Source organism: Legionella sp. PATHC039 (genome assembly GCF_026191275.1).
In the GTDB taxonomy this organism is placed as follows: domain Bacteria; phylum Pseudomonadota; class Gammaproteobacteria; order Legionellales; family Legionellaceae; genus Legionella; species Legionella pneumophila.
On record NZ_JAPHOP010000001.1, the window covers coordinates 114,040 to 229,382 of the forward strand.

Consider the following 115,343-nt stretch of genomic DNA (forward strand, 5'->3'; position numbering starts at 1 on the left):
TGATTTTTATAACGCAAAAATCAATGGAACTTCTGCTGCGCAAGTCATTAATGATGAAACCTGGTTAAAAGAGACTTTTGTATCAACCGTCCAGCAACGAGGAGCCGCAGTGATCAAAGCGCGAGGCTCGTCTTCTGCTGCTTCTGCCGCCAATGCGATAATTACAGGGGTTAATCATTTGGTTACTGATACTCCTGCTGGAGAATCGTTTTCAATGTGCCGTCGCTCAAACGGAGAGTATGGAGTTGATGAAGGTTTGATCTTCTCTTTCCCATGCCGCAGAGAACATGGCGAATTAAAAGTGGTTGAGAACTTGGAGTTCAACGATTTTGGACGCGAGAGATTCAATACCACTTTAAACGAATTACGAAGTGAGCGTGACACGGTCAAGTCTTTAGGTTTATTGGATTAACCAAACCAGGTCAATTCTTGATAGATTTGATTCTGTTGTTTTTGCTGATTCCCTGCTTTGTGAATTTTTCAGGGCAGGGTGCTGTCGCACCTTGTTTTATAAACCAGGTTTCAAAGACTCTTTTGTTTGTAAACCAGGGTCTTTATTCGGATGTTGATGTCTGTTTTTATATTCCTCACTCAAATACATTTGAAATAATGGCGAATTCTCCAGGATGGTTTTGGCGTCTGTGTTTCGTAAAAGAGTTGATACAGAACGACCATTGGATAATATTTCGTTGAGAGTATGAATCAATTGCTCTATTTGCTCGAAGGGTTCTTTTCTTTTATGCATCAAAACGGGAACATGCTTAATTATAGCTCTGGCAAGTTGTTCGTCTGTCAAGTAAAGAATTAAGCGGGTTTGAGAAATTTTGATGAAATTTCTTTCTGATCTGAGAATGATATTGTATAAGAAATCAGGATCTTTTTTTAAGTGATTGCTCAATTTTTGGCTAAATCCAAGCCTGTCCCGGTTGTCAACCAGTGTTTGGGTTAATTCAGTATGATCCAATTGACTAAAGGGTTTTCCTACCTTTTTTTCAAGCCAGGTCATTAAATCATGCTCATGATGAGAGTGGTCCAGTGCGCTGAATTGAAATCGTGGCGATACTTTTGGATGAGATAAGACCTGATTCCAGTCAATAGTTGGCATGTGGTGCAATTTAGCCAGAGCATCCATGGATTTTCTGATTACATTAAAATTAATCCGCCATTTTTCAATATAAGGCAAAGCTTCTCTAATTGCTCTAAGCAGCTCAATAAAAGTATTTCTGGCTTTTGGATTGTAGTTCTCGGTGGCTTCTTTAAGATGTTGAACTGCTGGAAAAGTGTACTTGCCATTTCTCATTGCTTCTAAATGAAATACTGATTGTAATGATTTTAGCAATACAGAAAAAGGGTCTTCCATACCAATATTCCTCCACAGGCCCTTATTTAAAAGTAGTTTATAAAAACATAAAAGCCAAATATTTTGCAAAATGGATTAATAATTTTTATTTTGATTGATTATGTTTATCGTTTTAATAAAAACAATTGATTTTATTTATTAAATGATTTCACCTAAATTTAACAATGAAAATAGTGTTAATTTAACGAGGAGAAAACTTATGATTACGGTAGGCAACAAATTTCCAGAGTTTCAACTTAAAGCAACGGTGGCTCATGATATAAACAATGCATTTCAAATGATCTCTAATGAAACGTATCGGGGTAAATGGTTAGTCGTATTTTTTTGGCCTAAAGATTTTACCTTTGTCTGTCCTACTGAAATTGCGGAGTTTGGAAGGCTAAATTCCGAGTTTGCCGATCGAGATGCTCAAATTCTAGGTGGAAGTACAGACAGTGAATTTGTACATTTGGCCTGGAGAAATCAGCATCCGGACTTAAACAATTTGCCATTTCCCATGCTGGCTGATGTTAAACGAGAATTGACAGCAAATTTGGGCATATTGGATGACGAGGAGGGGGTTGCTCAACGAGCGACATTTATTGTAGATCCCCAGGGAATTACTCGCTTTGTGATGGTTACGGATTTAAATGTAGGGCGCAATCCAGCTGAAGTATTACGTGTTCTGGATGCTTTACAGACCGATGAACTTTGTCCTTGTAATTGGAAAAAAGGTGAAGAAACAATTCATATCAAATAAATTGAAAAAAGAGGCATCAATCATGTTAGAGAATGTTAAAGAAAGTATACCGGAAGTGGCTAAAGACATACGCTTGAATTTGACTAAGGTACTTGATTTGGAACAAAGTGATGGATTGAGTGAGCATCAGATTTTAGGTTCTGCGTTGGCTGTGAGTTATTCTTTAGGCAATGAGGTTCTAATTAAAGGACTTAAAGAATTGGTGCATAACGAACAGATTGTGCGTGCAGCACAACTTGCAGCAAGCCTTATGGCGATGACAAATATTTACTATCGCTTTGTTCATTTAACTGAAATTAAGGAAATTGAGCATATTCCTGCAGGATTGCGAATGCAAGGAATGATGACTCCAGGGGTAGGCAGGGTAACCTTTGAAATATTGTCCCTTGCTGTTTCTGCTCTCAATGGTTGTGGGGCTTGTGTCAGCTCTCACGCACGTCAATTGAAAGAGCACGGTTTATCCGATATAAGCCTTGCACGAGTTGGACGTATTACTGCTGTGATTCATGCGGTTCATGTGAGTGGTCGAATCAAATAAATCATCGCATTTGAAGCAGATTATCTGCTTCAAATGCAAAAAACTATTTAATGACGCCGCAAGCTATACGGTCCCCCCCGCCACCTTGTGGAGGATTGTCACTGTAAGTGTCTCCATTGGCATGGATCATGACAGCTAAATTGTGCATATCACTTAATTTCAAACGAGGAGCTAAAGTAGGTATCATTGCTTTCCCATTACTTGTGACATATAAAACAGGTAAATCCCCCAAATGCCCGTTACCATAAGGGCCTTGGTGGCTATTAGAATCTTGAGGATCATAATGTCCTTCTGCATGCATTCCGTTGCTACCACAATCGGCATTTTTATGTAAATGGAAACCATGCGGGCCTTCAGGAAGGTTAGTTAAATCTGGTGTAATCAAAACACCATAAGGGGTTTGTGTGAAGGTTACCTTGCCTATTGCAACTGGTTTGGGACCAGTTGTGTAAATTGGTGCTGTAAGATCATCGGCAATAGCCATGCTTGAGAATAAAATAGTACCAATTAATATTATTCCTGATTTATTCATGTCATTTCCTGGTATTTTTCAAAGCCCGTTAATATTTTTAGTATTGTCCAAGAAAAGCTTTTATTCCACAGGATTTAAAAAAAATCGATTTTTTGGGGTTAAAAATATTTTTAATTCAGACATTTAGTATATCAGGATTTGCACGTTCAAACCTTCATTGAGTAGACCATAAGATTTTCGTAAACTCTATTTTAAATTTTAGAGAGAGGATTACAAATTAATTGAATCGGTAAAAAATGATTGCTGTATAATAAGCAAGGTTTATACTTTATGTTTTAAGCTTTAATTAAACAGAGAGTCCTCATGGAATTGAGAATTGATAATACCCCTTTTAAAGCCATTTTTCAGCCTTTGGATCTGGGCTTTACCCAAATTAAGAATCGTTTATTGATGGGTTCAATGCACACTGGACTTGAGGAAGATAAAGAAAATTTAAATCGCCTGGCAAGCTTTTATAGAGAAAGGGCTCAGGGTGGAGTTGGATTAATCGTAACGGGTGGTTTTGCTCCTAACCGGGCTGGTCGTCTTGCTCCCTTCGCTGCCAAGCTGACTAATAGTAAAGAGCAACATCGGCATGAGGTCATTACTCAAGCGGTCCATGAATCAGGTGGAAAAATTGCCTTGCAAATATTGCATGCAGGGCGTTATGGTTATCACCCTTTTATTGTAGCACCAAGCAGCATTAAATCCCCCATTAGTCCGTTTAAACCGTGGGAAATGAGTAAAAGACGAATTATCAAAACCATCAAACATTTTGCCCGATGTGCCAGACTGGCTCAATTGGCTGGCTATGATGGGGTTGAGATCATGGGAAGCGAAGGATATTTGATAAACCAGTTTATAGTCACTCATACCAATCATCGAAGGGATGAATGGGGAGGAAGTTTCTCCAATCGCATTCGATTTCCTATTGAAATAGTTCGCAATGTTCGTGAGGCGGTAGGCGAGCACTTTATTATCATTTATCGCTTGTCCATGCTTGATTTAGTGGCTGAAGGGAGTAATTGGCAGGAAGTGGTTACCCTCGCTAAAGCCATTGAGCAAGCTGGTGCCAGTTTAATCAATACGGGTATAGGTTGGCATGAAGCAAGAATTCCAACGATAGGAACGATGGTTCCATCTGCTGCCTTCGCTCAAGTGACCCAGCATTTAAAGCCGGAAATTAAAATACCTGTAATTACATCTAACCGAATTAATACACCAGAATTGGCTAATCAATTATTAGAAGATGGGGTCGCAGATATGATCTCTATGGCCAGACCATTTCTAGCGGATCCCTGCTTTGCAGAAAAAGCAAAATTAGGCGAAAGCAAAGCGATTAATGTATGCATCGCTTGTAATCAAGCATGTCTAGATCAAGTTTTTGTGAACAAAACAGCATCTTGCCTGGTTAATCCCCGCGCATGCAACGAGACAACCTTGGTTTATGAAACAACAAATCAACCGAAAGCTATTGCTGTAGTTGGTTCTGGGCCAGCTGGCCTTGCTTTTGCTGTAACAGCAGCTGAGCGAGGGCATAAAATTACTCTATTTGAAAAAGCAAATCAGATTGGCGGGCAGTTTAATTTAGCGAAAAAAATTCCTGGAAAAGAAGAGTTTCAGCATACCTTGAATTATTTTGCTTACCAGCTCCAAAAGTATAAAGTGGATGTACGTTTGAATACTGAAGCTACTGTGGAATTACTTAAAGACTATGATGAAGTGGTCTTGGCCACTGGAATTATACCCAGAGTTCCCGAAATTAAAGGCATAGATCATAAAAAGGTGGTGAGTTATATTGATGTGATTACTCAAAACAAACCCGTTGGCTCACGAGTTGCCGTCATTGGGGCAGGAGGAATTGGTTTTGATGTCGCAGAGTTTTTAACTCATGATCATCAATTGACTTCTGAGCAATTTTATAATGAATGGGGAATTGATATTAGCGGGCAGCATAGAGGTGGATTAAAACCACCTGAAATTGCACCGAGCCCTCGTGAAGTGTATTTATTACAACGCAAAAAAGAAAAAATGGGTAAACGGTTGGGAAAAACTACCGGATGGATTCATCGCTCCAGTTTAAAACATAAACAAGTCAAAATGCTTTCGGGTGTAAATTACGAGCGTATTGATGATCAGGGATTGCACTTGACTATTGATGACAAGCCTCAAGTTTTGGAAGTTGATTCTATAGTGATTTGTGCAGGCCAAATAGAATTAAAGAATTTGTATGAGCCTCTGAAAATGGCAGGCAAGTTGGTTCATTTAATAGGAGGCGCTTATAAAGCTTTGGAGCTTGATGCACGTCATGCTATTGATCAGGCTTGTCGGTTGGCTGCATTAGTATGAGTAAAATTGCTGTAGTGATAAATCCTATAGCAGGCGGCGGTCGAGGAAAAAAAATTTGGAAAGTCCTAAAACCCGGGTTACATGCCCTATTCGAACAAACTGTTTACAGAATATCTAACAGGGTTAATGATCTTGAAGCAATCACAGACGGACTTCTTGCTGAAAACCCTGACAGCCTATTAATAATCGGTGGAGATGGCACTTTAAATCATGTTTTGAATGGCTTAATTGAGAACGATAAATTAAAAAATCCGCAAACAAAAATTGCCTTTTTTAACGCAGGTTGTGGCGGTGATTTTACAAGACAATTTCCCCAACAGAAAATGACCGAATTCCTGGATAGAATAAGTCATAACCAATTTATCAAGTGTGATATTGGGAAAATTACTCTTGCCAATCAAGTGTCGAGGTATTTTATTAATATTGCCAGCTGTGGTCTGTCAGGACATGTGGTTTTGCGCGTATCTAAAAGCAAGTGGTTAAAAAAACTGGGCGGCACTCTGAATTACTTGTTGCATGCTTTAATAGGGTTGATGACTTATCGTAAAACCAAAGTAAGGGTTCAGATAGACGATGCTCTACCATCTGATAGCCCCATCCTGCTCATGGCCGTCTGCAGTGGCCAGTATTTCGGCGGAGGTATGCATGTAGCACCAATGGCAAAAGTGAACGATGGTTTGTTTGATGTGGTTTCTTTTAATGAATTTTCAAAACTAAATGCACTTTTGAAGTTATATAAAATTTATTCAGGTGAGCATTTGTTGGATAATAATGTTCATTATGTTCAGGCTAAAAAAATTAAAATAGAGCCGTTGGAAGAAAGTAAAATAGAAATTGAAGCAGATGGTGAAATTATTGGTTGTTTACCGGCACAGTTTGAGTTAATTAAAGAAACTCTTCCTCTTATTGTTTAAAAATAAAGGTCAAAATAGGATTTATTCTATAAAATTATTTTTTATCAAGACAGGTTGTTGCCTCAAGATGAGATCACATCATTTAATGCAATAAACAACACAAACAATTGTTCATATTTTGTCATTCTGTGCAGGCGGGAAGCCATTTTTATTGTAAGCTGTGGAGCAAAATTTGAAATAGATTTTCACTTGCGTGTGAATAACACATATGATGTATTAATTAGTCAAAATATGATTTTACCATGGTTGTTCTCTTGATAAAATTAATAAATATAGTGCATCATCTTGTTAATTTTGTTATTATAATGCACATTTTTTATATTAGTTAGCCTTTTCAGAAAGACGCTTTATTATATTCAGGAACAGTATGAATCAAGAAATATCAAACTTCTCTACTTTTAATTTTTCTAGTGCTTTAAATAAAGCGTTAGAAGATATGAAGTTTATTACGCCATCGCCTATCCAGGCTCAAACCATTCCTTTGATATTGGAAGGTCGTGATGCCATTGCGCTTGCGCAAACTGGTACAGGTAAAACAGCAGCTTTTGCATTACCAATTTTGCAAAATCTGTCTCCTGAGATATCTACCACTCAGGCTTTGATTTTAGCCCCTACTCGTGAATTGGCAATCCAGGTTGCAGAGCAGTTTGAATTATTAAGCAAGTACCAACGCAATGTGACGATTGCTGTTCTTTGCGGTGGGCAAGAATATGGTCGTCAATTAAAACAATTGCGTAGTGGTGCGCAAGTGGTTGTTGGAACGCCAGGACGTATTCTGGACCATATCGATAAAGGCACCTTGCTCTTAAATAATCTGAAGACATTTATTCTTGATGAAGCAGATGAAATGTTACGTATGGGTTTCATCGAAGATGTAGAAACCATTTTAGAAAAACTGCCTGAAAAAAAGCAAATGGCATTGTTTTCAGCAACCATGCCCTATCGAATTCGTCAAATAGCCAATACTTATTTGAATGACCCTGCCTCAATTGAAATCCGTATGGAAACTGCAACGGTCAAGTCTATTGAGCAACGGTTTTTATTTGCTTCCGTACATCAAAAACCGGATGCGTTAATCCGGGTCTTGGAAGTGGAGGATTATCAAGGGGTTATCGTTTTTGTACGCACTAAAAGCAGTACTGAGGAAGTAGCAGAACTATTGCAACAACATGGATTAAGAGCAATGGCAATTCATGGTGATATTACTCAATCTTTGCGTGAGCGGATTATTGCCCAATTTAAACAAGGAGCGATTGATATTCTGGTGGCGACGGATGTCGCTGCAAGAGGTCTGGATGTCGAGCGAGTTACTCATGTGATTAATTATGATATGCCACATGACAATGAAACTTATGTTCACAGAATTGGCAGAACAGGGAGGGCTGGCCGTTCTGGGGTTACGATTTTATTTGTAACTCCCAAGGAGTCGCGCTTAATTTCCAGCATTGAACGCCATACCAGGCAACGAATTGAGAAAGTTCAAGTTCCTAATGACCATATGATACAGATGGCTCGTCAACAAAGATTCATGTCTAACATTACTACTCGACTGAATCATGAGCATGTGTATTCCTACAAAAGGATTGTGGAAGAATACATTAAAGAGCATGACGTATCAGCAGTAGATGTTGCGGCTGCTCTTGCTTTATTGCTGCATAAAGATATGCCTTGGAGAAAAGAATTAAATATGCCTAAAGCAGCTTCAGCATTCAAAGAAGAGAGAGCTCGGTCAGGAGAAAAAGGATTGGATTTACGTGGTCGATTTAAGGAAGATAGAAAAAGTTCTTTTGCTGATCGGAAAGGTGCGCGAGGAAGCAAGAAAGATTTTGCCAAAGATTTTTCTAATGAAAGGAAAAAATTTAATGATGGCAGGAAGGCCATTAATCAAGAATCAGTAGCCCAGGATTTATTTCGTATCGATGTAGGCAAAATTCATGGAGTCAAACCTGGCAACATAGTAGGGGCTATTGCTAATGAGGCTGGCTTGCAAAGCCGATATATTACTGGGCTTAAAATTCATGAAGATCACTCCACTGTTCGTTTACCAAAAGGTATGCCTAAAGAAGTGATGAAGGACTTAACCAAGGCTTGGGTTTGCGGCCGCCAACTCAATTTAACATTAATTGGTAGTGCCTGAATAGCTCAGCAGTAAAGCGCTGTTAGGACTATCAATTAGTCTTTAATTATTTTGCAAAACGATTTCGCCTGTCCAGGGCGAGATCATAATATTAAGTACAATAAATAGCGCAAACAATGGTTCACATTTTATTATCCCCGCACAGGCAGGAAGCTATCTCTTCTCTATAGCAAACGGAGAAGCAAGATTTGAAATAGATTCTCACTGGTGTGGGAATGATCCGCATGATGTATTATTTAATCAAAGTATGATTTTACCCTGAAGACCTACCTTTTTCCTGGCTTGTTTTTCTAATTTAATACCTCTAATATGGATTAGTGTTCTGAGATTTAACACTGAGGGGCTAAATTATGAAAAAGAAACATGAACCCGGTTTTTTCGGTAGAGAAACCAAGAATATCAAAGACATTGAAAGCAATAGATACGATCCTGATTGCCCAATTCGGAGAGCTGATAAGTCTCGTGGATTCAGCCAAAAAGCAATTGGCCAGTTTCAGCAACGAATAAAAGAAGAAGTAAAAGAAGCGTTAGACAACATTCGTAATGAATCTGCCTATAAATTTAATTAAACATTATTTTATCTCTGAGTGTCAGAGACCAGCTCCTGCTTCAAACGACCGTATTTGGTCCATATTGAACGGAAATAACCCTTGGAGTATTGATCTTTATATTTCTGAGTTTAATGAAGCCTGACAAGAGGCTTCATTATTAATAAAACACTACCTTTATGGTTTGTTGCCAAGCAACACTGACGCAGCAGTAGCTGCTACGGCTACAGTGGCAGCAACGAATGGGAAAAGAACATAGGGGTTTTCAAACTGACTTTTATAAGGTACTTCGTCTTTGAGTTTGGCAATTAATTCTTTTCTTATCTGACTACTATTTTCTCTCACAGATTTTAATCTATTCTCAGGGTCGGTGTTCGCTGTAAGTAATGGAACATAGTCATCCAATAATATATTTCGGGCATTTTGTATTTGCTCTGTAGTCTCACTGGTTGGATTTTCATACTTCTCCGAAACAAGAGCTATGGCTTCTGCAATTGCAGAAGTGAATTTTAGCTTATCCTCTTTGGACCAGTCATCAGCATTTGTTATACGTGAATTAATTTGATAGCGGGGGTTTTCATATTGGCCTTGAGTAAAATGGTGAACTGCATCATCCAGCTTCTTGTCCACAGAGAGTATGGTTTCAAGAAACATCAAGCTATTAATCAGGAAATTTCTTTCAAATCTAGTCATTATTATGGTTCTCATAAAGAAATAAGGGCTGACGACATTTCTGCTGAATCGATTGCAAGATATTGATTTTCTGTACCCTGCTACAAAAGAAAGCATTATGAATCGAGTCAGGGAAGTGTTTACAGGATTTACTATAATTAGGTTTCTGTTTTAGATCAACAAAAAATTTATATACAGTAATGTGTTAAATGCCGTGGAAAAATTGATAAATCATTATATAATTGAATGAACCTAGAGATATAAAATCAATCTATTATTTAAGGGGTTTCATGAAACTACTAGCATCTTTGTGTGCTTTTTTATTGTCGGGAGTTGTTAGCGCGACACCACTTAATAACATAGTTGTATTTGGTGATAGTTTGTCGGATAACGGTAACTTATATGAATACATGAAACACCAACTTCCTCAATCCCCCCCTTATTTTGAAGGTCGCTTTTCAAATGGCCCAGTATGGATAGAACGTCTGGCAGATTCATATTTCCCAAATGATCCCAATACTCATTTGCTGGATTACGCTTTTGGTGGGGCAGGAGTCTCTGTCGATGAAGAAGATGATGAAGTATTTTTTACCTTAAGAAGAGAAGTGAATTCTTATTTATTAGCACATCAGGATAAAGCAAGTCCTGACAGTCTTTTTGTTATTTGGATAGGGGCAAATAATTACCTCGGCATGCCTGTTGAAGTAGAAGAAACGCTTAAAAATGTTAACCGAGGGATTACAGATAGCATACAACGTTTGGTAGACAAGGGAGCGAAGCATATTTTAGTTCTCAATTTACCTGATTTGGGAAGAACTCCTGCTGCCCTGGAGTTTGGCTCTGTTGAAGAGATGACCTATTTCTCAACACAGCATAATAATGCATTATCCAATACAGTCGATTATTTTAAAAAAACTTATCCTGAAGTTGAGTGGTTGTTTTTTGACACGGGTAGTCATTTTGACCATGTGATAGAACATGCTGCAGAGTATGGATTTACAAATATAACAGGTACCTGCTCCTTTTCGATAGTAGATGAGATTACTAAAAACTCCGTTTTGAAGATGGTTGCGTCTGTGAAGCCAGAATTGACTGAAAGCGCATGTGATGGTTATTTATTTTTTGATTTGGTTCATCCGACAGCGTTGGCACATAAAATAATGGCAGAAAAGGCGCGTTTGATGTTGGATGAAGCTGGTGTGGAGTTCGCCGAAAATTAAGAGTTTTTTATGGCGATAGCAAATGCAACTTGCATCCTCATTCAAATGAATCCGCAATGATAAGAACGGGGATTTTAGACTGAGCAGAACCCAATGAGAGAATGGTGTATTTGAACTTCACAAATATTCTCTCATTCTAATTGGCACTAGCTAGTGCGTCTTGTCCATCATAGGCAATTTTATAGGGAAATATGAATCAAATTAAATGGATAGTGCTACTATTTTGTTTTGTTGTTTCCAATGTTTTCGCAGATAAGCTTGATATAACCGTCGATCAAAAAAAAATTATATTGCCCTATTGGTTATCAAGATCTGTTTCCTATGGGGGGGTTATCATTGTTAGTGGCGGAGAGACAGCGCAATGGTCCTTATTATTGGAACAGTTTGCCAAGGGATTGTCTCGAAATGGTTGGTCAGTCGCACTATTGAATTGTACTAAAAATAACTCGATACCCTGGATTAACCAATTACCAGAAGTCATCAGTACTTTAAGGCAGAATAATAATAAAAGAATCGTTTTAGTCCATTATGGCGATCAACTTAATCTGGTATTAGAGTATTTTAGCAAGCCCCAATCCAAGATGATCAATGGGCTAGTGATGTTGTCTGCCTATGATTTAAATAGAAATTTGCAAAAAGTACCTCGGTTGCGTTTTCCACTGTTTGATATTGTGGGGCAGTTTGATTATGACATGGTAAGGCAGCAGCGAAAGAGCAGGGAAGAAAAATTTAAAGAGAATAGCTATTTAGCCATTGATATACCTGGTGCTACTCATGACTACCAATATAGTCAACAATTATTATTGGCGTTTGTTCATGGTTGGATGGCAAAGCTTCCAGAATTTGAGCCTCAGCCACCGCCGATATTGGTTTCTTATCTGGAACCGGTTTATTCTACAGCAAGTTCAATCGTATCGACCAACAAATTGGACTACCAGCCCTTGGTTTCGCAGATCAATTCATAGGCTTTCATAATTTGATGAGTTTTATCGTTAGCCAATTTAATCATTTCTTCGGGTAAACCTTGAGCAATTAATTTATCTGGATGGTTACGGCTCAGTAGACGTCTGTACGCTCTTCTAACCTCCTGTTTGCTTGCATTCGGACTTACCTCAAGCAATGCAAAAGCGTGCGCTAAAGTATTAGGGGGTGATTGAGGTTTGTAACCCTGTTGATCTTGAGAGGAGGAGGTATGCTTGTACCCCTGTTGATTATGATAGTGTTGTTTGGATTGTTCTTGCTGGAAATAAGAGCCAAAATCCTCATAAAAACGATACTGCTTGTGTAAGGGAGCAAATCCCAGATGCGTAAAAATGTTATCTAGCGCATGAATTTTTTGGCTACTTAATCCATCTACTTGAGCTGCCCTATACTGAATGTCTACAAAAAGCTTTAACAAATCACGGTTATCCTTGCAGATTCTTTGTAATTGGATAAGAGCAAGACTGACATTAAAATCAGGTTGTTTCCCTTCATTAAATAATCGTTTTGCCAAATCTTTTTGCCCCTTGCTCAATTTCATTTCATTCATGATGGATTTAGCCATGCTAATCTCTTGTTCAGAAACACGGCCATCCGATTTCGCAACATGCCCCATTATGGAGAAAGTGGCTTCAAAGAAAGCTTTTTGAACGATTCTTTGTTTTTCTGCATGGTACAGCCAATGGGGATTAGAGTAATAACTGACAAGGCCCCGATCAAAAAAGTTTCCAACGAGAATGCCAAACAAAGCGCCTACTGGTCCAGCAGTTAAGTAGCCAAAGAAGGCACCAAGTATTTTTCCCCACCAGGTTGTTATTACAAAGAAATCGCGTAAGTTCATTATCAGAAATTACCTATAAAGATATGTGTTAAATTTAACTTCAAGTTCTAATAATATAGATTGAGGACAACATAGTCTCTATTTGAATTGTAACATATCGCATAAGGAACTGTTTTAGGTATATACTTTACCTTTTTGTGTTTGGTGCCTGTTTATGCGCTTTGTGTATTCCTTTTTAATGTACTTACTGACTCCTTACTTGCTTTTTCGCCTGTGGCGGAAAGGTAGAAAGTTGCCAGCTTACAGGCAAAGGATAGGAGAGCGTTTTTGTCTGGGAATACAAGAAAATGCACCAGTCGATGTATGGCTTCATGCGGTTTCTCTGGGAGAAGTGATCGCGGCAACACCTTTAATTGATGAAATGCTCAACAAACGTTGGTCAGTGTTAGTCACAACAATGACCCCTACAGGTTCTGAAAGAGTAAAATCTCGATTTGGTCATAAGGTAGCGCATCAATATTTACCCTATGATTTACCTTGGGTTCTCAAACGATTTTTTAAAAGAACGAGACCTCGCGTAGGTATCATTATGGAAACTGAATTGTGGCCTAATTTAATTAACCAGGCTCAAGCTTCAGGAGTGGCATTATTTCTGGCGAATGGACGCTTATCTGATCGCTCCTTGCAAGGATATCTAAAGCTCAAATTTTTATTTAAACCGGTTTTGAATCAATTTTCAGGTATTTTGACTCAAAGCAACGAAGATGCTGAGAGATTCATTGCCTTGGGTGCAAATGCCGATTTAGTCCATGTATTAGGGAATATGAAGTTTGATTTACAGATTAACTCTGTTGATCGTAGTCAATACAGGGAATTAAAAAGTTATTGGGGAGAGGATAGACTTACCGTCATTGCAGCAAGTACTCATGACGACGAGGAGTCTCAGATTTTATCTCAGCTACCTCGTTTGCAGGAAGCTATTCCGGGAGTGGTGTTATTAATTGCTCCGCGTCATCCAGAACGGTTTCAAACGGTCTATCAGTTGAGTGTTCAAGCAGGATTTAATACTGGGTGTCGTAGTAATTTGAATACTGTTTCCAGAGAAAATGAAGTCGTTATACTGGACAGCTTGGGCGAGCTTTTGGGATTTTATCAAATTAGTGATTTTGCTTTTGTTGGCGGCAGCCTTGTCCCGGTTGGTGGCCATAATGTATTGGAGCCAATCGCGATGAATGTGCCTGTTTTAAGCGGGAATCAAGTGCATAACTTTAAATCAATTTGCAGAGAGCTTAAAGAGGCTCAGGCAATTTTGCTAGTGAATCATGCCAATGAGTTGGTTGATGCAATTATCAAGTTATATCAGGATAAGGAATCTCAAAACACTATGGTTGCAAACGCCAGTTCAGTCCTTGAAAGTAATAAGGGTTCTGTAGTGAGGTATTTACAGAAAATTGAGTCAGTTTTGGGATATTAGCTTGTTATAAAGTTCTCTCTATGTTGATTTCTTGTATCATACCAAAAAATTCATCAAAGCATTTTTGAACTTGTTCAAGGTGCAGTATCCATGGACAATGGCCTGCTTTATAAATGACTTTATTAATCACATTTTGACATTGAAAATTCTTATCCTGAATAAATATTGCAGGTGGACAAATGTAATCAAGTTCACTGGCAATGGTCATGGTTGGAATGGTTTGAGGATGCCACTTATAGTGAAAATCATTATAAAAATGCTCGATGGCATAATGATAGGATTCATTGTTGTAGGCAAATAATTCCATCATTTGCTCACCGATTGGTAGCTCTTCCTGAGTGAAACAATAATGTTTATAAGTATCCCAAAATTTTTTATAGGTTTCGTTGGATGGATATAAATGATATTGGCTCGCAGCAGGGACTAAATCAGGCAAATTATGTTTTTGACGCATTTCGTTAACGTGCTGAAAGAAACTGTTGGTTGTTGTTGTATTCATTAAAACAAGCCCGCTTAAATGATTCTCAATTTCCGGAAAATTCAGTGTGAACATTCCTGAAAAACTATGGGTAACAAGGATTGGCTTGTTCAAAGATTTCAGCAATGAAATGAGGCCTTCCTGCCAAGATACAAAATCAAGTTGGCCTTCACTATTATTTCCATCTTTTGGAAAATCAACAAGGCTTACAGTGCCCTGCAAAGTTAGCTTGTCGCAAAAACTGGCTAAATATTCAGAACCAAGTCCCGGCCCACCTGGCAGAAACAGCCAGTGTTGATCCGAGCCTTTTTTGATTTGATTTAATCTGTAGCCATAATTGGTAAAATACATAAAAAACATCGATTGCTTGTAATAATAAACTCCCGCCTGGCGGGAATTTATTGTTTAATGTTCAGAGGCAAGGAAGAATCAAGCTCCCTGATTTTGTCGTTCCTTGATTTCAGATAGGGTTTTGCAATCTATGCACAAGGTCGCAGTAGGTCTTGCTTCAAGACGTTTCAGGCCAATTTCGATTCCGCAGGCTTCACAATATCCAAAATCTTCATTTCTTAATCGCTCAAGAGCGTCTTCGATTTTTTTAATGAGTTTTCGTTCCCTGTCGCGGGTTCTCAGCTCAATGCTAAATTCTTCTTCCTGGCTTGCTCTGTCGGAAGGATCTGGGAAGTTGGCTGCTTCATCTTTCATGTGCGAGACAGTACGATCTACTTCTTCCATTAAAGATTGGCGCCAGGCGAGCAATATTTTTTCTATATGTGCCAGCTGTTTTTCATTCATATATTCCTCGCCCTCAGTCTCTTGGTAGGGCGCTATTCCCATATTTCCTATTGCATCGTTTTTCACGTTGTATAATCTCTCTTTGGTTTTATCAATTAATTGTCCTGTCATGCCAGACCCTATATTTCATTCTGTATCTGAAACTGAGTTTTATACAAAATCGCTACGTATACCAAAAAACGTCAGTATCATCAACAAAAAAATAATCCCTACAAAGGTTTGTTATTCCGATTGCTTGGACGTTGTCCTCCACTTACCCTATCATGTCCTTGAAGATCTTGCCAACAGTGTATGTTTTTATATCCTAATTGATTAAGTATAGCGCTTATCTCATTTTTTTGTTCAAAACCATGTTCAACCAAGAGCAGTCCATCAGGCAAAAGATATTCATAACTGTGCTCAATAATATATTGTAGATCAGCTAATCCATCTTGACTACTGACTAATGCACTTGTTGGTTCAAAGCGGACATCGCCTTGTTTTAAATGAGGATCATTTTCAGCAATGTAGGGCGGATTAGATACAATAGCATGGTATTGTTTTAGGGGGAGATTATTAAACCAGTAGGAATGACAGAAATTAATATTGTTTAAGCCGAGCATTTTAGCGTTATAACGGGCTAACTCCAATGCCTCTTTGCTGAAATCACAAGCGTCAATATGCCAAAGAGGTCTTTCTTTTGCAAGCGCCAGGGCAATAGCACCACTTCCTGTTCCTAGATCAAGGACAGAAATATTCTCCTTGTCAGGTATTAACTCCAGTGCAAGTTCCACCAGGCGCTCGGTTTCATGTCTTGGAATGAGAACATTCGGTGTTACTTTTAACGAAAGAGACCAAAATTCGCGCTGTCCAGTAATGTAGGCGATTGGTAGACCTTCAGCACGTTGCTTAATCATCTGCAAATAGGTTTCTATCTGTTCAGGAGAAACCAAAGCATCCGGATGGGCAAAAAGATAGGCTCGGTTTTTGCTTAACACATGGCAGAGTAAAAGTTCTGCCTCTAACTTTGTTTCCTGGTTTTTGACTTTGAGTTGTTGTAGAGCTTGTTCCAGTAATGAACGAATATCAATCATGTCGACCTAAATCGGCTAGCAGTTCAGCATGGTATTCGCGCTTTAACGGGTCAATGACCAAGGATAAATTTCCTTCCATGATGTCACTAAGTTGGTAGATAGTCAGATTAATGCGGTGATCAGTGAGTCGACCTTGAGGAAAGTTATAAGTTCTAATGCGCTCGGAGCGGTCACCTGTACCAACCAGTGACTTACGTGTTTGAGCTTGTTCTTGTTTTTGTTTGCTTACTTCGGCATCTAATAATCTTGTTTTTAACAAGGACATTGCTTTGGCACGGTTTTTGTGCTGTGAGCGTTCATCCTGGCACTCTACAACCACTCCTGTAGGGATGTGTGTGATACGAATGGCAGAATCTGTTTTGTTAACATGCTGTCCACCGGCTCCAGAAGATCTGTAAGTATCGATGCGTAAGTCATCTGGATTTATCTGAATGTCATTAATTTCATCCACCTCAGGCATGATAGCAACCGTACATGCAGAAGTATGGACACGGCCTTGCGATTCAGTTTCAGGTACTCTCTGTACTCTGTGAGCTCCTGATTCAAATTTGAGTTGTGAATAAACCGCTTGCCCACTGATTTTGGCAATTATTTCCTTGTAGCCCCCATGTTCACCATGGCTGGCGCTAATTAATTCAATTTGCCAACCCTGGCTTTCTGCATAACGGCTGTACATTCGAAAGAGATCCCCGGCAAATATAGCTGCTTCGTCTCCACCTGTGCCGGCTCTGACTTCAAGATAAATATTGCGTTCATCATCAGGATCTTTAGGAATGAGATGCCATTGTAATTGTTCATCCAACTCCTCAATTTGTTTCTTGACGGTGTCTATCTCTTCTTCAGCCATAGTCGCTAAATCTTTATCATCACTTTCCAATAATTCGTTTAAAGAATCCAAATTATTTTTTGCATCTAAATACGACTCATAACATTGGGAAATTGGTTCAAGTTGGGCATATTCTTTTGATAAAGACTTAAATTGATTTTGATCGGCAATAATGGATGCTTCAGACAGTAAACGGCCTACTTCCTCATATCGCTCCAACATTTGCTGTAATTTTAACTCAAGAGATTTCTTCATATAATGATTGATTGGCTGTTGTATCAAAGAGATATCGTGCGAGGTCAAGTAAGTCTTCTCTGTTATCCCATGCCATTTGTCTTAAACCTATGGTGGGATTATGAGTTAGCTTGTTGACCAAGCGCATACTGAATTCATTTAAAACGTCTTGCTGATTTTGACCAGCGGATATTTTTTTCAAAGCACGTTGTAATTCCTGTTGAGCCAAAGTGTGCATTTGATTGCGGTAATCACAAATGACGTCTTTAGCTCTAAGCGAGCGATGCCATCTAATGTAGTTATCCAGTTCGCTTTCGATCAATTGTTCTGCTTGTAATGCCGCATTTCGCCTTTCATCCATCCCTTTTTCTATCATGGATTGTAAATCATCTACATTATAGAGATGAACTTGCTCCAATTCATTGACATTTCCTTCAATATCACGAGGAACGGCCAAATCCAATAAAAACATAGGGGCATAGTTTCTTTGTTCTAAGGCATGCTCAACCAGGCTTTTATTGATGAATGGGAGTGGGCATGCTGTGGCAGAAATAACAACATCGGCCAGAGGTAAATATTGCGGGATATCACCAATGGTCAGTGTTTTTCCACCGAAAGTTTCAGCTAATTTTTGAGCATTTTCCAGAGTGCGGCTCGCTATCAAAAAACGATGGACACCATGCTGATGCAGGTATTTAGCAACCAGAGAGGCCGTTTCTCCAGAACCAATTAAAAAGACACTTAAGGAATGATAGTTTTTAAATAACTGCCCTATCAGTTGTACAGCAGCATAGGCAATCGATACGGGATTGGCCCCAATTCCGCTACGAGTTCTGATGCGTTTGGACGCTCTGAAAATATATTCAAACACAGGCCGTAATTGTGTTTTTACTGTGCCAAGACGACAAGCATGTTGATAGGCCTGTTTCATTTGGCCAAGGATTTGTGGTTCGCCTATCATCATGGAATCCAAACCGCTGGCAACACGCAAGGTATGTTTGATTCCTTCTTTTCCCTGATGGATATACAAAAATTGAGATAATAATTCCTCTGATAATTGGTGTTCATGAGCTAACCAGTTTCCAAGAACCTCAGGGGTATTGGTATCACAGTAGATTTCAGTCCGGTTGCATGTAGATAAAATAGCCGCTTCATTGACTTCAGGTAAATCAAGCAGACTGTTCAGTAGAGAATCTTGCATGGCTGGCTGCAGTGCGACTTTTTCACGCACATGAATTGGAGCAGTTTTATGATTAAGCCCGCAAGCTACAAATACCATAGAATCTTGATTTATTTGTTTAAGGGAATTAACGAATTGTAAACGATTCATTGTAAAATTTGTAGAGAAAAAGGCAAGGTTCCTTGTATTTCTGCAGGGCAAAATCATACTTTGCCCTGAATTTGCCCAATCAAGAGTTCACTTCTAAATTTATCAGACCACATAGCCTTTTTTAATTTTCCCTTCATGCTATTTTTCTGAGGATGAAGTCGAGCCAGATTGAGTGCAAACCTACGAAGCAAGGCTAGATTTTCTGCTGCATTGTCTCTGCGTATTCTTGAGTCATCTTCTTTGTAGGTCACATCCAACACCCAGTGAGCTTTGTTTTCGACTGCCCAATGCTCTCTGATAGCATCTGCAATTTGTTTAGGCTCTAAGGGCAAGGAACTGATATAGTATTGTACTTCAGTGCCGGTTTTTTCTTTTATTTCACGTGTTCGCGTTACTTCAATTACGGTTTGTAATCCTTGCCAGTCGGCGTAACCTTCAATCCATGGACTAATTACGATTTGCCGGCATGTTCTTGTTTCTATGCGTCCATGGCCTGCGTCCACTTCTTCGAAGTAATTTTGTGACCAGATTTCTCGATGGTCTCTTTCCATGATATGAAAATAATCCTTAATTTCATTCAATAGTTTTTTATGGTTGTTTTTAACACAAAGCACATAGTCTCCGCCTTTATCATGTATTTTTTTAGCTATCTTCTTTTCTGTATTCATAGCATCGGCAGTAACAATTGCTCCCTTAAGCTCCAAGAGGTCTAGCATTTCTAACACACTGGCTTTTTCGTTTGCTTTTCCATTAGAGCGCATTTGAGCTAATATCAACCCATTTCGTTTACTCCATGCAGTAATGCTATGTAAGGCTGTGGTGCGGTCACCTGTATATGAGCGGCGTAGAGTTTTTCCATCTATTGCTATTTGTTCTCGACCATCTTTCGAACGAAGTTCATTCACCCAATTTACAAAACACAACGTGAACTGCTCTGAATCAAGAGCACTAATTACACGAGCTATGGTATCATCGGCTGGTATCCCATGCTTAAAATCCCGATATTGTCTTAGCCAATCAAGCTTTTCTTCTCCAAAATCCTTTATGTCTTTCCATCCCTCAGCTCCAGACATCACCGCAGTACCTGCTAAAAATAAGATATCTAGCAGATTATGGCGCTGATTTATTTCGCTACGAGGATCTTTAAGTATGGAAAAATTTTCTACAAAACTCATTTCTTGTCATCCAAAAAATGAGTATTTGATCACAAATCACTGAAAAATCATACTAAATGATAATTACTGGTCAAAAAGGTATGATCTTGCCCTGTGTATTTCTGTTTCTTGCAATCATTTTACAGTATATTTTTTACCCGTCTTCTTCCTCAAGATTGTCCCGCTTGGGAAAATTTGCTGGCAAGGGATTCAATATACTTTCTCTATCTTCAAACGGGCTCATATCAAAATAATGAGAACAGTGACTTTCTAAAGTCCTGTTGAGTTTTGCCGCCAACATGTATAGCCACATATTGCACAACATGTGTCATTTCAATAGGAGCTTTAAATGGACATTATCCTGCAAGGTCAACATAATGCTATTGAAACTGTTGAGAGCCTGGAGAGGGTTTTGAAATTATTTAAAGAGCGTTACCAGGTTGATGGATATCGCGAGATTCATTTGACTGTCACTTTAGTTGATGAACAGGGCGATGAGGTGGAGTTGGTTGATAGTGAGACGAATCAACCTTATCGAATTTTTGAGGTTTATCGTAAAGGATATGAATTGGCTGGAAGAAAAGGGATTCCAATGTTGCAGTTGGTAGTTGATAATACGCACAAATAGATTATTCTTTCTGGTACTTTTTTTAATAAGCCTCGTATGCTGGATAAGGAGTCCATTATGATTATGGCATTGGTAGCCATAATACTTACGTTAATCCTGGTGATAGGTATACATGAACTGGGGCATGCACTGACAGCCCGCCTGTTTCAGGTCAAAATTAGTAAAATTTCCATAGGATTTGGAAAACCATTAATTCAATGGCAAACCCAAAGTGGTTGTAACTGGATCTGGGCAATGTGGCCATTGGGAGGGTATGTTCAATTACTGAATTCACGGATTAGTCCAGTAAAGCCACAAGAAAATGCTTATTGTTTTGATAAGAAGCCAATTTGGATTCGTGTGCTGATTTTATTGTCAGGAGCGATTGCCAACCTTATTACCGCATGGATAGCCTTGGTGTTGGTTTTTTATATTGGCATTAGCTATAAATTACCTCAAATTCAATCGGTAAAACTGGATAGCCTTGCTGCTAAGGCGGGTATTCAAGCAGGCGACCAATGGGTTGCTGTAGAGAATTACCCAACTGACTCCTGGCAAGGGGTAGGCATGCAATTGGTAATTCATTGGGGGCAAAAGGATGTTCACATTGTTTTAAGGCAAGCGAATCAACAATTAAAACAATTGAATCTTGATTTAAGTCAGATTGAATTTACTTCAAAAGATGGCTCTCTGCTCGAGAGTCTAGGGATCAAACCCGACTTGTCAGCAGTTTCCAGTTTGACGCGCTATCCATCTCTACTGACTTCAATGCAAAAAGCGTTTGCTGAGATAATCCATACCATGTACTTTTTTATAATGATATTGAAGCAATTGTTTCTTGGGGTTATTCCTTTTTCAATTTTACTTGGACCGCTGGCTATTTTTTCTGTTTCTATAGCTTCTTTAACTCAAGGCGTTATCGTTTTTTTACTATTCATTGCTACTTTGAGTCTTGCAGTAGCTTTGGTCAATTTATTTCCTATACCTGGCCTTGATGGAGGCAGCATTTTATATTCGGTTATAGAGAAAATTCGTGGGAAACCTGTCTCAGTGGCTGTGGAAGTCTTGCTTCATCGCTTGATGATTATTCTATTTTGTGTTTTGTTAGTGCATTTATTAATGAATGATTTGAATCGATATTTACACCATTGACAGTGGACCAATAGGAACGGGCTGCCTTTTAATTCTTAGTTACAGCCCGCGCACAACAACATATATCTACTCTCTTAACCCCGGCATTTTTTAATGTATGTGCCATTTCATTGGCTGTGCTGCCCGTGGTTAATAAATCATCAACAATCATGACGTGTTCATAAGTTACAGGCGATACATAAAAAGCATGACGTAAATTTTTTCTTCGTTGCTCTCCATCAAGGTTAGCTTGCGAAGCGGTATTGATTATTTTTTGGCAATAATATAAATCATAAGGGATTTTTAATTGACGAGCTAATAATCTGGTTAATACAGCAGCCTGGTTAAATCCCCTTCGTTTTAATCGTTTGGGATGCATGGGAACGGGAATTAGACAATCTGGTTTCAATGCGCTTTTGGGTAAGGCATTAAGAAGTAATTGCTTTAGAAACGAGGCCAGATAAAGGCCATTATGGTATTTAAACTGATGTATTAAACTACGCAGAGGCTCTTCAAAACGATACGCTATATAAGCACTATCAAAGGAGGGCCTTTTTCTAACGCATTGACCACAAACCAGATACGTATCATCAGAAAGGGGGTAGGCACAGTACTGACAGCAAGATCCAAGTTGTTTCATAAACTCCATGCAATTAGAGCAAACTGCAAGCTGGCTTTTGTGGAACTGGTTGCAAAGAGTGCATATTGAAGGTAAACGTAAGTTCTGTGTTATACTTAAGAATTTTTGGAGCACGGTAGTTGGATTTCCAGCATTTAATTTTTCCCTGGTCTTTATAATGACGGTCAACAATGAAATTAGCAAGGCATTTAGCAAACATGCCGATGACTATGAGCGTGTTGCCAAAGTTCAAAAAGAAATCGGCAGTCGTTTGTTTGAGCGATTACAATATTTGAAAATTGCTCCTCGACGAATTCTTGATTTGGGGTGTGGGCCTGGATTTTTTTCAAAAGAATTGGCTTTGTTATATCCGAAAGCGCAGATTGTTGGAATGGATTTGTCGTTTGCCATGTTAAAGCAAGCCAGGAAAAAACAGGGTTGGCGTCGTAAATGGCCTTTACTCAGTGCCGATATGCAGAAAATGCCTTTTGCAACAGGCGCTTTTGATTTGGTTTTTGCTAACCAGGTTATTCACTGGAGTAGCTCATTAGGCACAGTGTTTCGGGAACTTAATCGTGTAATGAATGTCAACGGATGCTTGATGTTTACTACCTTGGGTCCTGATACCTTCAAGGAATTACAAACGGCCTGGTCTGCCGCTAATCAATATGCTCATGTTAATGAATTTGTTGATATGCATGATATTGGAGATTGTCTGATTGCCGAGCATTTCATGGACCCGGTCATTGACATGGAATTACTGTCTATACATTACGAGACCCTTCCCCAATTGCTATTAGCTCTAAAAACTCAAGGGGTAAGAAATATTAACCCTAAACGAAATCACGGGCTCACAGGTAAAAGCGCATGGAAACAATTTGAAGCACAATATGCTATTATGCGGACTACTACCGGCAAATATCCCTTAACTTATGAAGTGGTTTATGGGCAAGCCTGGAAGGGTGCGCAGCGTAAAATGGATCAAGGTATAGAAACCTGGATTCCTGTTTCACGTGTTGTTAAAAAGTCCTAATTTAAAACCGATATCAATTGGATTGTCCGGTGCATCAATGGTGTCAAGACAAATTGCTACGATTTTGTAATTGTTTGGTTAATTCAATTAATGCAGCCGCTTTACTACCAAATAACCGTAGAGAATCCATTGCAATCTGGTAATGAACAGCGATTTCTTCTTCCAATTGTTGCTTGTTAAATAAGGTTGCAAAGGTGGTTTTTTGGTTTGCCTGATCCGAGGAGCGACCTTTTCCCAATATTTGAGTTGCAGCGTAAAGATCCAGGTAATCATCTTGCATTTGAAATACAAGCCCTATATGTTTCCCATAAGTTCTTAGTGCGGATTTGATTTGCTCTGATACCTCATGTTGTGCTGCTAAAACCATTTCAAAACACGCCAGGATCAGTTTTCCAGTTTTCAAAAGATGAATTTCTCTTAATTGCTCTTCTGTTACTGATGATTTGGCCAGTTCTGATAAATCAAGGCTTTGGCCACTAACCATTCCACTTATTCCACTGGCATTTACCAATACTTGAGTGATGGCTACGACTTGTGCTGCCGGGAGAAGGGGCGATAATCTCGTCAATACGACTTCAATCGCTAAAGCTTGCATGCCATCGCCGACTAAAATAGCAGTTGCCTCATCAAATGCTTTATGACAACTCGGCTTACCGCGGCGCAGATCGTCATTGTCCATCGCCGGAAGATCATCATGAATCAGGGAGTAGCAATGTGTTAACTCAAGCGCTGCTGCAATAATATCTAGAACTCCCTGGTCAACATCAATTAAATCGCCAGCTAAATAAACCAAAATGGGTCTTATTCTTTTGCCGCCTGAAAATAAAGCGTAATGAAGTGCAGAGTGAATTTTTGGAGCTGGTATTATTGTTTCATTGAGCAATTGCTCGAGATATAGCTCATGTCTTTGGGTATACTTATCAATCACTTGTTTGTTCATCTGAGTCGAGTTCAATGTTAGAATCAGTACCAGTTAACGTTTCAATTTTTTGCTCTGCCTGATTCAAAGCATTTTGGCAACGTCTCGCAAGGCTAATTCCCTTTTCAAATTGTTTCAGCGATTCTTCAAGGGTAAGCTCTCCCTTTTCCAGTTGCCGGACAATTTCTTCGAGTTCAGTGATTGATTGTTCGAAATGTATGCCTTTGCTCATAACTGTTTTCCAAGGCGATAAAAGGTGTGATTATACTGGGTTAACGCGAGGATTCAACTTCTGAATGGAAGTAAGTGGAAAATCAATCATAGAAGCTTATTGGCAGCTTTGGGTTTTATAAAGGAACCCCAGAACTGGATGTTGGACTTTGCTAGTTTAATATCAAAGACCAACATTAGGTGGTTAGCAGTTTTTAAAGACCAAATGCTTTATCAAAATCCAGAGCAAATTCTTCGGTCTTTGTTTTGCTATTCCTCGTAGTGAAGAACGCGGGGCTGTGTTTCATGGATGCATCTTGTTGTTGAATCTGATCACGGCATTTATCTTTTAACCCAAGCATTTCTTCATATAAAGAACGTATTTCAACTTTCAAGCGGTCAACTACTTCACTGCCCCCTTTATAAATTGTGGTTAGAGAACCCATTTTGAGAAAGTGTTCCGTGTGGGCGTTTTCCAGGAATTTTAGTTGAGCTGTTAAAGAGGAGGACTCTTTTGCTTGCGCTATTTGGTCTTCCATATACTCTTTTAATCTGGTAAGTTCTGTTACCGGATTTTGTCCTTTTTTGAAAGCAGGCATAATTTTGACCTCACATTTTAAAATAATCCCTTAGGTAAGTTAAAGCAAAAACAGGCAATTGAAAAGCAAATATTTTCATATTCTTTTTTATTAGATAAGTATTAACGCATAGTGCCTGGTATAGGGTTAATCAATTTAAAATGAATTCAAATTATTTGTCAGGTAAGTCTATGGAAATCAGGTGCGATTTGTATAAAAAAAACCTGACATTCGCATTTAAACATTGTGAAGCCAAGCGAATGTCAGGCTTTTGTCTTAGGTTTAATTATTTGGGTGATGAAGCCGCTTGACGAAGCCCCAAATCTTCTTCAGCTTTTTCTACCGCTTTGGCTGAATCTGGACGTGCATAAGCGAAGAAACCTTGTTGACAACCAAACGTAAAGACGGTAATCACCGCATTGCTCAAGCACTTTAAAAGATTTGTCAGGTAGTCACCCCAGCCTAAGTCTTTTTCTAAAACCGGTTTAGCTATTTTTACGGCATCTTGACAAGCTAATTTAAACTTTCTTCCAGCAAGTTCCGGAGAAAATTCATTGGCTCTTAAGTCTCGCTCATACTCATCACGAGCAGCTATAAGATTTTGGAGAAGTGTATTTGCTGTGTCATGTGTTTTTTTATACTGGTGTTGATCAACTCTGTCTATTTTGAGTGTGAGCTCTTGAATAATTGCATCAACTTTCTGGAGAGCTTGAGTTATAGTTTCTTCCTGTTGATTTTCAAGCTTAGTTTTTTCTTCTTCAACCTGTTTTTCCAGCTTCAATTGTTCTTCACGCTTAAGCTTTTCTACTTCAGCTTGTTTGCGTTGTTCTTCTAATTTTTTTTGAACTTCACTAACTAGTGTTAAGGGATGCTTATGACTGAATTGATCACGTAAAGGCTCATAAAGTTTTCTTACGTCAATTTTTAGCTGTTCAACTTCTTCATTTCCACCTTTGTAAACTTTTGACAGGGAACCCATTTTATCATCGTATTCATTCAAAGTGTCTATGAGCAGTTGATCGATGTCCTGGTCTGTGGTTGCTTTTTTAATTTTTGAAATTTGTTCTTCCATGTATGCCTTAAGTTCAGTTAAACCTTTAACTGGATCCTGACCTACGGTGAATTTTGCCATAATTTTATCCTCGGTTTTTATAAAAAAATCACTTCGGCAAATAATAAAGCTAGACAGTGTTTTTGAAAAGTAAAGTTTTAATAAATATTTCGTAAATGGAGTGAAAAAAAAGAAAAAAAGGGGTGTTCAAGATAAGGTAAGTTCTGGTTCATTTAAAAATTATTTAAGACAAATATGTTCAGCGCGAGTTATCATAAATGTACTAAATAAAATGCTTGAATCAAGGCAAAAATTATGAAAGTGAAAACCCAGTTTGTTTGTAATCAATGTGCGGCCATTTTTAAACAGTGGGCAGGACAATGCACTCAATGTGGCGCCTGGAATTCCATTGTTGAAGAAGGGATTGTGCCTGAAAACAAGACTTCACGAAGTGGGCAATGGGCTAATCAGCGCTCTGTCATCACTGCTGTTGAAGACGTCGTCATGGACAAAATAGTACGTATGGATTGTGGTATATCCGAGCTCAACCGGGTCTTGGGAGGGGGGCTGGTTTATGGCTCGGTTGTTTTGATTGGAGGGGATCCGGGGATCGGTAAATCCACCTTATTGTTGCAAACGCTGGCTAATTTATCTATGCAAGAAACAGTATTGTATGTGACGGGGGAAGAGTCATTACAACAAGTTGCTATGCGTGCCCAAAGATTGGGACTACCTTTGGCCGGATTGCGGTTATTGGCAGAAACTCAGGTTGAATCCATCATTGCTCAAGCTCAAAAGGAAAAACCGCGAATTATTGTCGTCGATTCAGTACAAACGATATTCACTGAAGCCATAAGTTCTGCTCCGGGAGGAGTTAGTCAAGTCAGGGAATCGGCAGCACAATTGGTGCGTTATGCCAAGATGACCAATACAGCCATCTTCCTGGTAGGGCATGTCACCAAGGAAGGAACATTAGCCGGACCTCGGGTTTTGGAGCATATGGTTGATAGTGTTCTCTATTTTGAGGGGCAAAATGATAGTCGCTTCAGAGTCATTCGCGCCATTAAAAATCGTTTTGGCGCTGTCAATGAATTAGGTGTATTTGCGATGACTGACAAAGGCCTGAAGGAGGTAGCCAACCCCTCAGCTATTTTTTTATCTCGCCAGCCCGAACCTACGCCTGGCAGTGCAGTGATGGTGAGTTGGGAAGGATCAAGACCCATGTTGGTAGAAGTACAAGCATTGGTTGATGAGGCCCATGGTCAGCAAGCGAAACGCGTTACTGCGGGTCTTGAGCATAATCGCCTGGCTATTTTGTTAGCTGTTTTACACCGTCATGGAGGTATCGCTACTTACGATCAGGATGTTTTTATCAATGTAGTCGGGGGAGTGAAAGTGACTGAAACAGCGAGTGATTTGGCTTTGTTGGCTGCAGTGATTTCAAGTTTACGTAATCGTATATTTGATAGTGAAACCATCATATTCGGTGAAGTGGGATTAGCTGGGGAAATCAGACCAGTGCAAAGTGGTCAAGAACGCATTAAGGAGGCTATAAAACATGGATTCAAGCGTGCTATAGTCCCTTTTGCCAACGCCCCCAAAAAGCAACTCGATTCCATGACGGTAGAGCCAGTTAAACATTTGCGAGATGTATTGGAGAAAATGTGAGTTATCAAAAACCAATAACACCGGAATATAAAATGAATGAAGATACCATCCGTGATTTTAATCGAGATGGTGCGGTATGTCTTCGCCAATTTTTAAATGCCGAAGAAATTGCTATTCTAAAAGAAGGAATAGAATTTAATTTATCCTCCTTAAGTCCCCGTGCAAAAATAGCAAGCAGACACGATGATCCTGGTTATTTTGTTGAGGATTTTTGTACTTGGCAAAACAATCCTTTTTATCAGCGAATTATCTTTGGTACGAATTTGGGAGTAGCTGCTGCTCAAATAATGCAAAGCCAATCAGTCCGGTTGTATCATGATCATTTGTTGGTAAAGGAACCAGGCACACGACAGGTTACACCCTGGCATCAGGATCAGCCTTATTATAATATTGAGGGGAAGCAGAACTGCAGTTTCTGGATTCCGATTGATCCTGTCAGTCGTTCTTCAACTCTGGAATTTATCGCTGGTTCTCATTTGGGTCCCTGGTTAATGCCAAGAACATTTTTAGATAATCAGGCAAAATGGTTTCCTGAAGGAAGTTTGCAGGAGCTACCTCCTATAGAAGAGGCACGCGCAAGGTATCCAATTATTGGATGGGAAATTGAGCCAGGCGATGTTGTATGTTTCCATATGCTGACTTTACATATGGCAAGAGGAGTTGAGGGGGGGGGGCATAGAAGAAGAGTATTTTCTGTGCGTTTTTTAGGAGATGATATTACGCATGCCCCCAGGGCATGGCCTACTTCACCTGATTTTCCTGGTTTGACGGCCGAAATACCGGCAGGTGCAAGCATGGATCATCCATTATTTCCATGTGTGCCACTCAAAATATAGTAAAACGATATATTTTATTTCCCTTCAAAAAAGAGTTCATTTTTTCAAGGATGAGATTTTTAAGATTCCTATTCACAACGGATGTTATTCCAATAAGCGTACAATCAAAAGGGTATATTTTTTATCATTGACTACCAAAATTCGTTATTGTTTTTCATTAAGTATTGTATTGTATTTTTGAAGTGTCTTTATGTATACCTGATCGAGAGGCACTATTCATGGTACATCAGTTTGCTCTATTAAACTTATGTTTAACCGTTTGAGGACTAATATTACAAGGAGTAATTATGGCGTTACCTACGGAGTTAAAAAGCAAGTTCATTCAAATTCTGAATCAAAACAAAATTTCTCATTCTGTTGGTTGGTCTAACTACATGGAGAGTGTTAATAATCCAGCCGCGATTGTTGTGGAAGTTAAAAATGAAAAAGAGGTTCAGACAGTGATGAAGGCGATTAAGGAATTGAATTCTGACAGGGAACCCAAAGATAAAGTGACTGTTAGAGCTACTGCGGGATGGACTGATAAACCGGGTAAAAGTTGTTGCTTTTTTCCATGGAGCGAAGCTCAGGAGAGTCAGTACAATGAAGGGTTTTCTTTTTCCCAAGTCGTAGGTGGTAAAGAGTCTCCTGATACCGCAGGTACCGATGTCATTATTCGGTTTGCAAAAAAATTTCACCATGCAAAAGTGATTGGTTCATTAAAAAATCCACCTGTCTTTAATCCGGACAATCCCATTCATAGGCTCCCCGTGACTTTGGTGGAAGTGAGCGCTGGGATGCAGGTGGCTGATTTTGCCGATTTTTTGCGAGAACATCAGTTATCCTTGTCAACTGTTAGCATGATTTCCTGGGTGACCCCTGTTGGCTTGGCTGGAACAGCGGGACATGGTACCGGGCGTGATGAACCGGCTTTCAGTGGCCTAATTGAATCGGTTACAGTTTGTGATATAGATGGCAACCTGCGTAAAATTAATTCTGATCATCCTGATTTCAAAGATTTGACAGGTGGTCATAGCGGGTTGTTGGGTATTGTTGTTAGCATGAAATTACGAGCGGTTAAGGCATTTAATTTATGTGAAACAATAGAGTTATTTCCCAATACCAGGGAAATGACAGGCAGGTTAAGTGATATATTAAAGAATAATCAATACATCAGTATTATGGGAATGCCAAGTTACGGCTGTCCTGAATCGGATAAACTGGTTTCCAAATGGCAAATTCGTCAATGGAATTATACTACCGACAAACTAGGGAAAAAGGAAAAGGCACCTTATGATCCGGACGTTCGCTCTTTTGCTCAAGAGTTACAGGTTCGCATTGGTGCCTCAGTGATGGATTTCTTACTGGACTCAGGATTAAAGCATTTATTACCTTCTTTTATGTTACTGTCAGCAGCAGTAGTCACAGGTACTCGTGGTACGTCACCAAAAGTAGATTATGAAAATCATATCACACACCCTCAGGTGGCTTTTCCAAAGGAGATGAGGGATGTGAGTTATTTGATTCCAGTCAAAGATGGCGAAGCAGGGCAAAAACTGGAACTTATTTTACAAAAAATGGAAGCCATGTTGAACGAAGCGGGTAGTAAGGGGGAATTTCCTGTTACTTATGCGATTTATGTTCGTTACCTTAAGGGGACTAACGGCGGATTATCAACCAGTTTTACTTCATCAGATGATGAGCGTATTTTGGCGATAGACGTAGTTACTCATCCTGAAGCGCCTGGGATTACAAATTTTGAGAAGGGATTCATGTCTTTTTTAAAAGAGATGAATATTATTCCCAGAAATCATTTGGGAAAAAATTTCCCCGCGGGCGTAGTGCATTATGATCAGTTTTTGGGTGCGGAGAGGGTATCAAAGTATAAGCAGGCACTGGAGAGATTCTATTGCAGTCCAGGAAAGAACGATGGTGCTGAGCGCCTGAGCATGTCTTCTTTTTATACCCCTTATTTGCAAGGCATGTTATCTGCAAGTGCACCTACCAATCAATTAGTTGATGAAAATAAATACGAGCAATGCATAGAGAGGTTGCATGAGGAGCATTCTGATCTCGAATGTGCTGAGTTTTTGAGTAAATTATATGCCGAGGTGTCCAGGATGAGTACGTCTTCAGAAGAGGCTCTTACTGCAAAAAAAGGGTTTTTAGAAGCATGTAAGGCGGAATTGGAGCATAGGAACAGTCGATTAGAAGCCCCTGTACCTCTATTGAGTTAGGCAATCAGGAAAATAAGTACAAGACGGAGCCTAGCAAATTCAGGAGTCTCTACTAAACTTAAAAGTATAATAATATTTTGAGTTAACCTATGGATATTACTCCTTTTTTTAAGCTCATGGTCGATAAAGGTGCCTCAGATTTGTTTTTCAGTGTCGGGGCACCACCAAATATTAAAATTGAAGGCATCACATCACCTATTGGCCAGGTTCCTATCAAATCGAATCAAATGGCAGAAATTGTTTTATCTATTATGAATGACGCACAGCAAAAAGAATTTGAGTCTAAAATGGAACTCAATATGGCTTTTTCATTAGCTGGAGTAGGGCGTTTCCGAATCAATTTATTCAGGCAACGTGGCGAAGTGGCTATGGTGGTGCGTTACATCAAGGGCGAAATACCTTCTATAGAAGATTTAAATCTCCCCCAAATTTTAAAGTCTCTGGTCTTGGAGTTACGAGGTTTAGTATTAGTTGTTGGGTCCACGGGATCGGGTAAATCAACGACTCTGGCCGCGATGATCAACCACCGTAATGAAAATCACAGAGGGCATATTTTAACAATAGAGGATCCTATTGAATATATACATCAACATAAAAAATCAATAGTTGATCAACGAGAGATAGGCATTGATACTCTAAGCTATGACAATGCATTGAAAAACGCAATGAGAGAAGCGCCTGATGTGATATTAATTGGTGAAATTCGTGATCTTAACTCAATGAAACATGCGATAGCTTATGCTGAAACAGGACATTTGTGCATTTCTACTTTGCATGCCAATAACGCCAATCAGGCTCTGGATAGAGTGATTAATTTTTTCCCTGATGAGGCAAGACAACAAATATTGTTAGATTTATCTCTTAATTTAAAAGCAATTATTTCATTACGTTTGATACCAGGAATAGATAATCAGCGTGTCGCAGCGGTGGAGATCTTGATTAACTCTCCTTACATTTCCGATTTGATTGAAAAAGGGAAGATAGACGATATTAAAGAAGTCATGGCAAGAAGCACGGATCAAGGAATGCAGACTTTCGATCAGGCTTTGTTTAATTTATATAAAGAAGGAAAAATTACCAAAGAGAATGCGATTAAGTATGCTGATTCAAAAAATAATGTGGGCTTACAAATTCGCTTGGGTGAAGAAAAAAACTTTAATGTTCAAGATGAGAACCTTCAAATACAACCTGACGACATAGATAAAATATGATCCATTATGTATCGTTTTTACACATTGTTTTGATTGGAGCATTGTGATAAAATTATAGTCTAATTTGTTAGTTTTTCTTCCAATCCATGCCTAGAGTTTATAATCTTAAAGATATTTATCTGGGTGCCCCTTCTTTTTCAGGGCATGAAGTTTATCTTGATGCAGTTTATTATCCTTCTGATCCGTCTGAAAAACATTTTAGAGTTATTTATAAGAAAAATAAGTTTGGTAATGCTAACTTATCTCGCATGGAAGTGGCATTTAGTCAGTTAGCTCGATTATTTTTAGATAATGGATTAACTTCCTTTCAAAAAATGGTAGTGAATGATGCTAATAAAGTACAGGGATTGATAGTAGAGCATTTAAATTATGTTATTGAAAATAAAGAAGGATTGAAGCAGCCGTTTTATACTTTGGATGCTCCAAGGAATGGATGCGACTATACTGAAAAGCGGGTGACTAGCTCGAACGAGATACCTTTCTATTTCCTGGATAAATTGCCTCAAGGGTTTTTTAATCAATTACTGACGGCAGAAAAAAATAATAAATTGAGCATAGATTATGCCTCTTTGGCAAGTATATTGGCTACTTCGTACACGTTGGAAGAGGATGATTTGCATAAAGGGAATTTTGGTTTTTATTTGGTGAAGAAAAAAGGAAAACCGAGGGTTGTCTTTTTCAAAATCGATCATGATTTAATGTTTGTTGACAGCATCATGTCATTTACAACAAGAAGATTCTGCCATTTGTTTGATGGATGTGATGCTTTTGATATCACAGAAGAAGACTTGTTAAAATTTCCTAATTTAAAATATTCTGCTAATAGTTATTGGCCAACCAAAACCAGCTTTTTTTATAAACCATGGGATAATAAAGATTATCGTACCTATGCTGAAATTCAGGCTTTTGCAGATTTAGCCTATGTGGATGAGTTTAACAAGGCCAAATGGCGGTCTTTTTACAAGCATATTTTAATCTCTCAATCTCAAATCGAGGCTACTTTAAAGGCCTGCTTTGATGAGAATAATTCTTCAGACAGAGCGCATATTTCTCTGGTAATTCAAGCGATGTTGGCCAGACAGGCGCGTTTAAAGGCGATGTTATTTTCTCTAAAAGATTTCCGTGATTTTATTCTTTCCCAAAATGAAAAAGAGAAAGATTTATTATGCCATGAAATCCTGAATAACTTGCCAGAAAAAAATAGAGGGTCTTTGCAAAATGAAATTAGACAATCGCTAGATTATAGCCATAAGCTTTGTTGTTCTGGTATTTTTGAGGATGGGGATACACCACTGCATGTAGCAATCAAGCTAGGTGATTATCGTTATGACGAAACGATTGGCATGTATGGGCAATTCATCAACACGAAAAATAGCTCAGGAAAAACTCCTTTGGATATCGCTTTACAGATGGCATGGCAGTCTAAAGTTCATCCTGCGGATGTGCGTAAAGATTATCGTTTTATCATGAAACATTTATTGGCGAATGGAGCTAATCAGACAAAACAGTTTGAAGAATTCGATAAAATTGAAAACATCAGATCCTATCAATTTCATACTCCTTATCTAAACAAAGCCATAAAGGCTAAAACTTATCATGAACTGAAAGAAGTACTCAGGGAAATTGGTGAAGATCATCAGTATTGTTTGAAATTCAAAAAGATGTTGGCAGTTGAATGCATTTCTGAATTTATAAAGGCCAATCAAGATAATCTCAGTTTAAGAGGAATACTGTTAAAATTAAAAAAGGAAGTGGATGGTAAGGGAACAAAATCAGAAAATGCGGCTTTAAGGTATATACGTCAATTAAGAAGTCGGCTATGGATTGTACGTCAAATCAGAGGACTTTATGGCTGGTCTACAACGCAAGGCGAAATTGATTATATGATTGATAAAGAGCTGGCGCGTTTGGATACTAAAGATTTAAAGAGACTTTCATTATTTGATTCCAGAGACAGCAGTGCTTTGGATAATGTCTTTTTGGATATATCACTATCAAAGAATAAAATCTAAGTTCATTCTATTGAGAAAAATACCAATGTTTAGCAATATTATTAAGGCGTAATATACGCCTTAATAAATATACGCAACTACCAGGTTGATTGTTAAATTAAGCCATAAATGATGGCTGAGATAGAAATAATACCCATGAGGGTAACAAATACATTACTGATTTGATTGTTGTATTTTTTCATGGCTGGCACTTTAGCAATGGCATACATTGGCATGATAAATAATAAGACAGCTATGATGGGGCCTCCTAATGTTTCAATCATTTTTAAAATATTAGGGTTAATTGTAGCAACAACCCAACAAGTCAGAATCATAAAGGTTTCAATGATTCTTTGCAGGGAGTTCTTATTAATTGTTTTGCCTGTTGTTGATTTTAATGATTTAACAATAATTCCACTTAAACCTTCCTTGGCACCTAAATAATGTCCCAGAAAAGATTTTGAAATGGCTATGAATGCAATAACCGGTGCAATATAGGCCATAATAGGGGTATTAAAATGATTCGCCAGATAAGACAAAATGGAAATATTTTGTTGCTTTGCTTGCAAAAGATCTTGAGGTGACAGGCTCAACACACAGCTAAATACAAAAAACATCACAGAGAAAACCATCATCAAGTGACTGTATTTCATAATTAATGAGCTTTTCTCGTCAGCTTGGCTACCATATTGCTGCTTTTGATTCACAGCAAAAGATGAAATGATAGGAGAATGGTTAAAGGAAAACACCATCACTGGAATAATTAACCATAAAGTCATTAATAATCCATGGCCTCCATTGGCATGCAAGGAATTGCTTTGGATAAAAATAGCGTTATTCCAATTTGGAATTAAATAAAGCGAAAGCAGAAATAGAATAGTGGCAAAAGGATATACCAATACCGACATCGATTTGACAATAATTTCTTGTCCTAAACGCACGATACCCATTAACCCAAGAATTAATATGATTGCTAAAAGAGCTCGTGGCGGAGGGGTAATTCCCATTTGATTAATCAGGAAACTTTCCGTGGTATTGGTTATTGCGACACTGTACATAAGCAAAATTGGATAAATCGCAAAAAAGTACAGGATAGTCAGCATCTTACCCGCAAATGAGCCAAAGTGCTCTTCTACAACATCGGTAATGTCATTGTGTGAGGACGAGCCTGAAAGGACAAAACGACATAAGGCCATATGAGAATAATAAGTCATGGGGAAGGCCAGAATTGTCATAATGATTAAAGGCAAAATGCCATTAAGACCAGCATCTATAGGAAGGAAAAGAGTTCCGGCACCAATTGCTGTGCCATAGAGGCTTAACATCCAAATCGTATCTTGTTTTTTCCATTGCGATAGTTTTTGGTTGACTATCGGAGATACTATAGCTGCAGATTCATTTGATGACATGAAAAACATCCTCGTTTTAATACTAACTAATAAAATAGCGCCTCGCAAGTTGATCAATATTAACACTACAAAGGCAATATTTCAACAATTGCGAACTAAATCATATCCAACTGAAATGAACAAAGCAAGAGATTAATTTAAGGTAAGGAGCGAGGAAAATGGCCTTGCCTTCTTAACAATTCATGAAGCTCATTCCGATCTTATTCTTTTAAATTATTGCAAATGAATTCGTATTGTAATAAGAATGTTTCTCGAACCAGGTTTAATTAATGGAGTAGTTATGAAACGAATCATTTTGTTTATGATCGCTTGGAGTTTATTGAATTCAGCCTATTCTTCTCACTCACTTCCATCTCAAGCCAGCATTCTCTTTACCCTTGTCAATACAGAGCGTAGTAATTCATGCCCTGCTTTGCTGCATAATGCAAAGATCGTTGTTGATTATGATTATAACTTTGAGCGAAATATGGGGCTAGCTCACTTAAGACAGTTGCAATCGACCAAGTGGAGCGAAACACTTCATCCGCTCGGTTTAAGTAATTATTATGCATTTATGTCGGATATGAAGCCCATAGCGGTTCAGATTGAAGGGGGTGAGGTAACCATTTATCGAATTATTTTTCATTTTTATAAAAATGGCGATAGCAGGATTTATCTTATGATTAATCAAGACGGCGAATGCATTATGAGTTCTGATGTTGTGAATGTTAATTTGTAAAGTAAATAGTATTAATTTTAATGAAAAGCTCTCAAAAACGGCGCTAGCCTTGGTCGAATGCCAAATTATTTATTGACCTTGATTTTGTTTTCTGCCCCTTTTTTCATGACAATGATGCTAATGCGCCGATTTTCAGGATTGTAGGGATTTTTTTTATCGAGAAGAACAGTGGAAGAATAACCTGTGACTGTCATAACTTTATTTTCGTCCATTCCAGCTTTTATCAATGCGCGTCTTGCTGCATTCGCTCTTTGTGCAGATAATTCCCAATTGGTGTATTCCAATTCTTCAGGATTATGATAAGGATTGGCATCGGTGTGGCCTTGAATAGTGATTTTATTAGAAACTGAATTGAGTAGTTTTGCGATGTTAGCGAGTATGGGTTCAATTTCCGGATTGATTTTATCAGAGCCTACATCAAACATGGGTTTTTTCTGATTATCTATCAGTTGAATGCGCAAGCCATCGGACACAACATCCATCAGGAGTTGTTTTTTTAGACCAGCAAGCGATGGATCTTTTTCCATACTTAAATTGATCTCTGATTTCAGCTCTTCAAGTTTTTTTATTTCATTAGCTTGAGATTCAACAATTTCTTTATCTTTTGCTATGCTTTCGTTAATTAAAGGTTTATTAGTGGCAGAAACCTGGCCATCTGTGTCTTCAATATTAGGGCCTCCTCCTTTAATCGTTGCTTTCCTATTCCCCATGCTTTCCCCGCCAAACAATGCCACTTTCATTGGCTGTTTAAAATACTCGGCAATACCCGCTTTTTGAGCTTTGTTTAAAGAAGCAACTAACCACATGAGTAGAAAGAAAGCCATCATGGCCGTTACAAAGTCAGCAAAGGCAATTTTCCACGAGCCTCCATGATGCTTATGAGTATTTTTTTTAATTTTTCTGATGATAGGGGTATAGTGAGTGGTTTTTTCTTTTTTCTCCCGCTTGTCCTTTTTTTCCAGATCGTCGTTGATCGGATCGCTGATGTCGTTTATTTCGCTCATGGCTGTAACCTAACTGGACGTAGCTTCTGTTGCTTCAGAGTTTTGAGTTGTTGTCTGAGCAGTTTTGGCATTTTTTATTTCATCATTTAATTGATTAAATGAAGGTCTTTGCGATGTAAATAATACTTTACGTCCAAATTCAGTAGCAATAATAGGAGGGTTATTGTGCAAACTTGCCAGGATGGTAACTTTTATACATTGCAGCATCAATTGATTCTGATTGGCATTTTGCTCCATAGCAGTAGCGATAGGCCCAACAAAACCATAGCCAATTAAAATACCTAAAAAGGTTCCCACTAACGCGTGAGCGATTAAAACACCTAATTCAGAGGGAGGTAAGCTGATGGATTCCATGGTATGGACAACACCTAATACTGCTGCGACGATACCAAAAGCAGGCATGGCATCAGCCAGTTTGGTGATGGCATTGGCCGGGATCATTTCTTCTTCATGGTGAGATTCGATCTCCATATCCATCAAGCTTTCCAATTGAAAAGGCTGCATGTTGGAAGTGATAATCAATCTCAGGTAATCACAAATAAACTCTATTAAATGGTGATTACTCATTAAATTGGGATAACTGGTAAAAATTGGGCTTTTATCCGGCTCGTCAATGTCATTTTCGAGAGACATTAACCCTTGCTGTCTTGCTTTACTGAGTAAATGGTATAGAAGGCCTAACAAATCACTGGAGGCTTGCTTTGCCGATTTTTGGCCGCGAAATGTAGCAGGCAAAGCTTTTAGAACAGATTTTAAAACAGTTATATTATTACCAACGATAAAGGAACCTATAGCGGCGCCTCCTATTATCAATAATTCAACAGGTTGAAATATAGCGGCGAGATGGCCGCCTGTCAGGCTGAATCCACCAAATACACAGAGTAGTATTACAATATAACCTACTATAATTAACATATCCTTATCCTATAGTATCTGGTGTCCAATTAGTCTTGATATTTTTTCATAGTGTCTTTGGCAGACATGTCATACAGTGCTATACCTTCAGTCATTGGGACTGATTGATTCCAAGGCGATTTTTTGATCGCATTTTTACCATCATCATAACCTTTTTGAATGCGTTCATGAATAGATTTTTTGGAGAATTCATAATCTTTTGAAGACAATTCCGTTTCATCGTGCTCATATAAAAATCGAACCAGTGAAATAGCAGAAGGACGTCCCTTTTTAATACATTCCCTTATTTCAGGTTTTGATTTTTCCTCAGTAGAAATATGGTTTGATAAAATGTGAATTGTGTTTCTTAAATCATGAATTTCCTTGTGAAGGTTAATTAATTTTATAAACCGACTGGAAAATTCAATGTCTTTTTTACGCTTTAATACCTCATCCATTGAGGTAGGAATCATCCCAAAAGAATCAAACAAATGAATCATAAAACAAAGCAGTTGCTTTTGATTGTTATGATTCAGGATATAATTGACTGGTGAATTACTTGATATACCGCCATCCCAGTAATATTTACCATCGACTTTCACTGCCGGGAAACCGGGAGGAAGGGCACCGCTTGCCATAATGTGCTCAGGTCCTATTTTTTGTTTATAGGAATCAAAATAAGTCATCATTCCACTACTTACTTCAACGGCTCCTACACTGATTCGGGTTAATTTATTGTTATTCAGACGATCAAAATCAATAAATTTTTCCAAACTGTTATGCAAAGGAGAAGTATCATAGTAACTTAATAAATCAGGGCTGTTATGCCAACCAAAATGAGGGGAAGGGAAACGAGGTACAAAAAAACCTGGCTGTCCCAAGAGTAAAGCGGAATGAGCAGCAATTAAATGCTGAATTTTCCGACTTATCTTATCATCGAGGAGAGTTGATTCATTGACTGCGGACGAAGTAGCGATAGATTCCCAAAATTGATACATTTTTTCTATCCGCTCTTTGTCAGAGTTACCTGCAGCAATGGCCGCATTAATTGCTCCAATAGAGGTTCCCACGTACCAATGAGGGTGGTATCCCACTTCATTTAAAGCATGCAACACTCCAGCTTGATAGGCACCCAAAGCCCCCCCTCCCTGAAAGCTGCATGCAATATGGTGATACTCAATCTGTCTTGCAGATTTTTTAGTTCGAGTCATGGTTGTTTACTCCATGAACCAACCATGACTGACTACCAATGATTGTCCTGTAAGCGCATTCGATTCAAATGATGCAAAAAATAAAGCGGTTTGTGCTACATCGTCTGTGGTGGTGAATTCCCCATCAACTGTTTCTTTTAGCATCACTTTCTTGATGACATCTTCTTCACTGATGCCTAATTCTTTTGCTTGCTCTGGAATTTGTTTGTCAACGAGAGGAGTACGGACAAACCCCGGGCAAATGACATTGGCTCTTACCTTATGGGTTCCACCTTCCTTGGCAACTACTTTGCATAAACCCAATAGGCCATGTTTGGCAGTAACATAAGGTGCTTTGAGTACAGAGGCTTCTTTGGAATGGACCGAGCCCATATAAATGATACTGCCGCCATTGCCTGAGGCATACATGTATTTCAAGCAAGCTTTAGTAGTTAAAAAGGCACCATCCAAATGAATGGCAAGCATTCTTTTCCAGTCTGAAAAGGCTAATTTATCTACTGATTCGATGATTTGAATACCGGCATTGCTGACTAAAACATCAATTCCTCCAAAGTGATCAGCTACTTTATCAACGCCCTGATTGACTTGTGCTTCATCAGTTACATTCATGGCAACGGCGATTGCTTGCCCGCCTGATGATTTGATTTCCTCTGCTACATGGCTTGCCTGATCAAGATTCAGATCAGCGATTGCTACCTTTGCCCCTTCTTTAGCATAAACAAGCGCAATTTCTTTACCTATTCCGCTTGCTGCTCCTGTGACAATAGCGACTTTATTTTTCAGTTTCATCTTTACTATCCTTGTCATTGTTTTCCATGAATTGATTATAGCAATTGATTTTTAATAATGCCTTATTATTTGCTAACAAAAATCTTTGATGAATTGTTTAAGTTTTTAGAGAGTTGTCTTTAAGGGAGGTAATTGCTTCTTTTCTGTATCATTTCACCAAGAGTTTTGGTGTTACCAAATCAATAAATATCCTGGCCCTTTCTCTATCTAGAAAAGACCAGGTCCTTATGATCGCTAAAATGATTAAGGAATATATTTAGTTGACTAGTCAGAATTAATAGTAATAATAGGGATAGCCACTGTAGTAATAATACTCACGTCTGTCTTGCTCTTGACCGATGGCACCGCCTACCAATGCACCAGCTCCTGCTCCAATTGCAGTTCCCAATGCTGATCCTCCAGAAACTCCATAGCCAATACCAGCGCCCGCAGCTGCTCCAACTGCTGTTCCAACTTGAGTATTTGTGCAACCTACCATCATAGTGGTTGATATCCCTATGAAAAACAACGTTGGTATAATCTTTTTCATAGTAAACTTCCTTTTGTAAGTTGTTGCCTTCATATCAAGAATAGTACAAAATAAGATAAATATGTTAAAAATTTAAACAAATATGTGTTTGGGGTTGAAGCTAATGATTGCTGATAGAGATTCTAGTTGACTAAAGTGTTATATAAAAATTTACTCGGATGTCTGTTTTCCAGTAATATACGATCATGGATCATTAATTTTTGAGGGCAACATGTTCAGTGGAAGTATAGTAGCCTTGGTAACCCCCATGCGAAATGATAGCGTCGATGTTCATCATTTGCGAGAACTGGTTGAATTTCATATAGCTAAGGGAACTCATGCCTTGGTCGCAGCTGGCACGACTGGTGAGGCTGGTACTTTATCACATAGCGAAAAACTTCTGGTCATCAAAACAGTCATTGAACAAGCAAAAGAAAGAGTGCCTGTGATTGCAGGTACTGCTATGAATGCGACCAAGGATTGTATTGAACTAACCCAGCAAGCTATGGAATATGGGGCGCATGCTGCTTTAATCATGACACCAGCCTATATCAAACCTACTCAAGAAGGCTTGTATTTGCACTACAGTTATATTGCCCAATCCGTAGCGATTCCGATTATTTTATATAATGTTCCGGGAAGAACAGCCTGTGATATGTTACCCGAAACGGTAGCAAGACTGGCTAAAATTTCGAATATAATAGGAATAAAGGAAGCAACCGGACAGATGACTCGTTTACAGCAGATTTTGCGGTTATGCGAAGGGAGCATTGATGTTTACAGTGGCGATGATTTGACATCTGCCCAATGGTTGTTGGCTGGGGCTAAAGGTGTTGTTTCAGTCACGGCTAATGTGGCTGCTAAATTGATGGCAAAAATGTGTGATTTGGCAATGGATGATGATCAAGCAGGATGTTTGCGTATTCAAGAGCAATTAATGCCTTTACATGAACTTTTGTTCGTGGAGTCGAATCCAATCCCAGTAAAATGGGCCATGAACAAAATGAGATTGATTGGAGGGGAATTAAGATTACCGATGACGGAGTTGTCTGAAAAATATCATCAGGCTTTGGAAAAGGTGTTGAAGAATTTAGAGTTGATATAACTGAGGGTTTTGTTGTGAAAAAATTGAGTTTTATAGTCTTGGCAGCACTGGCACTAACAGCATGTAATTCTCGTTATGCCAGTAATGGAGAAAATTTATATTTACAGAGCCGTAATGGTGAAGCTTTGGTAGTACCACCTCCATTGACGAGTGCCAATATTAGTAATTTTTATGATTTACCTCAACAAACTCAGGATGCGCGGGTGAGTATAGCGCCTCCGGTGGAAGATATCACAACTTCATAAGGATTCATCATGTCGCCATCAGAATCAGGAGAGTTGTCAATAATACAGGAGTTGTCTCAGCGTATCGTGGAGGCGCAGCGTCAAATCAGGATTCTTGATAGCATCAAATGGGATGAATCAGTAAAGCAGGAATTTTTTAAGTTCAAGGGAAAAAAACTTCCTTCTATTGATAAGGCTTATTATGACGGTAAGCCACTGCCTTTTAAAGTCAAAGACAAGCAGGAAGAGTTTCGTATCATTTTGCGTGACGCACAGAATCAATTAGGGCAATACTCCACAGTAACTCGCCTAATCAGACGTCAATGCGAAGAGTATAGTCGTGCTGCCCAGATGTTATCTTTGCGGGGTACTCCGTCGTTTAGTGAAATGGCCATGGAATTGTATGGTAGCCCGGATGATGTATTTTATGTGGGGGGACCGCGTATGTGTGAAATGGGTTCCCTGCTGTTTGATGTATTAAAGAGTCTCCAGGTCCAATTGCAATCTCAGGCTGATGTCAAGCGTTACACGCCGATACAGGCTCAGGAAATTTTACAGGAGCGGTTAGGAAAGTTTTTTGACAAGCACCCTGGTCGAGTGAGTGTTATGGTTAGTGATGATATGATTGCTGACGCCTCTGCTGGGGCTGACAGCATCAAATTAAGTCAAAACGCTATGTTTAGCGATAGAGATTTACGCTATTTGGAAGTTCATGAGGGCTGGGTTCATGTGGGAACGACTCTCAATGGAGCCTTGCAACCGAATTGCTTTTTCCTGTCTAAAGGTTCTCCTTCCAGCAGCGTGATTCAGGAGGGCTTGGCAGTCATTACCGAAGTCGTGACATTTTCTTCTTATCCAGGTCGGATGTTGAAAATTACAAACCGGGTGATTGCCCTGGATAAGGTGACTCAAGGGGCAGATTTTATTGATATTTATCGCTATTTCCTGGAGTGCGGATTGTCAGAAGAAGACAGCTATAACCAGTCCGTACGTATATTTAGAGGCAGTACACCGACAGGTGGCCCATTTACCAAGGATTTATCCTATGCCAAGGGATTTGTGTTAATTTACAATTATATACGCTTTGCTATAGGTCAAAAAAGAGTCGACACAATCCCACTATTATTTACCGGCAAGCTGGTTTTGGATGATTTACCTTTGCTAGGTGAATTAAAAGAACGCGAGATTTTAACGGATCCAGTGTATCTTCCACCTCCTTTCCAGGATTTGGCTGCATTAAGTGCGTGGATGAGTTTCTCTCTGTATTTGAACCAGTTTGATTTAAATGAAATTCAAAAGAATTTTCGATTTTTGTTGGTTTAAACATTAATGAGTTTGCATTTGGCCAAGAGTAAACGGATAGTCGTGCCTGCAACGGGCATAGGCTCCGCCTATTTTGGCCGGATTCGGGTGATAAGCATAATGAGTGGCGTTGTAGTTACAGCAAGGTACTGAGCTGATAAAACATCCCCGTTTGGCATTCCATACAAGGCCTGCTTCAGTCAGATCCAACGTTCGCCCATCAAAACAGACATACCTGGGTTGAGAAGCCTGACCGCCAACAATACAGCCTTGGGCATAGGTGAGGTTTGTTAGAATTAACCCACAAAGAATTATTTTTATTCTCATTCTATTCACCTTATCCTTGCTATACTTCTAATTATAAAGCTAGCTTAGGTTTCACCTATTCAAGCATTGTGATATTAATATCGGCAAAATTTAAGGATAACTTAAGATTTTTGGCTTAAAATAGTTAAATGATGATTTCCGAGGAGCATATCTTATGCCAATCAATAAACAACTTTATGACGTGCTATCAGATCTCTCTAAGTTAGCTCAAGAAGATGAAGTTCTTCGGAATAAAGCTTTCGATGATATTTTAAAGGCCGATCCAAACAAACCAGATGAATTTAGAAAAGCCATTAAAGATAATGAAGATTTTTGGAAAAAATACCCAGTTCCCAATTTTGGTCATTTAATGACCCATGAAACTGAACTCGCAGGAGTATATGTATTCCGACAACAAATGCCTATACCTGATTATTTTACCTCAGATAAATTTTTAGATTCACAAGATACTATTAATAGTTTTCAAAAGATGCGCCAATTGGCCGCTGAGCAACGTGTTAAGCTTGGGTTGGTGAAATCTGATGTTGATACTTTAGTTGCTATTTTAAAAAACAATCCTGAAGAGTGCAGGGCTTATATCGAATCCAAAAAACCAGCTTTGGGTAATTTTAGTGAAGGGAATGTGCATGGTTGGTTAAAAGAAGAATATACCCCGACGATTCCCCCGAAAGCTATTAACAAATCTACTGGTGTTTTATCTGATGAAGCGATCAAAAGGATTAAAGAACAGGCTCGTGATTTGTTATTGCTTAAATTGATTAACAGTTCTGAAAATACACAATTATTAAAAGACTTGCGTGATGCCAGGAGTAAACCCGAGGCTGAACGTGCTGCGAATGCCTTGGGTTTTCCTACTGAAGGAAACGGGGTATTGTTTTTGAGTAGAGAAGTAGTTGATGCTCTGGAAGAAAGGGTTGAAAAACTAGAACAGGAAGTTGCCAAGAGAGGATTTGATAGTTATGTCCAATCATTATCTCACGATGAGCTATTAGCCAAAAAAAACGGGTTGGAAAGTACGACAGCTGCAGGGTTTAAAAACAGTTTAGATGAACCTTATAAAACGTACTTACCGGAGTCAGAATGGCAGAGGGCCCAAGGAGTATTGGGAGCTCGTTATCTTCAAGTCGTTTTATCCTCAACAACTCAAAATCTGAAGGATGCTCTCAACGCCAAAGATGCCAAGGCATTGATTGCTGAATTGAAAAAAACAGGGCTTTTGGGAGACCATGATTATATCGCTAATGCAGTGACCGAAGACAATTTTGGTTCTATCAAAAAAGCCATGATGAGAAGCTTTATCAATAACCTCAAGAATGAGCCGAATTTAAAGGCCTTGGATGCTTTAAAAGTATTAGACGGGGCTAAAAATTTGGATAAATTTAAAGAGGTACTCAAGAAGTTAGGTATCACTCCAGCGGATTGGGTGAAAGACACCGATTTGAAAGATATGAAGCAATGGGCAAGAGCGCGCCAGTTTGAACTTGAAATAAATAGAGTGTCTTCTTTAGGCAGCGGGGCCCATTCGAAATTAATGAGTGCATTGACCCAGCTTCCAGCCGAAAAACAAAGAGAGATTTTGGCCAAGCCACAACAATTACGCCATTTAATGAATGCTTATGAATCTCATGTAGCAGAACATTACCTTGGAAAAAATGCATCCGGAATTGCAGAGCTCTTGACAGAGAATAAAAGACTCGAGGGATTTAGGGCCATTCACAATGCCGAGGTAGCCAGAGTTTTGGCTAATTTTAAACCTGAAATCACTTTAAATGACAAGCAAGTTGCTGCTATTAATCAGGCATTAACCACCGCCAATTCTAACCCCAATACCTATACACAGGTCACCGACTACAAAACCTTGATTGATGCCATTAAAACTCAATCTGGCCCTGTAAATCAAAAAGATTTTTACAACGCCTTTAATTTAAACGATGATGGCACTGCTTTTACCAGCTCAACTCTTCGAAAAGATGAGATGAGTAAGCAGCAAGAATATAATAAGAATTTGTATATTGAATACAATAATCCTGCTAACTCAGGAAATAAAAAACTATTAGGTGTCTTATTAAGTTTGGATAAACTTGTAATTTTTGGAATACGAGAAAAGCCATCAACACTTACAAGCTCACCTATAACAAATTACTTTTTCGAAAATCTAAAGGACAGTAAAACCGTTGAAGAATACTCCGATAATTTATTTGGCAAAAATCCGACTGATCCGGGACTTCAAAAGCTTAAACAAGATTTTTTAAGAGAGCTAACCCCTGCTTTATTTAACGAGATAAAAAATGATCTCAGGAAACAGGAATTGTTAGGTACCAATCCTGCTAACGTTATGACAGCAATCAAAGCTCTGAGTACTGAATTAGAATCTATTAAGGGAATTACAGGACCAATAAGAACAAACGCAGATAAATTAAAGTTTATCAATGATATTGATCCAGTTCATTTATACAACCCAACCTTTCAGGGTACCGCCAGATCCAAAGCAGCTCAGATGAAAGAAAGATATGAAGGGTTATCCAGGGATTGTGAACTGGTTGTTGAACAATTACGACGTCAGGTGATTGCTCTCGAAGGTCATTTGAAGAGCTTGCCCAAAGATAGTCAATTTAAGGCTGCTGGCTTGGCCCTGGAACAAAAAGAGGAAATCAAAAAATTACGTACTGATTTGCAAACTGAGTTGGATGCGGTGCGCAAGGATTTGGATTTTTATAAAAAAATACAGGGAAAGTTAGAAACCATTGTAAAGGAAGTGGACGTGGCAGCCAAAGGGAAGATGCATTATTACTACAACTCTGAGGGTATCAAACGCCATCCTCCTGTTTCACGTGATCAGATACCGCCATTACCCAATGTCCCTAATCCTTCTCTGAGATCGAGTACAACCGCTACTACTGGTTCTAACGGAAGGATACAAGAATTTCTTGTTGGTGAAAAAATACCGGAAGGGCAGATTGTTGTCGTTGATGTATCTCATAAAACAGCACCGAAATCCGGTGCTCCTGTGGAAACGATAGGACGGTATACTCAGGATAACAATGTTCCTGATCAAGTAACGAGCAAAAAAGGAGAAATTAGCAAGGTTCCCGGAAGTAAATTTGAGATTTTACAATCCCCGACGCAAGTTCCACCTCCAAATCCTCCAAGTGGAGATCCTCCGGTAGAAGCTAACGTCAATTTTTACATGGCGATGGCGACTGATATTTTAGCAAGTCTGGATAGTCCGCCAACCAAGGATAAACCGATACTATTACGCGGATCTAATCCCGAAGAACTGGAATATTTGTACACTTCCCTGGTGATCCTTGGTGAAAAGAATCCAAAATTCAAGTTTAACCCTGACGCGATTCAGGTGGATTCTGCAGTATTCCATCCGGATAATGTGAAAGGGCGGTTGTGGGGATTTAGCAGCAATTCATTATATAGTCAGGTATTTACTAACACAGGATTAACAGAGACCCAGAATATCATACAGTCTAAAATAAAACATATGCAACAGATGACTGATGAGAAATTTAGTCCTCAGAAAGAAAGAGAAAAAGTGGATTCCAAAGTACAAGAGATTACTGATAAACAAAGCAAGATGAAGAAGGAACTGAATCCGGTGCATAAAAAAACTGAAAGAACCATTGAACAAGAAGGACCAGCACCTGAAAGTCCGAGTACAGGGATGCGTAAGTAAATAATAATGACTTTGGCCCTCATTTTTGGTAGAACGAGGCTATTATGCCAAATAAGAAAGCCAAGAAATAAATGACAAGAAGGAGTAATCAATTGAACTCTAACAAGGATTTGGCTATTGGTGTATTCGATTCAGGCATGGGGGGGCTTACGGTTTTAAGGGCTCTGCGGGATAAATTACCTCAGGAATCTTTTGTTTATTTGGGAGATACAGCCCGCTTACCTTATGGTACTAAAAGTCCCGATACTGTCAAACAATACGCTATGCAAATGGCAAAAATTCTGGTTGAGCGCCGCATAAAAGCTTTAGTCATTGCCTGTAATACCGCAACGACGGCTGCCTTGCCCCATTTACAGAGCATGTTAACCGATATTCCGGTTCTGGGTGTGGTGGCACCTGGCGCAGCCGCTGCGGTGTCAGCTACTAAAAATCATCGTATTGCTGTTCTGGCTACAGAAACAACTATTGCTTCCAGAGCCTATCATGATTTGATCATAAAGAATTTGCCTGAGGCAGTTGTCAGCAGTCGGGCATGTAGTGTTTTAGTCGCCTTGGCAGAGGAAGGTATGGTGACTAATGCAGTTGCTCGTGAGGCATTGAAGCATTATCTCGACGATTTTTCGGATGAAGATGCGGTGTTATTGGGATGCACTCATTTTCCGGTATTTAAACCCTTGTTATCCAGCTTATTACCAAAAGATGTCGCAATTGTCGATTCTGCTCAGGCGACTGCAATTTCTCTTTGTGAATTATTGCAAAATCAAAATCTGCACAATGACAATTTAATAGTTCCCCCCAGAGTCAACTATTTGGTAACAGATTCTATTAATAGGTTCCAGAAGGTAGGCGAGATATTTTTGGGTGAGCAATTGAGTTTGAGTGATATTGAATTGATTGATGCTATGGGTTAATGTCGTCAATCCATCTGTATCACCTGCATCCTGGTGTCCTGGTGCACTAAACTTAATTTAATATGATTTTTTGCAAGGGCAAAGGTTATTCTTCCTTGGCGGGACGACTCATCAAGTTGCTCACGGCCTGTTGGGCATGAACAATACCATGCAATAGCGCATTAATTTGCTCACAAATTGGCATTTCCACTTTATTTTTATTGGCTATAGCACAAATTTGCGCTGCATTGTGTTTCCCTTCAACCACTTGGCCAATTTGGTGTTCGGCTTCAGGAATAGGCACTTCACGGCCCAAGAGCAATCCAAAGCGGCGATTGCGTGATTGATCATCAGTACAAGTCAATACCAAGTCCCCTACACCAGCCAAGCCTAGAAAAGTATCTTGCCTTGCTCCCATGCTTAATCCCAAACGAGTCATTTCAGCAAGTCCACGGGTAATAAGCGCTGCTTTGGCATTAGCACCATACCCTAAGCCATCACTGATTCCACAGGCTATCGCCAAGATATTTTTAACAGCGCCACATAATTGCACACCTATTAAATCATCACTTAAATAGACACGAATGTTGTCGTGATGAAATAGTTGGTGCATTTTTTTTTGATAGTTCGTATTGTTACTGGCCAAAGTGAGAGCTGTAGGCAGGAAGCGAGCCACTTCTTTGGCAAAGGATGGGCCTGAAATAACTGCTATGGGAAAATCAACCCCAAATCGACTGGCAACCAGTTGGCTTAATAATTGATGACTCGCTGGATCAACACCCTTCGTAAGCCACGCCAATCCTTGGGTTGGTTTAGGGATTTTATTGATTATTTCCGCAAAGGCATGAGAAGGAACTGCTATGATGACATAATCTGCTGATTGAACGCATTCAATTAAATCATCAGAAGGAATCAAATTCTCTGGAAAAGGTATACCAGGAAGGTAAGCTGGATTTGAATGCTGTTCAGCCATGAGGGCAACATGCTGTGGGTTATGGCCCCACAGCAGCGTTTTATGCCCTATTTTAGCTAAATGAATTGCGACAGCAGTGCCCCAGGAGCCGGCACCTAACATGGCAATGGTTTTTTTATTCATCTTAGTGAGAAACAGTCTCGTCTTTAGCTCCAGTTGCTTTTTGTTTTTCTTCCAGCTGCTGCATATATAAAGCATCAAAATTAATCGGTGCGAGTACTAATTGGGGGAAGCTGCCACGAATGACTTGCGAGGTAATTGCTTCACGAGCATAGGGGAACAGGATGCTGGGGCAGAAGCTATGAAGCAAGTGATCCAACTGACTTGCTGCGGCGCCTTGGATAGTAAAGATGCCCGCTTGCTTTACTTCAACCAAAAATGCTGTGGTTTTTTGATTCATCACAGTGGTTGTAACAGTTAAAACCACTTCATAAACGTTTTTATCCAGTTGAGTAGTCGTTGTATTGAGATCCAGTTTGAGCTCTGGTTCCCATTGTTGTTGAAAAACAGCCGGTGTATTTGGTGTTTCATAGGATAAATCTTTGATATAGATTCGTTGAATCATGAATTGAGCTTCATCATTTTGCTGATTGGTATTCAGTTGTTCAGTCATGTTTTATTCCTATTTTTTTAAAAGTTCATTTAATGTTCCCTGGGCTTCCAGGGCATATAAATCATCGCAGCCACCAATTGCCTGGCCATTAATGAAAATTTGAGGCACTGTACGCCGGCCACTTTTTTGTATCATTTCTTCACGTAATTCAGGCTGTAAATCGACGCGGATTTCTGTATAGATAACCTTTTTTCTATCTAGTAGTTCTTTTGCTTTGATGCAATAAGGACAATAGCCTGTAGTGTAGAGTATGACTTCATTCATCTGTTCATTTACCCTTCACTAAAGGAAGATCAGCATTTTGCCAGGCTTGAATTCCACCACTCAAAACCAGGGGTTGGTAACCTTGATTGCGGATTTTCATGGCTAGGGTTGGAGATTGTAAGCCTCGTGCGCAGACCAGGATAATGGGTTTATCTTTGTACTTGCTCATTTTTTGTTGTTCAAAATCATCAGGATTTACGTTCATTGAATTAATGATATGACCATTTTTGAATGATTCTTTGTCGCGTATGTCGATTACGATGGCATTTCCATTGTTCATTAAATCAACCAGGGATTGCGGTGAAACTTCTTTGGCTTTCTTTCTTTGAGAGAGTATTTCATTAATGAAAATTAAAAATACAACCACAACAAAGGCGAGCCAGAGTTGCCAATGATTGATGATGAACTGACCTAATTTTTCCATAGCTGTACTCAAGATATTTTTTAATTTGACGAATTATCCTAAGATTACTGCTTTAACGCAAGTAAAGTGTTACTAGTAATTGCCCTGTTCATCCTTTTCTCTATTTCTTTTTAATAAGACGTACACGGCTCCTAATCCTCCATCTTTTGGAAGAGCGCTGTGGAATGCCAGGACTTGACTAAATTGCGGCAGCCAGCGATTGATTAGGTTTTTTATTACCGGGGGAGCGCCTTGATGACCTCCTTTGCCGTGAACAATAAGTAAGCAGCGTTTATTATTGAGTGACTGAGTCTGGATAAAATCATAAAGCGCTTGGCGAGCTGCTTCAGTTTTTAATCCGTGTAAATCCAGCTTGGCTTCCCATGGAATTTGTCCATTTTTTAGTGCACGGAATCTCTGGCTGGGAATGTTTGGTCCTGAAAAAGATAAAATAGTGTTGGATTGAACAGTGTCACGAATAAAATCAGATAAAAAATATTCTTCTTTGGGTACGGACTGACTCTTGAAAGTTGTGGTTTTTTTTTCATGAGTAGGTTGCGTGGGGCTTTTTACGCGTTTTGTTTTTTCGTTTAATGGTTTTACAGAACGCATATGATGACGAAATAGAGCTTTATCCTCATCAGACAGGAAATCATCAGTCATTTTTTAACAGGCATCAAAAGAATATATTTAATTATAACTTAATTTGAAGTAATTCTTTAGGCTAGGTGAAAACCGAGCCATGCAAAGGGGCGTCTTAAATCACATCTCTTATACAAAGAATACAGGACATAGGTTTTAATTTAGTGTACAATTTGTACTTTTTCTATGGTTATGGTTGATACGCTTGTGAGTAGTTATTTTAGCAAGGAAACAGAAGAGCTGGTTACTATTCTGGATTTTTTACGGTTTAGTTTGTCTTGTGCAGAAAACGCGCAATTATTTTATGGCCACGGAACTGACAACGCTTGGGATGACATGAGATCCTTGATATTGAGAAGCTTGTCTTTACCATACGATGTTGATCCCTTTTTATTGAATGCACGTTTAACAACTAGTGAACGCAAACATCTTTGTAATCAATTGGATAAACGAATTAATCAAAGGGTACCAGTGCCTTATTTAATTAAGGAAGCCTATTTTTGCGATGTACCTTTTTATGTTGACGAACGAGTGCTTATACCCAGATCACCAATAGGAGAGTTAATCAATAATCAATTTTCCCCTTGGATAGAAGCAGAACGAGTGCATCATGTTTTGGATTTATGTACCGGGAGTGGTTGTATAGCGATTGCCTGTTGTTATGCATTCCCTGAGGCTCAGGTGGATGCTGTGGATATTTCAAATCAAGCATTGGCTGTCGCTACTATTAATTGTGAACGTCATGATGTAGGCGATCAATTGGCACTGATTGAATCGGATTGTTTTACGGCACTGTCAGGTAAACAATATGATTTGATCGTGAGCAATCCTCCTTATGTGGGGAAGGAAGAGATGCAGACCCTGCCGGATGAATACCGCCATGAACCGGTTTTGGCATTGGAAACAGGAAATAATGGCTTGGCTATTATTGAAAAAATTTTAAAGAATGCCCATGCTTATTTAAGTGAACATGGGATTTTGGTAGTGGAAGTAGGTAATAGTGAAGAGGCTTTATGCGAGACTTATCCTATGGTTCCTTTTACCTGGCTTGAAATGAGCAACGGCGGGCAAGGGGTGTTTTTATTAACAAGACAGCAATTAGAAGACTATTTTAAATAAGCGAGTAAGGCATGTCAGGGAATACCTTTGGAACGTTATTTACTGTAACAACCTTTGGTGAAAGCCACGGTCCTGCTATCGGATGTATAGTCGATGGTTGTCCTCCCGGCATGTCTTTAACTGAAGCAGATATCCAACCATTTTTAGACAAACGTAAACCGGGTCAATCTAAATATACTACCCAGAGACGAGAGGAAGATAAGGTACAGATTCTTTCTGGTGTATTTGATGGGAAAACGACAGGAGCTCCCATTGCATTGCTGATACAGAATACTGATCAGCGTTCCCGGGATTATGAAGACATTAAAAATTTGTTCCGTCCAGGACATGCTGATTTTACCTATCATTATAAATATGGGCATAGAGATTATAGAGGGGGCGGCCGTTCTTCCGCTCGTGAGACAGCCGCACGAGTCGCTGCCGGTGCTATTGCCAGATTGTATTTAAAGCGTTATTTAAACTTGGATATTATTGGTTATTTACAACAAATGGGCGATTTGAAGTTACAGTTTGAAAATGAAAATGAAATCAATAAAAATCCCTTTTTTTGTCCTAATAATAAGCAAATTCAGGAGCTGGCTGATTATGTAGATCGTTTAAGACGCCAGGGTGATTCTGTGGGTGCTCGGGTAAAGATACTGGCACGGGGAGTGCCAACAGGATTGGGAGACCCTGTATTTGATAAACTGGACGCTACTCTTGCTTATGCAATGATGTCAATTAATGCTGTTAAAGGTGTTGAAATTGGAGCTGGTTTTAATGCAGTGGAGCAGTTAGGAAGTCATCATAGAGATCAGATGGCTGCCAAGGGATTCTTGAGTAATCATGCCGGTGGTATTTTAGGAGGCATAGCGACAGGGCAACCCATCGAAGTGAGCATCGCTTTAAAGCCAACTTCAAGCATCACAACTCCAGGCCAGACCATTAATACTGAAGGTAAAGAGGTTACTGTAGTAACCAAAGGGCGGCATGATCCCTGCGTGGGGATAAGGGCTGTGCCAATTGCAGAGGCAATGATGGCTTTGGTGTTAATGGATCATTATCTACGGCATAAAGCACAGTGTAAATAATAAATTATAACGTTTCAAAATATAGCCATATCGTAGTCCGTTTTCTGCTTCGCAAGCAGGAATTGTACTTGACTAGCACATTGTTAATTGATGGTAAGATGAGGTCATAATGAGCAGATATTTGAATGTAGCTATCGTAGGTGCCACCGGCGCTGTTGGAGAAACCTTTTTGACCGTTTTGGAAGAAAGAAACTTTCCAATTAAGTCCCTTTACCCATTAGCGAGTTCTCGCTCAGTAGGTAAGACAGTGACTTTTAGAGATCAGGAATTGGATATTTTGGATTTAGCAGAATTTGATTTTAGCAAAGTCGATCTTGCTTTATTCTCTGCAGGCGGCGCTGTTTCAAAAGAGTATGCGCCAAAAGCTGTGGCTGCTGGGTGCGTGGTGGTTGATAATACCTCCTGTTTTCGTTACGAGGATGATATTCCTCTTGTTGTCCCTGAAGTGAATCCTCATCGAATTGCTGATTATACTAAAAGAGGCATTATTGCTAACCCTAATTGCTCTACCATTCAGATGGTCGTTGCTCTAAAGCCAATCTATGACGCTGTTGGTATTAGTCGTATTAATGTGGCGACTTACCAGTCTGTTTCCGGAACTGGCAAAAAAGCCATCAGCGAGCTGGTTGCTCAGGTAGGCGATCTTTTAAATGGGAGACCAGCTAATGTTCAAGTTTATCCTCAGCAAATTGCTTTTAATGCGCTTCCTCATATTGATCAGTTTGAAGACAATGGTTATACACGAGAAGAGATGAAGATGGTCTGGGAAACCCGCAAGATTATGGAAGATGACAGCATTATGGTTAACCCTACAGCCGTCAGGGTTCCTGTAATTTATGGGCATTCTGAAGCGGTTCATCTGGAATTAAAAAAGCCTTTGACGGCTGACGATGCTCGCGCGCTTTTGGCAAAGGCACCCGGCGTTACTGTAGTGGATAATCTTTCTAAAGCAAGTTATCCCACAGCAATTAAGAATGCAGTCGGGCATGATGATGTTTTTGTAGGGCGCATAAGACAGGATATTTCTCATCCTTGTGGACTAAATTTGTGGATAGTCGCGGATAACATTCGCAAAGGTGCGGCAACTAATGCGGTACAAATTGCTGAAATACTGCAAAAAGAGTTTCTGTGAAGCTCCCACTCCCGCAATAGCATAGATCAAGTATCTTGATAGAAAACCTGTATGCCCCCATAAGGTCATGCAGGTTATATTAGAAAAAATGCCATACTTTTTATATCCTAAGTTATACTTCTATTATGACTGTTAAATTTTGAAAAAGATGGCGAAAGAATATTATTTATCCGATGAGATCGAAGAAATAGTGCTCGCGAGTACTGTATTGTCTTACTCTCGACCCAATTTATCATCAAAACGCTTCAATGATTTAAAAAATGGAAAAACTCCCTGGGAAGCCGAACTGGATTTAAACGGTTTAAACGTTGAATCTGCTCGTAAGAGCTTATATCAATTTATCCAAACTCAAATAAGAAATAACAAACAATGCGTTCTGATTGTTCATGGCGCGGATAATTCTCAGGACAAACCGCCTTTAATGAAAAATCTGGTGAATCGGTGGTTGCCTCAGATCAATGAGGTATTGGCATTTCATAGCGCCAAACCCAAGGATGGTGGTTCTGCAGCTGTTTATGTCTTGTTGGGCTCAGTGTTTCATGTTGAGTTACCCACAAGATTGCCTTCCAATCGCAGTGAAAGTACTTTCTTGGTTTCTGAAACAAAAGCAATGGAAAGACGAAGACGTTTGGCTGAACAACAGGGAGAGAGAAGGTTTGCTTCTGTTAAAGCGCGTGAACACCCTGAAGAAGAAATCAAGGTTGCTCCAGAGGGGGAGTTGCAAAACAATATATTGCAACACCCTGAATTGAATAGTCAGCGTTTTGATGGAATAGATCCTAATTTAAACCCTGAACCGCCGCTTAATACAGAAGCAAGAAGGGAGTTTGATAATGAGAGAAGAGAACAGGATAAAGAAAAACAATTACGCTTAGGCAATATGCCAAAATTTACTACAGCACCTACCCCCCGGGGGCCCTAAATGAGTATTGCAAACGATATTATCAGTCATAGAATGCCTGATTTTGATGCTTATCTGCGTGCGGGGGAATCTTTGGATGACATCGATGAATATGGTTTTACTCCCCTCATAGAGTGTGCCATTACACGACAAATTAAAATAGCAGAGCAGTTAATTGCTCGAAAAGTGGATATCAACAAGCCAGACGTCACAGGACGCACTCCATTACATTGGGCAGTGGACAATAATGATTTGGATATGACCAAACTCTTATTAACCTACGGCGCTGATCCTAATGCCTACACTCGTAATGGTCTTTGTGTGTTGGTTTATCCGGTTTTGCGTGGCCAAGATGCAATAAAGCAGTTGTTATATCATCATGGTGCGAAGCTTGATTTTGCTCTTGATTTTATTAATGCAAAATTGATTGGTCATCGATTTGAATTGCAAGGCGATGTGGATATTGTCAATGCGAAAGGCGAATTCATCGAACTTGATTATGAAGGGTTTATTTTGGAATTCACTGTTGCTGTTGTAAAAGACTCTCTAAGGAGATTTATCAGTAGTTATTCGACTCGGCATTTAAGGGATTATTTTCCATATATTCATAATATTATGGATGCTTTTACTGATGCGGCAGAGCTGTTGCAGTATCAACATCATCCCAGACTTGGCGAACAGCATTTTAAACGTATCTCTGCTTTGTTAAAAGCCCCTATGCTAATTCTTCCTGCGGCGAGTCGCGGCCATGCCTTATGCTTTGTCCGTTATCACCAGTGGTGGGCAAAAATTGACAGGGGTGAAAATAGCTTACAAGAAGGAAGCGTTAATATTTACCGAATAACCAGGCCAGAGGCACTGACAATCAATTTTATCCATGATTTTTTATATAAAAAACAAAACAGACGATATTATCATCAAATGATTAATCAACAATTGGGGCTGCTTCCTTTTGCTCAAATGCCAATTAGTTCTCAAATTAGTGGAAATTGTTCGTGGGCTAATGTGCAAGCTGTTGTACCAGTAGCGTATTCTATGCAGGAGCTAACCAGCGTAGAAAATTTTAAACCTGATGTGGCCTTATCACTGTATGATGAGTGGGTCGAGTGGGATAAAGACAGGGCTCTTGATGAATGCATACAACGATTTTATTTAGCCAGTCCTGAACGTAAGGCAAGTATTGCTGCAATCTTGGGAGGCATTTTGTTTCAGGCTTGTGATCACGCTAACAAGCGTCATCTGGAAAGAGCGGAGAAAATTCTTAATATTCTGATTTTAGACGAATATTATTATGTTTTGAGCAGTTATCTGGAAGAATACTGTATTAAACGATTAACCCGTAAAGGAAATAATTTATTAAAAATTCTGGATGATTGTGGGATTAATCCTAATATTGGCGTTAATCCTGTTGCAACAGGTTTATGAAAATAAGCTAATAAGCCGGCCGCGCTGCTAATTCCACTAATTTATTTCAGTTTATTTGTTGAGCGATTCTCAGCAAATTCTTCAAATTTTTTAATTTCGTTCTTGAGGTTTTGCATTCCTTCAGTAAATAAAGTGTAAGATGGATATTTTTTGACTAAATGAGTATTGGCAAAATCAATGGCTTCTTCTCCTTTTTGTGATAAGCGTTGGTATGTTGTTTCCATGTTATCCATAGTACTCGCAACTTTAGTAAATAAAGCCAAAGAATGCAGCATGCGCGCGTATCGAACCGGATAATCATTCCATCCATGTTTTTTTAATGCCGCCATGTAGAGAGAAAGACATTCCAAATAAGAGGATACAAATTCGTCATCAAATAATAAAATTTTTGCTTCATCAAGGCTAATTGACGCATCATAATTTCTTTTTGGCCATTTCCATTCGAGTGGGACATGCATAGGAAATGCCCACCAGTCATAGTGATAGGTATTCTTGAAAAACTCGTCTGGCTTTTTCTTAAACAAATTTTCAAGAGTGTGTATCATGACCTGTTTTAGAATGCTTAAACGATTTTTTTGGTTTAATTCAACCAGTTTGATTTTAGCCTGTGAGGAAAGGTTGGATTTTTTTAGACTATTCTCAGTATATTCCTCTAGGGTTTTTTGTTCTTTGTCCTTGGCAAGAAGTTTAATAATATCTTTGAACATAACAGTTTTCCTTGATAACTACGAATTACGCAGAATAGAAGTGATTTGATTCAGGATAGACGCAAAATCTCAAGCTCTTCGCTTAAAAAAACTTTTACTTAGTGACTTAGATTATTAATACTCTGCAATTAAAAATTTTTTATTCCGCATTGAAGTGTATGTTCTGTGATTATAGAGTGTGTTGGTCTTTTTGTATATCTAATATACAAAAAGTTATTGGGATTTAGAGTAAGACTTACCGATTGTCATATTACACGGCACACCTCCCAATTATCAGTTATAGTTTGGGATTTATAGTTGGTGTTTTTTGTGAAGCAATTACTTCATCACAATGCTGTGCGATAAAGTCATTTACTATATCTGGAAACTCTTTCTGTAATAATTTAGATAGCTCTTCACTGTTGTTTTGTAATTTTGCAAATTGTTCATAGAGTTTAGGGGATGTTTTTTTATAAATTGCTGTGTAAATATTATCATTAAATAGCCCAGGGGCAATGATTTCAATACGAGGATAATTATCTTCCAAAACTCTAATAGTGATTCGATCAGGAAATTTCTCAGTAAAAAATTCAGTAGTTAACCTAGGGTTATTATGAAAGGGGGAATAAGGAGTAATAAAATCAACACTTGTTGTCTGAGGAATTTTCGTAACCAGTTTTTCTCTTAATGCAATCATGTCATTGAGAGATATTTTTATGTTCGCATTTTTAGAGTTCAGAGTCGTAATAGCATGATTTAACCCCTGTACCTCTTGATCAGTAGGCCAATTATTAGTTGCCAATTGAGCAATAGTATTCTGAACAATTTGCTCTTCATTGGATGTATTACCACTAGAGGGTGCTGACTCGGCAACTGGTCCTATGGCATGAAGATAAAAATCTGCAAATGACCAAGGCAATAATTGTTGAACAACATAGGTCTCGCCGGGTTCTGCGGAAATAGTCATGAGGGGATGTAATGCTTTTTTTAGAGGATCAATATAATAGATGGAATAGGAAAATCCTGACACATTTTCCTGATAAAGAGACAATGTAGGGCCATGCTTAATAGCCAAAGGCTGTTTTCCTCCAATAATATCAAGAAAGGTATGGTTGCTGCTATTAAATCCAAAATAGAAATCATGCCCGGAATATAAATCTACTCGCTTGACTAATTGTTCTATGTTATTGTAAGCGCTTAATGGTGATGAGGGGTGAGCAGCTAATAAACTAATCGGGATCATGGATACTCCTCAAATTCTACAAAGGGACATTTACATTCTCTTGTCTTGGTTGATAATATTTTCTTTATTTCCTTCCCTTATCTCTTCTATTTCATATTTAAATTTTAATGTAAATTCTGTGTTAGTGCGAGAAATTTTTGTATTTTTGTAATAGCGCGCAAATGTTCTGGTATGGGAAATGGTGCTCATTCGCCCTGGACCTTTTTATAACCAGGATTATCAGTATTGGAAAAGGCATTTATTCTTTCTTCCAATGGAATTTGAATTATCCCTTCTTTTACTCATTTTGCTTTGGACTGGTTGCCCCAATATATTGGATTATAAACCCCCATAATCCGGATCCATCACGCTCCAGTCGCTCTATTTCCTGCTTTATTGCTTTTACTTCAGGCGAGGAAACTAATTTATAAATGCCTCGTATTTCTTGTCAGCGCATGGCCAGCAGAATATAGTTATCCTTTTGCCGAATTCGCAACTCTAAGTTTTTAATGGTGAGGAAGTATGTACATCAAGTAAACGAATCGATATCATGGGAACTCCTATAACTGAGATCAAGGCCTAATTATTTAAGAGTGGGTGAGTTAATTTGTATTTCATCATCGTTTTTTTCTTCTTTTTCTTTACTATAAAATAACCTAATTGCTTCTTTGGATTTTGAGGAATTTGCCACCCTCTCAACTTCTGTAAAACTTTTGGCAGCATTTTCAGAAATTACTCTGTTACTCTCGTTAATGGGGTTTGTAAAGGATATTCTGTGTGAAGCGAGTGCTAATCTCACTTTATTGCAGCTTGCGCTGTTTTCATTTGAAAAAATATGTATTCTTTCTATTAGGGGCACATGTGCTACAGCTTCCTTGATTCGGTTTGCTTTCCTCCTGTTTCCTATACTAAAAAGACTTTCTGCATTTTTTTCAAGCCGCTCAACCTGTTCCTTTATCGCTTGCATTTCAGGGGAATGCACTGCTGAATTAATCTGTTTTAATTGTTGTAGGTTCATAGACATCATGACATAATCATCTTTCCCTTTTTCTATCATGTCTCTCATTGCTTTACAATAATATTGAGTGGCGGTATCGTGTTTACCCAATCCAGCATTTTCAATTTGTCTAATCAATTTTCCACATTCTTCTTTGATGTTTATAAGACTTTTATCATGTAAAGCATCCTCATCTGTAAGGTATTGTTTGGCTTTTTTTATTTCTTTAAATTCTACCAATAACCGATAATTGTTGCCCGCATCCCATCCACGGGCTCCAATAATTGTTAAGGTATTAAGGAGATGTTCAATGCCTAGTTCTTCATAAATCTCAATCAATTGGTCTAATTTGACCATTTGGTTATTAGCGAGAATTTGTGCATAAGGATTTATCAAATCATAATTTTTATCTAATAGTTCCTTAAATTTTGTCACCAAATTTTCATTTTTTACCTTCCTGGAGGCATTGTTCAACAGGGTTTCTAGAGTTTTTTGTTGAATGAGCACAGTAAATTCTTGAGGAAGATTAATTTGTTTTTGAAGAATTTGAGTCTGATTGATTACATTAATTATAATTTCAATTCGTTTTTTTTGAGTTTCTGCCAGTGTTTCAGAGGCATGTGCTTTGATAGATTCTAGTTGGTCAATGAGTGACTTTAACTCTTTAAATTCGCTATTTAAAGTTCCCCAATATTCAGTTAATGATTCTTTTAACTCAGAATGGTTATTTTTTTCAACGAATTGCATGGCTTTTTCTACTAAGGGCAGTGACGGCTTGAAATCCTCTCGTTTTAATATCTCTTTAACAAGAGACCCGTGGCCAAGTGCTGCTGCACGGAGGAAAAACTCCTCTTTGGGTTTTTGATCAGGTTTGGCAAAGGTTTCTTGCATGAGTTTTTTTTCACGCCTGATGTTGCCAACGATATCCATTTGCTCCACTATAGAATCGATGGCTGTATCGACCTGCTCTTCGGTTATTTCTGATTTATCAATCTTTCCACGCTTTATCTGGTCTAGATTTTCCAATTCAGGAAGACCTAATTTAAACAAGTCTCTTAATAACCCTATCTGATACTTAATATTTTTCGGTTCTTGAATTTCTCGACCAAGATCATTGACTTTAATGATAGGTTTCTTGTTTTTATCCAGAGCGATATTCCCATCTTTATCAAGCTCGTATACTGGGAATGTACTTCTGTCAAAAGGAAATCGATTATCCTTTAACAGATTATAAGCTTCTTTTAAATCGGCTTTGATCAGGGCTTCTGAATAGTTATAAGGTGGTTTGTCTTCACTGATTATGAGAAGAGGCACATCATAATGATATTGTTTTTTAATTTGCATCGCGTGAAAAGCGAGATTCAATCGGTCGAATAAAGTATCTTTGCAAGCATAAAGGGCTCGAGTCGCTTTTTTGGTGTTTCCTGCCAATATTTCATTATGATCTCGTACTTCGGGTGATTTTTTTTGTTGTGCAATGAGTTCCCGAACTGAAATAGCGTATTTAGGGTTCTTTCTGGCTGCTTCTTGGTTTAAATACTCTTGCAAGGAGGAATAAATTTCTTTAATTTGCTTTTGTGCCTGCTTATCTGTGGATACTTGATCAAGATACTCCTTAAGCTCTTGTCGAAGTAACATTTTAAAGTCATGAATTATCTCGTCTGTCGGGTGGTAATGCTTATTATTAAGAGATTTAAGAACTTTATCTGCCTTATCTTTCAGGTATTTAATTAGTACATCAGATGATGAGGCTTTCTGTATTTTGCTTTTATCATAAGCAATGACTCCAGTTGTATATCGTATTGGTTTTCCTGTATTATCCATTTGAGCATGGAGTAATTTATAAAGGTTTTGTTCATATTTTGAAGTATCTCGAATCCAGAATTTGGTGCAAGTGGCCATATTCTGTGACCAGACGTAACGCTCGTCTTTCAAATCAACCTGTTCAATATCGGAAAGTACGCCAATCGGGAAATAGTTACTTCTCTTGTGTTTGTAGCCAGCGAATGGTTTTGCTTTTCCGTGATCCGGCAACAAAGTATGAGCGAGTTTTTTCGTGTAGATGGTGTTTCGTGGCCCACTTGGTTTGCCTGTGGTTAATCCATCAGAAAGTTTGTCTGTGAATCGCACAGGTTCTGTCACTGGCTCTTGAAAGCGCAGCTCCGGCAAGGGGGTTGTTACCACTTGTCTTGGATAAGAAACACCACTTCTAGGATCAGAGTATTTCGTTTTATCTATAGGAAAATTCTCGATATCTTTTTCAGGTGGTTTATACCGCTCATGTACAGGGTCTTCCAGGGCTCTTAGCAAATAATCGTAATCCGGGAATTTTTCACCACTTAAAGGGGTGGTAGAGACGAGACGAACCAGAGCTCGACTACGTTCAATTAAATTCAATGCTTCTACCATCCCATTTTCACCAACAAGAGACTCTTCGCAACTTATCGTTTTAGGTGCAGTGACCTGTTTAAATTCAACTTGTCTCTCTTTGACCAATTGCAGGTAGTTTTTTCTGTCGACATCAATAGAAAATTGTCCATCGCCTGTGCTGTTAATGTCTGGCGTCATGCCAAAAAGGGTGGTGTAAGTTTCCTTAAAGGATTCTGCCTGTTGACGGTCATCGAAAAAGGCAGTGGTGGTGTTTTTGGGCCTGTCGTGTTTTACTTTGGCAATAACAGGCAAAGGGGGCTGAGCAAGTCCTGGTACTGGCGTGATGGTTTCCAACGCATTGACTAAACTAACGGCGTTCATGTGGTGGTCCACTTTATGTGGATTGCCTTCTTCACTGTGTTGAAAATCAAACATTTTCTTACTGGGATTCAGTTTTTGCGTATCAGTAAGGTATTTAACTGTTTCTTGAAGAAGCAGGAATTGACGATAGTAATCCAGGAGCGTTTCGTCACTGGGACTATTCAAGTTCCAGAAGAGGCTTAGTTCCTTAATGAATGATTTTGCTTCTGACACTAATTTAATCCGGTTTTCTCCAGAAATGGGTGGCGTAAATTGTTCGTTGATTTCTTTTAGGGTTTTTATAATCTTTTCTTTTTTTGTTTCAAAGATTTCTCTGGAGATCAATCCAAACATGGAGTTTTGTCCGGTTAACTCCAATGTATCAAAACTGCAACGTAGTATATTGAACGCTGATGCTAATTTTGCTGTTTCAGCGCTGTCTATTGTTTTGAACAAGCCACTTTGGCTTAAATAAGAAAATAAAATAGAAACACTCTTTGCTCCTCCTTCTTTAGCAGGATACAGAGGATAACAACGAGTTAAATCGATGCCATGGGCCTTGTTCATCATGGAAAGTTTGGCATCGGCCAAATCACGAATTGGGCCAACAGGAAATAAATTTGCAATGGAATAGCGTTTTTTGATGATCAAGGTCAGTGCTTGTTCGCGCGAAATGTCGTTTCCGACGCGCTTTTCTTTTTCAATGACATAATCTATGAATACCTCTGGTGGTGAAACTCTTAGGTCAATACAATCTTTGATATTGGAGTAACCCATTAATTCGACAATAATGGCGTCTTGATAGAGTTTATCCAGATCATCCCTATAAAGATGCTTGGCATTATCACTACAATATTTCAGGTATTCTCTTCCTGATGCCACCCTAAAACTTTCATAAGTAGCACGCCCCAGTTTATTTGCCCCGGTATCGTTGAATCCTGTTTCATCTTTACGGCCTACAACACTAAACAGCATCATCATCTGTAATTTTTCAAGCTCAGGTTCGGATAATTCTTTATAGGCCGAATTCTGTTCTTGCATAAAGGTATGTATTGCAGTGATGGAATAGGCGGCTCTGACTGAATGAGTTAAGCCATGGTTTGGGCGATAAACAATATGTTTTATTTTGGAATTAAAATCGCCTTCAAGACGCTCTTCATTCAAAATGGATTGACCTCGAGCAACAATATCATCATACAATTGCTTCGCTTTTAGTTTATCGGAGTCAAATGATTTTAAGTTTTCTTTTTGTTCTTCAAGAGCTTTGCGGATTTCTTCTGCTTTTTCAGATTCAACGGCTTCTTTCTCAGCTTTAGTGAGCTCAAGGATTTTAGCTTCTATTTCAGCCCGTTCTTTTTCAAATTCCGAGTCAGAAGCATGAAACTTGTGGACGAGTTTTAAGTCTTCCGGAGCTACAATCTTCCCATCCAAAATAATATCAACATATTTTCTGGCGACATCGCCACTTAAATGAAGCAATTTGCTATTCGCAAGCTGAATCATTGCCAATTGGTTAAACCAACGCCCTACCATCGGAGTAATAGAATAAGGTTTGGAAAAATGATTTTCACTGATGTATTCAACAGCTTTTAAAAATCGACTTCTATTAATTAGCGTTTTCATTTGTATGCCACTTCGAAAGTAAGCGTTTCATTAGTACTTCCTAACAAAATATATCTATTTGGATTGCTATGAATATTTTTTCTTTTCTTCAAAAATATTACAATGTGTAAATTAATTTTACCAATTCCTGTAGTATAAGTCAAAATTAACCCACTCAGGTATATACCTAGGCAGAATCAATTTTTGATTAAATAAAAAATTATATACATTATTATCGATCAGAATGATGGATCTATTTCAAATATCGATTCTCAGTCTGCTATAAAAATAGCTTATCTCCTGCAAGGGAATTACAAAATGTGGACAATTGTTTGCACCATTTATTGTGTACTTAATGGTATGGTCTTGCCCTGCACTATATGCAATATATGAATGTTTTGCCATACTAAAGTGTCATATGAAAATCGTAACGTACCACTTACAATAAATGTTTATTGTTGCGTGTAGTAAGATTACTTGTTTATCAGCTTAAATTAATTACGACACGGATGGCTTGAACTTTTAAAGTGGAGCTATTAATGAAGTAATTATTCTCTGAAATTTTCTTTTTAAAGAACTCAATTTCTTCATCACGAACAGCGGGATTAATTTTTTGCAAGGATTCCAGTCGATTAATTTCTTGAGAAGTCGTTAGCTTCATCGTTGATTTTGCTTCTTCAATAAATAATTTCATCTGGCTTTCTGCGATTTTGTTGGTTTGTTGCAGAATCGATTCAATGTCTTCACGCACTTGTTTAATAACAGTATAACCCAGATGACGTTTAAGTGGTTGGCACAGATTATTAAGCTGCTCATAACTTAAAATGCTTGATAAATTTTTACCGGTAGTATCCATCAAAATTCGAATTGGCAATAAAGGAATAAATCGGTCAAGTTGTAAGTATTTAGGGGCGGAAGAATTAATGGTATAAAAAGTTTCCAGGAAGAGGGTACCCGGTTTTATGCTTTTGATTGAAATAGTAGTCACTGTGGCGTTGCCAAGTTCTGACTCCAGGATCATTTCCATAGTGTCGTAAACCATGGGGTGTTCCCAACTTAAAAACTCCATGTCTTCCCGAACAAGGGCTTTAGAGCGAGAATAAGTGACGGTCATACCGTCTTCTTTTAGCCCAGGAAAATGAGCGGTTTTCATGTGGTTACCAGGGCGCAATATTTCGGCATTCTCGGAATGATATTCCTGATCAATTCCATACTCCTGATACACTTGCGACATGTAATTTTCAAGTTCAAGGCAATTTTCTTCTGCTTCTATCGCTTCAATGAGTTCTTTCCCTATAGTGTAATTACAGGAGTTTAATTCTAGTAATCTATCTCTTCCTGCATTAAGGGCTTCCTTAATATGCTGGGTATGCAATTGAGTATCAGCAATAAGCTTCTCTAATGATTGCTCGCTAGTATCCTGTAGGGGATTGGATAAAACAGGTGTCAGCCGATTTTCAAAAACTTCAAAAATTGAAAAGCCAACAGAGCAGCTTTGTTGAAGAATGTTGATTCCTTCGTGATACCAGCGAAATAGCTTTTCCTGCGCGGTACCCGCTAAATAGGGTACATGAATTTCAATGGGATGATTTTGACCAATACGGTCCAAACGCCCGATACGCTGTTCTAAAAGGTCAGGGTTTAATGGCAAATCAAACAAAACCAAATGATGGGAAAACTGGAAGTTTCTTCCCTCACTTCCTATCTCGGAACAAACAAGAACCTGTGCACCATTTTCTTGTTCTGCAAAATAAGCGGCGGCTCTGTCACGCTCTATAATGGTAAGTCCTTCATGAAATAAAGTACTTCGAATGCCTGTTTTTAATTTTAAATACTGTTCCAGACTAATGGCTGTTTTTGCCTTTGCGCAGATTACCAGAATTTTTTCCGGACGTAATTCATCAATTTTGTTAACAAGCCATTGCACTCGGGGGTCATGCTCTATCCAGGAGTCATTATTAAGCAAAGTTTCAGGGTAAAGATGGATTAAGTTGGATTCTCTGATTATCTTGGAATAAAGCGCTGGGCATGTTAATGCGACAGGGTGTATCCTTCTTTCGGGAAATCCTTTAATCGCTGCACGAGTATTGCGAAAAAGTACTCGACCTGTGCCGAATCTATCAAGCAACTCTTTGATCGTTGCATTAATGCCAGCAGGAGCTTCTTTACCCAAGAGTTGTTTTAAGTGAGAGTGGAGTTGGGGATTTAACTCATCTACGCCATTTTTTTCCTTATAATCCATGAGATCCTGAACTATTTTATTAATTTCATGGTATTGCTTTTCTTCATTTACAAAGGCTGAAAAATCATAAAAGCGTGCTGGATCAAGTAGACGAAGACGAGCGAAATGACTCTTCATTCCAACTTGCTCAGGAGTTGCGGTAAGAAGAAGCAGGCCTGTGCTTCGAGCGGATAATTTTTCAATGAACGTGTATTCGGGACTTTGTGAGTCTTCCGACCAATAGAGATGATGCGCCTCATCTACTACCAGAAGATCCCATTGCGCGGCTAATGCCTGTTGACGTGCTGTTTCATTTTCCATAAGGAAATCCAGGCTGGTTAATACCAGTTGTTCATCTTCAAACAGATTGCCATCTTCTGATGCTGGCTCGATTGGATTGTCGTTATCTTCCAACTCATCAAGTGTGGTTGGCATAGCATCGTATTGATTTGGACCAATGATAGAGAAATGCAGATTGAATCTCCTTAACATTTCGACAAACCATTGGTGAATTAATGAATTTGGAACAATGATCAGTACGCGTGAAGCACGGCCAGTATGCAGTTGATAATGCAAAATCATTCCCGCTTCAATGGTTTTTCCCAATCCAACTTCGTCGGCAAGCATCACTCTGGGAGCAAATCTTTGGGCAACTTCATAAGCGATATAGATTTGGTGGATAAGGTGGTTAGTTCGTGAGCCTAATAGGCCTCTTGCTTTTGACTGTTGTAATCGGCCTAAATGCTCTAATGTTTTAATTCTGAGTTTAAAAGCATTTAGTTTGTCTAATAATCCGCTGAAGAGTCTTTGTTGAGGGGAGTTAAGTTTAATAAAACAATTAAGTGCCAGCTCACTAACTTGAGCCACATTTCCCAAGTCGTCATTTCCTGTATACAGTAAAACACCATCTTGTTCCTGGATGGAAGTTACTTTTATTCTTTGCTGATCATTAGTAAGTATTTCTTCACCTGTTTTATAGACTATGCGGCTTAATGGCGCATTATCTATAGCATAAATTCTGTCCTCCCCAGCAGCCGGGAAACTGATAGAAACTTGTCTGCCATCTACTTCAGTAATAATGCCTAAACCCAGTTGCGATTCGGTATTACTTATCCAGCGTTGACCAATGCGAAATGTCATTTAGAGAAACGTCCTCATTATTAAAAACGAAAATGAACTGTATTTTTTAATGCGTAATTGTATCAATTTTTGATACAAGTTACAGAAATAATTTTAGTGGCAAATTGATTGTTCTATTTGCATGTGAAGGCAAATTTTTATTTTTAAATAAAAGAAAAGATTATTTTGTCATCTGATATTGCATGAAGAATATTAATTCATAAAGAGCATTAATAAGTCAAAAGATGATAATGCTTCATTTTGACTTAGTATTTGAATTTTCAGATCTTTTTTGTAGTAGGTTTATTAAAATAAAATTTAATTGCAAAAAATGCAAGAATTACTTGTCTTATTGATAATTTATGATTAAAAATGGACATCTAAGGAAGATTTTTAATCGTAAGGAGTAAATATGGCTACTAATGAAACAGAGCTTCAAGTATTGATCCAACATGATAGCAAATCAACAATCACTACTTCTAGCTTGGACAGTACTGATAAGGATCCTAAGGCAAGTACTGGCACTCCTGAAATTGAAAGCGGTAGTCTTGCCCAAATCGTCGATACACAAAAACAACTGAGCCAAGTTAAAGAAAGCCTGGAATCAATAGTAGACAGTATAGCGGAGAATCCCAGCCTGATTACTCGCGCTGCATCAGCCTGGGGCGAACTACCGATGTGGCAGAAAGTGACAGGTGGCATTGTCCTGACAGCACCTACTTTGGCAGTAGGATTATTTGCCCACATTGGTGTTTTATTAGTAATAGGAGGAGTAACAGGATTAACCTATACAGCAGGCGCAATTGTTTTGGACGACCATCATACTTGCAATGTGAATATTGCTAAACGATTAAAAGAAGGACTTTTTGGTCTGGCAGATCTGTTACAAATTACGATTGAGGCATTGGATTCAATTCGCAAAAAATTTGCAGAAGAAATTGAGAAATTTAAGAATGAAAACCTCAGATTAACTGATAACATCGATAGACTGGGCAATGAAGTAGAATCGCTGAGTGCTCAAGTCGAGTTATATATTGAAATTGAGAAGATGCTCCGTAAAGATACAAATGAAATGGAGCAAACCGTCAAAAAACTGCAGGAATCTACAACAAAACAAACTGATTTATTGGAAAAGAATCAAAAAGAACTGTCCAAAATTAGAAAGGAATACGAGAAAAGCCAATTGCAGTTGGCCGAAAAAATAGCTGAATTACATGAAGTCAGGTTGTCGTTGGGTCTCGAAGTTCAAAAGGCTAAAACAGTTGCGAAAACATTGGAAGGTACAGTCCAGACTTTAACAGGAACGGTTATAGCTGATGAAGAGCAACGTCTTTCATTTCAAAAGAAACTAGATGGATTCCTGAATGACAAACAGCTTAGTTTTGATCAAGTAGCTGAACGAATTTGCAAGGCAGAAGAAGAACTTAAAATAGTCAAACAGGAATTAAAACAAAGCAATGAGCGTTATAGTGAATTATTAAAGCGTCAGGAACAACAAGTTGAACGCTTGGAAAAATTGGGTTTACATAAATTAGAAAGAATAGTAGACAAAGAAAATGTTAAACCCAGTAATGACCCTGTTCATTCAGGTTTACTTTCCCATGGAATCTATAGTCCGCCCAAGGGTAATGTCACTCAACCTAAACTAGAGGTAGTAGAAGATAGACAAACTATTGCTTTAGTCAATTAAAACTCAAATAATCGGGCTTATAAACAGAAAAATTTGCATACCTGGTGAATAGTTACAATTTTAAAATCGGTATCCTGACAAGAAAATGCGCTCTGTTTTATCCGCACAATCCAGAGGTAACTGGACTGTGCGGATAAACTTTCATTGAAAAGGTGAATAGCTAAATAATTAATACACCCTATTTCTCCTCTTGCTCTTTAGCCAGTATGGTTTCCCTTTTTTTGTTGCTTTCATTTTTTGCCGGGATTGAACGATTACCTTGTTGGCCACCATGACTTTGCTGATTCGCGTTGGATTTTTTTCGTTGTTGGTTTGCACTCGCAGCGGCATTTGTATTGCCCGATGAAGAACGTTGCTGACCTCCGCCTGAACGACGTCTGCGATTTGCGTTGCTACCTTGCTGACGCTTATCTCCTCCTGAACTTTTTGAAGACGCATGTTTTCCTTGATTCTGAGCACGATGATGGTGTTGTTTACCGGGCTCTTGAGTTGCGGCATGGGTAGCTGAATGACCACCAAATAAACTGGTCCATAATCGTTTGATGAAACTGGTTTGAGGATGTTTGATAACCCTGTGTTCAGCAAAAGATTTAACTGCAGGCTCGTCATGCGACGCTGGCTCTTTATCACTGCTGGGAACCTCTACGTCTGGTTGCTGAATCAAAGTGTAGCTTGGTTTTTTGGATTTCCCTACGTTGTCTTCTTTCAGACGAGTAATCGTATATTGTGGAGGGTGCAAATAAGGATTCGCAATAACAACGACACTCACGCCATGCCTTTTTTCAATATCTCTGATAAAATTGCGTTTTTCATTCATAATGAATGTGGCCATTTCTGGTGGCAATTGCACTTGAATCTCAGCTGTTTTTTCCTTGAGTGCTTCTTCTTCGATAAGACGAGTAATCGATAAGCCATGAGATTGTATACTCCGTACAGTTCCTCTACCCTCACAACGAGGACAAACCTCCTGGGCAGTTTCTCCTAATGATAATCGGAGACGTTGCCGTGACATTTCAAGAAGACCAAAGCGCGAAATTCGCCCAACCTGAATTCTGGCTCTATCAGCCTGCAGCGCTTCTTTGAGTCGACTTTCAACTTCTCTTTGATTTTTACTTGAACTCATGTCAATAAAATCAATAACTACCAAGCCACCTAAATCACGCAGGCGAAGTTGGCGAGCAATTTCATCAGCGGCTTCAAGATTAGTATTTAATGCCGTCGCTTCGATATCAGCACCGCTTGTAGCCTTGGCTGAGTTAATATCAATTGATACTAAAGCCTCAGTTCTATCTATAACCAAAGCACCTCCAGAAGGAAGCATAACTTGGCGTTGATAAGCTGTTTCAATTTGGCTTTCAATTTGATAGAAATTAAAAAGAGGTATGCTGCTGTTATAAAGTTTTAGATTAGGTAAAAACTCTGGTTTTACGCGTTCAATGTATTGTTTTGCTTTGATATACGAGATTTGATCATCAATAATAATTTCACTGATGGATTTTCGCAAATTGTCGCGAATTGATCGAATAATCACATCACCTTCTTGATGAATCAGGCAAGGCGCTAGTTCTGAGTTATAGGCTTCCTTGATGGATTGCCACTGATTGCAAAGCATGTTTAAATCATCTTGCAGCTCTTCCAGGCTTTTCCCAACCCCTGCAGTGCGAATAATAAGACCCATGTCTTCAGGAAGAGTTAAAGCATTTAATGTTTCACGTAATTCATCTCGCTCTTCGCCTTCAATGCGTCTTGATATTCCACCAGAATGAGGGTTATTGGGCATTAAAACCAAGTAACAACCTGCCAAGGTAATAAAAGTTGTTAGAGCGGCTCCCTTATTTCCCCTTTCTTCTTTATCCACTTGGATAAGTAATTCTTGACCTTCACGAATTAGGCTGGTAATTGGAGGTTTCTCATCGCCAAACTCTTCCGGGTTTTTGCTTAAATATTCAGGTGCTATTTCTTTTAGGGGTAAGAAACCTTGGCGTTTGGAGCCATATTCAACGAAAACAGCATCAAGACTTGGTTCTCTTCTTGTTACAATGGCTTTATAGATATTACCTTTTTTCTTTACTTCGCCTGGGCATTCAATATCCAGATCAAATAATTGATTGTTTTTAATTAGTGCAACACGAATTTCTTCTGTTTGCATTGCATTGATTAGCATTTTTTCCATGTATAACCCCATATTGTAGGGCGCATGCATTTACATCGAGATAGTGTAAGGCTCAATATAGCATATGATCATTTCTACAGTTTTCTTGCCACGAAGTTAACTTTCTTAGTTCCATATCTTGCATTCATCTTAAATATGCTGAGAGAGGGCGTCAGAAAATTAATGTCTTGGTCTCTATTGTTCTGGCGAAATGATAACAGCCTATTCCCTAATTGCTCAGTTTTGTTTTTGAAAAACAATTTTATGAAGCAGGTAGGGAGAGAGATTTTAAGCTGACCCATGACCTTGTGGACAGACCGTACGCATGTTACCTGAATAGTTAAAGGTGCACACTGTGTGATGTACCGTTTACAGATTAAGTGGGTTGGGAAAAAAAGGCCTTTCATTAGGCGTGCAAAAGCCCGGCAATAATTCGTAATTGGTATAAAGCATGTCTGGCATGCGTAGGTATCTGTCGAAATAATTATCAATTTTACTCTGGTATTGGGTCGCTTCCTTATATCTTCGACTTAAATGGAAGCGCATTTTGTTTTTTCTTCTAGGCATCTACTCACGCGTATCAAGATGAAAAAAACAGCGATGATTCTTCAACTTGTGGTTCAAGTTTTTATTGAATTCAAACTGTTTTATATTCGCCTGAGCAGGTGCTTCTTTAGTTTGATTTGCTATCAGATTAACTAAATTTATGCTATTCTGTTAACTTTTCATTCTTCATTTATGATGAAAAATTAAGATGAACGCAAGTATTTTAACTAATTAATTACAAATCTTTTATCGATTATGAATCGATTATTAAACTATTTTTCTGTTTATACGTTATAATTCGGTCGTACAGGGATTTTCCCGTACGATATCTAATCATATCAAAAAAATCACGCTCAGAAAACAGGTTTATTGACAATGAGTGAAGTAAGTTATAAAGAAATAGGCCCCGAAGAGAATGGGCAGCGTTTGGATAATTATCTGATTCGAATTTTAAAAGGGGTTCCTAAAAGCCATATCTATAGAATTATTCGAGGTGGTGAGGTTCGGATCAATAAAAAAAGGGCCCAGGCTAACAGTCGTTTACAAATTGGAGACATTATAAGAATTCCACCAATTCGAACGGCTGATTCTAAGGAAGTATTTGTAAGTGATAGTTTGGCAAAACGCTTGAAGGATAGTATCATTTTTGAAGATTCTTCCTTGTTGGTAATTAATAAACCAGCGGGTATTGCAGTACATGGTGGTAGTGGTTTAAGCCTAGGGGTTATTGAAGCTTTAAGAAAGACCAGGCAAGATTTATCCTATTTGGAATTAGTCCATCGATTGGATAGAGAAACTTCCGGTTGTCTTTTATTAGCTAAAAAAAGAAGTACATTAAGGGCTATTCAAGCGCTATTGGAAGCCCGCGAAGTGCAAAAAACTTATTGGGCTTTATTAACTCATCGTTGGGACGGTAAAAAGAAAATTACAATTGCAGCTTCTCTCGAGAAGAATACATTGAAATCCGGGGAAAGAGTTGTTTCTGTTCAAAAAGATGGTAAGGCATCAGAAACAGATTTTAAATTGCTGGAAAATTATCATCAGTCCTGTTGGGTGGAAGCCTCTCCTAAAACAGGGCGGACACATCAAATTCGCGTTCATAGTGCTTATTTTGGTCATGTCATTGTTGGTGATGAAAAATACGGTGCTAAGGTGGGTGAGGTGGAAGGTATTGACTATCAACAGAATCGTCTTTATCTGCATGCAAGGTCTATTCAATTCAATCTGAATGGAGTAAAGCAGGTATTTCAAGCGGATATAGACGATGGATTTGGAAATACTTTAAAGCAACTACGTGCAAGGAGCCTATTGAGCTATGAGTAGTGCGTATCAATTAGTAATTTTTGATTGGGAAGGCACGATTGCTGATACATTGGGAGTTATTTTACATACTGTTGCTACTGAAGCCAAAATGTTGGGCTTTGGTGATATTGACCCATATCAAGCAAGAAAATATGTAGACTTAGGATTGGTTCAAGCAGTAAAAAAAACATTGCCCAATCTAACTGCTGGGCAGCAGGAAGATCTATTACAGGCAGTGCAATCCGCAATGATTTCACGGCCAACAGAAGTGCGTTTAATACCAGGAGTATTAGAATTTATCCAACAACTTCATCAAGCAAAGGTTGATTTGGCCATTGCTACAAATAAAGGTCATAATTCTTTAATCCGCGCTCTTCAGGCAACTGAGCTTGATCAATTGTTTAAAGTAACACGCTCTGCTGGACAAGTACCGGCAAAACCTTGTCCACAAATGCTTGAGGAAATTATGGATGAATTCGGGAGAGATCCTTCATCAACTTTGATGATAGGAGATTCTACAACGGATATGGAAATGGCAAAAAGAATCAATGTTAATGCTATAGGCATGGATTTTTACCATCAGCAAGAGGAAGCACTTAAAGCAGCAGGTGCTCTGGCCGTATTTGATGATTATAATTTGTTGTCGGCTTATCTTATGTTGCCAGAAGCATAAAAAAAGGGGGATGTTTAGCAGTGAGTACGTTAACCAGTTTGCCTAATATATTAACCTTGATGCGGATTTCAATCATTCCAATATTTATTATGGTATTTTATTTTCCTTTTAAGTGGGCTCATCCGACTGCTGCTGTTCTTTTCGCTATTGCAAGCATTACCGATTGGTTAGATGGTTATTTGGCGCGTAAACTTGAAATGATGTCTCATTTCGGAGCTTTTCTTGATCCTGTTGCTGATAAATTATTGGTATCGACAAGCTTGTTATTACTAGTTGGAGCAAAGGATATTAATTATATCACGATACCTGCTATCGTAATCGTTGGACGAGAAATTGTGATATCAGCTTTACGCGAGTGGATGGCAGAAGTTGGAAGTCGCGCTAGCGTCGCAGTTGGATACATAGGGAAAGTTAAAACCTCTTTGCAAATGATCGCTTTAGTATTATTGCTGGCATTTAATCCTATTGTTTCTTGGTGGGGGAGCATTGGGTTTGTTCTTCTTTATGTGTCGGCTATTTTGACGATTTGGTCTATGGTGATTTATTTGGCTATTGCCTGGCCAGAGTTAATGAAAAAAAGTTAATTTTGCTGTTGACAGGGTATTTATTTTCGGTAGAATCTCATCCCGTAGAGACGCGGGAATAGCTCAGTTGGTAGAGCATAACCTTGCCAAGGTTAGGGTCGCGAGTTCGAGTCTCGTTTCCCGCTCCAAATTTAAGCGACATCGAAGTCGCTTTTTTTTTAGAGCAATAGCGAAGTCTATAGATTTGAGGCTGTGTGGCAGAGTGGTCATGCAGCGGCCTGCAAAGCCGTGTACGCCGGTTCGATTCCGGCCTCAGCCTCCATTAAAAAAACAGTGAATGCCCAGGTGGCGAAACAGGTAGACGCAAGGGACTTAAAATCCCTCGGTGGTAACACCATGCCGGTTCGATTCCGGCCCTGGGCACCAAAATTGCAGAATTTCCTAGCTCCAGACTCTTTATGTTGACTGCAATGAATCTGCTTTTAAATTCCAACTTAATGATGTTCGCCATTGTTTACTATTCGTTCCCACATGATCAAAAAACAATCTTAATGATTCGTTAATAATAGACCTGTATAATTATACTTATGCATACTAGCTTTCTCTAGTTTAGGAATAAAAAATGGTCAAATCTTTATCAGTTAGAATACGAGAATCTTTAGATGTTTCCGGAGCATTTGATAACTGTTTTTTCCATACTTATGCAACGCATCTTATTGCGAATGACTTCCCTTTGCCAAAAGATCTTTTTACTTTTAAATCCATTCTGGGTGGTGACAGTTATGCGTCAAATTTACATAAAAGATTTCCTAACTTTGATTCCCTTTCTTTATTTGCAAAGTATGCAGAATATAAAAATCCGGAAGAGGAACCTATTTCTCCCAATTTTATTGTAGAAAAAACTCTGGTTCTTGGTTTTATGCTTCGCGAGTGGTTTGCTACAAAAATGTCTGAAAATCTTAAAATACGTGATGCAATACAAAATAAAGTGGTAGGAAGCTTTAATAATTATATAGAATTTCGAGAAGCAGTCTCTAATGAGGATTTGTTATCAGGTCCGGAAGGAGTTTTATATACGGCCAATCAGGATTTCCTTGAATATTGTATTGCTCGACCCAAAGAGGGCATTTTAACTGAGCAAGAAAAAAGATTTGAAAAATATTTTACTGATAATGAAAATAATACAGAGAGAGCCTTAGTGGCTTATTGGAAAGGAGAGGGTTATCAGAATTATTGCCGACAATTTGCAACACCTGGTACTAAATTATCTCAAGATGACGTCACTCCGATGATTCAATCTTTGGAGGAGCCTGTTATTATTTACAATTCAGGTGCTGGATTAATTCAAAAGATAGATGGAGATGAGGCAATTCCTCCAATGGAAGTGGTACTGGATGTTTTGGCTGGACATTATCACTTGTTAAAAACAGAAGAAACGGAAGCTTTATTAGAGGAATACGATACTAGTTTTAAACAGTATAAAACAGATAGGGAAAAAGTTCTTTCTACTGTGGGAGATAAACTCGAAGCTGCAAATTCGAAACCTTCTTTATTAGTAGGGGCTATCTGTCCTTCAGGACTTCTCGAAAAAACTCCATTTGCTTTATTGTTGGATAAAGTAGATGATATGCAAAGGTTTGTTGTACAACATGATCTCTCTATAGAACAGCGCAGACTTGAAGAGCAACGCAAGCTTGAAGAAGAGCAGCGTAAGCAAAAAGAAATTGAACAACGCAAGCTTGAAGAAGAGCAGCGTAAGCAAAAAGAAGTTGAGCAACGCAAACTTGAAGAAGAACGGCGTAAGCAAAAAGAAGTTGAGCAACGCAAACTTGAAGAAGAACGGCGTAAGCAAAAAGAAATTGAGCAACGCAAACTTGAAGAAGAACGGCGTAAGCAAAAAGAAGTTGAGCAACGCGAGCTTGAAGAAGAACGGCGTAAGCAAAAAGAAGTTGAGCAACGCAAGCTTGAAGAAGAACGGCGTAAGCAAAAAGAAATTGAGCAACGCAAGCTTGAAGAAGAGCAGCGTAAGCAAAAAGAAATTGAGCAACGCAACAAAGTTCCTAGGCAAGAACAGCAAAAGAATAAAAAAGAAGAGATGATCAAGGTATCCCTTCAAAAGGTTGATAAAATACTGGAAGAGCTTGAATCAAAAATTGGAAAAGTCGATCAACACAATTTCGGCAAAGCTCATAGAGTCGCATCGAAGCTTTTAACCGAATTGAAAGAAGCACGCAATAATTATGAAAGTAATTTAAAAGAGTCTCAAGTAACAACAGAACAAGCTGGAGCAGCATTTAACGTGGAATGTGGAAAAGCAATTAATAAAGCCAAGCCCGTATTAGAAAGAGATTTAGGTTGGGGAGATTATCTTAAAAATCTAATGAGAACCTTGGCTAATGCCGTTGTCTGGACCGTTACGTTAGGAAATGTTAATTCATTTTTCCCTTATGCCAGAGCAGCTTCTGTGAAAGCAGTCGAACAAACGGAACAGGATTTACTGCCAAAACCAGTAATATCTCCAAAGTAAGGTCATTAACATTAACTGAATTAGTTTCGACCTTAATCTCTGTTTAGACTTTATAATCTCTTATAGCTGTGCTGTGAATTGTTTGCGGCATATCTTATTTTATATTGAACTTTTTATTGTTTGATATTAGACCTCTGGCATAACCTGTTTCTTTAGTTTTATTGCCGCGTTGCAAACGTTTCTGTGGTGCTCATTTACTACATGTAAACCCGGCTCCTCAAAACGTTTGCGCCTTGCCCTAAAACTAAAGAAACAGGTTATGCAAGACCTCTATTCTTTTATTAATAAAAATGCACTACTGATAACAATTAAATACCCACAGATTCTGTGGATATCTATGTGGGTTGTCTGATGATGAATTATTAATAAGTTCTTTAAAATCTTTAGGCTTCAATCTTGGCGTTTTCTATAAGTGCTGTACAATACTAACTTTAATCCAGCTGAATACGATTATGTATAAACCATTGGCTCTTTTTATCGGATTACGTTATACGCGTTCACGTAAGAAAAATCACTTTGTTTCCTTTATTTCCCTAAGTTCCATGTTGGGTATAGGCATGGGAGTGATGGTTTTAATCACTGTTTTATCAGTGATGAATGGTTTTGATCTGGAAATTCATCGTCGTTTTTTTGGGATGGCGCCTGAAATCACCATAACAGGTCCTGATGAGCGGTTAAGTGATTGGCCTGAAGTGGTTAAAAAGGTTGAAACAATTCCTGGAATAAAGGCAATTGCACCTTATGTTGGAAGTCAAGGGTTATTGACTCATGAAGGTCAGGTTTTGCCTATCGTTCTAACCGGTATTTTGCCAGAGAAAGAACAATCAGTAACTCATCTCAATAACAAACTACTGGCAGGTAATATGAATAATCTGAAACATTTTGGGATTATTCTTGGAAAAGGTCTTGCGGACAGTCTTGGGGTGATGATTGGAGATAAGGTTACCATAATGATCCCGCAAGCAACAGTAACTCCTGCCGGCATGATTCCACGCTTCAAGCGCTTTACGGTTGTAGGTGTTTTTTCTGCGGGAACAGGATTTAATTTCGATACAAAATTAGCATTTATTAATATCGAAGATGCCCAAAAATTAATGCAATTCGACAACAATGATGTCTCAGGCATAAAGATGAAAATCAATAACGTCTATAAAGCACCTGAATTGTCTTATGAATTATCTGATCGTTTGGGCGAAGGATATCAAGTGGGCAATTGGACTCAGCAGTTTGGAGCCTTTTTTGAAGCAGTTAAAATGGAAAAAACGATGATGTTTATGATTTTATTGCTTATTATTGCTGTGGCTGCTTTTAATTTGGTGTCTTCTCTGGTAATGGTAGTCAATGACAAACAAGCTGAGATTGCTATTTTAAGAACTATTGGCGCTAAACCTTCTACCATTTTATGGGTTTTTATTGTACAGGGAATGATGGTTGGTCTGGTTGGTACAATTCTCGGGTTGTTAGGAGGTTTAGTATTGGCCAATAACGCAACGGAGATAGTTAATGCGTTGCAGTCCTTTTTCCAGGTGAAGGTATTGTCTTCAAGTATTTATTTTGTTGATTACTTGCCTTCTAAAATTATGTTTCGTGATCTGTGGCAAGTTTGTGCTATGGCATTATTAATGAGTTTTGCTGCAACCATTTATCCCGCCTGGCGAGCATCAAAGACAGTCATCGCGGAGGCTTTGCATTATGAATGACATTATTTTAACCAGTCAAAAACTGTATAAATCATACCATGATGGCACCTCTACAGTCGAGGTGTTAAAAGGAGTTGACTTAGCCATAACAAAAGGGGACCGAATCGCTATTATCGGGCCATCAGGTTCTGGGAAAAGCACTCTTTTGCATTTATTGGGGGGGCTGGATAAACCAACTAGCGGCCTGATTACTCTTGGCAATGTCAATTGGCAAAAAATAAATGAAAAACAACGTTGTCAATTGCGCAATCAACAATTAGGATTTGTTTATCAATTCCACCATTTGTTACCCGAGTTTACGGCACTTGAAAATGTGATGATGCCGTTATTACTGGCGGGTATGGCTGTGAAAGGTGCAGAAGAAAAAGCCATTAATATGCTGGAACAGGTAGGACTTAAACCACGATTAGCGCATAAGCCTGCTCAGTTGTCTGGAGGAGAAAGGCAACGGGTTGCCATAGCGAGAGCCTTGGTGCATCAGCCACATTGTGTCCTAGCTGATGAGCCGACTGGGAATTTGGATGAGGCAACAGCCCGGAAGGTGTTTGATTTGATGTTGGATCTTAATAAAAAAATGAATACCGCCCTGGTTATAGTGACCCATGATCAGCGGATTGCAGAACGTATGGAAAGGGTTCTCGTTTTGCATGAAGGTACTTTGTATGCGAGAGAATAAAAATAAGATAAGGAGTATTAACAATGGATGAAAAAAAAGATAAAACAGTTCATATGAAAGAAATTACAAGTACTATTAAGGACAAAGAAAAAGCCAAACCATTGCCAAAATCAGAGTCTAGTCTCCCTGTTAAGTCACATAGAAGAGGGTTTTCTATTTTTTATCCTCACTCAACCGAAAATTTAAAAGTACCTTCTTCAGAACAGACAAGTAATAAAGGATTTCTACCTGGACCTGATTTCAATAGGGAACATTATGATACAGTTGATGCAGGAGGACCGCTTGCGAGTAATGCAGCTGATAAGATATTAGAAAAAATATTTTCGCCAAGAAATAGACGGCGATTGCTGTCAGAGAGTCACCAACCCCAACAACAAACAGTTGAAGTTGATGATGACTCTTTTAGACCTTTACCGATTTAATAATCCGCGTGACCTGGTGTGCGAGGGAAAGGTATCACATCTCGCACATTGGATACTCCTGTAACATAGCTAATCAGACGTTCAAAGCCCAAGCCAAACCCGGCATGAGGAACAGTGCCATAACGGCGCAGATCTCTATACCATTGGTAATGTTCTTTATTCAGGTTGCATTCGTCCATGCGTCTATCCAGTATTTCCAATCGCTCTTCGCGTTGGCTGCCGCCGATAATCTCTCCGATGCCTGGAGCTAAAACGTCCATGGCGGCTACCGTTTTCCCATCGTCGTTAAGACGCATGTAAAACCCCTTAATTTCTTGCGGGTAATTTGTCACAATGACAGGCTTTTTGCAAAGCACTTCAGCCAGGTAACGTTCATGCTCTGATTGGAGATCTAATCCCCAACTAACTGGAAATTCAAACTTTTGTTCACTCGCCTCAAGTGCTTTGATTGCATCAGTATAGGTCATAATTTCAAATTCAGAATCCGCAATATGTTCCATGCGCTCTATGCATCCTGGCGCGACAAACTGATTGAAAAAGTCCATATCGTCCGAACGCTCTTCAAGAACAGTTTTACAGAGATAACGCAACATACTTTGGCTGAGCTTACAAATGTCTTCCAGATTTGCAAAAGCGATTTCAGGTTCGATCATCCAGAATTCAGCCAAATGGCGGCTTGTATTCGAATTTTCAGCCCGAAATGTTGGTCCAAAAGTGTAGACCTTGGACATGGCCATACAATAAGCTTCGACATTTAGTTGGCCAGAAACAGTTAAGAACGTTTCTCTACCAAAAAAATCCTTACTGAAATCGATTTGTCCTTTATCATTTTTAGGGATATTTAATAAATCCAGAGTGGATACTCTGAACATTTCTCCTGCCCCCTCGCAGTCACTGGCAGTTATGATAGGTGTATGCACCCAAAAAAAACCTTGTTCATGATAAAAACGGTGAATGGCTTGCGCCAAAGAATGACGCACTCTGGTGACAGCGCTTATGGTATTGGTTCTGGGGCGCAAATGAGCTACTTCTCTTAAAAACTCAAGAGTATGGCGTTTGGCTTGAATAGGATATGTATCTGGGTTTTCAACCCATCCAACCACTTCAATGGATTCGGCCTGGATTTCAAAAAATTGCCCTTTTCCTTGCGATGCCACCAATTTTCCAGTCGCTATCATTGAACAGCCAGCGGTTAATTTTGTTACTTCTTTGTGGTAGTTGGATAACTGATCGGTAGCGACGATTTGTATGGGAGAAAAGCAAGAGCCATCATGAAGGCTGATGAAAGACAAGCCAGCTTTTGAATCTCTTCGAGTTTTCACCCATCCTCTTACCGTAACGGTTTCATCAATACTGATTTCGCCGTCGAGACATTGTTTTATAGTAAAGACTTCTGTCATTATATACTCCAAAATCGAAAACGATTGATTCAGGGCTTAGGAAATATTCCAATCCTTCGAGGGATTGATTTTCTCCCGTTTGTAGTATTTCCTAAACCCTGAATTAAAATGTGATGATACACTAAATAAAATCCGTGGGGGAACACCATGCTGCAAAGAGTTTTACTCGTATTGTTATGTTTTTTTTCTTTTTTAGCCAGCGCTAGCGATACTGTTCTAAAATTATACAGACCTTTTGGTGATGTTTTTGAACAAGCACCACCTGTCGTTAAAAAAATAATGTCTGGCCAATGTTACGAACAATCCCGCATCATTATACGCGAAGACGCATGGCGTTGTCAGGCTGAAGACCAATTATTTGATCCTTGTTTTGTGAAAGCTGGTAGCAAAAAAATGGAGGCCGTATGCCCCCAATCTCCATGGGTTGGTGATAGCGTACAAATTAACGTAGGGATACCTTTGAATAATGAACACCATAAGACCTTAGATATGTCTCGCGCTTTTCCCTGGGCTATTGAATTGGTTAATGGTGAGTACTGTTTGGCTGTAAATTCTAACGAGCAATATGATTCAATGCCTGTAAGGTACCGTTGCAGCAATCAAAATGTTTTAATTGGTTACCTGCAACGATGTAAAACAGCTTGGAGTATGTTGGAGAAAACCCCTAAAGGCGTAATCACGGTAGAGTTGAGAAGAGCATGGTTTTAAGATGAAATGGCTTCTGGTGCCGCATCATGGAATGCCGGCAGGGTTAGACAATACTCATTGATTTGATTGATTATTGGGTAACTCGCCATATCAAAATGAAATCGTTGAGCATTGTAAACCTGGGGGATCAAACAAACGTCTGCCAGACTAACCTCACTTCCAAGGCAGACTGGCTTGTCGCGCTTCATAGTTCCCAGTTTTTCCTCAAAAGCATCAAAGCCTGTTTTTAACCAATGATGATACCATTCCAGTACCTGTTCTTGACTGGCTCTAAATTGCTCCTTTAAGCGATTCAACACTCTTAAATTATTGAGGGGGTGCATATCACAAGCAACAATTAAAGCCAGAGATTTTAGATTGGCTTTCATAAAGGGATCTTTAGGAAGCAATGGTATTTCCGGGTAGACTTCTTCCAAATAATCAATGATTGCCATTGATTGGCTCAGGATATGTCCATTAATGTCGAGGCTGGGAACAAGTTCTTGAGGGTTAATTTGATGATACTGAAGGCTATGCTGTTCGCCTCCATTATTAACCAGATGCACTTCAATTTTTTCGTAAACAATTTTTTTTAAATTAAGAGTGATTCTTACTCGATAGCATGCGGTAGAGCGGAAATAGTCATACAATATCATAAGGAATCCTTCTCGTATTTCGTTACTATTTGGTCAATGGAGCCAAATAGGGAATACCCTTGACCATCGAGCATTTCTATGCGAATTCGGTCCCCAAATCCCATAAACGGTGTTTTTGCCTGTCCGAATTCTATCATTTCCAGCATTCGCTTTTCAGCAATACAAGAAGAACCTTTGCTGCGGTCAAGGTTGGATACTGTTCCAGAACCTATAATAGTACCCGCAGTTAAAAACCTTGTTTTTGCCGCATGCTGTATCAGTTCTGGAAAAGAAAAGGTCATATCAATTCCAGCATTGGGTTGGCCAAATAATTGCCCATTAAAATGACTAATTAATGGCAAATTCACACGTTGTCCATCCCAGTAAGAACCTAGCTCATCCGGGGTTATCGCTACCGGGGAGAAGCTGCTGGCAGGTTTTGATTGGAAGAACCCAAACCCTTTTGCCAGTTCCTCGGGTATAAGATTGCGTAGAGAGACATCATTAACCAACATCAACAGTTTGATATGATGGGCAGCGTTTGTATGATCAATTCCCATGGGAACATCATCAGTGATAACAGCCACCTCGGATTCAAAGTCAATTCCATAGGCTTCTGAGCTTACCAAAATAGGATCACGAGGCCCCAGAAAAGCATCAGATCCGCCTTGATACATGAGTGGATTGGTCCAAAAATCAGCAGGCATTTCTGCTCCTCTGGCTTTACGAACCAATTCGACATGGTTTACATAGGCACTGCCATCGGCCCATTGATAGGCGCGGGGTAATGGCGAGGCACATAGCTCGGGAGCAAACGCAAAGGCGTCTTCGATTTGATTATCATTTAACTGTTGATAAACCAGTTGTAATTTGGGTTCAACAACATCCCAATGATCCAGGGCATATTGAAGTGTTGATGCGATATGAGGAACGCGTATTGCAGCGGTCAGCATTCTGTTGACAATGCAGAGTTCTCCATCGCGAGAACGAGTTGATTTCAAACTGGCGAGTTTCATATAGATCTCCTGGCTTATGCCTGAAAAACAGCATCATTACATTTCAGCTGTTTGTCTAGCTTAATTCTTTTAAAGTACCACGTCGAACTTGATCTCTTTCAATAGCTTCGAATAGAGCCTGGAAATTTCCTTCACCAAACCCCTGATTGCCTTTGCGTTGAATAATTTCAAAAAAGACTGGTCCAAATATGTTTTCAGTAAATATTTGCAGTAACAAGCCGTCTTTGGGATCTGCTTCTCCATCAATTAAAATTTTCTCAGCATGGAGTTGATTCAGTGGCTCCTTATGCCATGGGAGGCGGTCATTAATCATCTCATAGTAAGTATCCGGTACATCCAGGAATTTGACCCCTTGTTTTCTTAAGCCGTTGACTGTTTTATAAATATCCTTGGTATTGAGAGCGATGTGTTGAATGCCCTCGCCATGATATTCATGAAGAAACTCTTCAATTTGTGATAAATCATCTTTGGATTCGTTTAAAGGAATTTTGATTTTGCCACAAGGGCTACCTAATGCTCGACTGACCAAACCAGTCATTTTTCCTTTGATATTGAAAAAACGAATTTCCTGGAAGTTAAAAATGGAAGCATAAAAACTGGCCCATTTATCCATATTACCGCGATAAACGTTATGGGTGAGATGGTCGATTGCGGTCAGACCATTTCCAACTACAGGTTCTGGTGAGGTAATATTCCATTCATGAGAGAAGGGTTGGTGTTCTTCATCGACAAAATAAATAACACTACCACCAATGGCCTGGATGGCTGGCAAGCTGTGATTGGCATGAGGTGCATCCTGAAATGCTATACCGCCATGCGCGATAGCGTGTTGAAAAGCGGCTTTGGCATCTTTTACTTTAAAGCCCATTGCACAAGCGCCTGGACCATGAGTTGAAGCATGCGCTTCTGCCTGGCAATCGGGAGCAGCGTTCACTATAAATTGTATTTCCCCTTGTTTGAAAAGGGTAATGTCCTGATTTTTATGGTGGGCAACGGCCTGAAACCCCATTTCAGAAAATTGTTGATGTAATTTGTTCCTATCAGGGCCTGAAAATTCTAAAAAGGCAAAGCCATCTAATCCGCAGGGGTTGTTATTTTGCATTATCAGATTCTCCTTGTATTTATTTACATAGCAATCCAGTGTATTGCTTGCCGGGGATTTTACAGATTAAATGGGTTGCACCAGAAACATCCCATCAGCTATAGCTAACAAACTGACAAAGACCCTTGAGTCATTTTTAATCACTTGATTTAATTTTTTAATTTCTCTGGTTTGCCCACTGGTATCATTCGGGTCAATTACTTTCCCATCCCAAAAAATATTATCTATGGCAATTAATCCTTTAGGTGTAACCAATTTTAAAGCCAGTTCATAGTAATTCAGATAATTGGTCTTGTCAGCATCAATAAAAATGAAATCAAATTGACGCTCTCCTCCTTCATTAAGTAGTGAGTGTAAAGTGTCAAGAGCAGGTCCAAGACGTAATTTAATTTTATGTTCCTGTTTGGCTTCACGCCAATAAGGATGGGCATGCTTTGTCCATCCCTCATTAATATCACAGGTGATAACTTGCCCATCATCAGGCAAAGCAAGAGACATGGCCAAGGCACTATAACCTGTGAATGTCCCAAGTTCTAATACTTTCTTTGCACGAGTCAAACGTATCAGCATCTGCATAAATTGGGCTTGCTCAGGAGCTACCTGCATATTGGCCAGTTCCATAGTGGATGTTTCTTTGCGTAATGCCGCAAGAGCAGGATGTTCACGCAAGGAAATATCAAGCAGGTATTCGTACAACTCAGGAGTAAGGGATAAATGTTTCATAAACGGTATCCAAATTAAGCCAATTTTTCCTTAGCCAAAGTGTCAGCAATCTCGCTAGTAGGTAAATTATCTTTAGCAGAGCGAGTAAAAATTTCAGTCAGAGAGGTATAGATACTATCAATTTGCTCACTTACCTTGTCTTCAGGCGTTTGTAAGTATTTAGAGGCAGCGAATATCAAACCACCTGCATTAATCACATAATCCACAGCAAACAGAATGCCTTTTTCGTGTAATATCTTGCCATGGTAAGTGTGTGCGAGCTGATTATTGGCAGCGCCAGCAATAATACTGGTTTGTAACTGGGGAATAGTAAGATCATTAATAATCGCACCTAAAGCACAAGGTGCAAATACATCACACGGTACTTTATGGATAATGTCAGTGCCGACCGCTTTCGCTCCCAACTCTTGAACCGCCATGTTCACAGCAGCAGGTGAAATATCAGCAACAGTTAATGTCGCGCCCAATTCGTGTAATTGTTTTGCCAGAGCATAACCGACGTGGCCAAGCCCCTGAATAGCAATATGCAAACCTTTGAGAGAGTCTTTACCTAATTTAAAGGCAACAGCAGCCTGAATCCCTCTTAACACACCCTTAGCAGTAGAAGGTGAAGGATCTCCATTGTATCTGGATAAACTGGCAACATAGTCAGTATGCTCAGCAATAATATCCATGTCACTTAATTCAGTGCCGCTATCCAAAGCAGTGATGTACCTGCCATTCAATTCATTAACGAATTCACCAAACCGATGCATGTATTCTGCTCGATTAAAAAAAACCTTAGGCTTAATAATAACCGATTTTCCACCGCCCAAAGGTAAATTGACCGAAGCAGCCTTAAAGCTCATGCCTCTGGCAAGGCGCATAGCATCCTTCAAAGCAGCAGCAGTATTAGGATATTCAATAAATCGACAACCACCCAAAGCAGGTCCCAACTTGGTGCTATGAATTGCAATCATAGCCTTCATCCCCGTTTGCGGATCCACCTTAAAATGTAAATCACCAAATCCATGAGACAATGCGTATTCGAGGAAATCTTCTTCAGCCAAAACCTGGTTATCATTTTTAATATTGTCAACAGACATCATTTTTAAGCTCCTCTTGCAATAATTTTGGAAGAAGTTATAGATCTATTCGTCAATTAAATCAATGTAATTCTTAGCAAACGGCCGTATTTGGCGCATCTTGAGAAAAAAACATTCTAAAAAATGCTCATGTACTTCAATGTACACTGCGCTTTTTTATTCTGTTTATTTTCTCAACCTGCGTTCAAATCCGACCGTTTGCTGGTAATGCCGTATTTGGTGTAGTATGAGCAAAAGTATTCTAAAAAATGCTCATGTACTTTAATGTACACCGCGCTTTTTTATTCTGTTTATTTTCTCAACCTGCGCTCAAATCCGACCGTTTGCGGGCAATACCGTATAGGATTTGTTTTAGAGTGATTATGTTCAAACTGCTGTGGTGTCTTCTGGCTTGCTGGTATACACTAATTCCAATAGAAACATTATGAATGGAGCATATTATGAGAAAAATTGCCTGGATACTGGGTTTAATGGTCTTAACTCCTTTTGTTTGGGCTGATAATGAGGCAACAGATTTGGTGCTTGATAAGATTTTTTTTCAAGTTTCCGCTAAAAAATGGGTTACTACCCAAACAGCGTTACTCAATGTCAGTATCAATGCCACTCTAAGTAATGCTGATTTGGTGAAAGCACGTGCTGACATAATGGATAGCTTAAACAAAATTGCTAAAGGAGAGTGGCATTTGGTGCAGTTTGACCGTTCTCAGGATAGTTCTGGCCTTGAGAAACTTTATGTACAAGCTCAGGCAAGAGTCGATCAATCTGCTCTGACTAATATTTATCAGAATGCCAAATCGGTCAGTAAACCTGGAGCCAAGTACGAGATCAGTGGTGTGGAGTTCAAACCCAGTTTGGAAGAGACTCAAGTCGTACGTGCCAAGATTCGTGAACAGCTTTATCAGCAAGTGAATGATGAAATTGATCGTATGAATAAAGCCTATCCCAAGCAAAATTACTCTGTGAGTAACCTGGTTTTTTTCGAGGGCGACAACATTCCCCAGCAACCAAGAGCCTATCAAGCGAAAGAAATGAATGCTTTAGCGATGGCCGCTGCTCCGGCACCATTGACAGTGAGTAATGAATTAATATTGACCGCTATGGTAGAAGCAGCATCCAATCGCAAACAGGGAGATTAATTAGTTGGTCCTTGAAAAAATTATCGGTCACCGGGGAGCGTCGGGTTATGCTCCAGAAAATACGATGGCGTCTTTTAATAAAGCATTGTCTTTAGGTTGCCGTTTCATTGAGTTTGATGTGATGTGCAGCCTTGATGGTGAACCTTTTATCATTCACGATGACAATTTGAAACGAACCACGAATGGAAAAGGAGAGGTGGGACTGGTGGAGGCAGATTATCTCCGTAGTCTTGATGCTGGCTCTTGGTATTCGAAGCAGTATAAGGGAGAAAAAGTTCCACACTTTACTGACGTATTAAAGTGGTTGTCTTTTTCCGATGTCCAGGCGAACATAGAAATAAAACCTTACCCTGGAATGGTTGAGCAAACTACTGTATCAGTGCTAAGTCATATCCATCGGCATTGGCCCCAAAATAAAGAGTTACCTCTCGTTTCCTGTTTTGAATGGGATGCTTTGGTATTATGCCGCAGTATTGCTCCAGAAATGCCTTTAGGGCTCTTGCTGCATGAGTGGGATAAAGATTGGTTACAGAAGGCGAAACAATTGGAATGTTATTCAATACATTTCAATAGAAAGATATTAACCGCTGATCGAGTGAAGGCAGTTAAGGATCAAGGCTATGTAGTATGCGCCTATACTGTAAACCGTAAACGTTTGGCCAAAAAGTTATTTGATTGGGGTGTTGATGCTCTCTTTAGTGATTATCCAGACTTGTTAAAATGAAAATACTCTTTTTGCTTTTGTTAATTTTTCTGAGTGTCATTCCTGCTCAAGCCAAACCAGTTGAGCTGGTTTTTTGGCATGCGATGGCAGGGCATTTGGGTGATGAAGTCCGTTTGCTTGCTGATGATTTTAATAAAAGTCAGAATCAATATCGAGTCAAACCGATTTACAAAGGAAATTATACGGAAACTCTTACCAATTTTGCTGCTGCATTCAGAGCTCGTCAAGCACCATCAATAGTTCAAATTTTTGAAGTAGGCACTTCAATTATGCTAGCTCCCCCTGGTGTGATCAAACCCGTTGATTTGTTGATGAGTGAGCATGGGAGCAGTTTGCCTAAGGATGATTTTATTCAATCAGTGCGTGAGTTTTATAGCAGGGATGGACAATTAATGGCGATGCCTTTCAATCTCTCGGCACCAGTTCTGTACTATAATGCTGATATTTTAGCCAAGGTGGGATATGGCAAGCATAACTTCCCTCAAACCTGGTCAGCAATGGAAATAATGGCAGAAAAAATTAAAAAAGCGGGTTATGACTGTACTTATACCACGGCTTATCCTGGATGGGTGTTATTTGAATCTTTTCTTGCTATCCATGGCTTGCCCATAACTCAAGGTAATCCTGCTCGTGCTGCTTTTCATACTCCCCAATTAATGGCTCATTTTCAACGACTAAAGCGCTGGCATGATTTGCATTATTTTCGTTATGGTGGTCGTGTTGATGATGCTACCATTTTATTTACCAGTAGTGTTTGTCCTTTATTTAGTCAATCATCGGGGGCTTATAATAGTTTATATGCCCTTGTTCCTTTTCATTTGGGTGTTGCAACAATGCCTTTGGATACGGGGGCCAGTCCGATAAGACATGCGAATGTGGCAGGGGGTGCTGCTCTATGGGCTGTAGGAGGACAAACAGAAGAGCAATATCGAGGAATTGCCAGATTCTTTGCATTTATTGCAAAACCGGAAGTGCAAAAGCGCTGGCATGAGCATACGGGTTATTTGCCGTTGGGGTTAAAAGGAATTTACGCTAACATTGTGCAATCAAGTCAACATCCCGCTTTATTATTAGCCAGAACAGATCTCGAGGACAATTTACCTGAGAAACCTTATAAACACATGGGTCCACAAAATCAAATTCGTGGAATTAATGATGAAGTTTTAGAGGCGATGTTTGCAGATTTGATGAGTCCGGAGGAAGCTCTGAACGAGGCGATGATCAGAGCGAATCATTTATTGTTACGTTTTGCCAGAAATACTCAAAGAGAAAGGGTAGTTGATAATAAAGTGGGCAAGGGTTTGGGCTAAGGTTTTTTGATTCATCGGTTTGGTTAGCGAAGCTTGAAGAAAGCGAACCTGGCTTGGTGATAAACGAGCATAAGCATCCTCTCCACGAACGCTCTTATCAATTAGGTGATACATATTTTTTAACTTGTTTCAAAGGATGAAATGATGATTATCAGATTCTCAAAAGTGTTGCTTGTTGTTGCTGTTTCTTTTTTTTGTTTACTTACTGCATTTGGAAACATCACTGATTATTCCGCCAATTTTCCTGCTGTGGTAAAAGTATTAACCATGAGTGATATATTTCCTAATTCCACCATCGCCTATCGAGCAATAACTAGTCCAGTTCTGCATTATGTTGCATTTATTATCATTGTTATCCTGGAATTATTAACCGCCATATTTTGTGGAATTGGTGCGTGGAAATTGTTTAAGGCAAGAAATGAAAGTGCTTCTGTTTTTAATCATTCCAAGAATTGGGCTATTGGAGGTCTTACGTTGGGTTTTGTAACCTGGCAAGTGATTTTTATGTCCATAGGAGGAGAGTGGTTTGGTATGTGGATGTCTCCCACGCTCAACTCAGCCCTTACCACAGCTTTTCATATCTTCATTACTATTTTAGCCGTTATGATTTATTTGGTGATTAAGGATGAATAGAGAGATTTCAGAGATTAATTTGTAACAGGGTAGCCTCCTATCGGAACGGCTGTATAGAGAACATTTAAATATGAGTTGACTCAGTATTGCCTTAATTTTGATTATGCTCTTTCAAGCAAACCAAAACATCAGACCAAAATAATCTTTGGTCTGATGTGGTATTGCTTATTAATTTAGATGGTTTGTAAATTCGGATATAATCTCTGAGAGCTTTCTTCTACTTCAGCTTCTTTATTGCGTACCGATGAAGTGGAGTGTGACGGTTTACTGAAAAACCGTATGGTATCCTTTTGATTTTGATCATGCTCGTTAATCTTATCTAATGATTGGAACTCATCGAAACAGTCTAAAAATTTGCTTGCTGTGCTAATTGTCATCAAAAAGGTAGATAAGGAAACTGCGATACCCAAGAGAGGATCACAAAAAGTTAAGGGGATACCTACTGATAAACAAGCTACATAACTAAAAAACGCTGCAGTAGCCCAGAACATGAGTTCACAAACTTTAAAGAAATTAGCAATAATAACGTCTGCCTGCATAGATTCTGTCGTATCTTTTATTGTTTCAAACGCTTTGTCAGCATTAATTTGCCCAGATTTTACCTGTGAGACCAACGAAATGAAATTTTCGTACTCCTCAACGACATCGAGGCCATCGTCTTCATTTTCGGTCTTGTTGAAAGCTGAATTATAAAAATACTTGATTTGATTTAATTGTTGGAGAAACTTTATTGATAATTCTTGGCCATTAAAAAATTGATTTAATTGTGTATCACAATTTTGCAAGCGTTTTTCCAAGAGCCGGGCATTGTTGTAAGAAGGCATAGTTTACCTCAATTGTAATTATAAATTTAAAATCCTATTGATTTATAACGAATTATTGGATTATATATAACCAATGTGGCAGCATAATACCATATTTTAAAGAAAATTAAAGTTTAACTTATCAAGAATAGTTTTTTACAAAAACAGAAAATCATAAGCTCTGTTTTACTGCATCATACAAACTGGTAAATTGAATATCTTCACCTAATGCTGTTTTTAACATGTCAATCTTCAGTCGTTTGGACGCTCGCATGAATTCTCTTTTCATAGGGCTTGCTTTTTTCCAAGCTTGCTCAAAAGACTCATAGGATGCTGATTCGATTCCTAATGCGTTTGCTACCGTTTGTTGTAGTTCGCCCATATGGGTTGGGTTGCCATCGGCAACATTATAGACAGCCGATGTTGTTTGCTTTTGGCCAAGCAAATAAGCTATGAAAGACAAATCCTTGACAAAAATATGATTGGTAAAAGGGGCTTCAGTCGGTTTTATTATTGGAATTTTCGATTTGGCTGCATCGACTGGGATTCTGTTCGGTCCGTAGATGCCTGCAATACGCAATAAGGAAAGCTCTTTATTGTGTTGCTGACAATAGGCCAGCCATTGTTGTTCTGCATCCAATCGTCTTTGTTGACGTGGGGAGTCAATAATACAAGCTGATAATTCGTCAATCCAGGCTCCTTGATGGTTTCCATAGACTCCACTTGAACCAAAGTAAATAATTTTCTTTGCATTTATTGAACTTTGATTTAAAAACTTTTGTAAGAAAGTATCGCAGGTACCTTGAGAGGGCGGGGGAATTAGATAGTAGATAATGGAGTCGGGCTCGCTCCAATGAAATGGGTATGCGAGATCATGGCTTATATGCTGTAGTTTTGAAAGTTCCAATTCCTTTTTTAATTGTCGTGATACTACGGTTACCTGTTGATGATGCCTAAGAAGCTCTTGGGCCAGGTAATAACCGCAATAGCCATAACCAAGAATTAAATGATGCATAAGTAGTCCCGATAAATTAAAATTGGTTTATTGTTTAGCCTGGAAGCGACATAAGTTCTGAAAATCACAGCGTTGGCAAATAGTCAGATTTTGAGGGCGTGGCGGACAATAGCCAGACTTAATTTCTTCAGCTAAATGAGTTAATTGTTCTAGCCAGCGTTGTCGATAGTCTTCCCAATTTTCATCCTCTTTCAAAGTATTAATCGCTTTGGTTTCCCATTTTTCTTCGCTAAAACCACTGAGCTTGATTTTTCCGGTTTTTAATTGAATCAGTAACAAAGTATTAATTTGTTCGTTAAGCAACGCATAAAGTAGCAATTGAGGTTCCATTGGTCTTTCTTCATTCCATGGTTTGCCGCCAGGGAGAGTGCTTTTGTAATCAATGACCCATTGTTTGTTACCTACTTCATCCAGTCTGTCCACTCTTACTTTAAAATCGAGCCCAGCCAAATTGATCGAATGATTTTCTTCCAGGCCTGTGATTTTAAAAGGAGGGCGTTGCTTTTCCCATTCCAGATAAGACAAGATAATTCGTTTTAATCTGATGTATTCAACATTGGCAACCAAGTCAGGAAAAGCTTGGGAGTGTCGTTGCCTAATCGGATTTAAAGCGCCTTGAATTGCTTGATCAATGAATCGTTCAAGTTCAGCGGGTTTTAATTTAATTAAGTGTTCCTGATTTTCCAATCTTTGCCAGAGCAACTCCAGGATTTTATGGATTAATTGACCTTTTTCCTTGTCATCCATTCCATCTGTAGTTTTTAGAACAGGGTTTGCCTTAAGTCGGTGTTGTGCTAATGCTTTAAAAGGGCATTTGGCCTGATTGCTTAGTAAGCTGGTTCCACCAGAAATTGATTCATCAGGTTTTACAGGTACTTTATAGTTTTCTTCAAGAGGAACCAAACAACTTTGAACATTTGTTTTATTGTCAGCAGGCCGGCTGAGGTAGGCAGGATAATGAGTAATCAATGAGCAGGGTAAATTAGGCGTGTCATCGTCAAATTGTGGATAACTAAAAACGGTTTCCACGCTGCCTCGTTGCAGTCTTTGCAAAATTTGCTTGGCATATTGGAGCTCTCTAGCCGGGATACTGTGAGGCATGCCCAGTTCTCGCTGTAATTCAAATGGGATAAAGGGCGATAAACGTGTTTGTTGAGGTAAACATCGATCAGTCAATCCCATTACCCAAAGGCTGTCAAACTCGCAACCTGATGCCTCTAACAATCCCAAAATTTGAATTGGTGAATTGCTTTTTTGTGGTTGAAAAATAGTGTTGTCTATGAGTTGTTTTAGCGTTTCAAATGCCTCTTTTTTAGTCAAGTGGCTGCTTATCAGACTTAATTGTCTGAATTCGTCAAAAATCATTGTAAAGCGATTAAAGCATTGATAATCCTCTGAGTTCAAAACATAATCTCCAGGAAAACCAATGCCATTTAACCTCTCCTGAAATAACTCAATCCACTCATCCAGGGTAGTTTTTTCCGGATAAAAATTCATGTTTTTTAACAATTCAGCCAGTTTAGGTGTGTGGTAGGCAATGTCCTCGATAAATAATTTTGTGGGGAAAGACTGGTCTTGCAACAACTTGCTTTCTTGTAAGTAATCTGATCTTTGAAGAAACTCATCTTTTGCCTTGCCAAGGTAGGGTGATTGGAGCAGTAAAGCTGCTTGATGATTATTTAAGAGATTGTGATCAAGACTCAGCCAAATGAGGGCATGAGAGATCAAGTGAAATGCGCTTAATGGTTTGCCTAAAGAAATATTAAATAAATTGGGTTCAAAGCAGTCGCGTAAAATTCGTTGCAAAACTGATGATTCTTGTTCAAGATTAGGCACAACAACTCCGATTTGCTTTTTTCCTTGTTGAATTTTCTTCTCCAACCAGGTCATCAATTCCTGGTATTCTGTTTTTTTGTCTTTAGCTGAGAAAACCTCGGGAGTCTCCTGGTTTTCTTTTAAATCATAACCATATTGAATTACCCCCTGCGCGTTCAAATAATTTTGCAGGGATAACTGCTGTGGATTAAAGTCGTCAAAGCACATCCAGACAACGGTTTTTACAAGCCCTTGATAATTGGAATCAAGCAAGTAGGGAATTAATTGATGCTGGTGGATGGCAGAAATTTCTTTAAGTATTTTATTAAAAGATTGCCACCATTGTTGAAATTGTTGTGTTTGCGGCGTGTAGTGAAAAGCAGGTGCTTCAGGTGTAAGTTGCCATTGCTCACAGTATTCCCATGCTTGTATTATTGTTTTAAGCAAGCCTTCCGTGTAAATGATAGAAGGATAAGATTTAATCAGTTTTCGCCATAAATGTTGGCATTGTGCTGAGTTTAAAAGTATGGGATGTTCCAGGTCTGGTTTTTGGAATTTGAGTTGTTCAAAAGAGTTAACCAGAAATGTATTAAAAGGCAAGCATATTGGCTTGGTAATTGTTTTTCTGGAGCAACAAGTGAAGCAATTCTGAAGGATGGCCGCGCTTAATCTATTGTTAGGAGTAATAGCGACTGCTCCTTGAGACAATAGATTATAAAGCTCATCTGACTTAAGTTCATCGGTGAACTTTATGGGCATGTTCTTCTGATTTACTTTTTGCCAATGCATGCTTATGTTTTTGTTGACGTCGGGTTTGGGTATGCAGGATATCGTATACTAATTGCCCTCTTAAATACATAGCAGCTAGCCCGGATGCAACAGCCAGCAAAATACCAAAAAGCACATAACTATAGGCCAAAACAACTAGATAGAACAAAACCATGCTGCTTAGAGTGGTTACTTCAAACAGTTTGGCATTTGCTTCTGACATCAAGAAGACAAGGCCGAGATCAAAGACAGGTAGTGAGGCTATGACCATACTGAATCCTAGCCAAAAAGTTTTTCTTTTATATGGTTTTTTACAGTGAACGATGGCTTCCCCAAAAATGGCCCCGGTGCAGGAAGCTACAACCATGCCAAGAATGACCGATTGATAGACCGGAATAATTTCTTCAATTCCAATCGAAGTGAGGAATGCATTGATCAGTATCGTGCCAACGACCGATAACAAGCCAAAATAGATTGCTGACAATAACCGTGGATTTGAGATCGAAAGTGCTGGATCTTGTGTGTTCATGATGCACCTTATAATAAGTTCTATATGATAAATATTAGTACATTATTTCAATAATGTGGACTTGGGTTTTATTAATTTTCTATAGGGCACTGTTAAATTAAATACTTTTGAAAAAGCAGGGTAAAGGAAAATGAGAGCGAGTCGGAGTTGCCAAAATAGACTATAAATAGAGTAAGTTAGATTAATGAATTCGAGATTAAAATGAACTCAATTCTTTTTAAAAATGCCAACGTCATTTTGGGAGCGTCTACTAAACTTCAAAAAAATTTTGATGTTCTGGTACAAAATAATTTGATTTGCAAAGTGTCGCAAACACCACTTCAACTTCTCGAAGGAATGCACATTATTGATGTCAAAGAGAAGACATTAATGCCCGGTTTAATCGATGCCCATGCTCATATTACCGGATTGACTTTAAGTCCCAAAAATATCCTCTACTCTGAAGCAGAGATATTTTTAGCTGCGGCTACTTATCTTAAAAACAGTTTGTTTTATGGTTTTACGACTTTACGAGAAGCTGGAGGCGCTGATTTTAGAATAGCACAATTACTCGATAATAAGAGTATTCCAGGGCCTCGATTATTTTATTCCGGGAGGGCATTAACGCAAACAGGAGGAGGAGCTGATTTTAGAAAACCAAATGAACAGTTTGATCCTTGCGGGCATATTAGCCCTTTCTCAACGATGTCGGTTATTGCAGATGGAGTTGATGAAGTGAGAAAGGCTGCTCGAGAAGAGTTAAGGAAAGGAGCAACACAATTAAAAGTATTTGCTTCAGGCGGGGTTGTTTTTCCTTCCCTTAGCAATCCAACACTGTATGAATATTCCGAGGAGGAGTTATCGACTATTGTTGAAGAGGCGCGAGCAAGAAATACTTATGTTATGGCTCATGCTTATAGTGATGAATCAGTAAGAAAATGTATTAAATCAGGTGTACGTTCCATTGAACATGCTAATTTTGTAAGCGAACCAACTGTAGAATTAATGTCGGAAAGTGGTGTGTTTTACGATCCGACATTTATTTCATTGGTGCAAAGAATTGAAAGTGCTGAACAAAACCGGTTGTCTGAAGCTATTGTAGCCAATTTGAAAAATACTATTGAAAAAGGCAAAAAGGTTTATGAATATGCCTTAAAATATAAGATTCCTATTGCTTTTGGTACGGATTTGTGGGGTCCTGAGGCACAGAGAGATCAGTTAAGAGAACTTGAAATGCGCAAGGAGCTTGATTCAGCAGCCAATATCATTCGCTCAGCTACCGTAGTCAATGCGGAATTATTAATGCAAAAGGGGAAACTTGGCGTCATAAGCGAAGGAGCTTATGCTGATCTGTTAGTGGTAGATGGTAATCCTTTAGTCAATTTAAATGTTCTGCTCCGCCCGGATGAAAACCTTAAATTGATTATGAAAGATGGGGTCATTTATAAGAATGAATTATAAAGCAAGGTCTTTTTCAGAAGTCCTGTTGCATACTAGGGTATAGAAATGGAAGCCAATAACTGTTTCATTTTTTCTAAACCAAGCTCATTCATAGTCGCTATATTTTTTTCTGGTATAATATGGGTGTCACCATAGGCAGCGATTGCTTTGTCCAGGCTGTCTTCCCTTAATAAATGGATCATCGGATAAGGGGAACGATTAGTGTAGTTGGCAACATCATCTGGAGAACTATCAGCAAAATAATAATCCGGGTGGAAAGTAGCGAGTTGGTATATCCCTTCATAATTTAAGTTTTGAATTAATTGTTCAGCAAGGCTTATGAAATCCAGATAAGAAAAAAAGTCTTTAAATGCTCGAGCAAAAATAAGCAGAGTCGTTTCAACAGCAGGGTTTGCTTCCAGAAATTGAATTTCAGTGATTAAATCTTTAAGTGCCTGGTGTTTTTTGAGGGTATCTGAAGTAAGTATTCTTAAAGTGCCTTTGTTTACGGGGCCTTTTGCAAAAGGGCAAATCGTGTAATTGATAATGAATGTCCGCACCCATTTCATGGTGTGTTCTGAAATCAATGGATCATGATAGAGCATAGAGTAAGTGGTTTCGAAAAAAGGGATATTGTACCTTGATCATGTGAAATAACAATTTCTTCTAAATAGATATCAAAATCAAGTATACTTTGGTTAAAACAAAAATGGATTTTTGTCATGCAAAAAATATGTCGTTTTATTTTTAAATTAATCGGGTGGAAGATAGTTGGTGAATTACCGAATGAAAAAAAATATATTGTGATTGTTGCTCCGCATACCAGCAATTGGGATTTTGTCATTTGCCTGTGTGCCCGTTTTGTTGTCGGGGTTAAAATCAATTTTTTAGCGAAACATCAGTTATTTTTTTTCCCTTTGAGCTATTTTTTGCGCGCAGTTGGAGGTACTCCTGTTGATCGTTCTAAAAAGGGGAACCGGGTTGATAAAGTTGTAGAGTTGTTTCGCCAACGTGATGAATTAAAGCTGGGCCTGGCTCCCGAAGGTACCCGAAGTCCGGTGATCAGATGGAAAGAGGGGTTTTATCATATTGCTCGGCAAGCAGGTATTCCTATAGTGATGGTGGGGCCTGATTATTCCACTAAAGAAATCCGTATCCATGAACCTTTTTGGACCACAGGAGATATTAAAAAGGATTTTCAGTACATTATCGAGTTTTTTAGAACGATTAAAGGTTATCGCCCTAAAGAGATACCTAATTATAATCCTAAAGATTCTGATGCCTAAAAATGCTTGCGTAAAATTTCAAGCTCATGATGCATTTGATCAATTTTTTCCAGTAAATCAAGAGCTAAAGCGACTCCAGGCAGGTTAATGCCTAAATCTCTATGTAATCGAAAGGCGGATTGAAGGCGACGCAATTCTTTTTGGCCTAATGCAATTTTTTCGGGATCAGATGGTTGATCTGGAAACAAACCTTGTTCGATCATTTCAATGAATAATTCTTCAGGAATATGATACCTTTGGCATACTTCAATAAAAGAAATCGTTGTGGTTTCTTCGATAAGCATGCCTATTAAAAGATTCTCTTTGCTCATGCTTATACTCCCATAGTCTTACGAGGGTTGTAAGGCATTACCTCCGCCATTTTTTTATATAAAGCTTTTGCTTCTTCAGTTTGAGCAGGGGGGGTAATAATTTTTAATAGAACATATTGATTACCAGGGGGTGAACCTGGTAATCCGCGATTTTTAATTCTGAGTTTTTGCCCGCCTTGTGAGCCCGGAGGGATTTTTAAATCGATTTTTCCTGCCAGGGTTGGTATAACAACCGTAGCTCCTAAAGCAGCCTCCCACGGTGTGATAGGTAATGTGAGATAAATATCATTCTCCATGATATCAAATATGGGGTGTTTCATCACCTCGACTGTTAGATAGAGGTCGCCGCGAGCCCCCCCTCCGCTTCCACTGCCTCCTTGTCCTGCCAAGCGAATTTGTTGTCCTGATTTAACCCCTGCAGGGATTTTAACTTTCAGGGTCTGTATTTTAGTCTCTGTACCTTGTTCAACAGGAACTTGTAAGTTTTTAACAGCTCCATGGTAAGCTTCCTCTAGACTGATAGTGATTTTGCCATGATAGTTTTGACCAGTCATCTGTTGCTGTTGATAGCGCGAATGTCCAAACAAGGTTTCAAAAAAATCGCTGTCAAAATGAAATTCCTGAAAGGGTTGTTCTTGAGTTCTTCGCCCGGTAAATCCATCGCTTTGGGGATTGAATTCCTTGTATTTCAGATATTGATCATATTCGGATCTTTTTTTAGGGTCTTTCAGTACTTCATAGGCTTCTGCCATTTCTTTAAATTGTTCTTCAGCATCTGGTTCTTTACTAATATCGGGGTGATATTTGCGGGCTAATTTTCGGTAAGCCATTTTGATGTCTTTTTCAGAAGCATCCTGACTGACTCCCATGATTTTATAGTAGTCTTTATCCATTTTTTATACTCATTATCTATGCCAGTAAAAAATACGCCTTTAAGTCCTGAGGGCTGTTAAGGTATGCATAGCCATCATTTTTTCTTCATTCGCAGGAATAACGATAACAGAAAAAGGGTGTAAGCACTCTATCCTCTTGAGGATATTTGCTCTAATCGGTTCTGAATTTTCCCCTATTCCTCCTGTGAATACAATACCATCTACTCCACCTAGCGAAATGGTCATCATTCCAATAAATTGAGCTGTTTTCAGGCAAAAATACTCCAAAGCAAATTGAGCGTTTTTATCAGCGCTGGATTGTAATTCCAGCATATTATTGGTTTTTCCTGATAAACCAAGCAAGCCGGATTCGTTATAAAGTATTTCCTCTACCTTATCTGGTGGAAGATTCAATTCTCTTATCATGTAAATAACAGCCCCAGGATCCAAACTGCCACAACGAGTTCCCATTGGTAAACCATCCAGCGCTGTCAAACTCATGGTGGTGTCTATACTGATTCCCCTATTTATAGCGCACAAGCTGGCGCCGTTGCCTAAATGGGCCATAATAATCCGACTGTTTGCTAAATCAGGATAGTCTTTTTGGAGAACGAGAGAAATCCATTCATAGGAGAGGCCATGAAATCCATAACGTCGAATCCCTTGTTGCCTTAAATATTCTGGTAAAGCACAGGTAGTGAATAATGGGCTATGTTGAGCGTGAAATGCGGTATCAAAGCATGCTATCTGTGGTAATTCCGGTTTAATCTGGTTAATAATTTTTATGGCGGCTAAATTGTGAGGCTGGTGTATGGGAGCAAGGGAATTCAGCGTTTCCAATTGATTAATTATTTGCGGGGTAACTAGAACACTCTGAGTGAAGTATTCTCCGCCATGAACAACACGATGGGCAACAGCATTAATTTCCCAGTTTTGCTGCTGTTGGCTAATCCAATCGAGAATAATATGAATCGCTTGCTCATGTGTCATTTCCTTTTCCAGAGTGATTAGAGTACTCTGCTGCTCCGACGCTTCGTTAACTGCAATAAAAGAGGGTTTTCCTCCAATATTAATAATCTTGCCTTTGGCGAGGAGATCGAGTTTTTCTGTATTGGAGAACACTTGAAATTTAACACTGGAGGAACCTGAGTTGATAATTAAAAGTGCGGAATGTCTCATTTTATTTTGCCTGCTTTACGGGCCGCTGATATCTTAGTTGCTACTGCACAAGAGAGTAAGCGTGTTCTTAACGAATCAGCTCTGCTGGCCAGAATGATAGGGACTCTTGCGCCGAGAACTATTCCTGCTGCATCAGCATGTCCAAGAAAAGTGAGTTGTTTGGCAAGCATATTTCCCGATTCAATGTCAGGTACCAGCAAAATGTCGGCGTCGCCGGCTACGGAAGAGATAATGTTTTTTTCCTTACTAGCTTGTTTATTGATGGCGTTATCAAAGGCGAGGGGACCATCCAGTAAGCCATCAATTATTTGACCTCGGTCTGCCATTTTACATAGTATGGCTGCATCAACTGTTGCTTGCATCTTGGGATTCACCATCTCAACGGCTGCAAGGATAGCTACTTTGGGTTTTGTTTCTTCTCCATATAAAATACGCCAGAGGTTGATTGCATTTTGACATATATCGGCTTTATCTGCTGCGTTAGGAGCTATATTAATGGCTGCGTCGGTAATGATTAAAGGTTTATGGTAAGTTGGAACATCCATAACATAGGCATGACTTATACGGTATTTGGTTCTTAGCCCAGAAGTGGCGGGTACCACTGCAGACATCAGCTCATCAGTATGCAGGGCCCCTTTCATGATAGAATCTACTTTCCCTGATGCTGCTAGTTCAACTGCTTTAAAAGCAGCGGCATCACTGTGTTCTGCGTCAATCATTTCCCAATTGGATAAATCAATTTTAGCCTCACTTGCAGCACATTTGATTTTTGTCATAGGGCCTATTAATACAGGAGTGATTAAACCAGCTTTCACTGAATCATAAACTGCTTCCAGGACATTAGGAGTGACTGGATGAACAACTGCAGTTTTGATAGGGGATAAATTACTACAGGCCTCAATTATTTTATTAAAGTGATCATTGTGATGGATTTGCACCAGAGGCAAAACAGTTCGGGGTACCTTCATTTTTTTAGTTGGAGCAATGACTTTAGCAAGGCCTTTAATTACTGTTTCTCCTTTTTGATTCACACCCAGACAGTCGAAATAAACAATGGATTTACCTGGATGTTTGTCACGAACAACAATAGTAATTGTAAGATTATCCCCAATGCGAACAGGAGTTATAAATTGAATATCTTGTTCAAGATAGATAGTTCCAGGTCCGGGAAGGACGGTACCCAGTAGAGTGGAAATTAGAGCCCCGGACCACATACCGTGTCCGACTACGCCATGAAATACATCGCTTTTAGCAAATTGAGGATCGACATGAGAGGGATTAATGTCTCCAGACATAGCGGCAAATAAATTAATATCATCCTGAGTTAATGTACGATTTAAGCTGGCCTTGCGTCCTAAAGTCAGTTCTTCATAGGTGACATTTTCAAGAAATTCATTATTCATTACTAATTCCTTTATTTTTGTAATACATATTTTCCAGGCGCATTAGTTAATTTTTTGTCCAGCTTGGGTGCAGACATCAATTTTTTAGATGATTGATTAACTAACCAATCATGCCAGGCAATCCACCAGGACCCTTCTCGTAATTCAGCTCTTTTTAACCAGGTTGTTGGGTCAAGATAAGTTGCATCCATTTTTCTTTCCCGAATACGGTAATAACGTCCTTGATGCCCTGGTTCACTGACTATTCCAGCGTTATGACCTCCATTAGTCAATACAAAAGTAATATCAGAATTGATTAACAAATGGGTTTTATATACTGATTTCCACGGAGCCACGTGATCTTTTTCTGTACTTACGACAAAAGCAGGTATACGAATATTTTCACCTACGACAGGTTTTCCATCCAGAATAAATCGTCCTTCGGCAAAATCATTATTAAGAAATAGTTTTTCCAGGTATTCACTATGCATTTTGTATGGCATACGAGTTGCGTCAGCATTCCATGCCAGTAAAGGGATCATCCCTCTTTGAGTTCCGTGCATGTAATCCTGTACCATTTTAGACCAAATCAAATCGTACGAACGGAGCATTTGAAAAGTTCCAGACATTTGTTTTGTGTCCAGGTATCCTTGTTCCCACATCATACTTTTTAAAAAGGATACTTCACTTTTGGTTATAAAGAGCAGTAGTTCTCCGGCATCAATAAAATCGCCTTGAGCGGCGAGAAGAGACAATGTTTTAAGTCGGTTATCGTGATCGTGGGCCATAGCGGCTGCAGCCAGCAAAGCCAGTGTGCCCCCAAGACAATAACCCATTAAATGGATTTTGGTATGTGGAATGGCATTGCTCACTGCATCTATAGCATCCATAGCGCCTAGTTTATAATAATCATCCAGTCCAAGATTTCTATCTTCTTTCGTTGGATTGCGCCAGGATACGATAAATACGGTGTGTCCCTGTCTAACTAGCCAGTTTACTAAAGAATTTTCCGGCAGCAGATCAAGGATATAATATTTCATGATCCAGGCAGGTAAAATCAAGATCGGTTCTTTGTATACCTTTTCTGTTTGGGGTGTGTACTGGATTAATTCAATTAAATGATTGCTATAAACGACTTTCCCCTTTGTTACAGCAACTTGTTTCCCCGGGATAAAATTCTCGACTCCCGCAGGAGGTGAGCCTGTTATCTTTTCTACAAAATCCTTAAAGGCAAGCTCTGTTCCGCGAATTAAATTTTGCCCATTCGAGCGAATTGTTTCCTGAAGCAAATCAGGATTAGTCAAAACAAAATTGGAAGGTGATAAGGCGTCAAGAATCTGTCTGGTGGAAAAGGTTACTGTTCTTTTGACATGAAGTGGTATACCTGGAACTTTGCTTGAGGCTTGTAAACACCAATCTTCAAATTGGAGAAATTGCTCAGCCCAAAGCCGCCAGGGATAATAACTCCAGTTTTCTGTATGAAAACGTACGTCCTTGCCATCTCTCGGCTTGTCATACTTGAAAAGGTTGGAAAGATAATCGTTGGCATGCAACAGCGGATAATAAGCCAGTCGTAGCATGGAGCCAGGTGACTGTAGCAATTGAGCAAACCAGGAGTAATAGGCTGTACCTAGCGCAGCAGGACTTATACCGGCAGTTAACTTTCCTAAGTTGGCTTGGTATAATTTATCAATGAATCTGAAAATAGGGTCGGATTGTTCTGGAGCAGGTGTTTGTTCTAATGGACTTAGAATTTCTTTTTTTGGGGATGCAGGTATTTCGTTTTTTTTATTGATAGGTTTTTCATTTGTTTTTTTCATACCTTGCATCCTGTAGGTGTTTGATTTATAAAAAATAGTATAGCAGCATTCCATAAATGACAATTTAATCTCAGTTATTGTTTGAAAAGACTTAAGTTTCTCTTGGCAAACGATGGTTTATAGGTAGTGGCTTGACTATAGAAATACGGGGAGTTGTGCTATTATTTGGTTCTTTTAATGCAGTGTAAATAAATCCACTCTATCTTGGAGGCTGTGATGCTAAAATGTTTATCCAGTATAATCATTGTGTTTTTGATTTTGTTTACAGCAGGTTGTCAGACCAATACCGTGAGTAACATGTTTATTCCGTCTAATCCATCAGGCATGACTTTGGCTCAGTCGGTAAAGGATTCACTAATGGAAAGTAATGATCCTGTGATCAATCAAATTCATGTGGAATCCAATCAAAATGTGGTGATATTAAGTGGTTATGTGAAAAAAATTCGCCAGAGCGATATTGCAGAACAAATTGCCAGACAAGTTCAAGGGGTTCAGTCAGTAGAGAACCGTATTATTGTTCGCCCATAAATGATTTTAACCCTTGAATGAATTAATTACTCTTGTCAATGACGTTGGTTTTAACGTCATTGACGTCAGGGCTTCTCATTGTTAGCAAGCTTATTCTTTTTTATTTTTTTTGCCTCTGCAACAAGAACAACAACTAAAGCAATTATAAAGCCAAGCGATAAGGAATCCTGTGACGAACCCATCAATAAAGCCAATGACGCCACCAATGAAGCTTCCCAGGACAGAAGGTTCGTAGCCAAGGTATAAGTTGGCAACTGCTTCAACAAAGGGCCTGCCATAGGCATAAAAATAGGCGATTAATCCCATGACTAACAATGATAATCCCCATAGAATTCCTAAAGAAAGACCCAGTCCAACAGGACTGATTTTGCAACCATTCATGGTAATCTCCTTATTAGCTCTCTAATATAATTATATACCAGTTTGCCTAATCAAAATTGTGGGTCATGGGTTTCAACGTCTACAATTAAATAGTATCCACTTTTTGGATTAAGAGCATGAATTATTTCATTGGGTTATGTTTTGGATTACTTAATGCCGTTATTTGCTACGCAGAGCCTAATGGCTCTTCTCTTCCAAAAAAATTAATCAAAGTCAATAAAGAAAATAATCCTAAATGTGTGGAGTTTGTAACCTATAAAGGAGAACTTTATTGCAGTGTTGTTCCTTTGGCTGATTCCTCAGGTGATTCACAGCTTATCCATTATGAGAAACAAATAGTACGTTTTGATGACAGGCCATGGAAGATCGCTTGGGGAAAGAAAACAGATAAGATGGTTACCATTGAGTATATTCCTGTTGGAGATGACATTAATAACTGGAAAGAGTTGATTACTACACAATTTATGCCGGGTTTAATCAACATGACTCCAGCTCAGTTTGGTGATCAATTTTTAAACAACTTGAGTAAATCAGGGGTAAAATATATTGTCCATGTCATTGAGGAGCAACCCAATCTACTAATTTTTGAGTTTAAAATTCAAGAGCCTGCCAATCTGCAACAAGACGAAATTCTGAAAATTACCAAGGGCAAGGATGGAATTTATGTGCTTCATTATGCAATTAAAAAATCGGATATGACTAAAGAGAATAGAGACAAGTGGGTAAAAAACTTAAAAAGCAGTTTTATAAAAGCCTCCACACCCTAAGTGCAAGTGAATGGGCGGGATAAAGATTTACAATTTCAAACTTCAAATGACTTTAAAATAAATTGGCAATAGGTCGTGTTATTCATTACAGTACTGAGAATGACATACAACAAGGTATTATTATGAAATTGTCTTTTTTAGGCGCTACCAGCACGGTTACCGGTTCTAAGTACTTGGTAGAATCAAATAATAAAAAGATTTTGGTAGATTGTGGACTTTTCCAAGGGTTAAAAGAATTGAGACTAAGAAACTGGTCACCCCTGCCTGTGTCTCCAGAATCGATAGATGCGGTTGTTTTGACCCATGCACATATTGATCATAGTGGTTATTTGCCATTATTGGTGAAACAGGGATTTAAGGGGCGCATCTATGCAACAGCTGCAACAACCGATTTATGTTCTATCTTGCTGCCTGATAGCGGTTTTTTGCACGAGGAAGATGCCAGAAGGGCAAATAAATATGGGTACAGCAAGCACCATCCGGCTTTACCTTTGTATACTCAGGAAGATGCAAATAATACCTTAAAGTATTTTGAATCAGTAGAATATGACACCCCTTATCCTTTAATGGAGGATTGCGAAATCAGTTGGCATAGAGCAGGGCATATATTAGGGTCTGCATTTATGCAATTTCAAACAAAGCAAATCAAGTTATTATTTAGTGGTGATATTGGAAGACTCAATGATCCTGTTATGAAGCCTTCCGAGTTAATGAAATCTACCGATTATTTGGTGATTGAATCAACTTATGGGAATCGCTTGCATGATAAAACCGATCCTTTAGCGTTTATAGCCAACATAGTCAATAAGACTTGTAAAAGAGGTGGTACAGTGCTAATTCCTGCTTTTGCAGTCGGTAGAGCACAAACTATGTTGTATTATTTGTATATTTTAAAACAAAAAAAATTAATTCCTGATGTCCCTGTCTATTTGGATAGCCCTATGGCTATTGATGCCACTGAATTATTATTAAAACATCATAACGAGCACCGCTTAAGTGCCCAGGAGTGTCGAGCCGTCTGCCAAATAGCGGCTTATGTCCATACCCCAAATGAATCCATGGCAGTGGATTGGGGGCGCGAATCTAAAATTATTATTTCTGCAAGTGGCATGATGACAGGGGGCAGGGTTTTGCATCATTTGAAGGTATATGCTCCTGATCCTGCAAGTACTATCCTTTTGACCGGATTCCAGGCTGCTGGAACGAGAGGTGAAAAAATGTTAAATCATGAGCCGTCCGTTAAAATCCATGGCGATGATTATCCAGTCAGGGCTCAGGTAGCTATGTTAACCAATGCCTCTGCTCACGCAGATTATGAGGAAATACTAGTTTGGCTAAAGCATTTTGAGAAAGCCCCAAAGGAAGTTTTTATTACCCATGGCGAGCCTCAAGCGGCATTAGGGTTAAAGGGACATATTGAAGCGGAGCTAGGATGGAGTTGCAAGATACCTAACTATCTTGAAAAAGTAAATTTGGATTAACCAATCCCCAAAATAACATTCGATTTAATATTCTGAGCAAGAGCTATAGAGACTCAGAAAACAGGGAACAATCATTCATATTCCAGTTTTTTCGCAATATTCTCGTGTGATTTTTTCCGGTGCAGAAATAATAGCTTTTATTCAAAGGATTAGATGCCAATCCCGCTTAATGATCCGGAAATTAGAAAATCGCAAATTGATTCAATTGTCTCCCGAACCTGTTCGATTAAACGGCGGGAGTTGGTGATATAAAGTACTTTCAAAATTTGTAGTGTAATTAAATAATTTACTTAACTATTTGAAAAAATAATTATTTATCAGTTTGGATAATCTTGACTTTTTTGATTATTGATTCTTAAAATGCTATTGGCAACACAATTCAGATTTGCCGGCTTTACAATCATTTTCATTTAATCAAAAGGGAATTGCTATGAATAAATTACAATTAACAGGCGCTGCTTTAGCTGTTGGCGCGGCTTCTATGTTTGCTTTGGCTCCTGCATTTGCTGTTGATGCTACAACCACAACAATTCACTGTAAAGGTGTTAATGCTTGTAAAGGTCAAGGCAGCTGTAAAACTGCTGATAATGCTTGCAAAGGTCAAAATTCTTGCAAAGGAAAAGGTATTCTTGAGATGTCTAAAGAAGATTGCGAAAAACAAGGTGGTACTGTTGCTGAATAATAGCAATTAGTTCAGTCGCATCTTGCCAGGCATGTAGAAAAACATGCCTGGTCCCCATTCTTTTTTAGGTTTAATATGGAAGTATCCCCAAATAAGTCAGATCAAAAATTACCGTATTTAGGTTTTGGTTTAGGATTGCGACCAAACTATTATGAAGAAATCCTGACGAGCAAACCTGATCTGGATTGGTTTGAAATATTAACTGAAAATTATTTAATCCCCGGAGGTAAGCCTCTCTTTTATCTGGACAAAATTCGCGAACACTATTCTATTGTCATGCACGGCGTCTCTCTTTCTCTGGGAAGCACTGATCCTTTGAATTGGGATTATTTGAAGCAGGTACAAGAATTAGCTTCTCGTATTGAGCCTGTCTGGATTTCAGATCATTTATGCTGGACTGGCATTCATGGATTAAATACGCATGATTTATTACCGGTTCCCTATACAACTGAAGCTATTCAACACATCGTATCCCGTATTCAAGAAATACAAGATTTCTTAAAACGTCCTTTTTTAATTGAAAATGTATCAAGCTACCTTACATACAAACAGTCAGAAATGTCAGAATGGGATTTTATTCTGGAAATAGTAAAACAATCCGGTTGTTATTTATTGTTGGATGTCAACAATGTTTATGTCAGTTCATTCAATCATAATTTCGATCCAATGGCTTATATTAATTCCATGCCTCCTGGAAGAGTAGCCCAAATCCATTTGGCGGGTCACACTAATCACGGAAATTACATTATAGACACTCACAATGCTCCAGTGATTGAGCCAGTTTGGGATCTTTATGAGGCAACCATACAGAGACTTGGGCCTGTATCCACTATGATTGAACGTGATGATAACATGCCTGATTTTAGCGAGCTTTTAAGTGAAATTAATCATGCAAAACGCCTTGCCATACAAGCTGCAAAAGAAAAGGTAGCCGTATGAAATCGCTATTGACTTTACAAGCCCAATTGCAAGAATTCATTTATTACGGGCAGGACTTAATTAAAGAATCCATAGTGCCAACCAAGTTAGTTTCAACAGAAACGCGTCTGAATATTTATAAAGACGGTTATCGATTGAGATTGATTGAATGTTTGGCAGCAAATTACCCCGCTTTATATGCGTATTTAGGTACTGAGGAATTTGAAAAGTTAAGTGCTCGTTATATTGATTCTTACCCATCTTCTTACCGTTCAATCCGATGGTATGGTGATAGATTGCCTGAATTGATAAAAAAGTACTATGCGAAGTCTTGCTATTATTTGTATGAACTGGCTGAGCTGGAATGGAAAATGACCTTAGCCTTCGATGCAGCAGATGATACGGTGTTTAATGTAGAAGAGATGGCAGCAGTGCCGCCCGAATCCTGGGCTGAGATGGGATTTGTACTTCATTCATCAGTCCATAGGCTTGATTTTTGTTGGAATGTTTTTTCATTGTGGCAAGCTTTGGTCAATAATCTTGAGATTCCTGAGTTGAAAGATAGTCCTGCTACTACTGGCTGGGTGTTATGGCGGGGTCAAAATTATATCATTCAATATTACAGCTTGTCGGAAGAAGAAGCTTGGGCTTTAGACGCTCTGATTCAGGGCTCCTCTTTTGGGGTGATTTGTGAGGGATTATGCCAGTGGATGCCTGCTGAAGAGGTCGGAATGAAAGCAGCGTCTTATTTAAAAAACTGGATTCAAAATGGGTTATTATCTCAGTGTCGTATTCGCCGCAATTAGACATTGGGAAGTAAAGAAGCTTACATTGACAGAACGACATAAGGATATGCCATGCTAAACCCAAGAGAGATCCGAACCATAGAAGATGCAAAACGCATCGTGGAAGAAAGACAATTAACTCATGTTAAGGTTGGTCTTTTTGATATCGATGGTGTGATGCTGGGCAAGTACATGAGCCGTAACAAGTTTTTTTCGGCTTTGGAGCATGGTTTTGCTTTTTGTGATGTCATTTTAGGATGGGATTCTAAAGATAAGCTTTATGATAATGTGAAATATACTGGCTGGCATACGGGTTATCCTGACGCTTCAGTGCGAATTATTCCTTCAACCTGTCGTGAAATATTATTTGAAGAAAATCAACTGTTGTTTATGGCTGAATTTTCACAAGCAGCAGAAGCCATCTGTCCTCGCGGGATCTTGCGTCGTGTAATCAATAAAGCTGCGGGCATGGGGTATGATGTTTATGCCGCATTGGAATATGAATTTTTTGTATTTGATGAAACACCTGACAGCGTGCGTGCGAAAGGATTTCGTAACCTAAAGCCTGTTACTCCTGATAATTTTGGTTACTCAATTATTCGTAATACGGTACATGCTGAATTTTATCATCAAATTCTCACTATGGCGGAAAAAATGGATTTCCCCATTGAAGGTTTACATACGGAAACAGGCCCCGGAGTTCTGGAAGCAGCAATAGCTGTTGATGATGCTGAGGCAGCAGGAGATAAAGCGGCTTTGTTTAAAACATTTATGAAAATTCTCGCGCAACGCAATAATAAAATGGCAACTTTTATGGCTAAATGGTCAGGTGATTACCCTGGGCAAAGTGGGCATATACATCTGTCTTTGCGAGATAGAGATGGCGGCAAGTCTGCTTTTTATGAATCAGGCAGAGAATATAATATGAGCAAAATTCAACGCCATTTTTTAGCCGGGCAGCAGAAGTTGATGCCTGAATTTTTAGCCATGTTATCCCCAACTGTGAACAGCTATTCCAGACTAATTCCCGGCTATTGGGCTCCAACAGAAGCAACATGGGGTGTCGAGAACCGCACCACCGCTTTACGAGTGATTCCCGGCAGTGATAAGTCACAGCGTATTGAATATCGGCTGGGTTCTGCAGATGCAAACCCATATCTGGCGTTGGCTGCTGCCATAGGGTCCGGTTTATATGGCATTGAGAATGAGTTGGAGCCTGAGGCTGAGGTAAAAGGGAATTCCTACGAGCAACAGCATAGTTCGGCATTGGCGTTGCCTCGCACATTATGGGAATCGGCACAAAATTTAAAAAACTCTTCCGCTGCTTATGAATTATTTGGTCAAGAATTTGTTGAGCATTTTGCTGCTTCAAGAGAATGGGAAGAGAGAGAGTTTAGAAAACATATTACTGATTGGGAACTCGACAGGTATTTTGAAATTATTTAATTGAAACGACAGATTTTATAAAACTCATGGATTAAAAAATGATTGCTGCCTTAAAAACCTATTCTCCTGTCGATAACTCTCTTTATGTTGAGAGAGAGTATGCGAATCAAGAAGAGATAAAAACTGTTTTAAGCAAAGCACAAGTAGCAAAAAAACTGTGGCCTTTGTCTTCTCTGGCTGAACGCCAGGAATATTGTTTGGCTGCTGTCAATGAAATAGTCGCTTGCAAAGTAGACATTGCAGAAGAAATTTGCTGGCAAATGGGTAGACCAATTCGATACGCAGCTGGTGAAATCAATGGGTTTGAAGAGAGAGCAAGATATATGATTGCACAGGCCGAATCATCGCTGGCTTCTGTGGAATTACCTGAAAAAGAAGGATTTACAAGATACATCAAACGAGAGCCGTTAGGACTTGTGTTGGTTATAGCGCCATGGAATTACCCCTATCTCACAGCAGTCAATGCGATTATTCCTGCGCTTATGGCGGGTAATGTTGTGATTTTGAAACATTCTGCGCAAACTCCGTTAGCGGCTGAGCGTTTCGATCAGGCATTCAAAAAAGCGGGCTTACCCATGGGTGTTTTTCAATATTTGCATTTGACACATGAAGATACAGAACAACTCATGAGATCGCCAGCAGTTAATTCTGTCGCTTTCACAGGTTCAGTTGCCGGCGGTGAAAGAGTTGAACAGACATTGGCAGGACGTTTCATTCCTGTGAATTTGGAGCTAGGTGGAAAAGATCCGGCTTATATCAGAGCAGACGCTGATTTGGATCATGCAGTAGAAACAGTTATAGATGGTGCGTTTTTTAATTCAGGCCAATCCTGTTGTGGTATAGAAAGGATTTATGTTCATAAAGAGATATGCGAACAATTTGTTAATAAAGCGGTTAATTTGGTTAAACAGTATAAATTGGGACGGCCCGATGATCCAGAAACCACTCTGGGTCCACTGGTACGTGCTTCTTCAGCTGACTTTGTTAGAGAGCAAATCAAAGAAGCGGTAGCCCAAGGGGCAGTAGCACATATAAATACCCGGGATTTTGTAATGGATAGACCTGGTACACCCTATCTGGCACCGCAAATTTTAACCGATGTTAATCATCGCATGCGAATTATGACAGAAGAAACTTTTGGCCCAGTCGTAGGGATCATGTCGGTTGATAGTGATGAAGAGGCAATCGAAAGGATGAATGATAGTGACTATGGTTTGACCGCTGCTGTATTTACTCAGGATATTCATCGAGGAATAGCGATTGGTGAACGATTACAAACAGGTACTTTTTTTATCAATCGTTGCGACTACCTTGATCCCGGTTTGGCTTGGACAGGTGTAAAAAAATCAGGCAGGGGTTGTACTTTATCCGCCATAGGCTTTGAGTCTTTAACGCGGCCCAAATCATTCCATATCAGAACTAAAATTAAGACTTAAAGCCTGATATCTACGATTACTTACGTCTTAAAACTCAAAATAAAATTATAAAAAAGACCTAATCTTTCCTGCGGAAAGGTACTTGCTATCAGTTACAATGGTCTTTTTCGAATCAAAGGAAGATCATACGTGAAAAACCAATCATTAATTGTCAATTGGAATTACCCGACACGAATCCTGGTTGGGGCTGGGCGAATCAATGAACTAGCGAAAGTATGTCGTGACTTAGGTATTAATGCTCCTCTGTTAGTCACAGACCCGGGATTGGCCTCGTCGTTAATGGTGAGTAAAGTCATACAACAGGCTCAGGCATCCGGTTTGCGAACGGAGTTATTTTGCCAAATTAAAACAAATCCTACTGGTGACAATGTGATGAATGGAGTCTGTGCTTTTAACGCTGGCCAGCATGATGGCGTGATCGCTTTCGGAGGTGGCTCGGCTTTGGATGCCGGCAAAGCCATCGCTTTAATGGTTGGCCAGGATCGACCTTTATGGGATTTCGAGGACGTGGGTGATAACTGGACTCGGGTGAATGTTTCAGCCATGGCCCCAGTTCTTGCCATTCCAACAACCGCAGGAACTGGTTCAGAAGTCGGGCGAGCTTCTGTAATTACCGATGCTGAAAAGCAGGTTAAAAAAATTATTTTTCATCCTAAAATGTTGCCTGCCATGGTTATTCTGGATCCAGAGTTAACAGTCGGGCTTCCCAAATCACTCACTGCAGCCACAGGTATGGATGCTCTTTCCCATTGTCTTGAAGCTTATTGTTCCAATTATTATCATCCTATGGCAGAAAGTATTGCGTTGGAAGGAATAAGATTAATCAAGGAGAATTTAATCCAAGCTTACAAGGATGGTAGTGACCTGGAGGCAAGAACCCATATGCTAGTTGCTTCAGCAATGGGAGCTACCGCTTTTCAGCGTGGTCTTGGAGCGATGCATGCCTTGGCTCATCCATTAGGTGCAATTTATGATGTCCATCACGGGCGGCTTAATGCAGTTTTGATGCCTTATGTTTTATTGGCTAATCGTAGTGAAATTGAAAACAAGATAGAGCGTATGGCAAATTATTTATCAATAGCAAATGGATTTGATGGTTTTTTGGATTGGATAGAGCAGATGAGATTAGAGTTAAGAATCGAAAATACATTAAGTCAGTTAGGTATTGATCATTCGCAGATAAACAGACTGGCAAAAATGGCCACTGAGGATGCGGCAGCAGCTTCCAATCCTGTTCTTTTTACATTCGAGCAATACAAAGAACTATTGAGCAAAGCCATTGGTGAGTAATCGTTGTAAAGGAAAAGGTGCAGAAACGGGTTGTTTGCCAGGTATAAATCAGATGGAAAGGACTTGTATATTGAAATTGAGTCTAATCCAGACGGTTGTGACCTCGGATTAATGTGAGAGTGTATTAGAAACAGAGCTGTAAACGTTCACGCCCCTTGCAAAGGGGCGTCTAAATTTTTCTGAGTTGCAACCCATTGGTGAAGGGCTTCGATGATAAATGCCAACACATCCTTTTTTTGTTGTATACAAGTAGTAACAACAGAAAAGATACGTTCAATAAAACGACTGCCTCGCTCAGATTGAGTTCCAAAAGTAAGTTTTTTAGAAATAACCAGAGGTCTGAGTTGACGCTCAGCGTGGTTATTTGTTGGAGGAACATTAGGTAGTTCAAAGAAGCTCCATAAGCTAGCAACAGACTCCCAAATATTAGTGCATGTTCTAGCAGTTGCTTTATGCGAACACCGAGCTCCTTCTCGTAAATGACGAAGTAATTTTGCTTTAAAATAACGAAACCTTTTTCTAGGTTTTTTAAACGAGAGCATGTTTGGGTCATACTCTGTTTTCCAGAACTTAAAAAGACGCTCATAAGCTTTAAGAAGCCTTTTTCCTATTTTTCCTGGCACTCCAGGGCGTTCGGATATTTTTTGAAAATCCCTTTTCAAATGAGCCCAACACACTTGACGATTCCTATCCGGCAAAAAATCATAAGCAGAATAACGATCTGTTACATAAATGTGGTTTCGAAAATCACCAATGAGTTCTTTAGCAATTTTCCTTCCTCGAGAACGCTCTAATTTGAAATAAGTCGCTTCCTGTGTGCTCATAATCCATGCCCAACCATTTTGGTAGCATTCTTTATGGCCTGTTTCATCTAAATGAATCACTGTTGCGTTTTGAACTTGGGCTTTAATTTCTTCATGAGCTTGCTCGAGTGATTGACTCACCGTGTGCTCAACATTCGATACACTTCCTAAGCAAATGGGCATTTGATAAACATCAGCAAACCAAGCATGAACCAAACGCTTACTCAGCCGGTATTTACTGGTCAATAAACTCACCATCGCTTGAGCTCTGGGACCAAATCCCTTACGACTCACGCCTTCAGGCAAATTGCCTTGATAGCGGCGTCGGCATGTTCTACAGCATCCAGTTTGAAGCTGGTATTCAATCACTTCATAACGGGGGGTAGGTAGTTCAAAAACTTGATGTCGTTCAAACTGACCTAAAACATCTAACTCTTTACCACAATCACAATGCCTTTGGGGTGGACAAATAATCACTGAATTGACTTTCTCTATAGGTACTAATATGCGTTGATGTCCTTTATGGCCGGGTTGACCCCCTCGGGAACGACCACTCTTGGCTTTACTGTGTTTTTTCTTCTTCAGGTCTCGTGAGGGGGGCAATGAGGAATTCTTTGAATTGGTATTCAACTGCTCTTTAAGACAAGCATTTTCTTCCTTGAGTAACCTGTTTTCTTCTTTTAGCTCAATGAGTATTTTTGCTAAATGGCCTATTGTTTCTAATGCTTCTTCTAGGTTCTTAGGCGTTAAATTGATTTGCGATAAATCAGTCATAAAATCAGTATCTTATCTTTTGACTCTTTATAGCAATTTTTGAGGGTAATAAAAACCCCTTGTCTTAAAAAATATCACTCTTTTATATAGTTACATGACAAGGAGCGTGAACGTTTACACAGAGCTCTATATGTATATTTTAAATTCATATAGATCTTTGATTATTCAATATGTTCATGTATAATATTTGCCTAAATTAATCTGAATGAATAGAAGTAAGGCGAAAATATGCAATCCAAATTCGAGAAGTATAATGAATTACCACCAGTACTTAAAATTGAAACTGCTCAAGGTTTATCAAACCGTGATTTAGTAAACTTAGCTCAGACATCAAAATATCATTTGAAATTGTTTAAGCCTATTATTGATGTTCCCAAATTATTGCATCATGTGACACGCGGGAAACATGATGTGGTTAAATCGATGTTAAAGCAGGACATAAGTTTAATTTTTAAGCGGGGCGTCGTTACGGATTGTTCTGGGCGAGAATTTGAGAACATCAGCGCTTTTGAATATGCGCTGTGGGCCCTGGATAAACATATGTGGGCAGCAATGATTGCGTGTATCCCACAGAATGAAGAGGGCAGAAAGGTATTCGAACGATTGATGGCTCAGTACAACAAAGTGAACACGGACGGAGTCACTTATAGGCTTAATGGAAAAACAATCACTGAAAAGCGTTTTGATTTCGAAAATACCATCATTAAAGAGCTGCAAACACAAGTAGATTCGATAAACGCGCCAGGAGCTAAAAATTGGGAGGTCATAGATAAGCAGTGGCGAGAAGGTGTTGGTGGTGCACAAAAAAGGCTACCTATGCA

The 115,343-nt window shown here is 39.0% G+C and carries 105 protein-coding genes and 3 tRNA genes (2 of these 108 only partly in view); 57 read left to right on the forward strand and 51 right to left on the reverse strand.

Features of this window, described 5'->3' with window-relative positions:
* Nucleotides 1–412, forward strand: partial view of a malate dehydrogenase gene (locus OQI99_RS00605; RefSeq protein WP_265731054.1) — the final stretch only. Its footprint begins 581 nt before the window's first position; the window shows 412 of its 993 coding nt (coding positions 582–993); its start codon lies beyond the left edge, outside the window; the stop codon is at nt 410–412.
* Nucleotides 413–508: 96 nt separating this feature from the next.
* Here the strand turns inward: OQI99_RS00605 and mavF are convergent, their stop codons facing one another.
* Complete coding sequence (gene mavF, locus OQI99_RS00610; protein WP_265731055.1) at nt 509–1,429, reverse strand: Dot/Icm T4SS effector MavF; 921 nt, start codon at nt 1,427–1,429, stop codon at nt 509–511.
* 130 nt (nt 1,430–1,559) lie between these two features.
* On the opposite strand from mavF, the gene OQI99_RS00615 reads away from it, so the two are divergent.
* Nucleotides 1,560–2,099 (forward strand): peroxiredoxin, encoded by a 540-nt coding sequence (locus OQI99_RS00615; protein WP_265731056.1) that lies wholly within the window; start codon nt 1,560–1,562, stop codon nt 2,097–2,099.
* Between the two features lie 22 nt (nt 2,100–2,121).
* Nucleotides 2,122–2,637, forward strand: a complete 516-nt coding sequence (locus OQI99_RS00620; protein WP_322783707.1) for a carboxymuconolactone decarboxylase family protein — start codon at nt 2,122–2,124, stop codon at nt 2,635–2,637.
* Between the two features lie 43 nt (nt 2,638–2,680).
* On the opposite strand, the gene sodC is transcribed toward OQI99_RS00620, so the two are convergent.
* Nucleotides 2,681–3,169 carry a superoxide dismutase SodC gene (sodC, locus tag OQI99_RS00625; protein ID WP_265731058.1) on the reverse strand — a complete coding sequence of 163 codons (489 nt, stop codon included), beginning with the start codon at nt 3,167–3,169 and terminating at the stop codon, nt 2,681–2,683.
* Between the two features lie 303 nt (nt 3,170–3,472).
* On the opposite strand from sodC, the gene OQI99_RS00630 reads away from it, so the two are divergent.
* The 4 genes from OQI99_RS00630 to OQI99_RS00645 all read left to right on the forward strand — a co-directional run bounded on the left by OQI99_RS00630 (nt 3,473) and on the right by OQI99_RS00645 (nt 9,117).
* A complete protein-coding gene (locus OQI99_RS00630; RefSeq protein ID WP_265731059.1) occupies nt 3,473–5,497 on the forward strand; it encodes an NADPH-dependent 2,4-dienoyl-CoA reductase in 2,025 nt (674 codons plus the stop codon).
* On the forward strand, nt 5,494–6,411 hold the full coding sequence (locus OQI99_RS00635; RefSeq protein WP_265731060.1) for a diacylglycerol/lipid kinase family protein: 918 nt from the start codon (nt 5,494–5,496) through the stop codon (nt 6,409–6,411). The genes OQI99_RS00630 and OQI99_RS00635 overlap by 4 nt, the downstream gene beginning before the upstream one ends.
* A gap of 367 nt (nt 6,412–6,778) precedes the next feature.
* Nucleotides 6,779–8,548, forward strand: coding sequence for a DEAD/DEAH box helicase (locus OQI99_RS00640; RefSeq protein WP_061513823.1), 1,770 nt, complete (start codon nt 6,779–6,781; stop codon nt 8,546–8,548).
* A gap of 350 nt (nt 8,549–8,898) precedes the next feature.
* The gene (locus OQI99_RS00645; protein WP_265731061.1) at nt 8,899–9,117 is read left to right on the forward strand and encodes a hypothetical protein; all 219 of its coding nucleotides are present in this window, start codon (nt 8,899–8,901) and stop codon (nt 9,115–9,117) included.
* A 156-nt stretch (nt 9,118–9,273) separates the two neighbouring features.
* On the opposite strand, the gene mavE is transcribed toward OQI99_RS00645, so the two are convergent.
* Nucleotides 9,274–9,789 carry a Dot/Icm T4SS effector MavE gene (mavE, locus tag OQI99_RS00650; protein ID WP_265731062.1) on the reverse strand — a complete coding sequence of 172 codons (516 nt, stop codon included), beginning with the start codon at nt 9,787–9,789 and terminating at the stop codon, nt 9,274–9,276.
* A 269-nt stretch (nt 9,790–10,058) separates the two neighbouring features.
* Here mavE and plaA point away from each other — a divergent pair, with 269 nt between their 5' ends.
* Both plaA and OQI99_RS00660 read left to right on the forward strand, forming a co-directional pair.
* A complete protein-coding gene (plaA, locus tag OQI99_RS00655; protein WP_265731063.1) occupies nt 10,059–10,988 on the forward strand; it encodes a GDSL family lysophospholipase PlaA in 930 nt (309 codons plus the stop codon).
* A gap of 191 nt (nt 10,989–11,179) precedes the next feature.
* Entirely contained in the window at nt 11,180–11,953 is a 774-nt protein-coding gene (locus tag OQI99_RS00660) for an alpha/beta hydrolase (protein ID WP_265731064.1), read from the forward strand.
* On the opposite strand, the gene djlA is transcribed toward OQI99_RS00660, so the two are convergent.
* The gene (djlA, locus tag OQI99_RS00665; protein WP_014844489.1) at nt 11,920–12,810 is read right to left on the reverse strand and encodes a co-chaperone DjlA; all 891 of its coding nucleotides are present in this window, start codon (nt 12,808–12,810) and stop codon (nt 11,920–11,922) included. The genes OQI99_RS00660 and djlA overlap by 34 nt on opposite strands.
* Before the next feature lie 154 nt (nt 12,811–12,964).
* On the opposite strand from djlA, the gene waaA reads away from it, so the two are divergent.
* Entirely contained in the window at nt 12,965–14,224 is a 1,260-nt protein-coding gene (gene waaA, locus OQI99_RS00670) for a lipid IV(A) 3-deoxy-D-manno-octulosonic acid transferase (protein ID WP_265731065.1), read from the forward strand.
* A 4-nt stretch (nt 14,225–14,228) separates the two neighbouring features.
* Here waaA and OQI99_RS00675 read toward each other — a convergent pair whose 3' ends face one another.
* From OQI99_RS00675 to OQI99_RS00705, 7 genes are all read right to left on the reverse strand, one after another.
* Nucleotides 14,229–15,062 carry an alpha/beta fold hydrolase gene (locus tag OQI99_RS00675; RefSeq protein ID WP_265731066.1) on the reverse strand — a complete coding sequence of 278 codons (834 nt, stop codon included), beginning with the start codon at nt 15,060–15,062 and terminating at the stop codon, nt 14,229–14,231.
* A 69-nt stretch (nt 15,063–15,131) separates the two neighbouring features.
* Entirely contained in the window at nt 15,132–15,608 is a 477-nt protein-coding gene (gene dksA / locus OQI99_RS00680; protein ID WP_010948044.1) for an RNA polymerase-binding protein DksA, read from the reverse strand.
* 98 nt (nt 15,609–15,706) lie between these two features.
* Nucleotides 15,707–16,570: a peptide chain release factor N(5)-glutamine methyltransferase gene (gene prmC, locus OQI99_RS00685; RefSeq protein WP_265731067.1), complete on the reverse strand. Its 864-nt coding sequence runs from the start codon at nt 16,568–16,570 to the stop codon at nt 15,707–15,709.
* A complete protein-coding gene (prfA, locus tag OQI99_RS00690; RefSeq protein WP_265731068.1) occupies nt 16,563–17,651 on the reverse strand; it encodes a peptide chain release factor 1 in 1,089 nt (362 codons plus the stop codon). The genes prmC and prfA overlap by 8 nt, the downstream gene beginning before the upstream one ends.
* A complete protein-coding gene (hemA, locus tag OQI99_RS00695) occupies nt 17,635–18,909 on the reverse strand; it encodes a glutamyl-tRNA reductase (protein ID WP_265732332.1) in 1,275 nt (424 codons plus the stop codon). The genes prfA and hemA overlap by 17 nt, the downstream gene beginning before the upstream one ends.
* 104 nt (nt 18,910–19,013) lie before the next feature.
* Nucleotides 19,014–20,135 carry an ISAs1 family transposase gene (locus OQI99_RS00700; RefSeq protein ID WP_061514717.1) on the reverse strand — a complete coding sequence of 374 codons (1,122 nt, stop codon included), beginning with the start codon at nt 20,133–20,135 and terminating at the stop codon, nt 19,014–19,016.
* 133 nt (nt 20,136–20,268) lie between these two features.
* Nucleotides 20,269–20,439, reverse strand: a complete 171-nt coding sequence (locus OQI99_RS00705) for a hypothetical protein (protein WP_195911923.1) — start codon at nt 20,437–20,439, stop codon at nt 20,269–20,271.
* 24 nt (nt 20,440–20,463) lie between these two features.
* Here OQI99_RS00705 and OQI99_RS00710 point away from each other — a divergent pair, with 24 nt between their 5' ends.
* A complete protein-coding gene (locus OQI99_RS00710) occupies nt 20,464–20,742 on the forward strand; it encodes a hypothetical protein (RefSeq protein ID WP_061513833.1) in 279 nt (92 codons plus the stop codon).
* Nucleotides 20,743–20,799: 57 nt separating this feature from the next.
* Nucleotides 20,800–21,873, forward strand: coding sequence for a M50 family metallopeptidase (locus OQI99_RS00715; RefSeq protein WP_265731069.1), 1,074 nt, complete (start codon nt 20,800–20,802; stop codon nt 21,871–21,873).
* Between the two features lie 28 nt (nt 21,874–21,901).
* On the opposite strand, the gene OQI99_RS00720 is transcribed toward OQI99_RS00715, so the two are convergent.
* Entirely contained in the window at nt 21,902–22,606 is a 705-nt protein-coding gene (locus tag OQI99_RS00720) for a ComF family protein (protein ID WP_416209975.1), read from the reverse strand.
* A gap of 43 nt (nt 22,607–22,649) precedes the next feature.
* Between OQI99_RS00720 and bioC the strand changes: the two genes are divergently transcribed.
* Complete coding sequence (gene bioC / locus OQI99_RS00725; RefSeq protein WP_265732333.1) at nt 22,650–23,504, forward strand: malonyl-ACP O-methyltransferase BioC; 855 nt, start codon at nt 22,650–22,652, stop codon at nt 23,502–23,504.
* Between the two features lie 43 nt (nt 23,505–23,547).
* On the opposite strand, the gene OQI99_RS00730 is transcribed toward bioC, so the two are convergent.
* The 4 genes from OQI99_RS00730 to OQI99_RS00745 form a co-directional block, all read right to left on the reverse strand.
* A complete protein-coding gene (locus OQI99_RS00730; protein WP_265731071.1) occupies nt 23,548–24,444 on the reverse strand; it encodes a polyprenyl synthetase family protein in 897 nt (298 codons plus the stop codon).
* Nucleotides 24,425–24,655 carry an exodeoxyribonuclease VII small subunit gene (locus OQI99_RS00735; protein ID WP_011947173.1) on the reverse strand — a complete coding sequence of 77 codons (231 nt, stop codon included), beginning with the start codon at nt 24,653–24,655 and terminating at the stop codon, nt 24,425–24,427. The genes OQI99_RS00730 and OQI99_RS00735 overlap by 20 nt, the downstream gene beginning before the upstream one ends.
* A 193-nt stretch (nt 24,656–24,848) precedes the next feature.
* Nucleotides 24,849–25,232, reverse strand: a complete 384-nt coding sequence (locus tag OQI99_RS00740) for a hypothetical protein (RefSeq protein WP_265731072.1) — start codon at nt 25,230–25,232, stop codon at nt 24,849–24,851.
* Between the two features lie 265 nt (nt 25,233–25,497).
* Nucleotides 25,498–26,343: a type IV secretion protein Dot gene (locus tag OQI99_RS00745; RefSeq protein WP_265731073.1), complete on the reverse strand. Its 846-nt coding sequence runs from the start codon at nt 26,341–26,343 to the stop codon at nt 25,498–25,500.
* Nucleotides 26,344–26,574: 231 nt separating this feature from the next.
* Here OQI99_RS00745 and radA point away from each other — a divergent pair, with 231 nt between their 5' ends.
* From radA to ankK, 5 genes are all read left to right on the forward strand, one after another.
* Nucleotides 26,575–27,930: a DNA repair protein RadA gene (gene radA, locus OQI99_RS00750; RefSeq protein WP_416209984.1), complete on the forward strand. Its 1,356-nt coding sequence runs from the start codon at nt 26,575–26,577 to the stop codon at nt 27,928–27,930.
* Nucleotides 27,927–28,766 (forward strand): phytanoyl-CoA dioxygenase family protein, encoded by an 840-nt coding sequence (locus tag OQI99_RS00755; protein WP_265731075.1) that lies wholly within the window; start codon nt 27,927–27,929, stop codon nt 28,764–28,766. Before radA ends, OQI99_RS00755 begins: the two co-directional genes overlap by 4 nt.
* 287 nt (nt 28,767–29,053) lie before the next feature.
* The gene (locus OQI99_RS00760; RefSeq protein ID WP_265731076.1) at nt 29,054–30,982 is read left to right on the forward strand and encodes an L-gulono-gamma-lactone oxidase; all 1,929 of its coding nucleotides are present in this window, start codon (nt 29,054–29,056) and stop codon (nt 30,980–30,982) included.
* Between the two features lie 89 nt (nt 30,983–31,071).
* Nucleotides 31,072–32,193 carry a PilT/PilU family type 4a pilus ATPase gene (locus OQI99_RS00765; protein ID WP_265731077.1) on the forward strand — a complete coding sequence of 374 codons (1,122 nt, stop codon included), beginning with the start codon at nt 31,072–31,074 and terminating at the stop codon, nt 32,191–32,193.
* 86 nt (nt 32,194–32,279) lie between these two features.
* Entirely contained in the window at nt 32,280–34,205 is a 1,926-nt protein-coding gene (ankK, locus tag OQI99_RS00770; RefSeq protein ID WP_265731078.1) for a Dot/Icm T4SS effector AnkK/LegA5, read from the forward strand.
* A 92-nt stretch (nt 34,206–34,297) separates the two neighbouring features.
* Here ankK and OQI99_RS00775 read toward each other — a convergent pair whose 3' ends face one another.
* Nucleotides 34,298–35,593 carry a serine/threonine transporter gene (locus tag OQI99_RS00775; protein WP_265731079.1) on the reverse strand — a complete coding sequence of 432 codons (1,296 nt, stop codon included), beginning with the start codon at nt 35,591–35,593 and terminating at the stop codon, nt 34,298–34,300.
* A gap of 280 nt (nt 35,594–35,873) precedes the next feature.
* On the opposite strand from OQI99_RS00775, the gene OQI99_RS00780 reads away from it, so the two are divergent.
* Entirely contained in the window at nt 35,874–36,311 is a 438-nt protein-coding gene (locus tag OQI99_RS00780) for a hypothetical protein (RefSeq protein WP_265731080.1), read from the forward strand.
* A 65-nt stretch (nt 36,312–36,376) separates the two neighbouring features.
* Here the strand turns inward: OQI99_RS00780 and motB are convergent, their stop codons facing one another.
* The 5 genes from motB to OQI99_RS00805 all read right to left on the reverse strand — a co-directional run bounded on the left by motB (nt 36,377) and on the right by OQI99_RS00805 (nt 40,738).
* Nucleotides 36,377–37,315 (reverse strand): flagellar motor protein MotB, encoded by a 939-nt coding sequence (gene motB, locus OQI99_RS00785; protein WP_265731081.1) that lies wholly within the window; start codon nt 37,313–37,315, stop codon nt 36,377–36,379.
* 9 nt (nt 37,316–37,324) lie between these two features.
* A complete protein-coding gene (gene motA / locus OQI99_RS00790; RefSeq protein WP_061513846.1) occupies nt 37,325–38,230 on the reverse strand; it encodes a flagellar motor stator protein MotA in 906 nt (301 codons plus the stop codon).
* 29 nt (nt 38,231–38,259) lie between these two features.
* Entirely contained in the window at nt 38,260–39,420 is a 1,161-nt protein-coding gene (locus OQI99_RS00795) for a patatin-like phospholipase family protein (protein WP_265731082.1), read from the reverse strand.
* Between the two features lie 6 nt (nt 39,421–39,426).
* Nucleotides 39,427–40,209 (reverse strand): 3-hydroxybutyrate dehydrogenase, encoded by a 783-nt coding sequence (locus OQI99_RS00800; protein ID WP_265731083.1) that lies wholly within the window; start codon nt 40,207–40,209, stop codon nt 39,427–39,429.
* Between the two features lie 274 nt (nt 40,210–40,483).
* Nucleotides 40,484–40,738, reverse strand: coding sequence for a glycine zipper domain-containing protein (locus OQI99_RS00805; RefSeq protein WP_011216207.1), 255 nt, complete (start codon nt 40,736–40,738; stop codon nt 40,484–40,486).
* 211 nt (nt 40,739–40,949) lie between these two features.
* On the opposite strand from OQI99_RS00805, the gene dapA reads away from it, so the two are divergent.
* From dapA to OQI99_RS00820, 3 genes are read left to right on the forward strand one after another with little or no spacing between them, the layout of a single operon-like run.
* Nucleotides 40,950–41,822 (forward strand): 4-hydroxy-tetrahydrodipicolinate synthase, encoded by an 873-nt coding sequence (dapA, locus tag OQI99_RS00810; protein WP_265731084.1) that lies wholly within the window; start codon nt 40,950–40,952, stop codon nt 41,820–41,822.
* A gap of 14 nt (nt 41,823–41,836) precedes the next feature.
* Nucleotides 41,837–42,067, forward strand: a complete 231-nt coding sequence (locus OQI99_RS00815; protein ID WP_011947157.1) for a hypothetical protein — start codon at nt 41,837–41,839, stop codon at nt 42,065–42,067.
* A 9-nt stretch (nt 42,068–42,076) separates the two neighbouring features.
* Nucleotides 42,077–43,369, forward strand: a complete 1,293-nt coding sequence (locus tag OQI99_RS00820) for a flavohemoglobin expression-modulating QEGLA motif protein (RefSeq protein ID WP_061485045.1) — start codon at nt 42,077–42,079, stop codon at nt 43,367–43,369.
* A gap of 3 nt (nt 43,370–43,372) precedes the next feature.
* Here the strand turns inward: OQI99_RS00820 and OQI99_RS00825 are convergent, their stop codons facing one another.
* Nucleotides 43,373–43,675, reverse strand: a complete 303-nt coding sequence (locus OQI99_RS00825) for a hypothetical protein (protein WP_061513850.1) — start codon at nt 43,673–43,675, stop codon at nt 43,373–43,375.
* 154 nt (nt 43,676–43,829) lie between these two features.
* On the opposite strand from OQI99_RS00825, the gene OQI99_RS00830 reads away from it, so the two are divergent.
* Together OQI99_RS00830 and murI are read left to right on the forward strand one after the other, a co-directional pair.
* Complete coding sequence (locus OQI99_RS00830) at nt 43,830–47,360, forward strand: interaptin (protein ID WP_322783687.1); 3,531 nt, start codon at nt 43,830–43,832, stop codon at nt 47,358–47,360.
* Nucleotides 47,361–47,431: 71 nt separating this feature from the next.
* Complete coding sequence (gene murI, locus OQI99_RS00835; RefSeq protein WP_265731085.1) at nt 47,432–48,271, forward strand: glutamate racemase; 840 nt, start codon at nt 47,432–47,434, stop codon at nt 48,269–48,271.
* An 85-nt stretch (nt 48,272–48,356) separates the two neighbouring features.
* Here the strand turns inward: murI and OQI99_RS00840 are convergent, their stop codons facing one another.
* From OQI99_RS00840 to OQI99_RS00860, 5 genes are all read right to left on the reverse strand, one after another.
* Nucleotides 48,357–49,346, reverse strand: a complete 990-nt coding sequence (locus OQI99_RS00840; protein WP_265731086.1) for an NAD(P)H-dependent glycerol-3-phosphate dehydrogenase — start codon at nt 49,344–49,346, stop codon at nt 48,357–48,359.
* Nucleotide 49,347: 1 nt separating this feature from the next.
* Nucleotides 49,348–49,836, reverse strand: coding sequence for a protein-export chaperone SecB (secB, locus tag OQI99_RS00845; RefSeq protein WP_011216200.1), 489 nt, complete (start codon nt 49,834–49,836; stop codon nt 49,348–49,350).
* A gap of 9 nt (nt 49,837–49,845) precedes the next feature.
* Entirely contained in the window at nt 49,846–50,100 is a 255-nt protein-coding gene (gene grxC / locus OQI99_RS00850; RefSeq protein ID WP_010948013.1) for a glutaredoxin 3, read from the reverse strand.
* A 4-nt stretch (nt 50,101–50,104) separates the two neighbouring features.
* Nucleotides 50,105–50,524, reverse strand: coding sequence for a rhodanese-like domain-containing protein (locus OQI99_RS00855; protein ID WP_010948012.1), 420 nt, complete (start codon nt 50,522–50,524; stop codon nt 50,105–50,107).
* 72 nt (nt 50,525–50,596) lie between these two features.
* Nucleotides 50,597–51,166, reverse strand: a complete 570-nt coding sequence (locus tag OQI99_RS00860) for a Smr/MutS family protein (protein WP_061513854.1) — start codon at nt 51,164–51,166, stop codon at nt 50,597–50,599.
* A gap of 165 nt (nt 51,167–51,331) precedes the next feature.
* Between OQI99_RS00860 and prmB the strand changes: the two genes are divergently transcribed.
* From prmB to ankH, 5 genes are all read left to right on the forward strand, one after another.
* A complete protein-coding gene (gene prmB / locus OQI99_RS00865; protein WP_265731087.1) occupies nt 51,332–52,264 on the forward strand; it encodes a 50S ribosomal protein L3 N(5)-glutamine methyltransferase in 933 nt (310 codons plus the stop codon).
* Between the two features lie 11 nt (nt 52,265–52,275).
* Nucleotides 52,276–53,334, forward strand: coding sequence for a chorismate synthase (aroC, locus tag OQI99_RS00870; protein ID WP_061513856.1), 1,059 nt, complete (start codon nt 52,276–52,278; stop codon nt 53,332–53,334).
* 109 nt (nt 53,335–53,443) lie between these two features.
* Nucleotides 53,444–54,466 carry an aspartate-semialdehyde dehydrogenase gene (locus tag OQI99_RS00875; RefSeq protein ID WP_061513857.1) on the forward strand — a complete coding sequence of 341 codons (1,023 nt, stop codon included), beginning with the start codon at nt 53,444–53,446 and terminating at the stop codon, nt 54,464–54,466.
* Between the two features lie 148 nt (nt 54,467–54,614).
* The gene (locus tag OQI99_RS00880; protein ID WP_061513858.1) at nt 54,615–55,388 is read left to right on the forward strand and encodes a Smr/MutS family protein; all 774 of its coding nucleotides are present in this window, start codon (nt 54,615–54,617) and stop codon (nt 55,386–55,388) included.
* A complete protein-coding gene (gene ankH / locus OQI99_RS00885) occupies nt 55,389–56,792 on the forward strand; it encodes a Dot/Icm T4SS effector AnkH/LegA3 (protein ID WP_061513859.1) in 1,404 nt (467 codons plus the stop codon).
* Nucleotides 56,793–56,833: 41 nt separating this feature from the next.
* On the opposite strand, the gene OQI99_RS00890 is transcribed toward ankH, so the two are convergent.
* The 4 genes from OQI99_RS00890 to rapA all read right to left on the reverse strand — a co-directional run bounded on the left by OQI99_RS00890 (nt 56,834) and on the right by rapA (nt 67,390).
* Nucleotides 56,834–57,499, reverse strand: a complete 666-nt coding sequence (locus tag OQI99_RS00890; protein ID WP_061513860.1) for a hypothetical protein — start codon at nt 57,497–57,499, stop codon at nt 56,834–56,836.
* A 277-nt stretch (nt 57,500–57,776) separates the two neighbouring features.
* Nucleotides 57,777–58,721: a hypothetical protein gene (locus OQI99_RS00895; RefSeq protein ID WP_061513861.1), complete on the reverse strand. Its 945-nt coding sequence runs from the start codon at nt 58,719–58,721 to the stop codon at nt 57,777–57,779.
* Nucleotides 58,722–59,283: 562 nt separating this feature from the next.
* A complete protein-coding gene (locus tag OQI99_RS00900; protein WP_061513862.1) occupies nt 59,284–64,050 on the reverse strand; it encodes a SidE phosphodiesterase domain-containing protein in 4,767 nt (1,588 codons plus the stop codon).
* Nucleotides 64,051–64,513: 463 nt separating this feature from the next.
* Complete coding sequence (gene rapA / locus OQI99_RS00905; protein ID WP_265731088.1) at nt 64,514–67,390, reverse strand: RNA polymerase-associated protein RapA; 2,877 nt, start codon at nt 67,388–67,390, stop codon at nt 64,514–64,516.
* A 391-nt stretch (nt 67,391–67,781) separates the two neighbouring features.
* Here rapA and legC7 point away from each other — a divergent pair, with 391 nt between their 5' ends.
* Complete coding sequence (legC7, locus tag OQI99_RS00910) at nt 67,782–69,059, forward strand: Dot/Icm T4SS effector LegC7/YlfA (protein ID WP_061513864.1); 1,278 nt, start codon at nt 67,782–67,784, stop codon at nt 69,057–69,059.
* Between the two features lie 178 nt (nt 69,060–69,237).
* Here the strand turns inward: legC7 and OQI99_RS00915 are convergent, their stop codons facing one another.
* Nucleotides 69,238–71,232 carry an Rne/Rng family ribonuclease gene (locus OQI99_RS00915; protein WP_061513865.1) on the reverse strand — a complete coding sequence of 665 codons (1,995 nt, stop codon included), beginning with the start codon at nt 71,230–71,232 and terminating at the stop codon, nt 69,238–69,240.
* A gap of 900 nt (nt 71,233–72,132) precedes the next feature.
* Between OQI99_RS00915 and OQI99_RS00920 the strand changes: the two genes are divergently transcribed.
* From OQI99_RS00920 to OQI99_RS00965, 10 genes are all read left to right on the forward strand, one after another.
* On the forward strand, nt 72,133–73,080 hold the full coding sequence (locus OQI99_RS00920; RefSeq protein ID WP_061513866.1) for an RluA family pseudouridine synthase: 948 nt from the start codon (nt 72,133–72,135) through the stop codon (nt 73,078–73,080).
* Nucleotides 73,073–73,732, forward strand: a complete 660-nt coding sequence (locus tag OQI99_RS00925; protein ID WP_061513867.1) for an HAD family hydrolase — start codon at nt 73,073–73,075, stop codon at nt 73,730–73,732. Before OQI99_RS00920 ends, OQI99_RS00925 begins: the two co-directional genes overlap by 8 nt.
* A 20-nt stretch (nt 73,733–73,752) precedes the next feature.
* On the forward strand, nt 73,753–74,316 hold the full coding sequence (gene pgsA / locus OQI99_RS00930; RefSeq protein WP_061513868.1) for a CDP-diacylglycerol--glycerol-3-phosphate 3-phosphatidyltransferase: 564 nt from the start codon (nt 73,753–73,755) through the stop codon (nt 74,314–74,316).
* A gap of 52 nt (nt 74,317–74,368) precedes the next feature.
* A tRNA-Gly gene (locus OQI99_RS00935) sits at nt 74,369–74,444 on the forward strand.
* A 60-nt stretch (nt 74,445–74,504) separates the two neighbouring features.
* A tRNA-Cys gene (locus tag OQI99_RS00940) sits at nt 74,505–74,578 on the forward strand.
* A gap of 17 nt (nt 74,579–74,595) precedes the next feature.
* Nucleotides 74,596–74,682: transfer RNA gene (locus OQI99_RS00945), tRNA-Leu, on the forward strand.
* 196 nt (nt 74,683–74,878) lie between these two features.
* Entirely contained in the window at nt 74,879–76,783 is a 1,905-nt protein-coding gene (locus tag OQI99_RS00950) for a hypothetical protein (RefSeq protein ID WP_061513869.1), read from the forward strand.
* Nucleotides 76,784–77,235: 452 nt separating this feature from the next.
* On the forward strand, nt 77,236–78,483 hold the full coding sequence (locus OQI99_RS00955; protein WP_265731089.1) for a lipoprotein-releasing ABC transporter permease subunit: 1,248 nt from the start codon (nt 77,236–77,238) through the stop codon (nt 78,481–78,483).
* Nucleotides 78,476–79,159, forward strand: a complete 684-nt coding sequence (gene lolD / locus OQI99_RS00960) for a lipoprotein-releasing ABC transporter ATP-binding protein LolD (RefSeq protein ID WP_061512677.1) — start codon at nt 78,476–78,478, stop codon at nt 79,157–79,159. Before OQI99_RS00955 ends, lolD begins: the two co-directional genes overlap by 8 nt.
* A gap of 23 nt (nt 79,160–79,182) precedes the next feature.
* A complete protein-coding gene (locus tag OQI99_RS00965) occupies nt 79,183–79,581 on the forward strand; it encodes a hypothetical protein (RefSeq protein WP_061512678.1) in 399 nt (132 codons plus the stop codon).
* Here the strand turns inward: OQI99_RS00965 and asnS are convergent.
* On the reverse strand, nt 79,578–80,981 hold the full coding sequence (gene asnS / locus OQI99_RS00970) for an asparagine--tRNA ligase (RefSeq protein ID WP_061512679.1): 1,404 nt from the start codon (nt 80,979–80,981) through the stop codon (nt 79,578–79,580). The genes OQI99_RS00965 and asnS overlap by 4 nt on opposite strands.
* 147 nt (nt 80,982–81,128) lie before the next feature.
* Between asnS and OQI99_RS00975 the strand changes: the two genes are divergently transcribed.
* A complete protein-coding gene (locus OQI99_RS00975) occupies nt 81,129–81,689 on the forward strand; it encodes a hypothetical protein (protein WP_015961402.1) in 561 nt (186 codons plus the stop codon).
* Here the strand turns inward: OQI99_RS00975 and maiA are convergent.
* From maiA to OQI99_RS01000, 5 genes are all read right to left on the reverse strand, one after another.
* Nucleotides 81,686–82,324, reverse strand: a complete 639-nt coding sequence (gene maiA / locus OQI99_RS00980) for a maleylacetoacetate isomerase (protein ID WP_011947139.1) — start codon at nt 82,322–82,324, stop codon at nt 81,686–81,688. The two genes, OQI99_RS00975 and maiA, sit on opposite strands and share 4 nt — an antisense overlap.
* Entirely contained in the window at nt 82,321–83,319 is a 999-nt protein-coding gene (locus tag OQI99_RS00985) for a fumarylacetoacetate hydrolase family protein (protein WP_265731090.1), read from the reverse strand. The genes maiA and OQI99_RS00985 overlap by 4 nt, the downstream gene beginning before the upstream one ends.
* 55 nt (nt 83,320–83,374) lie before the next feature.
* Complete coding sequence (gene hppD / locus OQI99_RS00990; RefSeq protein ID WP_061512682.1) at nt 83,375–84,421, reverse strand: 4-hydroxyphenylpyruvate dioxygenase; 1,047 nt, start codon at nt 84,419–84,421, stop codon at nt 83,375–83,377.
* Between the two features lie 66 nt (nt 84,422–84,487).
* On the reverse strand, nt 84,488–85,144 hold the full coding sequence (locus OQI99_RS00995) for a class I SAM-dependent methyltransferase (RefSeq protein ID WP_061512683.1): 657 nt from the start codon (nt 85,142–85,144) through the stop codon (nt 84,488–84,490).
* A 14-nt stretch (nt 85,145–85,158) separates the two neighbouring features.
* Nucleotides 85,159–86,232, reverse strand: a complete 1,074-nt coding sequence (locus OQI99_RS01000; RefSeq protein ID WP_061512684.1) for a Leu/Phe/Val dehydrogenase — start codon at nt 86,230–86,232, stop codon at nt 85,159–85,161.
* 437 nt (nt 86,233–86,669) lie between these two features.
* Between OQI99_RS01000 and OQI99_RS01005 the strand changes: the two genes are divergently transcribed.
* The 4 genes from OQI99_RS01005 (at nt 86,670) to OQI99_RS01020 (ending at nt 90,032) form a co-directional block, all read left to right on the forward strand.
* Nucleotides 86,670–87,365: a hypothetical protein gene (locus OQI99_RS01005; protein WP_061512685.1), complete on the forward strand. Its 696-nt coding sequence runs from the start codon at nt 86,670–86,672 to the stop codon at nt 87,363–87,365.
* Nucleotides 87,366–87,369: 4 nt separating this feature from the next.
* A complete protein-coding gene (ugpQ, locus tag OQI99_RS01010; protein WP_061512686.1) occupies nt 87,370–88,089 on the forward strand; it encodes a glycerophosphodiester phosphodiesterase in 720 nt (239 codons plus the stop codon).
* The gene (locus tag OQI99_RS01015; RefSeq protein ID WP_265731091.1) at nt 88,086–89,399 is read left to right on the forward strand and encodes an extracellular solute-binding protein; all 1,314 of its coding nucleotides are present in this window, start codon (nt 88,086–88,088) and stop codon (nt 89,397–89,399) included. Before ugpQ ends, OQI99_RS01015 begins: the two co-directional genes overlap by 4 nt.
* 144 nt (nt 89,400–89,543) lie before the next feature.
* The gene (locus OQI99_RS01020; protein WP_322783708.1) at nt 89,544–90,032 is read left to right on the forward strand and encodes a DUF2165 domain-containing protein; all 489 of its coding nucleotides are present in this window, start codon (nt 89,544–89,546) and stop codon (nt 90,030–90,032) included.
* Between the two features lie 173 nt (nt 90,033–90,205).
* Here the strand turns inward: OQI99_RS01020 and OQI99_RS01025 are convergent, their stop codons facing one another.
* The 4 genes from OQI99_RS01025 to OQI99_RS01040 all read right to left on the reverse strand — a co-directional run bounded on the left by OQI99_RS01025 (nt 90,206) and on the right by OQI99_RS01040 (nt 94,962).
* Entirely contained in the window at nt 90,206–90,856 is a 651-nt protein-coding gene (locus OQI99_RS01025; RefSeq protein WP_265731093.1) for a lpg2271 family Dot/Icm T4SS effector, read from the reverse strand.
* 151 nt (nt 90,857–91,007) lie between these two features.
* Entirely contained in the window at nt 91,008–91,850 is an 843-nt protein-coding gene (locus OQI99_RS01030; RefSeq protein WP_265731094.1) for an SDR family oxidoreductase, read from the reverse strand.
* Between the two features lie 27 nt (nt 91,851–91,877).
* Nucleotides 91,878–94,454: a PD-(D/E)XK nuclease family protein gene (locus OQI99_RS01035; RefSeq protein ID WP_416209976.1), complete on the reverse strand. Its 2,577-nt coding sequence runs from the start codon at nt 94,452–94,454 to the stop codon at nt 91,878–91,880.
* Nucleotides 94,402–94,962, reverse strand: coding sequence for a hypothetical protein (locus OQI99_RS01040; protein ID WP_265731096.1), 561 nt, complete (start codon nt 94,960–94,962; stop codon nt 94,402–94,404). Before OQI99_RS01040 ends, OQI99_RS01035 begins: the two co-directional genes overlap by 53 nt.
* A 201-nt stretch (nt 94,963–95,163) precedes the next feature.
* Here OQI99_RS01040 and OQI99_RS01045 point away from each other — a divergent pair, with 201 nt between their 5' ends.
* Entirely contained in the window at nt 95,164–96,402 is a 1,239-nt protein-coding gene (locus OQI99_RS01045) for a metal-dependent hydrolase family protein (protein ID WP_265731097.1), read from the forward strand.
* Nucleotides 96,403–96,434: 32 nt separating this feature from the next.
* Here OQI99_RS01045 and OQI99_RS01050 read toward each other — a convergent pair whose 3' ends face one another.
* A complete protein-coding gene (locus tag OQI99_RS01050) occupies nt 96,435–96,986 on the reverse strand; it encodes a DUF1415 domain-containing protein (protein ID WP_265731098.1) in 552 nt (183 codons plus the stop codon).
* Between the two features lie 117 nt (nt 96,987–97,103).
* Here OQI99_RS01050 and OQI99_RS01055 point away from each other — a divergent pair, with 117 nt between their 5' ends.
* Nucleotides 97,104–97,667, forward strand: a complete 564-nt coding sequence (locus OQI99_RS01055; protein ID WP_265731099.1) for a lysophospholipid acyltransferase family protein — start codon at nt 97,104–97,106, stop codon at nt 97,665–97,667.
* Here the strand turns inward: OQI99_RS01055 and OQI99_RS01060 are convergent.
* The 5 genes from OQI99_RS01060 to OQI99_RS01080 are packed head-to-tail and all read right to left on the reverse strand — an operon-like array spanning nt 97,664 to nt 103,231.
* The gene (locus OQI99_RS01060) at nt 97,664–97,978 is read right to left on the reverse strand and encodes a chaperone modulator CbpM (RefSeq protein WP_265731100.1); all 315 of its coding nucleotides are present in this window, start codon (nt 97,976–97,978) and stop codon (nt 97,664–97,666) included. The genes OQI99_RS01055 and OQI99_RS01060 overlap by 4 nt on opposite strands.
* 2 nt (nt 97,979–97,980) lie before the next feature.
* Nucleotides 97,981–98,871, reverse strand: coding sequence for a DnaJ C-terminal domain-containing protein (locus OQI99_RS01065; protein WP_265731101.1), 891 nt, complete (start codon nt 98,869–98,871; stop codon nt 97,981–97,983).
* Between the two features lie 39 nt (nt 98,872–98,910).
* Nucleotides 98,911–100,029 (reverse strand): acetate/propionate family kinase, encoded by a 1,119-nt coding sequence (locus tag OQI99_RS01070; RefSeq protein ID WP_265731102.1) that lies wholly within the window; start codon nt 100,027–100,029, stop codon nt 98,911–98,913.
* A complete protein-coding gene (locus OQI99_RS01075) occupies nt 100,026–101,432 on the reverse strand; it encodes a bifunctional enoyl-CoA hydratase/phosphate acetyltransferase (protein ID WP_265731103.1) in 1,407 nt (468 codons plus the stop codon). The genes OQI99_RS01070 and OQI99_RS01075 overlap by 4 nt, the downstream gene beginning before the upstream one ends.
* A gap of 11 nt (nt 101,433–101,443) precedes the next feature.
* Nucleotides 101,444–103,231, reverse strand: a complete 1,788-nt coding sequence (locus OQI99_RS01080) for a PHA/PHB synthase family protein (protein ID WP_265731104.1) — start codon at nt 103,229–103,231, stop codon at nt 101,444–101,446.
* 216 nt (nt 103,232–103,447) lie between these two features.
* On the opposite strand from OQI99_RS01080, the gene OQI99_RS01085 reads away from it, so the two are divergent.
* Nucleotides 103,448–103,759 carry a BON domain-containing protein gene (locus tag OQI99_RS01085; protein WP_061512700.1) on the forward strand — a complete coding sequence of 104 codons (312 nt, stop codon included), beginning with the start codon at nt 103,448–103,450 and terminating at the stop codon, nt 103,757–103,759.
* A 90-nt stretch (nt 103,760–103,849) separates the two neighbouring features.
* Here the strand turns inward: OQI99_RS01085 and OQI99_RS01090 are convergent, their stop codons facing one another.
* Nucleotides 103,850–104,140, reverse strand: coding sequence for a bacteriophage holin (locus tag OQI99_RS01090; RefSeq protein ID WP_265731105.1), 291 nt, complete (start codon nt 104,138–104,140; stop codon nt 103,850–103,852).
* Nucleotides 104,141–104,256: 116 nt separating this feature from the next.
* Between OQI99_RS01090 and OQI99_RS01095 the strand changes: the two genes are divergently transcribed.
* The 8 genes from OQI99_RS01095 (at nt 104,257) to OQI99_RS01130 (ending at nt 112,945) form a co-directional block, all read left to right on the forward strand.
* Nucleotides 104,257–104,907, forward strand: coding sequence for a hypothetical protein (locus tag OQI99_RS01095; RefSeq protein WP_265731106.1), 651 nt, complete (start codon nt 104,257–104,259; stop codon nt 104,905–104,907).
* A gap of 122 nt (nt 104,908–105,029) precedes the next feature.
* Nucleotides 105,030–106,388, forward strand: a complete 1,359-nt coding sequence (locus OQI99_RS01100) for an MBL fold metallo-hydrolase RNA specificity domain-containing protein (RefSeq protein WP_265732334.1) — start codon at nt 105,030–105,032, stop codon at nt 106,386–106,388.
* Between the two features lie 430 nt (nt 106,389–106,818).
* Nucleotides 106,819–107,070: a hypothetical protein gene (locus tag OQI99_RS01105; protein ID WP_011216159.1), complete on the forward strand. Its 252-nt coding sequence runs from the start codon at nt 106,819–106,821 to the stop codon at nt 107,068–107,070.
* Nucleotides 107,071–107,145: 75 nt separating this feature from the next.
* The gene (locus tag OQI99_RS01110; protein WP_265731107.1) at nt 107,146–108,009 is read left to right on the forward strand and encodes a DUF692 domain-containing protein; all 864 of its coding nucleotides are present in this window, start codon (nt 107,146–107,148) and stop codon (nt 108,007–108,009) included.
* Complete coding sequence (locus tag OQI99_RS01115; RefSeq protein WP_265731108.1) at nt 108,006–108,794, forward strand: DNA-binding domain-containing protein; 789 nt, start codon at nt 108,006–108,008, stop codon at nt 108,792–108,794. Before OQI99_RS01110 ends, OQI99_RS01115 begins: the two co-directional genes overlap by 4 nt.
* A 51-nt stretch (nt 108,795–108,845) precedes the next feature.
* Entirely contained in the window at nt 108,846–110,219 is a 1,374-nt protein-coding gene (locus tag OQI99_RS01120) for a glutamine synthetase family protein (protein ID WP_265731109.1), read from the forward strand.
* A gap of 38 nt (nt 110,220–110,257) precedes the next feature.
* Nucleotides 110,258–111,655: an aldehyde dehydrogenase family protein gene (locus OQI99_RS01125; protein ID WP_265731110.1), complete on the forward strand. Its 1,398-nt coding sequence runs from the start codon at nt 110,258–110,260 to the stop codon at nt 111,653–111,655.
* Between the two features lie 129 nt (nt 111,656–111,784).
* Nucleotides 111,785–112,945 carry an iron-containing alcohol dehydrogenase gene (locus tag OQI99_RS01130; RefSeq protein WP_265731111.1) on the forward strand — a complete coding sequence of 387 codons (1,161 nt, stop codon included), beginning with the start codon at nt 111,785–111,787 and terminating at the stop codon, nt 112,943–112,945.
* 146 nt (nt 112,946–113,091) lie between these two features.
* Here the strand turns inward: OQI99_RS01130 and tnpC are convergent, their stop codons facing one another.
* Nucleotides 113,092–114,522 carry an IS66 family transposase gene (tnpC, locus tag OQI99_RS01135; protein WP_265731112.1) on the reverse strand — a complete coding sequence of 477 codons (1,431 nt, stop codon included), beginning with the start codon at nt 114,520–114,522 and terminating at the stop codon, nt 113,092–113,094.
* A gap of 228 nt (nt 114,523–114,750) precedes the next feature.
* Here tnpC and OQI99_RS01140 point away from each other — a divergent pair, with 228 nt between their 5' ends.
* Nucleotides 114,751–115,343 carry the 5' portion of an F-box protein gene (locus OQI99_RS01140; RefSeq protein ID WP_265731113.1) on the forward strand. 343 nt of this gene lie beyond the right edge of the window, so the window shows 593 of its 936 coding nt (coding positions 1–593); it begins with the start codon at nt 114,751–114,753; its stop codon lies off the right edge, out of view.

What these genes read in the sequence shown, in the direction of transcription:
- OQI99_RS00780 (WP_265731080.1), top strand. Translation starts at nt 35,874, where the DNA reads ATGAAACGAATCATTTTGTTTATGATCGCTTGGAGTTTATTGAATTCA.
- tnpC (WP_265731112.1), bottom strand. Translation starts at nt 114,522, where the DNA reads ATGACTGATTTATCGCAAATCAATTTAACGCCTAAGAACCTAGAAGAA.
- OQI99_RS00700 (WP_061514717.1), bottom strand. Translation starts at nt 20,135, where the DNA reads ATGAGTTTTGTAGAAAATTTTTCCATACTTAAAGATCCTCGTAGCGAA.
- OQI99_RS01095 (WP_265731106.1), top strand. Translation starts at nt 104,257, where the DNA reads ATGAATTATTTCATTGGGTTATGTTTTGGATTACTTAATGCCGTTATT.
- hppD (WP_061512682.1), bottom strand. Translation starts at nt 84,421, where the DNA reads ATGCAAAATAACAACCCCTGCGGATTAGATGGCTTTGCCTTTTTAGAA.
- OQI99_RS00840 (WP_265731086.1), bottom strand. Translation starts at nt 49,346, where the DNA reads ATGAATAAAAAAACCATTGCCATGTTAGGTGCCGGCTCCTGGGGCACT.
- ankH (WP_061513859.1), top strand. Translation starts at nt 55,389, where the DNA reads ATGAGTATTGCAAACGATATTATCAGTCATAGAATGCCTGATTTTGAT.
- OQI99_RS01000 (WP_061512684.1), bottom strand. Translation starts at nt 86,232, where the DNA reads ATGATGTCTGTTGACAATATTAAAAATGATAACCAGGTTTTGGCTGAA.
- OQI99_RS01075 (WP_265731103.1), bottom strand. Translation starts at nt 101,432, where the DNA reads ATGAATAATGAATTTCTTGAAAATGTCACCTATGAAGAACTGACTTTA.
- bioC (WP_265732333.1), top strand. Translation starts at nt 22,650, where the DNA reads ATGACGGTCAACAATGAAATTAGCAAGGCATTTAGCAAACATGCCGAT.
- OQI99_RS00830 (WP_322783687.1), top strand. Translation starts at nt 43,830, where the DNA reads ATGCCAATCAATAAACAACTTTATGACGTGCTATCAGATCTCTCTAAG.
- OQI99_RS01050 (WP_265731098.1), bottom strand. Translation starts at nt 96,986, where the DNA reads ATGCTCTATCATGATCCATTGATTTCAGAACACACCATGAAATGGGTG.
- OQI99_RS00890 (WP_061513860.1), bottom strand. Translation starts at nt 57,499, where the DNA reads ATGTTCAAAGATATTATTAAACTTCTTGCCAAGGACAAAGAACAAAAA.
- OQI99_RS01055 (WP_265731099.1), top strand. Translation starts at nt 97,104, where the DNA reads ATGCAAAAAATATGTCGTTTTATTTTTAAATTAATCGGGTGGAAGATA.
- plaA (WP_265731063.1), top strand. Translation starts at nt 10,059, where the DNA reads ATGAAACTACTAGCATCTTTGTGTGCTTTTTTATTGTCGGGAGTTGTT.
- OQI99_RS01120 (WP_265731109.1), top strand. Translation starts at nt 108,846, where the DNA reads ATGCTAAACCCAAGAGAGATCCGAACCATAGAAGATGCAAAACGCATC.
- OQI99_RS01040 (WP_265731096.1), bottom strand. Translation starts at nt 94,962, where the DNA reads ATGAACACACAAGATCCAGCACTTTCGATCTCAAATCCACGGTTATTG.
- OQI99_RS01060 (WP_265731100.1), bottom strand. Translation starts at nt 97,978, where the DNA reads ATGAGCAAAGAGAATCTTTTAATAGGCATGCTTATCGAAGAAACCACA.
- OQI99_RS00775 (WP_265731079.1), bottom strand. Translation starts at nt 35,593, where the DNA reads ATGTCATCAAATGAATCTGCAGCTATAGTATCTCCGATAGTCAACCAA.
- OQI99_RS00645 (WP_265731061.1), top strand. Translation starts at nt 8,899, where the DNA reads ATGAAAAAGAAACATGAACCCGGTTTTTTCGGTAGAGAAACCAAGAAT.
- OQI99_RS00740 (WP_265731072.1), bottom strand. Translation starts at nt 25,232, where the DNA reads ATGCCTGCTTTCAAAAAAGGACAAAATCCGGTAACAGAACTTACCAGA.
- OQI99_RS00825 (WP_061513850.1), bottom strand. Translation starts at nt 43,675, where the DNA reads ATGAGAATAAAAATAATTCTTTGTGGGTTAATTCTAACAAACCTCACC.
- secB (WP_011216200.1), bottom strand. Translation starts at nt 49,836, where the DNA reads ATGACTGAACAACTGAATACCAATCAGCAAAATGATGAAGCTCAATTC.
- OQI99_RS00760 (WP_265731076.1), top strand. Translation starts at nt 29,054, where the DNA reads ATGGCGTTACCTACGGAGTTAAAAAGCAAGTTCATTCAAATTCTGAAT.
- OQI99_RS01100 (WP_265732334.1), top strand. Translation starts at nt 105,030, where the DNA reads ATGAAATTGTCTTTTTTAGGCGCTACCAGCACGGTTACCGGTTCTAAG.
- OQI99_RS00880 (WP_061513858.1), top strand. Translation starts at nt 54,615, where the DNA reads ATGGCGAAAGAATATTATTTATCCGATGAGATCGAAGAAATAGTGCTC.
- OQI99_RS01025 (WP_265731093.1), bottom strand. Translation starts at nt 90,856, where the DNA reads ATGCCTTCTTACAACAATGCCCGGCTCTTGGAAAAACGCTTGCAAAAT.
- OQI99_RS00765 (WP_265731077.1), top strand. Translation starts at nt 31,072, where the DNA reads ATGGATATTACTCCTTTTTTTAAGCTCATGGTCGATAAAGGTGCCTCA.
- OQI99_RS01005 (WP_061512685.1), top strand. Translation starts at nt 86,670, where the DNA reads ATGAGAAAAATTGCCTGGATACTGGGTTTAATGGTCTTAACTCCTTTT.
- OQI99_RS00975 (WP_015961402.1), top strand. Translation starts at nt 81,129, where the DNA reads ATGCTGCAAAGAGTTTTACTCGTATTGTTATGTTTTTTTTCTTTTTTA.
- OQI99_RS01080 (WP_265731104.1), bottom strand. Translation starts at nt 103,231, where the DNA reads ATGAAAAAAACAAATGAAAAACCTATCAATAAAAAAAACGAAATACCT.
- hemA (WP_265732332.1), bottom strand. Translation starts at nt 18,909, where the DNA reads ATGGTATTTGTAGCTTGCGGGCTTAATCATAAAACTGCTCCAATTCAT.
- OQI99_RS00715 (WP_265731069.1), top strand. Translation starts at nt 20,800, where the DNA reads ATGATTATGGCATTGGTAGCCATAATACTTACGTTAATCCTGGTGATA.
- OQI99_RS00635 (WP_265731060.1), top strand. Translation starts at nt 5,494, where the DNA reads ATGAGTAAAATTGCTGTAGTGATAAATCCTATAGCAGGCGGCGGTCGA.
- OQI99_RS01110 (WP_265731107.1), top strand. Translation starts at nt 107,146, where the DNA reads ATGGAAGTATCCCCAAATAAGTCAGATCAAAAATTACCGTATTTAGGT.
- OQI99_RS00705 (WP_195911923.1), bottom strand. Translation starts at nt 20,439, where the DNA reads ATGTTGTGCAATATGTGGCTATACATGTTGGCGGCAAAACTCAACAGG.
- murI (WP_265731085.1), top strand. Translation starts at nt 47,432, where the DNA reads ATGACAAGAAGGAGTAATCAATTGAACTCTAACAAGGATTTGGCTATT.
- OQI99_RS00820 (WP_061485045.1), top strand. Translation starts at nt 42,077, where the DNA reads ATGTCGCCATCAGAATCAGGAGAGTTGTCAATAATACAGGAGTTGTCT.
- OQI99_RS00805 (WP_011216207.1), bottom strand. Translation starts at nt 40,738, where the DNA reads ATGAAAAAGATTATACCAACGTTGTTTTTCATAGGGATATCAACCACT.
- dksA (WP_010948044.1), bottom strand. Translation starts at nt 15,608, where the DNA reads ATGACAGGACAATTAATTGATAAAACCAAAGAGAGATTATACAACGTG.
- OQI99_RS00855 (WP_010948012.1), bottom strand. Translation starts at nt 50,524, where the DNA reads ATGGAAAAATTAGGTCAGTTCATCATCAATCATTGGCAACTCTGGCTC.
- OQI99_RS00900 (WP_061513862.1), bottom strand. Translation starts at nt 64,050, where the DNA reads ATGAAAACGCTAATTAATAGAAGTCGATTTTTAAAAGCTGTTGAATAC.
- sodC (WP_265731058.1), bottom strand. Translation starts at nt 3,169, where the DNA reads ATGAATAAATCAGGAATAATATTAATTGGTACTATTTTATTCTCAAGC.
- OQI99_RS00985 (WP_265731090.1), bottom strand. Translation starts at nt 83,319, where the DNA reads ATGAAACTCGCCAGTTTGAAATCAACTCGTTCTCGCGATGGAGAACTC.
- motB (WP_265731081.1), bottom strand. Translation starts at nt 37,315, where the DNA reads ATGAGCGAAATAAACGACATCAGCGATCCGATCAACGACGATCTGGAA.
- maiA (WP_011947139.1), bottom strand. Translation starts at nt 82,324, where the DNA reads ATGATATTGTATGACTATTTCCGCTCTACCGCATGCTATCGAGTAAGA.
- lolD (WP_061512677.1), top strand. Translation starts at nt 78,476, where the DNA reads ATGAATGACATTATTTTAACCAGTCAAAAACTGTATAAATCATACCAT.
- prfA (WP_265731068.1), bottom strand. Translation starts at nt 17,651, where the DNA reads ATGAAGAAATCTCTTGAGTTAAAATTACAGCAAATGTTGGAGCGATAT.
- grxC (WP_010948013.1), bottom strand. Translation starts at nt 50,100, where the DNA reads ATGAATGAAGTCATACTCTACACTACAGGCTATTGTCCTTATTGCATC.
- OQI99_RS01035 (WP_416209976.1), bottom strand. Translation starts at nt 94,454, where the DNA reads ATGCATTGGCAAAAAGTAAATCAGAAGAACATGCCCATAAAGTTCACC.
- OQI99_RS01125 (WP_265731110.1), top strand. Translation starts at nt 110,258, where the DNA reads ATGATTGCTGCCTTAAAAACCTATTCTCCTGTCGATAACTCTCTTTAT.
- OQI99_RS00730 (WP_265731071.1), bottom strand. Translation starts at nt 24,444, where the DNA reads ATGAACAAACAAGTGATTGATAAGTATACCCAAAGACATGAGCTATAT.
- OQI99_RS00615 (WP_265731056.1), top strand. Translation starts at nt 1,560, where the DNA reads ATGATTACGGTAGGCAACAAATTTCCAGAGTTTCAACTTAAAGCAACG.
- OQI99_RS00620 (WP_322783707.1), top strand. Translation starts at nt 2,122, where the DNA reads ATGTTAGAGAATGTTAAAGAAAGTATACCGGAAGTGGCTAAAGACATA.
- OQI99_RS00860 (WP_061513854.1), bottom strand. Translation starts at nt 51,166, where the DNA reads ATGACTGATGATTTCCTGTCTGATGAGGATAAAGCTCTATTTCGTCAT.
- OQI99_RS00950 (WP_061513869.1), top strand. Translation starts at nt 74,879, where the DNA reads ATGGTCAAATCTTTATCAGTTAGAATACGAGAATCTTTAGATGTTTCC.
- waaA (WP_265731065.1), top strand. Translation starts at nt 12,965, where the DNA reads ATGCGCTTTGTGTATTCCTTTTTAATGTACTTACTGACTCCTTACTTG.
- OQI99_RS01015 (WP_265731091.1), top strand. Translation starts at nt 88,086, where the DNA reads ATGAAAATACTCTTTTTGCTTTTGTTAATTTTTCTGAGTGTCATTCCT.
- djlA (WP_014844489.1), bottom strand. Translation starts at nt 12,810, where the DNA reads ATGAACTTACGCGATTTCTTTGTAATAACAACCTGGTGGGGAAAAATA.
- ankK (WP_265731078.1), top strand. Translation starts at nt 32,280, where the DNA reads ATGCCTAGAGTTTATAATCTTAAAGATATTTATCTGGGTGCCCCTTCT.
- OQI99_RS00955 (WP_265731089.1), top strand. Translation starts at nt 77,236, where the DNA reads ATGTATAAACCATTGGCTCTTTTTATCGGATTACGTTATACGCGTTCA.
- OQI99_RS00640 (WP_061513823.1), top strand. Translation starts at nt 6,779, where the DNA reads ATGAATCAAGAAATATCAAACTTCTCTACTTTTAATTTTTCTAGTGCT.
- OQI99_RS00710 (WP_061513833.1), top strand. Translation starts at nt 20,464, where the DNA reads ATGGACATTATCCTGCAAGGTCAACATAATGCTATTGAAACTGTTGAG.
- OQI99_RS01085 (WP_061512700.1), top strand. Translation starts at nt 103,448, where the DNA reads ATGCTAAAATGTTTATCCAGTATAATCATTGTGTTTTTGATTTTGTTT.
- OQI99_RS00875 (WP_061513857.1), top strand. Translation starts at nt 53,444, where the DNA reads ATGAGCAGATATTTGAATGTAGCTATCGTAGGTGCCACCGGCGCTGTT.
- OQI99_RS00800 (WP_265731083.1), bottom strand. Translation starts at nt 40,209, where the DNA reads ATGAAACTGAAAAATAAAGTCGCTATTGTCACAGGAGCAGCAAGCGGA.
- OQI99_RS01070 (WP_265731102.1), bottom strand. Translation starts at nt 100,029, where the DNA reads ATGAGACATTCCGCACTTTTAATTATCAACTCAGGTTCCTCCAGTGTT.
- OQI99_RS01045 (WP_265731097.1), top strand. Translation starts at nt 95,164, where the DNA reads ATGAACTCAATTCTTTTTAAAAATGCCAACGTCATTTTGGGAGCGTCT.
- OQI99_RS01065 (WP_265731101.1), bottom strand. Translation starts at nt 98,871, where the DNA reads ATGGATAAAGACTACTATAAAATCATGGGAGTCAGTCAGGATGCTTCT.
- motA (WP_061513846.1), bottom strand. Translation starts at nt 38,230, where the DNA reads ATGTTAATTATAGTAGGTTATATTGTAATACTACTCTGTGTATTTGGT.
- aroC (WP_061513856.1), top strand. Translation starts at nt 52,276, where the DNA reads ATGTCAGGGAATACCTTTGGAACGTTATTTACTGTAACAACCTTTGGT.
- OQI99_RS00675 (WP_265731066.1), bottom strand. Translation starts at nt 15,062, where the DNA reads ATGTTTTTTATGTATTTTACCAATTATGGCTACAGATTAAATCAAATC.
- legC7 (WP_061513864.1), top strand. Translation starts at nt 67,782, where the DNA reads ATGGCTACTAATGAAACAGAGCTTCAAGTATTGATCCAACATGATAGC.
- OQI99_RS00925 (WP_061513867.1), top strand. Translation starts at nt 73,073, where the DNA reads ATGAGTAGTGCGTATCAATTAGTAATTTTTGATTGGGAAGGCACGATT.
- dapA (WP_265731084.1), top strand. Translation starts at nt 40,950, where the DNA reads ATGTTCAGTGGAAGTATAGTAGCCTTGGTAACCCCCATGCGAAATGAT.
- OQI99_RS00915 (WP_061513865.1), bottom strand. Translation starts at nt 71,232, where the DNA reads ATGGAAAAAATGCTAATCAATGCAATGCAAACAGAAGAAATTCGTGTT.
- OQI99_RS00965 (WP_061512678.1), top strand. Translation starts at nt 79,183, where the DNA reads ATGGATGAAAAAAAAGATAAAACAGTTCATATGAAAGAAATTACAAGT.
- OQI99_RS01105 (WP_011216159.1), top strand. Translation starts at nt 106,819, where the DNA reads ATGAATAAATTACAATTAACAGGCGCTGCTTTAGCTGTTGGCGCGGCT.
- prmC (WP_265731067.1), bottom strand. Translation starts at nt 16,570, where the DNA reads ATGATTGATATTCGTTCATTACTGGAACAAGCTCTACAACAACTCAAA.
- OQI99_RS00735 (WP_011947173.1), bottom strand. Translation starts at nt 24,655, where the DNA reads ATGAGCAAAGGCATACATTTCGAACAATCAATCACTGAACTCGAAGAA.
- mavE (WP_265731062.1), bottom strand. Translation starts at nt 9,789, where the DNA reads ATGACTAGATTTGAAAGAAATTTCCTGATTAATAGCTTGATGTTTCTT.
- rapA (WP_265731088.1), bottom strand. Translation starts at nt 67,390, where the DNA reads ATGACATTTCGCATTGGTCAACGCTGGATAAGTAATACCGAATCGCAA.
- OQI99_RS00660 (WP_265731064.1), top strand. Translation starts at nt 11,180, where the DNA reads ATGAATCAAATTAAATGGATAGTGCTACTATTTTGTTTTGTTGTTTCC.
- OQI99_RS00895 (WP_061513861.1), bottom strand. Translation starts at nt 58,721, where the DNA reads ATGATCCCGATTAGTTTATTAGCTGCTCACCCCTCATCACCATTAAGC.
- asnS (WP_061512679.1), bottom strand. Translation starts at nt 80,981, where the DNA reads ATGACAGAAGTCTTTACTATAAAACAATGTCTCGACGGCGAAATCAGT.
- OQI99_RS00630 (WP_265731059.1), top strand. Translation starts at nt 3,473, where the DNA reads ATGGAATTGAGAATTGATAATACCCCTTTTAAAGCCATTTTTCAGCCT.
- OQI99_RS01020 (WP_322783708.1), top strand. Translation starts at nt 89,544, where the DNA reads ATGATTATCAGATTCTCAAAAGTGTTGCTTGTTGTTGCTGTTTCTTTT.
- OQI99_RS01115 (WP_265731108.1), top strand. Translation starts at nt 108,006, where the DNA reads ATGAAATCGCTATTGACTTTACAAGCCCAATTGCAAGAATTCATTTAT.
- OQI99_RS00995 (WP_061512683.1), bottom strand. Translation starts at nt 85,144, where the DNA reads ATGAAACATTTATCCCTTACTCCTGAGTTGTACGAATACCTGCTTGAT.
- OQI99_RS01030 (WP_265731094.1), bottom strand. Translation starts at nt 91,850, where the DNA reads ATGCATCATTTAATTCTTGGTTATGGCTATTGCGGTTATTACCTGGCC.
- OQI99_RS00745 (WP_265731073.1), bottom strand. Translation starts at nt 26,343, where the DNA reads ATGGCAAAATTCACCGTAGGTCAGGATCCAGTTAAAGGTTTAACTGAA.
- prmB (WP_265731087.1), top strand. Translation starts at nt 51,332, where the DNA reads ATGGTTATGGTTGATACGCTTGTGAGTAGTTATTTTAGCAAGGAAACA.
- OQI99_RS01090 (WP_265731105.1), bottom strand. Translation starts at nt 104,140, where the DNA reads ATGAATGGTTGCAAAATCAGTCCTGTTGGACTGGGTCTTTCTTTAGGA.
- OQI99_RS00920 (WP_061513866.1), top strand. Translation starts at nt 72,133, where the DNA reads ATGAGTGAAGTAAGTTATAAAGAAATAGGCCCCGAAGAGAATGGGCAG.
- OQI99_RS00795 (WP_265731082.1), bottom strand. Translation starts at nt 39,420, where the DNA reads ATGACTCGAACTAAAAAATCTGCAAGACAGATTGAGTATCACCATATT.